The 109579-nt window shown below is 69.0% G+C and carries 104 protein-coding genes (1 of these 104 cut by a window edge); 34 read left to right on the forward strand and 70 right to left on the reverse strand.

Going from position 1 to position 109579, the window contains the following annotated elements:
* Window positions 1-346 precede the first annotated feature (346 nt).
* The 7 genes from gshB to AC1RVY_RS10435 all read right to left on the reverse strand — a co-directional run bounded on the left by gshB (window position 347) and on the right by AC1RVY_RS10435 (window position 10814).
* On the reverse strand, window positions 347-1303 hold the full coding sequence (gshB, locus tag AC1RVY_RS10405) for a glutathione synthase (protein WP_492806556.1): 957 nt from the start codon (window positions 1301-1303) through the stop codon (window positions 347-349).
* A gap of 135 nt (window positions 1304-1438) precedes the next feature.
* Window positions 1439-2626 (reverse strand): benzoate/H(+) symporter BenE family transporter, encoded by a 1188-nt coding sequence (locus AC1RVY_RS10410; RefSeq protein WP_492806558.1) that lies wholly within the window; start codon window positions 2624-2626, stop codon window positions 1439-1441.
* Between the two features lie 136 nt (window positions 2627-2762).
* Window positions 2763-4631, reverse strand: a complete 1869-nt coding sequence (locus AC1RVY_RS10415) for a potassium transporter Kup (RefSeq protein WP_218341795.1) — start codon at window positions 4629-4631, stop codon at window positions 2763-2765.
* Window positions 4632-4883: 252 nt separating this feature from the next.
* Window positions 4884-6179: a glutamate--cysteine ligase gene (gshA, locus tag AC1RVY_RS10420; RefSeq protein WP_218297846.1), complete on the reverse strand. Its 1296-nt coding sequence runs from the start codon at window positions 6177-6179 to the stop codon at window positions 4884-4886.
* A 98-nt stretch (window positions 6180-6277) separates the two neighbouring features.
* Window positions 6278-7744 carry a TrkH family potassium uptake protein gene (locus AC1RVY_RS10425; protein WP_218297847.1) on the reverse strand — a complete coding sequence of 489 codons (1467 nt, stop codon included), beginning with the start codon at window positions 7742-7744 and terminating at the stop codon, window positions 6278-6280.
* Window positions 7745-8018: 274 nt separating this feature from the next.
* A complete protein-coding gene (gene trkA / locus AC1RVY_RS10430) occupies window positions 8019-9473 on the reverse strand; it encodes a Trk system potassium transporter TrkA (protein WP_218297848.1) in 1455 nt (484 codons plus the stop codon).
* A gap of 60 nt (window positions 9474-9533) precedes the next feature.
* Window positions 9534-10814, reverse strand: a complete 1281-nt coding sequence (locus tag AC1RVY_RS10435; RefSeq protein ID WP_492806560.1) for a glutamate-5-semialdehyde dehydrogenase — start codon at window positions 10812-10814, stop codon at window positions 9534-9536.
* Between the two features lie 93 nt (window positions 10815-10907).
* Here AC1RVY_RS10435 and AC1RVY_RS10440 point away from each other — a divergent pair, with 93 nt between their 5' ends.
* Window positions 10908-11123, forward strand: a complete 216-nt coding sequence (locus tag AC1RVY_RS10440) for a hypothetical protein (RefSeq protein ID WP_492806561.1) — start codon at window positions 10908-10910, stop codon at window positions 11121-11123.
* A 35-nt stretch (window positions 11124-11158) separates the two neighbouring features.
* Here the strand turns inward: AC1RVY_RS10440 and holA are convergent, their stop codons facing one another.
* Window positions 11159-12214: a DNA polymerase III subunit delta gene (holA, locus tag AC1RVY_RS10445; protein WP_492806562.1), complete on the reverse strand. Its 1056-nt coding sequence runs from the start codon at window positions 12212-12214 to the stop codon at window positions 11159-11161.
* A 236-nt stretch (window positions 12215-12450) separates the two neighbouring features.
* On the opposite strand from holA, the gene rocF reads away from it, so the two are divergent.
* Window positions 12451-13440 carry an arginase gene (rocF, locus tag AC1RVY_RS10450; protein WP_218341791.1) on the forward strand — a complete coding sequence of 330 codons (990 nt, stop codon included), beginning with the start codon at window positions 12451-12453 and terminating at the stop codon, window positions 13438-13440.
* A 71-nt stretch (window positions 13441-13511) separates the two neighbouring features.
* Here the strand turns inward: rocF and AC1RVY_RS10455 are convergent, their stop codons facing one another.
* The 6 genes from AC1RVY_RS10455 to AC1RVY_RS10480 form a co-directional block, all read right to left on the reverse strand.
* Window positions 13512-14009, reverse strand: coding sequence for an LPS-assembly lipoprotein LptE (locus AC1RVY_RS10455; protein ID WP_218297853.1), 498 nt, complete (start codon window positions 14007-14009; stop codon window positions 13512-13514).
* A gap of 119 nt (window positions 14010-14128) precedes the next feature.
* The gene (leuS, locus tag AC1RVY_RS10460) at window positions 14129-16822 is read right to left on the reverse strand and encodes a leucine--tRNA ligase (RefSeq protein ID WP_492806565.1); all 2694 of its coding nucleotides are present in this window, start codon (window positions 16820-16822) and stop codon (window positions 14129-14131) included.
* Between the two features lie 135 nt (window positions 16823-16957).
* Window positions 16958-17407 carry an ExbD/TolR family protein gene (locus AC1RVY_RS10465; RefSeq protein WP_218341789.1) on the reverse strand — a complete coding sequence of 150 codons (450 nt, stop codon included), beginning with the start codon at window positions 17405-17407 and terminating at the stop codon, window positions 16958-16960.
* A gap of 22 nt (window positions 17408-17429) precedes the next feature.
* Entirely contained in the window at window positions 17430-18113 is a 684-nt protein-coding gene (locus AC1RVY_RS10470; protein WP_492806566.1) for a MotA/TolQ/ExbB proton channel family protein, read from the reverse strand.
* A 14-nt stretch (window positions 18114-18127) separates the two neighbouring features.
* Window positions 18128-18988, reverse strand: coding sequence for a 4-hydroxy-tetrahydrodipicolinate reductase (gene dapB, locus AC1RVY_RS10475; RefSeq protein ID WP_218341787.1), 861 nt, complete (start codon window positions 18986-18988; stop codon window positions 18128-18130).
* A 66-nt stretch (window positions 18989-19054) separates the two neighbouring features.
* Window positions 19055-19615, reverse strand: coding sequence for an outer membrane protein assembly factor BamE (locus AC1RVY_RS10480; protein ID WP_218297858.1), 561 nt, complete (start codon window positions 19613-19615; stop codon window positions 19055-19057).
* Window positions 19616-19702: 87 nt separating this feature from the next.
* On the opposite strand from AC1RVY_RS10480, the gene fur reads away from it, so the two are divergent.
* Window positions 19703-20119, forward strand: coding sequence for a ferric iron uptake transcriptional regulator (gene fur, locus AC1RVY_RS10485; RefSeq protein ID WP_218297859.1), 417 nt, complete (start codon window positions 19703-19705; stop codon window positions 20117-20119).
* 119 nt (window positions 20120-20238) lie between these two features.
* Here the strand turns inward: fur and hprK are convergent, their stop codons facing one another.
* From hprK to AC1RVY_RS10505, 4 genes are all read right to left on the reverse strand, one after another.
* On the reverse strand, window positions 20239-21195 hold the full coding sequence (gene hprK / locus AC1RVY_RS10490) for an HPr(Ser) kinase/phosphatase (RefSeq protein WP_218297860.1): 957 nt from the start codon (window positions 21193-21195) through the stop codon (window positions 20239-20241).
* A 50-nt stretch (window positions 21196-21245) separates the two neighbouring features.
* The gene (locus tag AC1RVY_RS10495; protein ID WP_218297861.1) at window positions 21246-21713 is read right to left on the reverse strand and encodes a PTS sugar transporter subunit IIA; all 468 of its coding nucleotides are present in this window, start codon (window positions 21711-21713) and stop codon (window positions 21246-21248) included.
* Between the two features lie 111 nt (window positions 21714-21824).
* Window positions 21825-22160, reverse strand: a complete 336-nt coding sequence (gene hpf, locus AC1RVY_RS10500; protein WP_218297862.1) for a ribosome hibernation-promoting factor, HPF/YfiA family — start codon at window positions 22158-22160, stop codon at window positions 21825-21827.
* A 250-nt stretch (window positions 22161-22410) separates the two neighbouring features.
* Complete coding sequence (locus AC1RVY_RS10505; protein ID WP_218297863.1) at window positions 22411-23637, reverse strand: MFS transporter; 1227 nt, start codon at window positions 23635-23637, stop codon at window positions 22411-22413.
* Between the two features lie 259 nt (window positions 23638-23896).
* On the opposite strand from AC1RVY_RS10505, the gene AC1RVY_RS10510 reads away from it, so the two are divergent.
* Window positions 23897-24817: a phosphoribosylaminoimidazolesuccinocarboxamide synthase gene (locus AC1RVY_RS10510; RefSeq protein WP_218297864.1), complete on the forward strand. Its 921-nt coding sequence runs from the start codon at window positions 23897-23899 to the stop codon at window positions 24815-24817.
* Between the two features lie 186 nt (window positions 24818-25003).
* Here the strand turns inward: AC1RVY_RS10510 and trxA are convergent, their stop codons facing one another.
* Window positions 25004-25912 carry a thioredoxin gene (gene trxA / locus AC1RVY_RS10515; RefSeq protein WP_218297865.1) on the reverse strand — a complete coding sequence of 303 codons (909 nt, stop codon included), beginning with the start codon at window positions 25910-25912 and terminating at the stop codon, window positions 25004-25006.
* 159 nt (window positions 25913-26071) lie between these two features.
* Between trxA and purE the strand changes: the two genes are divergently transcribed.
* From purE to AC1RVY_RS10535, 4 genes are all read left to right on the forward strand, one after another.
* Window positions 26072-26566 (forward strand): 5-(carboxyamino)imidazole ribonucleotide mutase, encoded by a 495-nt coding sequence (gene purE, locus AC1RVY_RS10520; protein WP_057227318.1) that lies wholly within the window; start codon window positions 26072-26074, stop codon window positions 26564-26566.
* A complete protein-coding gene (locus tag AC1RVY_RS10525; protein WP_492806569.1) occupies window positions 26563-27732 on the forward strand; it encodes a 5-(carboxyamino)imidazole ribonucleotide synthase in 1170 nt (389 codons plus the stop codon). Before purE ends, AC1RVY_RS10525 begins: the two co-directional genes overlap by 4 nt.
* A gap of 2 nt (window positions 27733-27734) precedes the next feature.
* Window positions 27735-28751: an L-threonylcarbamoyladenylate synthase gene (locus tag AC1RVY_RS10530; RefSeq protein WP_492806570.1), complete on the forward strand. Its 1017-nt coding sequence runs from the start codon at window positions 27735-27737 to the stop codon at window positions 28749-28751.
* Between the two features lie 76 nt (window positions 28752-28827).
* Window positions 28828-29781, forward strand: a complete 954-nt coding sequence (locus AC1RVY_RS10535) for an SGNH/GDSL hydrolase family protein (RefSeq protein WP_492246533.1) — start codon at window positions 28828-28830, stop codon at window positions 29779-29781.
* A 120-nt stretch (window positions 29782-29901) separates the two neighbouring features.
* Here AC1RVY_RS10535 and AC1RVY_RS10540 read toward each other — a convergent pair whose 3' ends face one another.
* From AC1RVY_RS10540 to dacB, 3 genes are all read right to left on the reverse strand, one after another.
* Window positions 29902-31200, reverse strand: a complete 1299-nt coding sequence (locus AC1RVY_RS10540; protein ID WP_492246534.1) for a lipase family protein — start codon at window positions 31198-31200, stop codon at window positions 29902-29904.
* A gap of 132 nt (window positions 31201-31332) precedes the next feature.
* A complete protein-coding gene (locus AC1RVY_RS10545; RefSeq protein WP_492806572.1) occupies window positions 31333-31602 on the reverse strand; it encodes a SemiSWEET transporter in 270 nt (89 codons plus the stop codon).
* Window positions 31603-31673: 71 nt separating this feature from the next.
* Window positions 31674-33146, reverse strand: a complete 1473-nt coding sequence (dacB, locus tag AC1RVY_RS10550; protein ID WP_492806573.1) for a D-alanyl-D-alanine carboxypeptidase/D-alanyl-D-alanine endopeptidase — start codon at window positions 33144-33146, stop codon at window positions 31674-31676.
* Between the two features lie 100 nt (window positions 33147-33246).
* Between dacB and AC1RVY_RS10555 the strand changes: the two genes are divergently transcribed.
* The 5 genes from AC1RVY_RS10555 (at window position 33247) to corA (ending at window position 37538) form a co-directional block, all read left to right on the forward strand.
* Window positions 33247-34245, forward strand: a complete 999-nt coding sequence (locus AC1RVY_RS10555; protein WP_492806575.1) for a DMT family transporter — start codon at window positions 33247-33249, stop codon at window positions 34243-34245.
* A gap of 31 nt (window positions 34246-34276) precedes the next feature.
* Entirely contained in the window at window positions 34277-35017 is a 741-nt protein-coding gene (gene tsaB, locus AC1RVY_RS10560) for a tRNA (adenosine(37)-N6)-threonylcarbamoyltransferase complex dimerization subunit type 1 TsaB (protein ID WP_218297873.1), read from the forward strand.
* 22 nt (window positions 35018-35039) lie between these two features.
* Window positions 35040-35519: a ribosomal protein S18-alanine N-acetyltransferase gene (gene rimI / locus AC1RVY_RS10565; protein ID WP_492245261.1), complete on the forward strand. Its 480-nt coding sequence runs from the start codon at window positions 35040-35042 to the stop codon at window positions 35517-35519.
* A 27-nt stretch (window positions 35520-35546) separates the two neighbouring features.
* Window positions 35547-36353, forward strand: coding sequence for a uracil-DNA glycosylase family protein (locus AC1RVY_RS10570; RefSeq protein WP_218297875.1), 807 nt, complete (start codon window positions 35547-35549; stop codon window positions 36351-36353).
* Window positions 36354-36551: 198 nt separating this feature from the next.
* Complete coding sequence (gene corA, locus AC1RVY_RS10575; protein WP_218297876.1) at window positions 36552-37538, forward strand: magnesium/cobalt transporter CorA; 987 nt, start codon at window positions 36552-36554, stop codon at window positions 37536-37538.
* 293 nt (window positions 37539-37831) lie between these two features.
* Here corA and AC1RVY_RS10580 read toward each other — a convergent pair whose 3' ends face one another.
* From AC1RVY_RS10580 to AC1RVY_RS10615, 8 genes are all read right to left on the reverse strand, one after another.
* Complete coding sequence (locus AC1RVY_RS10580) at window positions 37832-38599, reverse strand: 5'-methylthioadenosine/adenosylhomocysteine nucleosidase (RefSeq protein ID WP_492245260.1); 768 nt, start codon at window positions 38597-38599, stop codon at window positions 37832-37834.
* 130 nt (window positions 38600-38729) lie between these two features.
* Window positions 38730-40409 (reverse strand): long-chain-fatty-acid--CoA ligase, encoded by a 1680-nt coding sequence (locus AC1RVY_RS10585; RefSeq protein ID WP_218297878.1) that lies wholly within the window; start codon window positions 40407-40409, stop codon window positions 38730-38732.
* A gap of 91 nt (window positions 40410-40500) precedes the next feature.
* Entirely contained in the window at window positions 40501-41913 is a 1413-nt protein-coding gene (gene pntB, locus AC1RVY_RS10590; protein WP_492245259.1) for a Re/Si-specific NAD(P)(+) transhydrogenase subunit beta, read from the reverse strand.
* A gap of 34 nt (window positions 41914-41947) precedes the next feature.
* A complete protein-coding gene (locus tag AC1RVY_RS10595) occupies window positions 41948-43549 on the reverse strand; it encodes a Re/Si-specific NAD(P)(+) transhydrogenase subunit alpha (RefSeq protein WP_492806576.1) in 1602 nt (533 codons plus the stop codon).
* Window positions 43550-43612: 63 nt separating this feature from the next.
* Window positions 43613-44164 carry a hypothetical protein gene (locus tag AC1RVY_RS10600; protein WP_369643642.1) on the reverse strand — a complete coding sequence of 184 codons (552 nt, stop codon included), beginning with the start codon at window positions 44162-44164 and terminating at the stop codon, window positions 43613-43615.
* A gap of 491 nt (window positions 44165-44655) precedes the next feature.
* Window positions 44656-45720, reverse strand: coding sequence for a class II fructose-bisphosphate aldolase (gene fba, locus AC1RVY_RS10605; protein WP_218341778.1), 1065 nt, complete (start codon window positions 45718-45720; stop codon window positions 44656-44658).
* A gap of 80 nt (window positions 45721-45800) precedes the next feature.
* The gene (locus tag AC1RVY_RS10610; RefSeq protein ID WP_492806578.1) at window positions 45801-47192 is read right to left on the reverse strand and encodes a histidine kinase dimerization/phospho-acceptor domain-containing protein; all 1392 of its coding nucleotides are present in this window, start codon (window positions 47190-47192) and stop codon (window positions 45801-45803) included.
* Window positions 47189-47896, reverse strand: a complete 708-nt coding sequence (locus AC1RVY_RS10615; RefSeq protein WP_218297884.1) for a response regulator transcription factor — start codon at window positions 47894-47896, stop codon at window positions 47189-47191. The genes AC1RVY_RS10610 and AC1RVY_RS10615 overlap by 4 nt, the downstream gene beginning before the upstream one ends.
* An 88-nt stretch (window positions 47897-47984) precedes the next feature.
* Here AC1RVY_RS10615 and AC1RVY_RS10620 point away from each other — a divergent pair, with 88 nt between their 5' ends.
* The gene (locus tag AC1RVY_RS10620) at window positions 47985-48737 is read left to right on the forward strand and encodes a phosphatase PAP2 family protein (protein ID WP_492806581.1); all 753 of its coding nucleotides are present in this window, start codon (window positions 47985-47987) and stop codon (window positions 48735-48737) included.
* A 45-nt stretch (window positions 48738-48782) separates the two neighbouring features.
* On the opposite strand, the gene pyk is transcribed toward AC1RVY_RS10620, so the two are convergent.
* Together pyk and AC1RVY_RS10630 are read right to left on the reverse strand one after the other, a co-directional pair.
* A complete protein-coding gene (gene pyk, locus AC1RVY_RS10625) occupies window positions 48783-50219 on the reverse strand; it encodes a pyruvate kinase (RefSeq protein WP_218297886.1) in 1437 nt (478 codons plus the stop codon).
* A gap of 79 nt (window positions 50220-50298) precedes the next feature.
* Window positions 50299-51786, reverse strand: coding sequence for an MFS transporter (locus AC1RVY_RS10630; protein WP_492806583.1), 1488 nt, complete (start codon window positions 51784-51786; stop codon window positions 50299-50301).
* Window positions 51787-51954: 168 nt separating this feature from the next.
* On the opposite strand from AC1RVY_RS10630, the gene AC1RVY_RS10635 reads away from it, so the two are divergent.
* The gene (locus AC1RVY_RS10635) at window positions 51955-52851 is read left to right on the forward strand and encodes a LysR family transcriptional regulator (RefSeq protein ID WP_492806585.1); all 897 of its coding nucleotides are present in this window, start codon (window positions 51955-51957) and stop codon (window positions 52849-52851) included.
* Between the two features lie 30 nt (window positions 52852-52881).
* Here the strand turns inward: AC1RVY_RS10635 and AC1RVY_RS10640 are convergent, their stop codons facing one another.
* From AC1RVY_RS10640 to AC1RVY_RS10655, 4 genes are read right to left on the reverse strand one after another with little or no spacing between them, the layout of a single operon-like run.
* Window positions 52882-53667, reverse strand: a complete 786-nt coding sequence (locus AC1RVY_RS10640; RefSeq protein WP_218341807.1) for a CPBP family glutamic-type intramembrane protease — start codon at window positions 53665-53667, stop codon at window positions 52882-52884.
* Window positions 53668-53692: 25 nt separating this feature from the next.
* Window positions 53693-55090 carry an aminopeptidase P N-terminal domain-containing protein gene (locus AC1RVY_RS10645; protein WP_492806587.1) on the reverse strand — a complete coding sequence of 466 codons (1398 nt, stop codon included), beginning with the start codon at window positions 55088-55090 and terminating at the stop codon, window positions 53693-53695.
* Window positions 55087-55833 carry a nucleotidyltransferase family protein gene (locus tag AC1RVY_RS10650; RefSeq protein WP_492806809.1) on the reverse strand — a complete coding sequence of 249 codons (747 nt, stop codon included), beginning with the start codon at window positions 55831-55833 and terminating at the stop codon, window positions 55087-55089. Before AC1RVY_RS10650 ends, AC1RVY_RS10645 begins: the two co-directional genes overlap by 4 nt.
* 50 nt (window positions 55834-55883) lie before the next feature.
* The gene (locus AC1RVY_RS10655) at window positions 55884-56273 is read right to left on the reverse strand and encodes an S-adenosylmethionine decarboxylase family protein (protein WP_492806588.1); all 390 of its coding nucleotides are present in this window, start codon (window positions 56271-56273) and stop codon (window positions 55884-55886) included.
* Window positions 56274-56593: 320 nt separating this feature from the next.
* Here AC1RVY_RS10655 and AC1RVY_RS10660 point away from each other — a divergent pair, with 320 nt between their 5' ends.
* From AC1RVY_RS10660 to gap, 3 genes are all read left to right on the forward strand, one after another.
* Window positions 56594-57223: a response regulator transcription factor gene (locus AC1RVY_RS10660; protein ID WP_218297890.1), complete on the forward strand. Its 630-nt coding sequence runs from the start codon at window positions 56594-56596 to the stop codon at window positions 57221-57223.
* 317 nt (window positions 57224-57540) lie between these two features.
* A complete protein-coding gene (tkt, locus tag AC1RVY_RS10665) occupies window positions 57541-59628 on the forward strand; it encodes a transketolase (RefSeq protein ID WP_218297891.1) in 2088 nt (695 codons plus the stop codon).
* Between the two features lie 92 nt (window positions 59629-59720).
* Complete coding sequence (gene gap / locus AC1RVY_RS10670; RefSeq protein ID WP_218297892.1) at window positions 59721-60719, forward strand: type I glyceraldehyde-3-phosphate dehydrogenase; 999 nt, start codon at window positions 59721-59723, stop codon at window positions 60717-60719.
* Between the two features lie 122 nt (window positions 60720-60841).
* Here the strand turns inward: gap and AC1RVY_RS10675 are convergent, their stop codons facing one another.
* Window positions 60842-61987 (reverse strand): mechanosensitive ion channel family protein, encoded by a 1146-nt coding sequence (locus AC1RVY_RS10675; protein ID WP_218297893.1) that lies wholly within the window; start codon window positions 61985-61987, stop codon window positions 60842-60844.
* Between AC1RVY_RS10675 and AC1RVY_RS10680 the strand changes: the two genes are divergently transcribed.
* The 3 genes from AC1RVY_RS10680 to AC1RVY_RS10690 all read left to right on the forward strand — a co-directional run bounded on the left by AC1RVY_RS10680 (window position 61986) and on the right by AC1RVY_RS10690 (window position 63805).
* On the forward strand, window positions 61986-62117 hold the full coding sequence (locus AC1RVY_RS10680; RefSeq protein WP_369643649.1) for a hypothetical protein: 132 nt from the start codon (window positions 61986-61988) through the stop codon (window positions 62115-62117). The two genes, AC1RVY_RS10675 and AC1RVY_RS10680, sit on opposite strands and share 2 nt — an antisense overlap.
* A gap of 321 nt (window positions 62118-62438) precedes the next feature.
* Window positions 62439-62816: a DUF4398 domain-containing protein gene (locus AC1RVY_RS10685; RefSeq protein WP_218341771.1), complete on the forward strand. Its 378-nt coding sequence runs from the start codon at window positions 62439-62441 to the stop codon at window positions 62814-62816.
* A gap of 68 nt (window positions 62817-62884) precedes the next feature.
* Window positions 62885-63805: an OmpA family protein gene (locus AC1RVY_RS10690; protein ID WP_492806589.1), complete on the forward strand. Its 921-nt coding sequence runs from the start codon at window positions 62885-62887 to the stop codon at window positions 63803-63805.
* Between the two features lie 234 nt (window positions 63806-64039).
* Here the strand turns inward: AC1RVY_RS10690 and AC1RVY_RS10695 are convergent, their stop codons facing one another.
* From AC1RVY_RS10695 to AC1RVY_RS10710, 4 genes are all read right to left on the reverse strand, one after another.
* Window positions 64040-64810: an immunity protein Imm33 domain-containing protein gene (locus tag AC1RVY_RS10695; protein ID WP_492806590.1), complete on the reverse strand. Its 771-nt coding sequence runs from the start codon at window positions 64808-64810 to the stop codon at window positions 64040-64042.
* An 82-nt stretch (window positions 64811-64892) separates the two neighbouring features.
* Window positions 64893-65912 (reverse strand): aldo/keto reductase, encoded by a 1020-nt coding sequence (locus AC1RVY_RS10700; RefSeq protein ID WP_218341769.1) that lies wholly within the window; start codon window positions 65910-65912, stop codon window positions 64893-64895.
* A 56-nt stretch (window positions 65913-65968) separates the two neighbouring features.
* Entirely contained in the window at window positions 65969-66355 is a 387-nt protein-coding gene (locus AC1RVY_RS10705) for an iron chaperone (RefSeq protein ID WP_369643652.1), read from the reverse strand.
* A gap of 16 nt (window positions 66356-66371) precedes the next feature.
* Window positions 66372-66983, reverse strand: coding sequence for a YdeI/OmpD-associated family protein (locus AC1RVY_RS10710; RefSeq protein WP_218341767.1), 612 nt, complete (start codon window positions 66981-66983; stop codon window positions 66372-66374).
* Window positions 66984-67136: 153 nt separating this feature from the next.
* Here AC1RVY_RS10710 and AC1RVY_RS10715 point away from each other — a divergent pair, with 153 nt between their 5' ends.
* The gene (locus tag AC1RVY_RS10715; RefSeq protein WP_492806591.1) at window positions 67137-67565 is read left to right on the forward strand and encodes a hypothetical protein; all 429 of its coding nucleotides are present in this window, start codon (window positions 67137-67139) and stop codon (window positions 67563-67565) included.
* 36 nt (window positions 67566-67601) lie between these two features.
* Here AC1RVY_RS10715 and AC1RVY_RS10720 read toward each other — a convergent pair whose 3' ends face one another.
* Window positions 67602-68606: a GNAT family N-acetyltransferase gene (locus AC1RVY_RS10720; protein WP_255591891.1), complete on the reverse strand. Its 1005-nt coding sequence runs from the start codon at window positions 68604-68606 to the stop codon at window positions 67602-67604.
* Window positions 68607-68749: 143 nt separating this feature from the next.
* Here AC1RVY_RS10720 and AC1RVY_RS10725 point away from each other — a divergent pair, with 143 nt between their 5' ends.
* Both AC1RVY_RS10725 and map read left to right on the forward strand, forming a co-directional pair.
* Window positions 68750-69004 (forward strand): ParD-like family protein, encoded by a 255-nt coding sequence (locus AC1RVY_RS10725; RefSeq protein ID WP_218297902.1) that lies wholly within the window; start codon window positions 68750-68752, stop codon window positions 69002-69004.
* Window positions 69004-69795 (forward strand): type I methionyl aminopeptidase, encoded by a 792-nt coding sequence (map, locus tag AC1RVY_RS10730; protein WP_218341765.1) that lies wholly within the window; start codon window positions 69004-69006, stop codon window positions 69793-69795. Before AC1RVY_RS10725 ends, map begins: the two co-directional genes overlap by 1 nt.
* Window positions 69796-69925: 130 nt before the next feature.
* On the opposite strand, the gene AC1RVY_RS10735 is transcribed toward map, so the two are convergent.
* The 8 genes from AC1RVY_RS10735 to AC1RVY_RS10770 all read right to left on the reverse strand — a co-directional run bounded on the left by AC1RVY_RS10735 (window position 69926) and on the right by AC1RVY_RS10770 (window position 76713).
* Window positions 69926-70885 carry a Gfo/Idh/MocA family oxidoreductase gene (locus AC1RVY_RS10735; RefSeq protein ID WP_369643658.1) on the reverse strand — a complete coding sequence of 320 codons (960 nt, stop codon included), beginning with the start codon at window positions 70883-70885 and terminating at the stop codon, window positions 69926-69928.
* 1 nt (window position 70886) lies between these two features.
* Window positions 70887-71753 (reverse strand): class III extradiol dioxygenase subunit beta, encoded by an 867-nt coding sequence (locus tag AC1RVY_RS10740; protein ID WP_369643659.1) that lies wholly within the window; start codon window positions 71751-71753, stop codon window positions 70887-70889.
* A 2-nt stretch (window positions 71754-71755) separates the two neighbouring features.
* Window positions 71756-72196 carry a protocatechuate 4,5-dioxygenase subunit alpha gene (gene ligA, locus AC1RVY_RS10745; protein ID WP_492806592.1) on the reverse strand — a complete coding sequence of 147 codons (441 nt, stop codon included), beginning with the start codon at window positions 72194-72196 and terminating at the stop codon, window positions 71756-71758.
* A gap of 4 nt (window positions 72197-72200) precedes the next feature.
* The gene (locus AC1RVY_RS10750; protein WP_492806593.1) at window positions 72201-73124 is read right to left on the reverse strand and encodes an amidohydrolase family protein; all 924 of its coding nucleotides are present in this window, start codon (window positions 73122-73124) and stop codon (window positions 72201-72203) included.
* A gap of 27 nt (window positions 73125-73151) precedes the next feature.
* Window positions 73152-74153 (reverse strand): Bug family tripartite tricarboxylate transporter substrate binding protein, encoded by a 1002-nt coding sequence (locus AC1RVY_RS10755; protein ID WP_218297908.1) that lies wholly within the window; start codon window positions 74151-74153, stop codon window positions 73152-73154.
* 92 nt (window positions 74154-74245) lie between these two features.
* Window positions 74246-74929, reverse strand: a complete 684-nt coding sequence (gene ligK, locus AC1RVY_RS10760) for a 4-carboxy-4-hydroxy-2-oxoadipate aldolase/oxaloacetate decarboxylase (RefSeq protein ID WP_492254139.1) — start codon at window positions 74927-74929, stop codon at window positions 74246-74248.
* A 1-nt stretch (window position 74930) separates the two neighbouring features.
* On the reverse strand, window positions 74931-75965 hold the full coding sequence (locus tag AC1RVY_RS10765; RefSeq protein ID WP_492254140.1) for an amidohydrolase family protein: 1035 nt from the start codon (window positions 75963-75965) through the stop codon (window positions 74931-74933).
* A 58-nt stretch (window positions 75966-76023) separates the two neighbouring features.
* Entirely contained in the window at window positions 76024-76713 is a 690-nt protein-coding gene (locus AC1RVY_RS10770) for a substrate-binding domain-containing protein (protein WP_492806594.1), read from the reverse strand.
* Window positions 76714-76873: 160 nt separating this feature from the next.
* Between AC1RVY_RS10770 and AC1RVY_RS10775 the strand changes: the two genes are divergently transcribed.
* Window positions 76874-77794, forward strand: coding sequence for a LysR substrate-binding domain-containing protein (locus tag AC1RVY_RS10775; RefSeq protein ID WP_218297912.1), 921 nt, complete (start codon window positions 76874-76876; stop codon window positions 77792-77794).
* Here the strand turns inward: AC1RVY_RS10775 and AC1RVY_RS10780 are convergent.
* The 8 genes from AC1RVY_RS10780 to AC1RVY_RS10815 form a co-directional block, all read right to left on the reverse strand.
* The gene (locus AC1RVY_RS10780; protein ID WP_492806810.1) at window positions 77787-78704 is read right to left on the reverse strand and encodes a DUF1932 domain-containing protein; all 918 of its coding nucleotides are present in this window, start codon (window positions 78702-78704) and stop codon (window positions 77787-77789) included. The two genes, AC1RVY_RS10775 and AC1RVY_RS10780, sit on opposite strands and share 8 nt — an antisense overlap.
* A 62-nt stretch (window positions 78705-78766) precedes the next feature.
* Window positions 78767-79747, reverse strand: a complete 981-nt coding sequence (locus AC1RVY_RS10785; protein WP_492806595.1) for a Bug family tripartite tricarboxylate transporter substrate binding protein — start codon at window positions 79745-79747, stop codon at window positions 78767-78769.
* Between the two features lie 7 nt (window positions 79748-79754).
* A complete protein-coding gene (locus AC1RVY_RS10790) occupies window positions 79755-80480 on the reverse strand; it encodes an ABC transporter ATP-binding protein (protein ID WP_218297914.1) in 726 nt (241 codons plus the stop codon).
* Entirely contained in the window at window positions 80473-81246 is a 774-nt protein-coding gene (locus AC1RVY_RS10795; RefSeq protein WP_218297915.1) for an ABC transporter ATP-binding protein, read from the reverse strand. Before AC1RVY_RS10795 ends, AC1RVY_RS10790 begins: the two co-directional genes overlap by 8 nt.
* Before the next feature lies 1 nt (window position 81247).
* A complete protein-coding gene (locus AC1RVY_RS10800; RefSeq protein WP_218297916.1) occupies window positions 81248-82243 on the reverse strand; it encodes a branched-chain amino acid ABC transporter permease in 996 nt (331 codons plus the stop codon).
* Between the two features lies 1 nt (window position 82244).
* Entirely contained in the window at window positions 82245-83117 is an 873-nt protein-coding gene (locus AC1RVY_RS10805; RefSeq protein ID WP_218297917.1) for a branched-chain amino acid ABC transporter permease, read from the reverse strand.
* Between the two features lie 334 nt (window positions 83118-83451).
* The gene (locus tag AC1RVY_RS10810; RefSeq protein ID WP_218297918.1) at window positions 83452-84639 is read right to left on the reverse strand and encodes an ABC transporter substrate-binding protein; all 1188 of its coding nucleotides are present in this window, start codon (window positions 84637-84639) and stop codon (window positions 83452-83454) included.
* Between the two features lie 331 nt (window positions 84640-84970).
* On the reverse strand, window positions 84971-85750 hold the full coding sequence (locus AC1RVY_RS10815; RefSeq protein ID WP_255591887.1) for a GntR family transcriptional regulator: 780 nt from the start codon (window positions 85748-85750) through the stop codon (window positions 84971-84973).
* Between the two features lie 288 nt (window positions 85751-86038).
* Here AC1RVY_RS10815 and AC1RVY_RS10820 point away from each other — a divergent pair, with 288 nt between their 5' ends.
* Together AC1RVY_RS10820 and AC1RVY_RS10825 are read left to right on the forward strand one after the other, a co-directional pair.
* Window positions 86039-87085, forward strand: coding sequence for an aromatic ring-hydroxylating dioxygenase subunit alpha (locus AC1RVY_RS10820; RefSeq protein WP_369643666.1), 1047 nt, complete (start codon window positions 86039-86041; stop codon window positions 87083-87085).
* The gene (locus AC1RVY_RS10825) at window positions 87082-88047 is read left to right on the forward strand and encodes a PDR/VanB family oxidoreductase (protein WP_218341756.1); all 966 of its coding nucleotides are present in this window, start codon (window positions 87082-87084) and stop codon (window positions 88045-88047) included. Before AC1RVY_RS10820 ends, AC1RVY_RS10825 begins: the two co-directional genes overlap by 4 nt.
* 213 nt (window positions 88048-88260) lie before the next feature.
* Here AC1RVY_RS10825 and AC1RVY_RS10830 read toward each other — a convergent pair whose 3' ends face one another.
* The 3 genes from AC1RVY_RS10830 to AC1RVY_RS10840 form a co-directional block, all read right to left on the reverse strand.
* Window positions 88261-88611, reverse strand: a complete 351-nt coding sequence (locus AC1RVY_RS10830) for an HPF/RaiA family ribosome-associated protein (RefSeq protein ID WP_218297921.1) — start codon at window positions 88609-88611, stop codon at window positions 88261-88263.
* A 244-nt stretch (window positions 88612-88855) separates the two neighbouring features.
* Window positions 88856-90865 carry a CHASE2 domain-containing protein gene (locus AC1RVY_RS10835; RefSeq protein ID WP_492806596.1) on the reverse strand — a complete coding sequence of 670 codons (2010 nt, stop codon included), beginning with the start codon at window positions 90863-90865 and terminating at the stop codon, window positions 88856-88858.
* Window positions 90837-94409 carry a TonB-dependent receptor domain-containing protein gene (locus AC1RVY_RS10840; RefSeq protein ID WP_492806597.1) on the reverse strand — a complete coding sequence of 1191 codons (3573 nt, stop codon included), beginning with the start codon at window positions 94407-94409 and terminating at the stop codon, window positions 90837-90839. The genes AC1RVY_RS10835 and AC1RVY_RS10840 overlap by 29 nt, the downstream gene beginning before the upstream one ends.
* Window positions 94410-94706: 297 nt before the next feature.
* Here AC1RVY_RS10840 and AC1RVY_RS10845 point away from each other — a divergent pair, with 297 nt between their 5' ends.
* On the forward strand, window positions 94707-95579 hold the full coding sequence (locus AC1RVY_RS10845; protein WP_218298053.1) for a gamma-glutamyl-gamma-aminobutyrate hydrolase family protein: 873 nt from the start codon (window positions 94707-94709) through the stop codon (window positions 95577-95579).
* Between the two features lie 27 nt (window positions 95580-95606).
* Here the strand turns inward: AC1RVY_RS10845 and AC1RVY_RS10850 are convergent, their stop codons facing one another.
* A complete protein-coding gene (locus AC1RVY_RS10850) occupies window positions 95607-96575 on the reverse strand; it encodes a LysR family transcriptional regulator (protein ID WP_492806811.1) in 969 nt (322 codons plus the stop codon).
* Window positions 96576-96647: 72 nt separating this feature from the next.
* Here AC1RVY_RS10850 and AC1RVY_RS10855 point away from each other — a divergent pair, with 72 nt between their 5' ends.
* Window positions 96648-97007, forward strand: a complete 360-nt coding sequence (locus AC1RVY_RS10855; RefSeq protein ID WP_492806812.1) for a protocatechuate 4,5-dioxygenase subunit alpha — start codon at window positions 96648-96650, stop codon at window positions 97005-97007.
* A gap of 11 nt (window positions 97008-97018) precedes the next feature.
* Window positions 97019-97864, forward strand: coding sequence for a class III extradiol dioxygenase family protein (locus AC1RVY_RS10860; RefSeq protein ID WP_492254149.1), 846 nt, complete (start codon window positions 97019-97021; stop codon window positions 97862-97864).
* 137 nt (window positions 97865-98001) lie between these two features.
* Here the strand turns inward: AC1RVY_RS10860 and AC1RVY_RS10865 are convergent, their stop codons facing one another.
* Window positions 98002-98346 (reverse strand): VOC family protein, encoded by a 345-nt coding sequence (locus tag AC1RVY_RS10865; protein WP_218298057.1) that lies wholly within the window; start codon window positions 98344-98346, stop codon window positions 98002-98004.
* Between the two features lie 127 nt (window positions 98347-98473).
* On the reverse strand, window positions 98474-99331 hold the full coding sequence (locus AC1RVY_RS10870; protein ID WP_255591883.1) for a helix-turn-helix domain-containing protein: 858 nt from the start codon (window positions 99329-99331) through the stop codon (window positions 98474-98476).
* A gap of 254 nt (window positions 99332-99585) precedes the next feature.
* On the opposite strand from AC1RVY_RS10870, the gene AC1RVY_RS10875 reads away from it, so the two are divergent.
* Window positions 99586-100872 carry a putative DNA modification/repair radical SAM protein gene (locus AC1RVY_RS10875; RefSeq protein WP_492806598.1) on the forward strand — a complete coding sequence of 429 codons (1287 nt, stop codon included), beginning with the start codon at window positions 99586-99588 and terminating at the stop codon, window positions 100870-100872.
* An 11-nt stretch (window positions 100873-100883) separates the two neighbouring features.
* Entirely contained in the window at window positions 100884-101753 is an 870-nt protein-coding gene (locus tag AC1RVY_RS10880; RefSeq protein WP_492806599.1) for a TIGR03915 family putative DNA repair protein, read from the forward strand.
* Here the strand turns inward: AC1RVY_RS10880 and AC1RVY_RS10885 are convergent.
* Entirely contained in the window at window positions 101722-102693 is a 972-nt protein-coding gene (locus AC1RVY_RS10885; protein WP_218341748.1) for a pyridoxamine 5'-phosphate oxidase family protein, read from the reverse strand. The two genes, AC1RVY_RS10880 and AC1RVY_RS10885, sit on opposite strands and share 32 nt — an antisense overlap.
* Entirely contained in the window at window positions 102690-103334 is a 645-nt protein-coding gene (locus AC1RVY_RS10890) for a glutathione S-transferase family protein (protein WP_492806600.1), read from the reverse strand. The genes AC1RVY_RS10885 and AC1RVY_RS10890 overlap by 4 nt, the downstream gene beginning before the upstream one ends.
* 108 nt (window positions 103335-103442) lie before the next feature.
* On the opposite strand from AC1RVY_RS10890, the gene AC1RVY_RS10895 reads away from it, so the two are divergent.
* Window positions 103443-104372, forward strand: a complete 930-nt coding sequence (locus tag AC1RVY_RS10895) for a LysR family transcriptional regulator (RefSeq protein WP_218298062.1) — start codon at window positions 103443-103445, stop codon at window positions 104370-104372.
* An 89-nt stretch (window positions 104373-104461) separates the two neighbouring features.
* Here the strand turns inward: AC1RVY_RS10895 and AC1RVY_RS10900 are convergent, their stop codons facing one another.
* Window positions 104462-105055 carry a TetR/AcrR family transcriptional regulator gene (locus tag AC1RVY_RS10900; RefSeq protein WP_218341747.1) on the reverse strand — a complete coding sequence of 198 codons (594 nt, stop codon included), beginning with the start codon at window positions 105053-105055 and terminating at the stop codon, window positions 104462-104464.
* A 235-nt stretch (window positions 105056-105290) separates the two neighbouring features.
* Here AC1RVY_RS10900 and AC1RVY_RS10905 point away from each other — a divergent pair, with 235 nt between their 5' ends.
* On the forward strand, window positions 105291-106424 hold the full coding sequence (locus AC1RVY_RS10905; RefSeq protein ID WP_492806601.1) for a thiolase family protein: 1134 nt from the start codon (window positions 105291-105293) through the stop codon (window positions 106422-106424).
* Between the two features lie 81 nt (window positions 106425-106505).
* Here AC1RVY_RS10905 and AC1RVY_RS10910 read toward each other — a convergent pair whose 3' ends face one another.
* From AC1RVY_RS10910 to AC1RVY_RS10920, 3 genes are all read right to left on the reverse strand, one after another.
* Window positions 106506-106982, reverse strand: coding sequence for an FKBP-type peptidyl-prolyl cis-trans isomerase (locus AC1RVY_RS10910; RefSeq protein ID WP_492806602.1), 477 nt, complete (start codon window positions 106980-106982; stop codon window positions 106506-106508).
* Window positions 106983-107143: 161 nt separating this feature from the next.
* Window positions 107144-108226, reverse strand: coding sequence for a pirin family protein (locus AC1RVY_RS10915; RefSeq protein ID WP_492806603.1), 1083 nt, complete (start codon window positions 108224-108226; stop codon window positions 107144-107146).
* Between the two features lie 234 nt (window positions 108227-108460).
* Window positions 108461-109579: the 3' portion of an MFS transporter gene (locus tag AC1RVY_RS10920; protein WP_218298067.1), read on the reverse strand. 321 nt of this gene lie beyond the right edge of the window; 1119 of the gene's 1440 nt are visible here — the last part of the coding sequence; its start codon lies beyond the right edge, outside the window — the gene reads right to left on this strand; the stop codon is at window positions 108461-108463.

Here is a 109579-nt window from a genome sequence, read left to right on the forward strand (position 1 = left end):
CCGACTTAGCTGCGATCAGCTGAGCCTTGAATTCTAGCACAGTTTTTGAAGAACTGTCAAACTTTTGAAAACTTTTTGTTTTCATCACCTTTCAAACTCAGCACCTTGCGGCATCCAGTTCTACTCAGCGAAGCCTTGAATTATATACCGGTTTTTACACCACCTACAACCCAAAACCAAACTTTCTTCTTCCACCTTCTCAGCCCCGGCAACAACAAGGCCTAGACCCCATCATCACCCGAACCTCCAGCGCCCCGCATCTCTGCAGCACCGCCTCAGTAGCGAAGCCCTCGACTATAGCATGAGTTCGGAGGGCGAAAAAAGACTCCAGCCAAAAAATTGCCCTCTACCGGGGGGACGCCGCCATGGCGGCCTCAAGTGCGTCGATGAACAGGGCTGCGACATCACACCCTGTCTGATCGAAGATTTCCTGGAAGCACGTCGGGCTGGTCACATTGATTTCCGTGACGCAGTCCCCGATGACATCCACGCCCGCCAGCAACAGGCCGCGCTCTTGCAGTAGGGGCCCCAGGGTTTCGCCGATCTCCAGGTCGCGTGCCGTCAGGGGCCGTGCCACGCCCTTGCCTCCCGCCGCAAGATTGCCACGCACCTCCGTGCCTTGCGGAATGCGCGCCAGGCAATAAGGAACGGGCTTGCCGCCAATCACCAGCACGCGCTTGTCGCCGTCCACGATCTCGGGCAGAAACTTCTGCACCATCACGCTCTGCGCGCCGTCGCGATTGAGCGTTTCGGTGATGCTGCCCAGGTTCAGGCCATCCGGTCCCACGCGGAAGATACCCATGCCCCCCATGCCGTCCAGCGGCTTGAGGATGATGTCCCGGTGCTCTGCGTGAAAACGCTGGATGTCCGATGCGCTGCGCGTGACCAGGGTTGGCCCGATGAACTGGGGAAACTCCATGATCGCCAGCTTTTCCGGATGGTCGCGCAGTGCCCGGGGCTTGTTGAACACGCGGGCGCCATCTCGCTCGGCCTGCTCCAGCAGATGGGTGGCGTAGAAATACTCGCTGTCGAAGGGCGGGTCCTTGCGCATCAGCACGGCGTCGAAGTCCACCAACGCGGCGAAGCGTTCGGGCTGCGCCTCGAACCACGGGCTGGCATTCCCCGTCAGTCGGATGTCGCGCACCCGCGCATTCACCTTGCTTGCGCGCTGCCATGTGATGTGCCGTGGCTCGCACACCGCCAGCGTATGCCCGCGCCGATGGGCTTCGCGCATCATGGCGAAGGTGGTGTCCTTGTAGATCTTGAAGCTTTCCAGGGGATCGGCGATGAAGAGCAGTTTCATGGTGTCGGATCGAAAGTAGCAGGAGAGGCGCTGCCAGGCTGGCCAGCTAGCTCCTCTATATAGATATGGGCAAAGACGATGGCCGCAACGCCCGGTTGGCCCGGCCGCCGCGCCAGCGGTTCACCCGGGCTCGCCTCACGCACCCCGGGCCGGCGAACGCCTGTACTGTTGCACAAATAGCGCAAAGCTGCCGGCGACCACGCCCCAGAAGGCCGACCCCACCCCGGCAATGACCACGCCGCTCAGGGTGACGAGGAACGTGACGAGCGCCGCTTCGCGGTGCGACTCCTCGCGCAAGGCGACCGCCAGGCCGTTGCCGATGGTGCCCAGCAGGGCCAGGCCTGCGATGGCCACCACCAGTTCGGAGGGAAATGCGGTCAGCAGGCCGGTGATGACCGCACCAAAGAGACCGATCGCCACATACAGTGCGCCGCAGCACACCGCTGCCGTGTAGCGCCGATGGCGGTCCTCATGGGCCTCGGGGCCCATGCACATCGCGGCCGTGATGGCGCTGAAGTTCAGCGCGAAGGCGCCAAAGGGCGCGAGCGCGAGCGTGGCGAGCCCCGTCAGCGTGATGAGGCGGGAGATGGGCAGGTCATAGCCCGAGGCCCGGATCACCGCAACGCCGGGAAGGTTTTGCGACGCCATGGTGACGACGAACAAGGGGATCGCCAGGCTGATGGTCGCGGCAAGGCTGAACTGCGGCGCCGTGAAGACGGGCATCGCCAGTTCCAGCCGCACCCCCGACCATGCCATCTTCCCCTGCAGGGCCACGAAGACCACGGCCACCGCCAGGGTGACGACCACGGCGTACCGCGCCGCGAACTTGCGGGAAAACAGGTACACGACCAGCATGGTCAGCACCAGCGGCAGTGCCGTCTGGGCGGTGGCAAACGCCTGCAGGCCGAAACGCGCCAGCACGCCCGCCAGCAGGGCGGCGGCGATCTCCATGGGGATGCGCCCCATGGCCCGCTCGAACCAGCGCGTCACGCCGGCCAGCGTGATGAGGACGGCGCTGACCATGAAGGAGCCCACCGCCTCGCCCATGGTGAAGCCCCCGGCCAGGCCGGCCGTGGCCAGCACGGCCGCGCCAGGGGTGGACCAGGCCACCATCACGGGCTTGCGCAGGATGAGCGAGGGCACCAGGGAACACAGGCCCATGCCCAGGCCCAGCGCCCACATCCAGGACGTGACCTGGGCCGGCGTGGCACCAAACGCCTGCGCGGCCTGGAACACGATGGCCACCGAACTGGTGAAGCCCACCAGCACGGCCACGAACCCGGCAGTGAATGCCGACAGGCTCAGGTCTTTGAAAAATTGCATGGGCTGGATTCTGGCACCACGCATCCCCGCCGGCGGCCGCGCCACCACAGAAAGGCGGGGGACACGATTGCTATTATTTTTATAGCTATTGGCGCTTGATGAGCAAGCGCTTGAAGCCCAAAAGACCCCAACCCGCTCAAATCTCGATCTTGGATCCGAGTTCGACGACCGCGTTGTTGGGCAGGTGCAGGAAGTCCGCCGCACCACTGGCGTTGTGGTGCATCTGCGCGAACAGCTTCTCGCGCCAGGGCGCCATGCCGCTGCCAATGGTGGGGATGACGGTATCGCGCGAGAGGAAGTAGCTGGTGGTCATCGACTCCAGCTCGCAGCCCCGCCCGCGCAGCAGTTCCAGCGCACGCGGCACGTCCGGGTCGTTCTTGAAGCCGTAGTGGATCACCACCTGCCAGCAGTCGTGGCCCAGGGGCTCCACCTGCAGGCGCTTGTCCAGCCCGATCCAGGGCGTCTCGTGGTTGTGCACGGTCACGAACAGGTTCTGCTGGTGCAGCACCTTGTTGTGCTTGAGGTTGTGCAACAGCGCATTGGGCACCGCACCGGTCTCGGCCGTGAGGAACACGGCGGTGCCCTCGACCCGCGTGGGCGGGCTGATGAACACCGACTCCAGGAAGTCCTTGAGGTCGATGGCGTCCGCACGCAGCTTGTCGTTGAGCAGCCGCCGCCCCTCCTTCCACGTCATCATGAGGGAGAACACGATGCCGCCGATCATCAGCGGGAACCAGCCGCCCTGGAACAGCTTGAGCAGGTTGGAGGCAAAGAACGCCAGGTCCACCACGAAGAAGCAGCCCGTGGCCGCGATGCACAGCGCCAGCGGGTAGCCCCAGCCGTACCGGATCACGAAGAAGGTCAGCGTGGTGGTGATCAGCATGTCCAGCGTCACGGCGATGCCGTAGGCGGCCGCCAGGTTGCTGGAGGAGCGGAACATCACCACGGCCAGCACGATGGCGGCGAACAGCCCCCAGTTGACCAGCGGCATGTAGATCTGCCCGGTGTCCCGCACGCTGGTGTGCTGGATGTTCAGGCGCGGCAGGTACCCGAGCTGGATGACCTGCTTGGTCACGCTGAAGGCGCCGGTGATGAGCGCCTGCGATGCGATCACGGTGGCCATGGTGGCCAGTATCACCAGCGGGACCAGCGCCCAGTCGGGCGCCATCATGTAGAACGGGTTCTTCACCGCCTCGGGCTCGGCCAGCAGCAGCGCGCCCTGGCCGAAGTAGTTGAGCGTGAGCGCGGGCATGGCCACGCCGAACCAGGCCATGCGGATGGGGCGCTTGCCAAAGTGGCCCAGGTCGGCGTACAGGGCCTCGGCCCCCGTCACGCACAGCACAACGGCCCCCAGGATGATGAAGCTGGTGCCGGGATGGGCCCACATGAAGCCCAGCGCGTGGTGCGGGCTCAGCGCCCAGAGGATCTCGGGATGCCCCACGATGTGCGAGACGCCCAGCAGCGCAATGGTGATGAACCACACCAGGGTGATGGGCCCGAAAAACTTGCCGATGCCGCTGGTGCCGCGCTTTTGCACGGCAAACAGGCAAAAGAGCACGACCAGGGTGATCGGAATCACGTACTGCTTGAAATGCGGCGAGACGACTTCCAGCCCTTCGACGGCCGACAGGACCGAGATGGCGGGCGTGATGACGCCGTCGCCATAGAAGAGCGAGGTGCCGAAGATGCCCACGGCCAGCAGCACGCCACGCAGCCGGGGCTTGTCCTTGACGGCCTGGGAGGCCAGCGCCAGCATGGCGATGAGCCCGCCCTCGCCGTGGTTGTCGGCGCGCAGCACCAGCACCACGTACTTCAGCGAAACAATGACGGTGAGCGTCCAGAAGAAGATCGAGAGGATGCCGTAGATATTGGCTGGGGAGAACGGCACATGGCCGGACCCGAAGACCTCCTTGACGGCATACAGCACGCTGGTGCCGATATCGCCATACACAACACCGATGGCGCCCAGCGTAAGCGCTGCGAGCGATGATTTGGAGCTTTGCACTGACCGCACCCGGCACACAGGGGCTGCCGGGTTCCGTTACTTTTGGGAACGCTATTGTGCGCCTGAGGCAGATCAAGTGCCTGGGGGGAGCTCCCCATGTTGCGACGCAACAACTTGCCCTTGGCAGCCCGGCGCAGACATGGCAGGCCGCGCGGAATCCCCCGGCGAAACTGGCGCTGCCTGGTCGCAGGGGCGGCCCCGCCCCCTCCGGGAGAACACGGAGAAGACACGCCGCTTCCCGGAGGCGCCGTTTCAGTCGTACACCTCGGCGTCCGGGTTGGTGGCTTCCAGCTCGTAGCTGGCCGCCAGCATGGCCAGGCGCGCGACCACGCCGTACATGTAAAAGCGGTTGGGGGCGCTCACGCCAGGGCGCACGCCGGGCTGGGGCATGTGCGTGCTGTGCTCGAACGCGAGCGGCACGAAGCTCGCGCCCGGGGCGTTGAGGTTCTCGTCCACGCCGCGCTCGGCATGCATGCGGTAGAAGCCGCCCACCACGTAGCGGTCCATCATGTAGACCACCGGTTCGGCCACGGCCTCGTGCACGCGCTCCTGCGTGAGCACGCCTTCCTGGATGATGAGGTCGCTGACCGGCTGGCCGTCCTTGATGATGGCCATCTTGTTCTTGGTCTTGCGGTTGACCGCGTCCAGCTCCTTGGCGTCGCGCACGGTCATGATGCCCATGCCGTAGGTGCCGTTGTTGGCCTTGACGATGACGAACGGCTTCTCGTTGATGCCGTATTCCTTGTACTTGCGGCGCACCTTGGTCAGCAGCGCATCCACCGTGGTCTGCAGCTTGTCCATGCCTTTGTCCTCGGCAAAGTCCACGCCGTCGCACTGGCTGTACATGGGGTTGACGAGCCAGGGGTCGATGCCCAGCATCTTGCCGAAGCGCTTGGCCACCTCTTCGTAGTTCTTGAAGTGGGTGCTCTTGCGGCGCACGCTCCAGCCCGCATGCAGCGGGGGCAGCAGGTACTGCTCGTGGATGTCTTCCAGAATGCCGGGCGGCCCGGCGGAGAGATCATTGTTCAGCAGAATGGTGCAGGGGTCGAAGTCCTTGAGGCCCAGGCGGCGCTTGGTGCGCACCACGGGCTCCAGCGTCACCGTGTCGCCATTGGGCAGCTCGATGAGCGTGGGCTTCTTGATCTCGGGACTGATGGAGCCCACGCGCACGTTCAGGCCCGCCATGTTGAAGATGCGCTGCAACTGCACCACATTGGCCAGGTAGAAGGTGTTGCGCGTGTGGTTTTCCGGAATGATCAGCAGGTTGCGCGCCTCGGGGCAGATCTTCTCGATGGCGGCCATGGCGGCCTGCACGGCCAGGGGCAGCATCTCCTTGGTGAGGTTGTTCCAGCCCCCGGGAAACAGGTTGGTGTCCACGGGCGCGAGCTTGAAGCCCGCATTGCGGATGTCCACCGAGGTATAGAACGGCGGCGTGTGCTCCATCCACTCCAGCCGGAACCAGCGCTCGATGGCGGGCATCGAGTCGAGAATGCGCTGTTCGAGTTCGTTGATCGGCCCGGTGAGGGCCGTGATGAGATGCGGAACCATGGAAAGCCCTCGGGAAGCGATTGCGATGAATTGTAGGGAGTTGGGGTCGGGCCGGAAATTCGCAAGCCGCCTGCGGCACGAGCCGTGGCGGGCGCTGGCTACCGGCGCCAGAAGGCGGGGGTGAGCAAGGCCATGAAGCTCAGGATCTCCAGCCGCCCCAGCAGCATCGCCAGCGAACACACCCAGATCTGGAAATCGGTCAGCACGGCATAGGTGGACGCAGGGCCCACGCTGCCCAGCCCCGGGCCCGCGCAGTTCACGCTGGCCAGCACCACCGAGAACGCCGTGACCGGGTCCAGGTCGGTCAGCAGCATGACCATGCTGAGCCCGAAGACCGTGCCGCCATACACCAGCATGAACGCGAGCACCGAGAAGATCACGCGGTTGTCCACCACGGCCCCTCCCAGGCACACGGGCTGCACGGCGCGCGGGTGCACCAGGCGGTTCATCTCCCGGCGCGCCTGCTTGGCCAGGATAAGCATGCGCACCATCTTGATCCCCCCGCCGGTCGACCCCGCGCTGGTGGCCACGCCCGACAGCAGCAGCATGAACACGGGCGCAAACACGGGCCAGGCCAGGTAGTCCACGGTGGCATAGCCCGTGGTGGTGGCGAGCGAGATCACATTGAACATCGCGTGGCGCAGCGCATCCAGCGGGGCATAGACCCCCTTGGCCCACAGCAGCAGCGCCACCACCAGCCCCCCGCCCACCAGCGAGAAAAGCGTCGCGCGCAACTCCGGGTCGCGCCAGAAGCCACCCCAGTGGCCCTTGCGGAAGGCCACGAAGTACAGCGCGAAATTGCAGCTGGCCACCAGCATGAAGAAGACGCAGATCGCCTCCAGCAGCGGCGACTGGAAATACCCGAAGCTGGTGTCATGGGAAGACAGCCCGCCCAGGCTCACCGTGGTGAACATGTGCATCAGCGCATCCAGCGGCCCCATGCCGGCCGCCCAGTAGGCCAGGCCGCAGGTGACGGAAAACAGTGCATACACGCCCCACAGGCCCTTGGCGGTGCCCGTCATGCGCGGCGTGAGCTTGGCGTCCTTGAGCGGCCCGGCCGCTTCGGCCTTGAACAGCTGGCTGCCCCCGACCCCCAGCAGCGGCAGGACGGCCACCGCCAGGATGAGGATGCCCATCCCGCCCATCCACTGCAGAAAGGTGCGCCATACATTGACCGACACGGGCAGCGCGTCCAGGCCGCTGAGCACCGTGGAGCCGGTCGTGGTCAGGCCCGACACCGCCTCGAAGTACGCATGCGTGAAAGACATCGGCCGCCCGATGTGGTGGCCCGCCAGCATCAGGGGCACCGCGGCGGACAGCGGCAGCAGCATCCACACCAGCGACACCAGCATCACGCCGTGGCGCGGCTGCAATTCCTGGCGGAAAAGGCGCAGGCGCCACCAGAGCCACGCCCCCACCGCCATCGTGGCGCCCATGGCGATCGGGTACACGTGCCACACGCCATCGCGCGTCCACAGCGACACCACCAGCGGCAGCCCCATGGCCAGCGAAAAGATCATGACCAGAATGCCCAGCACGCGCAGGACGGGAAACATGTCTGTCATGACGGGCGTCCTTGGTCCATGGCAGCCGGCATCGCATGCAGCTGCCGATACTGGCGCAGCCCAGGCGAGGGCCGCCGCGCAAGGGCCGCCGCGCCGCAGAGGCGGCGCTTCGCTGGCGTGCGCTGGCGGCGTCCCCCTGCCCGCAGCGCGAAGCGCTGCGAGAGCGGGGGCTGGGGGCCGGGGCTCCCAGCGTGCCTGCGCAGGCTGGGACGGCCCCGAAGAGCTGGTGCCTCTGGCAACTGCACGGAGGCGCGAATCGACTCAGGGGGGGACATCAAAAAAACGTCGCGCTCACGCGGAAGAGCTTTTCCACGTCGCGCACGAGCCGCTTGTTCGGCAGGAAGAACACCACGTGGTCGTTGCCCTCGATCACCGTGGAACTGCGCGGGATGATGACCTGCGGCTCGCGCAGATCCCCGGGCGGCGCATCGGGCGAATCCGGCAGGCCGCGCACGATCAGGCCCATGTGCACATCGCGCGGCAGCGCCAGTTCGCTGACCTTGCGGCCCACCACGCGCGAGCTTTTCCGGTCGCCGCGCGCCACGATCTCCAGCGCCTCCGCCACGCCCCGGCGAAGGCTGTGCACGGCCTGCACATCCCCCTGGCGCACGTAGGCGAGCAGCTCGCCCAGCATGGCCTGCGCGGGCGACAGCGCGATGTCGATCTGCGTGCCGTGCATCAGGTCGGCGTAGCTGCGGCGGTTGATGAGGGCGAGCACCCGCCTGGCGCCCATGCGCTTGGCCAGCAGGCAGGACATGATGTTGTCCTCGTCGTCGTCGGTGAGCGCCAGGAACAGGTCCACCTCCTCGATGCCCTCGTCGCCCAGCAGGTCCTCGTCGGTGGTGTCGCCCTGCAGCACCAGCACCTCGGAAGGCAGGGCCGACGCCAGCTCGACGCAGCGGTCGGCGTGGTCCTCGATGATCTTGATGTTGAAGCGCCCTGGCGCCTGCGCCAGCTGGCGGGCCAGGCGCAGCCCCACCCGGCCGCCGCCGGCGATCATGATGCGGCGCACGGGCTGGGAAGGCTGCGACTGCGGCCGGTGCAGGGCCGCCAGCACCTTCGCGATGTGCTCCTGCGCGGCCAGCACGAAGACCTCGTCGCCCGGCTCGATGCGGGTGCGCCCGTCGCACGCGACGAAACGGTCCGGCTCGTCCGGAAACCGCCGGTAGATGGCCACCATGCGCATGGCCATCTCGGGGTCGCTCTCGCGCAGCTGGCCGATGGTGTGGCCCGCCATGGGGGCACCCGCACGCGCGCGCACCGATACCAGGCAGGCACGCCCCCCCGCGAACTCGCGCACCTGCATGGCCTCGGGGTATTCGATGAGCTTGCCGATGTAGCGCGTGAGGGATTCTTCGGGGCAGATGATGCGGTCCACCGCAAAGCCCTCGGGTCCGGTCAGCCGCGTGTCCAGGTCAAAGCCGGTGGAGCGCACCCGCGCGATGCGCTTGGGGATGTTGAACACCAGCTGCGCGATCTTGCAGCACACCAGGTTGGTCTCGTCCTGCGCGGCGCAGGCGATCAGCAGGTCGGTGTCCTGCGCGCCCGCCTCGGCCAGCACGGCGGGCTCGATGCCGTTGCCCACCACGCCGCGCAGGTCAAAGCGCGACTCCAGGTCGCGCAGGCGCGCGGCGTCCGTGTCGATCACGGTGATGTCGTTGCGCTCCGACACCAGGCTGTCGGCCACGCTCTGGCCCACGCGGCCCGCCCCGAGGATGATGATTTTCATGTGGTATGGGCCGTCAGCGCACTACTGGCAAGCGCCACCAGCTATGAAAAATGGAGCAAATCAGGTCCGCACCTCGCCCTCGCCCAGCACCACGTACTTGAGCGAGGTCAGGCCTTCGAGCCCCACGGGCCCGCGCGCATGGAATTTGTCGGTGCTGATGCCGATCTCGGCGCCCAGCCCGTACTCAAAGCCATCGGCGAACCGCGTGCTGGTGTTCACCATCACGCTGGCCGAATCCACCTCGCGCAGGAAGCGCTGGGCATGCATATGGTTGGTGGTGAGGATGGCATCCGTGTGGTGGCTCGAATACCGGTTGATGTGGGCGATGGCCTCGTCCACGCCATCCACCACCTTCACGCTGATGATCGGGGCCAGGTACTCCTCGCTCCAGTCCTGCTCGGTGGCGGGCACCAGCTGGGCGCCTTGTACCGATTGCAGGATGGCCAGCGCCTGCGGGCAGCCGCGCATCTCCACGCCCTTGGCGGCGTACACGGCGCCGATCTTCGGCAAGAAGTCGGCCGCCACGCCCCGCGCCACCAGCAGGCCTTCGCTCGCGTTGCAGGGGCTGTACTTGTTCGTCTTGGCGTTGTCGGCCACCTTCACCGCCATGGCGATGTCGCAGGGGTCGTCCACATAGGTGTGGCAGTTGCCGTCCAGGTGCTTGATGACGGGCACCTTGGCGTCGCGGCTGATGCGCTCGATCAGGCCCTTGCCGCCACGCGGAATGATCACGTCCACGAACTGCGGCATGGCGATGAGCTGGCCCACGGCCTCGCGGTCGGTGGTCTGCACCAGCTGCACCGCGTCCTGCGGCAGGCCGGACTCGGCCAGCGCCTGCTGCACCAGCTTGGCCAGCGCCTTGTTGGAATCGATGGCTTCGGAGCCGCCGCGCAGGATGCAGGCGTTGCCGCTCTTGATGGACAGCGACGCGGCCTCGATGGTCACGTTGGGCCGGCTCTCGTAGATCATGCCGAACACGCCGATCGGCACACGCATCTGGCCCACGCGGATGCCGCTCCCCTGCTGCTTCATGCCCAGGATCTCGCCGATGATGTCGGGCATGGCGGCCAGCTGCTCGCAGCCTTCGGCGCAGGTCTCCAGCACCTTGGGGCCGAGCTTCAGGCGGTCCACCATGGGCTCGGCCAGGCCGGCGGTGCGGGCGCGGTCCAGGTCGCGGGCGTTGTCGATCTGCAGCGCCTCCACGTTCTCGCGCAGCAGGCGGGCCAGGGCCTTGAGTGCTTTGTTTTTGATAGCTGCTGGCGCTTTGGCCATCAGCGCAGAGGCCGTTTTGGCCTGCTGGCCGAGGGTGTGCGTGTATTCAGCGACGTTGAGGGCGTTCATCCGGTGATTTTGCCGCAGATACCCTCTGTGCGGCCCACCGAGCGCCTGTTACCCTTGCCACCCCGCCGCCATCCCCCGCTTCCAGAGCCGCCCATGACCCGCGCCCACCTGCTCCAACCTGTCCACGACGCCCTGCAGGCCTTCAGCCAGGGCACGCTGTCGGCGTCCGCCCTGAGCACCACCGCCCGCGCCCAGACCGACCTGCTGGCCGCCCTGCCCCCGCGCTACGCCGAGGTGCTGCACGGCCTGCTGGACCGGCTCGAATCCAGCGATTTTGATAGCTTCCAGCGCTTGATGGACAAGCGGTAGCGGCTATTTTTATCTGGAACCAGGCGCAGCGCGGCTCACCGCGCCGCCTGCGTCAGCCGGCACAGCTGGAACGCCAGGCGCTGCAGCGCCTGCCAGCCGTCGGTCGGCCAGTCGGGCGCCTTCAGGCCCTTGACGATGCCGTCCACCGTGTGCGCGGACTGCAGCAGCCGCGCCAGTGCCGCGTCGCTGGCCTTGGGCAGGATGCGCTCGAACAGGCGCTCCTTGGGGCCCCAGATGCGGTTCTCGCGCAGGGCCATGGGCAGCGGGCGCCCGGCGTTCATCGCATCCTTCACGCGCTTGAGGGCGCGGATGTCCTCGGACAGCGCCCAGTGCACCAGCACCTCGGCCTCGCCCTCGGCCTGCAGGCCGTCGAGCATGCGCTGCACCCGCCCCACCTGCCCCGCCAGCACGGATTCGGACAGCTTGAACACGTCGTAGCGCGCCACGTTGAGCACGGCGGCCTCGACCTGGGCCTGCGTCAGCTCGCCCGCCGGGTGGAGCAGGGCCAGTTTCTGGATCTCCTGGTGCGCGGCCAGCAGGTTGCCTTCCACGCGGTCGGCAAAGAACTGCAGCGTGCGCTGCCCCTCCTCGCCCGCCACCACGCGCTGCCCCTGGGCGGCCAGGCGCTGTGCGATCCACTGCGGCAGCATGCCGCGCTCGATGGGGTCGATCTGGAGCGAGGTGCCGCTCGATTCGAGCGCCGCGAACCACGCGCCGGTGCGTGTGGCCTTGTCCAGGCGCGGGAGCATCACGAGCGTGAGCGTGCTGTCGTTGCCCCGGGCGGACTCGGCCACCTGCTGCAGCGCCACGCTGCCGTCCTTGCCGGGCTTGCCCGAGGGAATGCGGATCTCCACGATCTGCTTGTCGGCGAACAGGCTGAGCGAGCCGCCCGCCGCCAGCACCGCGCTCCAATCGAAGTGCGCGCCCGCCACCGTGTAGGAACTGCGCTCGGTATAGCCCTGCGCACGGGCCGTGGCGCGGATGGCGTCGGCCGCCTCCTGTTGCAGCAGGGGCTCGTCGCCATGCAGCACGTAGAGCGGCGACAGGCCCCGTTGGAGATGCGTGGAGAGTTGGGCCAGGGCGACTTGCATGCGGCAAAGTTTATCCCCTTGCCCTGGCACCCTGGCGCACCAGGAGGCCAGGGGCACAGAAAACCCCGCAGATCGCCAGCACAGGCCTGCAGATTGCACGGTACACGCACCCGATTGCGCAGCTGTCCTGCTTTTCATTGGCGCTCCCCGCCCCGACAATCACCCCGCCACCCACACGGGCACCCAGCACCCCGGGCGCGCCCGGCACCGTCCGTTCCCCACAAAGGCCTCGCACCATGACCTCCACCCCGCCCCTCCCCGCGCCATCCATCAGCCTCCTGGGCGCCCCCACCGACGTGGGAGCGGGCGCGCGCGGCGCCTCCATGGGCCCCGAGGCCCTGCGCGTGGCCGGGCTGCAGCCGGCGCTGGAAAGCCACGGCCTGCGGGTGTTCGACCGGGGCAACCTGAGCGGGCCGGCCAATCCCTGGCAGCCCCCGCAGCAAGGCTACCGCCACCTGCCCGAAGTCGTGGAGTGGAACCAGCGCGTGTTCGATGCGGTGTATGCCGAATTGCGGCGCGGCCACCTGCCCATCCTGATGGGCGGCGACCACTGCCTGGGCCTGGGCAGCATCAGCGCCGTGGCGCGGCATTGCGCGGAGACCGGCAGGAAGCTGCGCGTGCTGTGGCTTGATGCGCATGCCGACTTCAACACCAGCGCCCTCACGCCCAGCGGCAATGTGCACGGCATGCCCGTGGCCTGCCTGTGCGGCTTTGGGCCGAAGGAGCTGACAGAGCTGGCCCGGATGCCCGGCGGAGGCCCCGCGCTGCACCCCGGCCAGATCCGCCAGATCGGCATCCGCAGCGTGGACGAAGGCGAAAAACGCTTCGTGCACGAGCAGGGCCTGGAAGTCTTCGACATGCGCTACATCGACGAGGTGGGCATGCGCCAGACCATGCAGCAGGCGCTGGCCGGGCTGGATGCCGACACCCACCTGCACGTGAGCTTCGACGTGGATTTCCTGGACCCGGACATCGCGCCCGGCGTGGGCACCACGGTGCCCGGCGGCCCCACCTACCGCGAGGCCCAGCTGTGCATGGAGATGATCGCCGACAGCGGCCGCCTGGCGTCGCTGGACATCGTGGAGCTCAACCCCGCGCTGGACGTGCGCAACCGCACCGCCGTGCTGGCCGTGGACCTGGTGGAGTCGCTGTTCGGCAAGAGCACGCTGATGCGCGTGCCATCGGGCCTGCGCGCCCCGCAGGCGGCGCTCCGTAGCGCTTCCTGAAACGGGCGCGCCCCCCGCGCGGGACGCCGTGGAGCGGGCCTGGCCCGGCCGCTGGCGTCGCCGCCCCCCGGCTACCGCTTCACGGCGGCCAGCCGGCGCATCAACTGCTGCACCAGGTCGGTCCGCATGTTGCGGTACAGCAGCGCCTCTTCGGCCTCCTTGGCCAGGGCGATGGTTTCGTTGTAGCTGATGTCGCGCTGCTGCAGCAGTTCGGTGTCAGGGATCAGCTCGGTGCCCGCCGGGGTCCGGAGCCTGAAGCGGATGCGCAGCCGCAACTGCAGCTCGCGCACCTGGCCCGAGGCGTTGAGCCCCACCACCACGCGCTCCTGCTGCTCCTGCAGCAGGTCCAGGATGGCCTCGGCGGTGGGCAGGGCCGCCGGGTCGCGCAGCACCTGCAGCTTGCTGCCCGACCCGTCCAGCGTGCGCTGCAGCTCCCGCGCCAGCGGCGAGCCCGCGGGGGCCGCGATGTAGAGCGAGTCGAACCCGAACTCCGGCACGCCCCGCAAGCGAAAACCGCAGGCCGACAGCAGGGCCGCGGGCGCGATGAAGAGCAGTGTGCGTCTTTGCATTTCAGTTATCCATTGCGTTCGCGCCACCCACAACCCGTGGCACTGGCCCGGCCCAGGCCAGCAGGCGCCGCACCGGGGCCGCCCCGGCGCGCGGCGCCTCAGGGGGGTGTCGCTTCATTTCACACCACCACGTTCACGAGGCGGCCAGGCACCACGATCACCCGCTTGGGCGCCGCGCCCGCGGCATGTGCCGTGAAGGCCTCGCTGGCCAGGGCGATGCGCTCGATCGCTGCCTTGTCGGCCTGCGCCGGCACGTGGATGGAGCCGCGCAGCTTGCCATTGACCTGCAGCATGAGCTCGATCTCGTCCTGCACCAGCGCGTTCGCATCCACCTGGGGCCAGGGCGCATCCAGCAGATCGCCCAGGTGGCCCGCGTAGCCCAGGCTGCTCCACAGGCTGTGCGCGATGTGGGGCGTGGCCGGGTACAGCACGCGCAGCAGGATGCCAAAGCCTTCGATCAGCGCCACCTGGGCGCCGGCCGACTCCGTGGCCTTGAAGTCCTCGAGCGCGTTGATCATCTTCATCGCGCCCGACACCACGGTGTTGTACTGCATGCGCTGGTAGTCGTAGTCCACCTGCTTGAGCACGGTGTGGATCTCCAGCCGCAGGGCCTTGGCTTCCTTGCCGAATTCCACCTCCTTCAGGCTGCTGGCGCTTGCCACGCTGGCGCTGGCGGCTTGCATGTCCATGGCGGAGAGCTTGAAGCCGAAATTCCACACGCGACGCAGGAAACGGTAGCTGCCTTCCACGGCCGCGTCGTTCCACTCCAGCGTGGCCTCGGGCGGGGCGGTGAACATGGTGTACAGGCGCGCGGTGTCGGCGCCGTACTTCTCGATGAGGTCCTGCGGGTCCACGCCGTTGTTCTTGGACTTGGACATGGTGCCCACGCCCTCGTAGTCGATGGGCGTGCCCGCCGGCAACAGGCCGTCACCGCTGGTGGCTTCGTTCTTGAGCCTGGCGCCAACGATCTTGCCGCCTTCGTCCAGCACATGCTCCACATCGTGTGGCCAGAAGTAGTCCTTTCCGCCCTTGGCGGTGCGGCGGCTGTAGATGTGGTTGAGCACCATGCCTTGCGTGAGCAGCTTGGTGAAGGGCTCGTCCACCTTGACCAGCCCCAGGTCGCGCATGACCTTGGTCCAGAAGCGCGCGTACAAGAGGTGCAGGATGGCGTGTTCGATACCACCGATGTACTGGTCCATCGGCATCCAGTAGTCGGCGCCGCCAGCGACCATGGCGTCGGCATTCTTGGGGTCGCAATACCGCATGAAATACCAGGACGAGTCCACGAACGTGTCCATGGTGTCCGTCTCGCGCCGCGCGGCCTTGCCGCACACGGGGCAGACCACGCCAGCATGGAAACCTTCGTGCTTGTGCAGCGGGTTGCCCGAACCATCGGGCACGCAGTCGGTGGGCAGCACCACCGGCAGGTCCTTCTCGGGCACGGGCACGGCGCCGTGTTCATCGCAATGGATGATGGGAATGGGCGTGCCCCAGTAGCGCTGGCGGCTCACGCCCCAGTCGCGCAGGCGCCAGGTGGTCTTGGTCTCGCCCAGGCCCTTGGCCTGCAGCGCGTGGGCCACGGCGGTGACGGCTTCCTTGTAGCCCAGGCCGCTGAAGCTGTCGGAGTTGATGGTGACGCCGCGCTGCTTGTCGCCGTACCAGTCGTTCCACTGGTGGTAGTCGAAGTGCTCGCCATCGACCAGCACCACCTGCTTGATCTCCAGGTTGTACTTGAGGGCGAAGGCGAAATCGCGCTCGTCGTGCGCGGGCACGCCCATCACGGCGCCGTCGCCATAGCCCATGAGCACGTAGTTGCCGACCCAGACCTCGACCTTTTCCTCCGTCAGCGGGTGCGTGACGAACAGGCCCGTGGGTTGGCCCTTCTTTTCCTGCGTGGCCAGCTCGGCCTCGGTGGTGCCGCCGCTCTTGCATTCCTCGATGAAGGCGGCGAGCTCCGGGTTCGTCCTGGCGGCGTGGGCGGCCAGCGGGTGCTCGGGCGCCACGGCGCAGAAGGTCACGCCCATGATGGTGTCGGCGCGCGTGGTGAAGACGTACATGCGGCCGTCGCCGATCAGCGTGCCGTCATCGCCCCGGATATCGTGCGGGAAGGCGAAGCGCACGCCTTCGCTCTTGCCGATCCAGTTCTCCTGCATGAGCTTCACGCGTTCGGGCCAGCCGGGCAGCTTGTCGCCGGTCACGAAGTCCAGCAGCTCTTCGGCGTAGTCGGTGATCTTCAGGTAGTAGCCCGGGATCTCGCGCTTTTCCACCGTGGCGCCGGTGCGCCAGCCCTTGCCGTCGATGACCTGCTCGTTGGCCAGCACGGTCTGGTCCACCGGGTCCCAGTTCACGACCTGGGTCTTGCGGTAGGCAATGCCCTTTTCCAGCATCTTGAGGAACAGCCACTGGTTCCACTTGTAGTACGTGGGGTCGCAGGTGGCCACTTCGCGGCTCCAGTCGATGGCCAGGCCCATGGCCTGCATCTGCTTCTTCATGTACGCGATGTTCTCGTGCGTCCACTTGGCGGGGGGCACGCCGTTCTTGAGCGCGGCGTTCTCGGCCGGCAGGCCGAAGGCGTCCCAGCCCATGGGCATGAGCACGTTGTGGCCGCTCATGCGCAGCTGGCGCGTGAGCATGTCGTTGATGGTGTAGTTGCGCACATGGCCCATGTGCAGCTTGCCGCTGGGGTAGGGCAGCATCGAGCAGGCGTAGAACTTCTTCTTGCTGGTGTCCTCCGTCACGCGGTAGGCGTCGGTGGCGGTCCAGTGGTCGTGCGCGGCGCGCTCGACGTCTTGGGGAGAGTATTTGTCTTGCATGAGGGCTCGGGGATGAGAGAGGTGTGCGGCTGCGAGGCCGCGCTGCGCAGATTTTAGGCTGTCAGGCCCTGCGTTCCGCGCCCGCCGCCGCCAGCGGCCTGCGCGGCCCCCCTGGGACTCCGGCGCATGGCGGCTTCAAGGTGCCCTGGCAGGGGCCGTTGGCGCGCCAGCGGCCGGCGGCTCGGCCACGAAGCCGATGCGCTGCAGCCCGGCCAGGTGCGCCGCGCCCATGACTTCGACCACCCGCCCATAGGGCACGGCCGCATCGGCGCGCAGCTGGATTTCGGTGTCGGGCCGTTCGGCGCCGATGCGGCGCAGGCGCTCGGCCAGCGCGGGCTGCGACAGGGGCTCGTCCTGAAGAAAGGCCTGGCCCGAGGCATCGACCACCAGGGTGACGAACTGCGGCACCGTGCCGGGCGTGGCGCCTTCGGTGCGCGGCAGGTCGAGCCGGATCGCGCTGGCCATGAGCGGCGCCGTGAGGATGAAGATGACCACGAGCACCAGCATCACATCCACCAGCGGCGTCATGTTGATGTCGCTCATGGGCTGGGGCCCGGCGGTGCGTTCAAGTCGTCCGAAGGCCATGGTGAAAACGGACCTCCGGGATTCAGGACCGCGCACCGGCGGGCGGCGCCGTGTCGATCAGCAGTTCGCGCAGGTCGCGCGCGAAGCCTTCCAGGTCGGCCTCGATGCGGCCGATCAGGCGGCCGAACACGTTGTAGGCCAGCACGGCCGGGATCGCCACCGCCAGCCCGGCCGCCGTCATGACCAGCGCCTCGCCCACGGGGCCGGACACGCGGTCGACGGTGATCTGCCCCGCGCCCGCCATGGCCGTGAGCGCATGGTAGATGCCCCAGACGGTGCCCAGCAGCCCCACGAACGGTGCCGTGGAGCCCACCGTGGCCAGCAGCACCTGGCCAAACTGCAGGCGCCCGAGCACGCCGTGCAAGGCGTCGCGCAGCACGCGGGTGAGCCGCTGCGACAGGCTGCCTGCCGCGGCCAGCGTGGGCTGGCCGGTGGGACCGGCATGATTTGCTATTGAATTCGCAGCAACAACCAAAGGCAGGACAAGCGCAGCGCGGTCAAAAGATTGCAGGCGCTGCGCAGCAACGTCCATGGACGGCGCCTGCCAGAACGCCGCCGTGCAGCGGGCCACGTCGGCGCTGGCCTGGCGCATGAGCCGCAGCTTCCAGACGATGACCACCCAGCTTGCCACGGACATGGCCAGGAGCACCAGCGCGGCACCCTGCGTGACGGCGTCGCCCTGGCGCCACCAGTGGAGAGCGTCCATGGCTGGCCCGATGGCTAGTTGTTGTTAAGGCCCAGCACATCGAACATGTCGAACATGCCCGTCTTGTGCCCGGCGAGAAAGCGCACCGCGCGCAGGCTGCCCTGCGCGTAGGTGGCGCGGCTGGAGGACTTGTGCGTGATCTCGATGCGCTCGCCGATGCCCGCGAACAGCACGGTGTGGTCGCCCACGATGTCGCCGCCCCGGATGGTGGCAAAGCCGATGCTCGACGGGTCGCGCTCGCCCGTGACGCCCTCGCGCGCAAACACGCCGCACTCCTTGAGGTCGCGGCCCATGGCGCCGGCGATCACCTCGCCCATCTTGAGCGCGGTGCCCGAGGGCGCATCCACCTTGTGGCGGTGGTGGGCCTCGATGATCTCGATGTCGTAGCCGGTGGCCATGGCCTTGGCGGCCATCTCCAGCAGCTTGAGCGTGACGTTGACGCCCACGCTCATGTTGGGCGCCATGACGATGGCCGTGCGCTGGGCCAACGCCGCGATCTCGGCCTTCTGCGCATCGGTGAAGCCGGTGGTGCCGACGACGGCCTTCACCCCGAGCTGGCTGCACACGGCCAGGTGGGCCAGGGTGCCTTCGGGGCGCGTGAAATCGATCAGGACGTCGGCGTTTTTCAGGCCCGTGGCAATGTCGGCCGTGATGGCGACGCCGCTGGCATGGCCGAGGAACGCGGTGGCATCCGAGCCGATGCCCGGGCTGGACGGCACGTCCAGCGCACCGGCCAGCACGCAGTCGTCACTGGCGCGAAGGGCCTCGATGAGCATGCGGCCCATGCGGCCCGATGCGCCGGCGATGGCGACACGGCAGGGGCCGGAGCCCGTGGAAGCGGTGGAAGGGGCGGCAGGCGAAGAAGTCCCTGTCATGGGTGTCCTGTACGTTGTGGTTGAAGCACGGCGGGCCAGGCACGGCCCACCGCCAGCCCGCCGGCGTTACCGTGCGGGCGCTTCAAGCGGTGGATAGCTGATGGAAGCGGGCTCCAGCGGCGCCGCGGTGGGCGACGCGGGGGGCCGCTGGGAAGCGGGATACCGGGCCAGCTGCTCCGGCGTGGCCTCGAGCACGGGCACCTTGCCCTTGGAGCCGCGCGACCCCAGGGCCGCCACGAACTCCGTCTCGGTCGGCATCTCGTCGCCCTCGGAGCGCTCGAGCGCGTCCCCCTTGAAGTACACGGTCAGCTTGCGGGTCTGGGCATCTTCGCCGGGGCGCTTGAGCGTGAACACGTATTCCCAACGGTCGGCATGGAACAGGCTGGTGACCAGCGGGGTTCCCAGAATCTCTCGCACCTGCTGGCGGCTCATGCCAGGCTGGAGCGCCTCGACCTGCTCGCGCGAGACAAAATTGCCTTGCACCACATCTATCTTGTAGGGGGTGACAATGTTGGCAATGCGGGTACTGGCGCCATCCAGGCTGCTGCAGCCGGCCAGGGCGGCCACGCTGGCACCGATCAACAGGACCAGGCCCAGGCGGGCGCTGCAACGGGCTTTGACGGGCATGGGTAAAAGGGCTGAGGATATGATCGCCCCATTGTAGCGGCAGGCCCTCCGACCCCCAGGCGGGGCCGCATCCCGAAAGACCATGCCATGACCAACATCGACGAACTCAAAAGCACGGGACTCAAGGCCACGCTGCCCCGCCTGAAGATTCTGGAAATCTTCCAGAAGGGCGCGCAGCGCCACATGACGGCCGAGGACGTGTTTCGCGTGCTGCTGGAGGAGCGCTCGGACATCGGCCTGGCCACGGTCTACCGCGTGCTCACGCAGTTCGAGCAGGCCAGCATCCTGATCCGCAGCAATTTCGAGAGCGGCAAGGCGGTGTACGAGCTCAACGAAGGCCAGCACCACGACCACTTCGTGTGCACCTCGTGCGGCAAGGTGGAAGAGTTCTACGACCCCGAGATCGAAAAACGCCAGCAGGCCGTGGCCAAGGCCAAGGGCTGGCTGGTGCAGGACCACACCATGGCGCTGTACGGGCAGTGCGCCGACTGCGCTAAGAAATGACTCCCCCCTGAGCCACCTTCGGCGTCTTCCCCCTAAGGGGGACGCTCCCGGCGCGGCGGGGCGGCCCTTGCGCGGGAGCCCTGGTATGGGCCGCGCCAGTTTCGGTGGCCTGAGCGCCGCTAGCCGCCCGTATCGCGCTCCATGGCGCGGCGATGGCGTTCGACAAACTCTTGGTAGGTGTCGATGCCGCGCAATTGCAGGATGGTGTTGCGCACGGCGGCCTCGACCAGCACGGCGATGTTGCGGCCGGCGACCACCTGGATCACGACCTTGAGCACGGGCACGCCCAGCACGTCCTGGGTGAGAGGCTCGTAGGGAAGGCGTTCGTAGTCGCGCTCCAGGGTTTCCTTGCGCACCAGGTGCACGATGAGCTTCAGCCGCATCTTGCGGCGCACGGCGGTCTCGCCAAAGATGGCGCGGATATCGAGCAGGCCGATGCCGCGCACTTCCAGCAGGTTCTGCAGCAGTTCGGGGCACTTGCCCTCGATGGTGGTCTGGTTGATGCGGAACAGGTCCACCGCATCGTCGGCCACCAGGCCGTTGCCGCGCGAGATCAGCTCCAGGCCGAGCTCGCTCTTGCCCAGGCCCGATTCGCCGGTGATCATCACCCCCAGGCCCAGGATGTCCATGAACACGCCGTGCATGGTGGTGCGGTCGGCGAAGTGCTTGGACAGGTAGGCGCGCAGCACGTCGATGACAAACGCCGACGACTCGTGCGTGGAGAACATCGGGATCTGCGCCCGTTCGCACATCGACACCAGGGCGTCGGGGGCGGTCTGGTTGTCGGCCAGCACCAGCACGGGCGGCTCGAGAGTCACGATGCGCGCGATGCGGCGCTTGCAATCATCGGGTGAAGCGCTGCCGAGATACGCGATCTCCCGCTCGCCCAGGATCTGGACGCGGTACGGATGGATGTAGTTGAGATAGCCGACCAGATCGGCCCCGGAACGTGCCGAGCGCACCGCCACTTCGTCAAAGCGGCGTTCGGAGGCGCCCAGCCCCGCCACCCACTCCCATTTCAGGAGGCCCCGGAATTCCTCGAAAAGGACATCGGCGCTGACGACATTGGGCTTCACGGTGGATCGGCGACGGTGCGAGCGTGCGTTCGTGCGCGGCGCCAGGCGGCTCAGGCCGTCTGCGTGGACTGCCAGCCCGCGATCATGCCGTGCAGCTCGGTGGCGTCGGTGCAGCCCTTGAGCCGTTCACGCAGCGCCGAATCGCTCAGCAGCTCGGCGATCTCGGACAGGATTTCCAGGTGCTTTTGCGTGGCCGCTTCGGGCACCAGCAGGAAGATGAGCAGCCCGACGGGCAATTCGTCCGGCGCATCGAACCCGATGGGATTGAGCAGCTGGAACACGGCGGCCATGGGCGCCTTCAGGCCCTTGATGCGACCATGGGGAATGGCCACGCCATGGCCCAGGCCGGTGGAGCCCAGGCGTTCGCGCGCGAACAGGCTGTCGGTGATCAGCGCGCGCGACAGGCCGTGCTGGCTCTCGAAAAGGAGACCCGCTTCTTCAAAAGCACGCTTCTTGCTGGTGGCGTCCACGCACACGAGCACTTGAGCGGAAGGCAGGATGGAGGCGAGTCGGTTCATGGTCAAGGGTAACAATTATGCACACGTTGGCGAAAACCCTGAGCACAACGCATCGGGCAACAAAAAAACCGCCCAGTGGGCGGCTGCTGTGCCAGGCTCAGGGCTGCCGCATCAGGCGTGCAGTTCGCGCTTGGCGGCATCGTGGTGATGGTCCTGCAGGCGATCCTTGTGGCGCACGACCTGGCGGTCCATCTTGTCGACCAGTTCATCCACGGCGGCATACAGGTCGGCGTGGGAGCTTTCGGCAAACAGGTCGTTGCCCTTGACGTGGATGTTGCATTCCGCTCGCTGCCTCTTTTCCTTCTCCTTTTGCTTCTCTACCGTCAGCAGTACCTTGACATCGACAACCTGGTCAAAATGGCGGGTGATCCGGTCCAGCTTGGTGGTGACGTAGTTGCGCAAGGCTGGGGTAACTTCGAGGTGGTGACCGCTGATCGTCAAGTTCATAAATAAGTCTCCTGTAACACTCTCGGTGGAAGAACGCCGCCCTGGATCAGAGGAGCGGCTCGGCGAACCTGGATGCATCCCGTTGACGTGAAGTCACTATGCCCCCGCCCTCCCTGAAAAGCAATCCCATACCGACCCTGTCCGCTGGGTTATGCCAACCAAGGTGCCAAGCCTCCGAAAAGCGCGCACAATGGGCAGGTTGCCGGGTGGTGCGTCGTCCCGTACACCGCCGTCCCGCAGATGCGGCTCCTCACCGTGCCGCGGGCGCCGCGCCGTGCAGCGTGAGCCGCCCCACCACCACCATTGACAGCAGGCTCGCCGCAATGCCCACCACGGCGGCCATCCAGTAGTTCTGCACCAGCCCCTGCGCGTCGCGGCTGATCAGCACCCCGCCCACAAAGGACGCCACGCCCATCGCCGCGGACTGCACCGACGCATTCAGCGTCATGAAGGTGCCGCGCAAGGGCGCCCGGGCCGCCGAGGAAATGATGGCCATGCCCGGAATCATGCGGCCGCTCATCAGCGCGAACATCAGCGTCGACACCACCAGCACGGCCACCAGCGGCACCCCGCGCACCAGCGTGATGCCCAGCAGGGGCAACGCGCCGGCCAGCGCCAGGCAGCGGAACATCACCACCTTGCCCCAGCGGTCCGTGAGCACGCCGAACAGGCGCGCGGTGAACAGCGTCACCACGCCGCCGCACAGGTACACCAGGGGAATCTGGTCGGGCCGCACCCCGGCGTTGGCCTGCATGTAGATGGTGATGTAGGGAATCACCGTGAAGCCGGCGAACATGATGAGCGCCGAGAACAGGAAGGCCCAGCGGTGGTTGGCGTCGGCCAGCACCTGGGCGATGCCACCCAGCGCGGTGCGGCCATCCGCGGCCCGCAGATGCCCCGTCATCACGGGCATGGTGCGTGCCGCCAGAACGGCCAGCACGCCCACCATCAGCGCAATGGCCAGGAATGGCAGGTTCCAGCCCCCGTATTCGGCCAGGATCAGCCCCAGGGGCACACCGGCCACGGTGGACAGGGAAAACGACGTCATCACGATGCCCATCGCGCGCCCGCGCCGCTCGAAGGGGATCACGTCGGCCACGATGGTTTGCGACAGCGCCGACAGCACGCCCCCGAAGGCCCCCGCCAGGATGCGCGCGGCCATGAGCGTGCCGTAGGTGGGTGCCACGCCGCAGGCCAGCGTGGCCAGCCCGAACAAGACGTACAGCGTCAGCAGCAGCCGCTTGCGGCCGAAACGGTCGATGTAGGTCGAGGCCAGCAGCCCGGATGCGCCCGCCGAGAGCGTGTAGGCCGAGACCAGCAGGCCGAACTGCGCATCGCTGATGGCAAACAGCCGCGTGAACTGGGGCCCCAGCGGCATCATGATCATGAAGTCGAGGATGTGGGTGAACTGGATGCCGGCCAGCGTGAGCAGCAGCCACAGTTCTCGGCGGGGGGTCAGGGTGGAATGGGAGGGCACAGGAAGCGGCCAGGGCGGCCAGGTCGGACTCAGGGCCGCCAGTGTGCCGCAACGGCACGAAGCGCGCTGGCCCGTTCGCCAAAGGCGCGTTCCGGTGCGCTCCCGCGCGCCCTCGGGAACCCATGCCACGCGCACGCTTCGGGCCCCGCGCGTAAAATCCACCGGTTGCGCGCCAGCAGGCATTTCCCATGCCCCCGCGCTCCATTCCCCACGTTCTTCGGCCTGCCTGCAGCGGACATTGACCGCCCACCCCGACACCATGACCCAGCCCAGCTCCAACGCCCTGCACACTTCCGCCTTGACCTCGCTGCCCCTGCTGGCCCGTGGCAAGGTGCGCGACAACTACGCCGTGGGCGACGACCGCATCCTGATGGTGGCCAGCGACCGCCTGTCGGCCTTCGACGTGATCATGGGCGAACCCATCCCCGGCAAGGGCGAGCTGCTCACGCAGATGGCGCTGTTCTGGTTCGACAAGCTCGGATACATCTGCCCCAACCACCTGACGGGCGACGCGCCGGAAAGCGTGGTGTCCGCGCAGGAGGCCGCGCAGATCCGTGGACGGTCCATGCTCGTGCAGCGGCTGCAGCCCATCCCCGTCGAAGCCGTGGTGCGCGGCTACCTGGCCGGCAGCGGCTGGAAGGAGTACCAGGAATCGCGCTCGGTCTGCGGCGTGCCGCTGCCCGAAGGGCTGACCAATGCCGCCAAGCTGCCCGCGCCCATCTACACCCCCGCCGCCAAGGCCGCCATGGGCGAGCACGACGAGAACATCACCTTCGAGCGCACGGTGGAGATGATCGGCCTGGACCTGGCGACCCGCATCCGCGACCTCAGCATTGCGATCTACCAGGCCGCCGCCGAGATCGCGCTGACCAAAGGCATGATCATCGCCGACACCAAGTTCGAGTTTGGCCTGGCGCCCGATGGCACGCTGGTGCTGATGGACGAGGTGCTCACGCCCGACAGCTCGCGCTACTGGCCCGTGGAAGGCTACGAAGCCGCCCTGGCCGCCGGCCAGAACCCGCCAAGCTACGACAAGCAGTTCGTGCGCGACTGGCTGGAGCAGGCCCAGGTGAACGGCAAGCCCTGGGACAAGACCGCGCCCGCCCCCCGCCTGCCGCGCGAAGTGATCGAAAAAACCGCCGCCAAGTACCGCGAGGCGCTGGAGCGTTTGGTCGGTTAAACGGCGACCTGCCTAAAAAACACAAAAGGCTCCCAACCGGGAGCCTTTTCTTTTCTGCCCATCGCACGATGCCGTCGCAACGGGCACGGTACAGGCCAGCGGCCGCCGTGCAAGGGCCGCCCCGCCGCACTGGCGGCGTCCCCCTTCCAGGGGGAAGGCGCAAGGCGCCTCAGGGGGTAGCCTGTTCTAGCTCAGCACCACGCTCGACAGCCGGCGCCGGTAGGTCGCCACCACCGGGTCGTCGGGCGGGATCTGGCCGTCGGCCACTTTCGCCTTGGGGGGTTCGATGATCTCGAGGATGGCCACGTAGGTCTTGCGGGCGATCTCTTCGCCCCAGGCCTTGTCGCGCATGAGGATTTCGAGCAGTTCGTCCATCGCGTCCGTCCAGCGCTGGCCGGCCAAGAGCCAGCGGGCGCGGGCGTAGCGGGTATCGAAATCGCGCTTGTTGGCGGCAATCTTGGCATCAAAATCGGCCTCAGCGCTTTCTCCATATGCGCCAGAAGCTACGAAATCAATAGCATCCATCCAGACTTTCAGCGCGCCGAGCTTGCGCGAGCCCGCGGCCTTGGCGATCACGGGGGCGAACGCGACCTTGGCATCGTCCTCGCGGTGCAGCTGCAGCAGGAGCTTGACGTAGTCGAAGCGCGCATCGTCGTTGGAGGGATCGGTCACCACCGCATGCTGCAGCTTCTCCAGCGCGGTGCTGGTGTCGCCCTCGGCCAGGGCGTCCTGGGCTTCTTCCTCCTCCATTTCGGCCACCATTTCCTCGGCGGTGGGCACGTGCTTGTCGAGGAAGGCGCGCACCTGGCCCTCGGGCAGGGCCCCCATGAAGCCGTCCACGGGCTGGCCGTTCATGAGCAGCACACAGGTGGGGATGCTGCGGATGCCGAACATGCCCGCCAGCTGCTGCTCCTGGTCCGAGTCGATCTTGACGAGCTTGAAGCGGCCGGCGTATTCGGTCTCGAGCTTTTCCAGCACCGGCCCCAGCGACTTGCAGGGGCCGCACCAGGGCGCCCAGAAGTCCACCAGCACGGGCACGGTCATCGAGGCGGCAACGACCTCGGCTTCAAAGTTCTCTACGGTGACGTCAATCATGGTGGTGTACGGGCGGGGCCGGTCAAGCTGGTTGGTTCACGCTATTTTGGCCCATCGACATGCCCGGGTGCGGCGAAGGGAAGCGCAAAAAGTAAAATCGCGGGTTCCACCTACAGCCGTGCCGCGGGCGCAGCCCGCGGCCAAGGCACCTTCCACACCATGAAACCCATCCAGATCGGCGTGGTCATGGGTTCCAGCAGCGACTGGGACACCATGCAGCATGCAGTGCAGATTCTTGAGCAATTCGGCATCCCGCACGAGGCCCGCGTGGTTTCGGCCCACCGCATGCCCGACGACATGTTCGCCTACGCCGAGGCGGCCGCCGGCCGGGGCCTGAAGGCCATCATTGCGGGTGCCGGTGGCGCCGCCCATCTGCCCGGCATGATTGCCGCCAAGACCACCGTGCCCGTGCTGGGCGTGCCCGTGGCCAGTCGCCACCTGCAGGGTGTGGATTCGCTGCACAGCATCGTGCAGATGCCCAAGGGCATCCCCGTGGCCACGTTCGCCATCGGCACGGCGGGCGCTGCCAATGCCGCCCTGTTTGCCGTCGCCCTGCTGGCCAACGAAAGCCCCGAACTGCGCCAGCGGCTCGAAGCCTTCCGCGCCGAGCAGACCGAGGTGGCCCGCAACATGACCTTGCCGCCCGCCGCATGAGCGCCGGCAACAAACCCCTCCTGCCGGGATCGACGCTGGGCGTGCTCGGCGGCGGCCAGCTGGGCCGCATGTTTGTGCACCAGGCGCAGGCCATGGGTTACTTCACGGCCGTGCTCGACGCCGACCCCACCAGCCCCGCCGGGCTGGTGAGCCACCACCACATCCAGACGGGCTATGAAGATCCGCAGGGCCTGGCCGAACTGGCCCGCCTGGCCGATGCGGTGACCACCGAGTTCGAAAACGTGCCCTCGGCCGCGCTGGCCGCCCTGGCAGCGCAGCGCCCCGTGTCGCCCGCCGCCAGCGCCGTGTCGGTGGCGCAGGACCGTGCGCGGGAAAAAGCCCATTTCGTGGCCTGCGGCGTGCCCTGCGCGCCGTATGCGGTGATCGAAACGGCTGAGCAACTGGCTGCAGTTTCTTCTGATCTGTTGCCAGGCATCCTGAAAACGGCTCGCATGGGCTACGACGGCAAAGGCCAGGTGCGCGTGAAGACCGCTGCCGAACTCGCCGCTGCGTGGGACGCGGTCGGCAAGGTGCCCTGCGTGCTGGAGAAGATGCTGCCGCTGGCACTGGAATGCTCGGTGATCGTGGCGCGCGGCGCCGACGGGGCCACCGTGCACCTGCCCGTGCAGCGCAACCTGCACCGCGACGGCATCCTGGCCGTGACGGAGGTTTTTGAACAAAATCTGCCTCCAGCGCTTATTCAGCAAGCGGTAGCAGCTGCAATTTCGATAGCAAACGGCCTGCAGTACGTCGGCGTGCTCTGCGTGGAGTTCTTCGTGCTGCAGGACGGCAGCCTGGTGGTCAACGAGATCGCCCCGCGCCCGCACAACAGCGGCCACTACAGCCAGAACGCCTGCGACGTGTCGCAGTTCGAGCTGCAGGTGCGCACCATGGCCCGCCTGCCGCTCACGCAGCCGCGCCAGCACAGCCCCGCCGTGATGCTCAACCTGCTGGGCGATCTGTGGTTTGCGCAGGGCGGCACGGAGCAGACGCCCCCCTGGGCCGAGGTGCTGGCCCTGCCCGGCACGCACCTGCACCTGTATGGCAAGCGCGACGCCAAGCGCGGCCGCAAGATGGGCCACCTCAACATCACCGCCGCCACCCCCGACGCTGCGCGGGCCACCGCCCTGCGGGCTGCGGCCCTCCTGGGCATCGCGCCGTTCTGACCATGATTCTTGACGGCACCCAGCCCGCATCCATCGCCGCCGCAGCGCGGGCCGTGCGCAGCGGCGCGCTGCTGGGCCTGCCCACCGAAACCGTGTATGGCCTGGCCGCCGACGCCAGCAGCGATACCGCCGTGGCGCAGATCTTCGCCGCCAAGGGGCGCCCCAGCGATCACCCGCTGATCGTGCACGTGGCCAATGCCGAAGGCATTCGCCACTTCGCCAGCGCGGTGCCGGGCTTCGCGCAGAAGCTCGTCGATGCCTTCTGGCCCGGACCGCTCACGCTCATCCTGCCGCGCCTGCCCGGCGTGGCCACGGCCGCCACTGGCGGCCAGGACAGCGTGGGGCTGCGCTGCCCCGCCCACCCCGTGGCGCACGCGCTGCTGCTGGCCTGCGCCGCGCCCGGCGATGGCGATGCCCTGGGCGGCCCGCCCGTGTGGGGCGTGGCGGCCCCCAGCGCCAACCGCTTTGGCCGCGTGAGCCCCACCACCGCCCAGCATGTGCAGGACGAGCTGGGCGCCGGGCTGCTGGTGCTTGACGGCGGGCCCTGCGCCGTAGGCATCGAATCGACGATCGTGGACTGCACGCGCGGCGTGCCGGTGCTGCTGCGCCCGGGCGCCGTCACGCGCGAGCAGATTGAGGCCGCCTGCGGCACCGCGCCGCTGTCCAGGGACGACCTGCCCGCGCTCACGCCGCGCGCCTCCGGCACGCTCGAAGCGCACTACGCGCCCGCCGCCAAGGTGCGCCTGATGGACGCCAAGGCCCTGCAGACCGGCCTGGACCTGCTGGGCGCCGACGCCGCCCACATCGCGGTCTATGCCCGTGCCGCGCTGCGCACCCAGTCCTCCAGGCTCGTCATGCGCCGCATGCCCGACGACGCGGCCGCCACGGCCCAGCAGCTGTTCGCCGTGCTGCGCGGCTTCGACGACGACGGCGTGAAACTGATCTGGATCGAGACCCCGCCCGCCGAGCCCGAGTGGGAAGGCGTTCGTGACCGCCTGCAACGGGCATCTGCCGCATGATTCCAGCCGCACAAGGCGGCTTTACATGGGTTGACGTTGCACCGCTAAACTACCCCCCACTTTTCTGGAGAAATACATGGCAGCAAATTGGATGCGCCGCACCGTTCTGGTCGCCGCATGTGCGTCGGCCGCGTTGCTTGCGGCCTGCGGTTCAAGCACCACCGAATCGGCCATCACGCCCGAGCGCTTCATCGCGTTCGGCGATGCCAACAGCGACGTGGGGCAAAAGGGAACGCGCTACACCGTCAATGACGGCAGCGTGAACAACTGGACCCTGCAGGTGGCCGCCAACTACGGCAAGCCCCTCACGGCCGCCTCGGCGGGCGGCAAGAGCTACGCGGTGGGCAACGCCCGCGTCAAGGCCAAGCCCGACGCCGCGGGCAACGCCAGCACCCCCACCATCACCGAGCAGATCGATACTTTCCTGGCCAGCGGCAGCTTCGCGGCCAACGACGTGGTGATCCTGAGCGGCGGCATCAGCGACGTGATCGCCGGCATGGCCGCCGTGCAGGCAGGCACCCAGACGGAAGCCGCCATGGTGGCCGCAGCCCGCCAGGCCGGTGAGGACATGGCCGCGCAGGTGCGCCGCCTCGTCGCCGCGGGCGCCAAGTACGTGGTGGTGACCGGCACCTATGACCTGAGCAAGACCCCCTGGGCCAAGGCCATCCGCCGCGAGGCGCTGCTGACCGACGCCAGCAGCCGCTTCAACGACGGCCTGCTCGTGGGCATCGTGGACCTCGGCGCCAACGTGCTGTACGTCGATTCCGCCTACTACGTGAACCTGTACACGAGCGTGCCCGCCAACTACGGTTTCAACAACGCCACGACGCCCGTGTGCACCTCCGTGGACGCCGCCAACGGCATCGGCATCGGCGCGGGCCAGGTCAACTCGGCCCTGTGCACCCCCTCGACGCTGCTGGCGGGCGCCAACCAGGCCTCCTACGTGTTCGCCGACCCGGTGTACCTCACCCCTTCGGCACAACGCCAGTTCGGCACCTACGCCCATGACCGGCTGAAGGCGCGCTGGTAACCCCCCTGCGGGGTGGCGGCGCTCGTGGAGCGCGCCACCGGGAGGCACAAAAAAAGCCGACCCCAGGGTCGGCTTTTTGCTGTGCGCCCTGCCCTGGGCGGGCAGGGCGGATGCTTTTGCCTACTTGACGGTGTCAAACACTGCACGGGCCTGTGCATGGCAGAAGGGTGGCTCATACGTGCCGTGGTAGGCGGCGTAGTAGGTCGCGAATGCGGCCGATGCCGGATCGGTGGGGGCCTGGCCGCCCGGGCCGAAGGTGGCCTGGATCGCGGCATCGACGTCCACCGACGCCACGTTGGTCAGGCCCCGGCTGTCGAAGTCGGCCTTCATCACACGTTGGTGGATCGCAGGCGGCACCGTGGGGTCGCCCGCCCCTCCGCACAGCAGCACGCGGGCCTTGGGGTTCCAGCCCAGCAGGTCGTTCTTCTTGGCCGCCAGGTACAGGGGGTGGGTGGTGCTGGTCTGCGAGCCCGTGATGAAGGCGGGCTGGAACAGCGCATCACGCGCCTGGTTGGGCGTGCCCGCAGGCAGGGTGCCCGAGGTGACCAGCGTGGTGTAGGTCAGCGTGGGGTGGGGCAGCAGGGTCTCGATGTAGCCCGAGTACGGCGCCTTGAAGACCTGCTTGACGTCCGTGTAGACATCGCCATAGACCTTCTGCCAGGCCGTCACCAGGTACGGAACGAAGAACTGCACGCCCGCGATGGCGTCCGGGATGCGCAGCGAACCCGACAGGTTGTAGGGGCCCGCCAGGTGGGCGCCGGCCACCACGTTGAATTCATTGCCGTAGTCGCGCTCCGCGGAGCGGTGCGCCGCCATCGACGAGTGCCCGCCCTGCGAGTAGCCCGTGAACATGACCTTGCCCGACAGATTGGCGCCCACGCTGCCCGCCGCGTTGCGGGCGGCGCGCACCGAGTCGATGACCGAGGTGGCTTCCGAGTCGGCGTGCAGGTAGGGGTGGTAGCTGTAGCCCGACTTGGCAAACCCCAGGTAGTCGGTGGCCACCACGGCATAGCCCTGGGCGGCGTACATGGCAGCGAGCAGGAAGGTTTCGCTGTCCTGCGGATTGGCCAGGGTGCGGGGCTTTTGCACGTCGGTGCCCTTGGCATAGGCGACCAGCGGCGCGGCGGTGCTGCAGCTGCCCGCGGGCACGAGCATCACGCCGGAGGCGTTGGTGCTCTCGCCCCCCTTGGCGCCCGCGGTGGCGTAATTGAGCGCAACCACCTTCACGTCGCATTTCGCCTTGCCGGTGATGGCCTGCAGGCCGCTGCTGGAAGTGCCTGCGTCGATCTGCGCGGCCGTCAGCGTGGTGAGCACCGCCGGGGGATCGATCAGCGCGCCGCGGGCGGGATCGTCGGAGCCACCGCAGGCAACAAGCAGGACCGCGGCGGCGGCGACACAGGTAAGGCGGAAATACGTCATGAATGGATACCTCAGGTCTGGAAGGAACGACGCATCGTGCGCGCACCTGCACTGCACCATCCATAGGGGATAACGCGGACCGCACCGGGCGCGCAGACGCCTAGGCGACAGCGTGCTGCCACGGGCCGGCGGTCAGTGCCCGCCGCCTGCCCCGTAGGCCACCTTCATTCCCAGGATCGTCCCCGCCAGCGCGAGCGTGATGGCATTGGCCGCCACGATGGGCCAGGCCGCCAGGGTCAGCCCATAGACCAGCCACAGCGCCACGCCCGCCGTGAACACGCTGTACATGCCCAGCGAAATGCCGCGGACATCCCGCGTGCGGAAGGTGTGCAGCGCCTGCGGCACGAAGCTGCAGGTGGTCATGGCGGCGGCAAGGTAGCCGATGAGCTCGGTCGTGGGCATGGGGCGGTGGTTCCGGAAACCTGTTCGAAGCGAAGGCCCGGGCGCGCGGGGCCGGGGCAACGCCGGATTATTCACTGGTCACGCGCCGCCCAGTCGACCAGGCTGTCCAGCACGGGCCGCGCTGCGCCGGCATTGGCATGGTTGACGACCGCCACCAGCACATAGCGCCGGCCGCTGGCCGCGTGCACGTAGCCCGCCACGGCCATCACGTCGCGCAGGCTGCCCGTCTTGAGGTGGGCCACGCCCGCGCGGCTCTGGCTGCGGCGCAGCGTGCCGTCCACGCCGGAGATGGGCAGCGAGGCCACGAGCTCCGGCATCACGGGCGAGGCCCAGGCCACCTGCAGCATGCGCGCCAGCGCCTGCGCGGTCAGGCGGGCGTCCCGGCTCAGGCCCGCGCCGTTGTCGGCCAGGGGCAGTTCCGCATCGCCCATGCGCGCGAGCCACCACTGGCGCAGGGCCTCGCGGGCACCGTCGAAGGTGGCCACATCGTTCCTTTGCAATGCCAGCGTGAGGAAGACATGCTGCGCCATCACGTTGTTGCTGTATTTGTTCACATCGCGCACCACCTCGGCCAGGGGGGGCGAGGTGGCCACGAAGGCGGGCTTCAGGCCGGCCGGCACCTTGCCCTCGCGCACGCTGCCCGTGAGCTTGCCGCCCAGTTCGCGCCACATGCCTTCCACCGCGCGCGCCGCAAAGCCGCGCGGGTCGGCCGCCGCCACGGGCCACACGCGTTCGCCGCAGGCGGCCGGGTACACCCCCTGGAAGGCCACCTTGGCGGGGTCGGCCAGCTCCGCGCGCAGGGCGCCACGCCAGTCTCCGCACTCGGTGCCCGGCGCCGCCAGCGCCACGGTGGGCTGGCGCGACACGCCCGCCAGGGGCGGGTCGTACTGGATGCGGGCCAGCCCGCCGGCGGCGTCGGGCACGAAGGTCATCACCGAGGACTTGTAGTTGAGCAGCAGCGCGTCGGGCGCGGCGTTGTACGGGCGCAGGGGCTCGCCGTCAAAGCGCGCCGGGTCGTGGTCGGGCACATCGAAGGCGGTGCGGTCGAGCACGATGTCGCCCACGATGACCTGGATGCCCTGGCCCTGCAGGCGCCGCATCAGCAACCACAGGCGCTCCATGACGAGCTTGGGGTCGCCCTGGCCCTGGATGTAGACATTGCCGCGCAGGCTGCCCTCCTGCACCGTGCCCTGCACGTAGACCGGGGTGTTCCACACATAGGCGGGGCCCAGCTGCTCCAGCGCCGCGTAAGTGGTCACCAGCTTCATCACCGACGCCGGGTTGACCTGGGCCTGCGCGCGGTGCGAAAGGCGCGCCGCAGCGCGGCCGCCCTGGGCATCCACGACCACCACCGACAGCGCCTCGCGCGGCAGCCTGGCGCGCTGCAGGGCCGCCTCGACTTCCGGGGGCAACGAAACGGGTGCGGGGGTGGCGGACTGCGCCCCGGCGGCGCCGGCGGCCCCCGCCAGGACAAGCGATGCCGCGCAGCAGCGCACGGCATCCCGCAGCGCATTCCAGCGCCAGGCAACAGGAAGAGAAAACATGGCGGAAGTCTATCGCCCGGCGCCAGGGGCGGCCTCTGCCCCGGCCCTGCCGGCAAGCCGCGCGCCAGCGCTGGCGGCGGCAGGCACCGATAATCCCCCGATGCGCTTTTCTCCTCGTGCCATGGGCCTGCTGGCGGCGGTCGTGACCGTCACCATCTGGACAGGCTTCATCGTCATTGCCCGCGCCTCGGCCCAGCGCACGCTCACCCCGTTCGACATCGCGCTGCTGCGCATCACCGGCGCCAGCCTGGTGCTGCTGCCCTGGGGCTGGTGGATGGTGCGGCGGCGCACGGCGGCGCAGGGCGCGTCCGCCCCGCCCTCCAGCCTGGGGGGCATCTCGCCCCTGCCGCTGCGCACCACGGCCCTGCTGGGCATCTTCGGCGGGCTGCTGTACGCCATGCTGGCCTACGCGGGGTTCTTCCATGCGCCCGCCACCCACGCGGCCGTGCTGATGCCGGGCAGCCTGCCGCTGTGGACGGCGCTGCTGGCCGCCGCGCTGCTGCGCGACCACATCACCCCGCTGCGTGCCGCGGGCCTGGCCTTCATCGTGGCGGGCGACCTGCTGGTGGGCGGCCGCAGCCTGCTGGCGGCCTTCTCGGGGGGCGACGTGTGGAAGGGCGACCTGCTCTTCATGATGGCGGCCGCGAGCTGGGCCACCTACAGCGTGCTGGCCCGGCGCCACGCGGTGGACGCCGTGCAGGCCACCATCGCGATCACGGCGTTTGCCTGCCTGGTCTATGTGCCCGGCTATGCCCTGCTGACCACGCTGGGCGCCGTCACCAGCCACCTGGCGCTGGCGCCCTGGAGCGAGATCGTCTTTCACATGGTGTTCCAGGGCGGCGGCTCGGTGGTGATCTCGGGCATCGGCTTCACGCGCATGATCCAGCACTATGGGCCCGTGCGCTCCACCATGATCACGGCGCTGGTGCCTGGCCTCTCGGCCATCGGTGCCGTGGTGTTCCTGGACGAGCCGATGTACTGGAACCTCGTCGCCGGCCTGCTGCTGGTGACTGCCGGTATCCTGCTGGGCGTGCTGCACAGGAGCCCGGCGGGCCCGGCCGCCACCGCCACGCCCGCCCCTGGCCACACCGCCTCCTGACCTCCTTTTGCCGCGCAAACCCCCAGGCCCCATGAATCTGCTTGCCTTCGACACCAGCACCGACACCCTCTCCATCGCGGTACAGCAGGGCGATGCCGTGTGGCATCACACGGGCCCCGGGGGCGCGCAGGCATCGGCCACCCTGATCCCGGCGGTGCGCAGCCTGATGGCGCAGGCCGGCGTGTCGTTCGACACGCTCGAGGCCATCGTGTTTGGCCGGGGGCCGGGGTCCTTCACCGGCCTGCGCACCGCCTGCGCCGTGGCCCAGGGGCTGGCGTTTGGCGCGCGCGGGGGCCACGGCGTGCCGGTGCTGCCCGTGGACACCCTGCTCGCGGTGGCCGAGGAGGCGCGCCACGCGCAGGGCTGCACGCGCGTGGTGGCGGTGCTGGACGCGCGCATGGACGAGGTCTACCACGCGCGCTGCGAATGGCGGGCCCCCGAGGCACGCTGGCAGGCCGACGCCGACTTTGGACTGGGCGCGCCGGAATCCGTGCTGCCGCCCCCGGGCTGGACGGTGGCGGGCAATGCGCAGGCCCCCTACGGCGACCGGCTCGCGCCCGATGCCCCCCATGTGGCCGCGCTGCCCACGGCCGGTGCGCTGCTGCGCCTGGCCCCTGCGCTGCTGGCCGCCGGCCACGGCGTGCCAGCCCGCGATGCGCTGCCGCGCTATATCCGCGATAAAGTGGCGCAAACCACCGCCGAACGTGCCGCCCTGCGCGCCGCCCAGGCGGCAGCCAACCCGCAGGAACCCGGGGTTGGCGCGTCCCAGTGAACCTTGTCCTGGCCACCACCGCATGAGCGCCCTGCCCACCCCGCCCGCCCGCGCCCTGGAAGCGCGCTTTGAAACCCTCACGCTCGCGCGGCTCGACGCCGTGCTGGCGGTGGAGCAACGCGCCTATTCGCACCCCTGGACGCGCGGCAACTTCACCGATGCGCTGGCCTCGGGCTACCAGGCCCAGCTGCTCATGGCCGGCGACCATCTGCTGGGCTACTTCGTGGCGATGCTGGGCGTGGACGAAGTGCACCTGCTCAACATCACCGTCACGCCCGAATTCCAGCGCCAGGGCTGGGCGCGGGTGCTGCTTGATGCGCTGGCCCTGTGGGCACGCGGACGGGGTGCGCAGTGGCTGTGGCTGGAGGTGCGCGTGAGCAACGTGCGCGCTCAGCACATCTACCAGGCGCACGGATTTCGCCGCGTGGGCGAACGCAAGCGCTACTACCCCGCGGCCGAGGGCCAGCGCGAAGACGCCGTGGTCATGAGCCTGCCCCTGTAACCCGCAAGAACCACCCACCCCGCCCGTATGAGCCTCCACCTCGATGCGCGACAGCGCGCCATGCTGCAAGAAATGGGCGTCACCGTGTGGGGCCCGCCACAGGCCGTGGCGGTGGCGGCGCCAGCCGCGCAAGCAGCGGGCGCCACAGCAGCCCCCGGCACCGATCGCCCACCGGCGCGGCCCGCCCTGGTGGCCGCCACGACAGCCCTGGCCGCCGCCCCCGACCGCGCGGCGCCCCCCACCCCGCCCCGGGTGCCCGCGCGCGCTGCACCGGCGCCAGCGCAGGACACGCCGCCCTCCACCCTCTCCACCGCGACGGCCCCCGTCGCCCCGGCCCTGAGGCTGCACGCGCCCCAGCCGCTGTACCCCCTGGCCGATCCGGCGCAGGCGCCCGCCGGGCTGGGCCCGGGCTGGCTGATCGTGGCCGAATGCCTCACCCCCGACGACCCGCTGGGCGGCGACGCAGGCCGCCTGCTCGACAACATGCTGCGCGCCATGCAACTGCACCGGCATCCCCGCGTGTTCCTGGCCGCGCTGGAGCGCCCCGCCCCCGGCACGCAGGCGAGCGCGGACATCCAGGCCACGCTGGCCGAGACCGTGGCATCGCTGCAGCCCGCCCTGGTGCTGGTGCTGGGCCATGTCGCGGCGCGCGTGGCGCTGGGCCGCACCGAACCGCTGGGCCGCCTGCGCGCGGGGCCACACGCGCTGGGCGGGTGCCCCGCCGTGGTGACCTACGACCCCGCCTTCCTGCTGCGCTCGCAGGAGACCAAGGCCGCCGCCTGGGCCGACCTGTGCCGGGCACTGGCCATCGTGCGCCAGGCTTCATCCACCTGACCACGGCGGGCGCGGGCTTTTGCCACGGGCCCGCCGCGGCGGCAGTGCCATAATCCGCCGCCTGTCCATTTTTTACGGAGAAAGCTCCTTGGAAACCTACCCGAGTTGGTAGCTTTCAGCTCCCCGGCCTGCCTGCTGTGGGGTTGAAAGCACCCGATCCCCCACACCGCAGATGCCACACAACAAGGGAGTGAGCCCATGCTCAACATCTTCACGCTCGCCAATGGCCGGCTGTTCCAGGAAGAAATCGAGTCCCTGGAAGAGCTGACCCGCTTCCAGCCGATCTGGGTGGACCTGGAAGCCCCCACCCTCGAAGAAAAGCGCTGGATCAAGCAGCATTACGGCCTGTCCATCCCCGAGGATGCGATGGACGAGGACATCGAGGAATCCGCCCGCTTCTACGAAGAAGACAACGGCGAGCTGCACATCCGCAGCGACTTTCTGATCGACGACGACGAAGACCCGCGCTCGGTGCGGGTGGCCTTCATCCTGAACCAGCACAACGCCAACCTCAAGAGCCGGGGCGTGCTGTTCTCCATCCACGACGAGGACGTGCCGGTGTTCCGCCTGCTGCGCATGCGCGCGCGCCGGGCCCCTGGCCTCATCGAGGACGCCAAGGAAGTGCTGCTCAAGCTGTTCGACGCCGACGCCGAATACTCGGCCGACACGCTCGAAGGCATCTACGACGAGCTGGAAAAGGTGAGCACCCAGGTGCTGGCCGGCGACGTGACCGACGCCCGCGCGGGCGAGGTGCTGGCCGCCATCGCCCGCCAGGAAGACTTGAACGGCCGCATCCGCCGCAACGTGATGGACACCCGCCGCGCCGTGAGCTTCATGATGCGCAGCAAGATGCTCAACTCCGAGCAGTTCGAGGAAGCCCGCCAGATCCTGCGCGACATCGAATCGCTGGACAACCACACGGCGTTTTTGTTCGACAAGATCAACTTCCTGATGGACGCCACGGTCGGTTTCATCAACATCAACCAGAACAAGATCATCAAGATCTTCTCGGTGGCCAGCGTGGCGCTGCTGCCCCCCACGCTGATCGCCAGCGTGTACGGCATGAACTTCAAGTTCATGCCCGAGCTGGAGTGGAGCTACGGGTATGCCTACGGCATCCTGCTGATGATCGCCAGCGCGGTGGGGCCGATGTGGTACTTCCGCAAGCGGGGCTGGTTGAAGTAGCCCCCCTGTGGCGCTGCGCGCCTTCCCCCCCGAGGGGGACGCCTCCGGTGGACCGGCGAAGCCGGATCCACGGTGGCGCTGGTATTTGGGGCGCGCCGGTTTCACGGCGCAGCTGTCGAACTTGTAGCTGCGGGCGCTGCAGCAGATCCCATGAATCCGAGCCCCTGCCCATTCGGGCTGAGCTTGTCGACACCTGGGCCAGGCAGATGACGGGACTGGCGGTCACTTCAGCGCAGAATATGATTCAAATTGGCCTCTAACGCTTATTCATCAAGCGCTAGCAGCTATCAATTTCATAGTTTTTGCAAAAACGCCAGCACCATGTGTTCGGCGTAGCGGCTGGCCACGGTCGTGACGAAGAGGGGGAAGTCCGCGTGGGCGGTGTCGTCGGCACGGTCGGAGATGGTGCGCACGGCGGCGAAGGGGATGCCGTAGTCGTGGCACACCTGGGCGACGGCGGCGCCTTCCATTTCCACGGCCAGCACGTCGTGGCCGGCGTCGCGCAACGTGGTGCGCAGGCGGTGGGCTTCATCGGCTGCGGAAACAAAGCGGTCCCCGCTGGCCACCAGGCCGTGGTGTGCGCGGTGCAAGACACCCTCCAACGCATCTGTTGCGTCAGTTTTCAAGCCAAATTGGCCGCTGGTGCTTGATACACAAGCGCTGGCCGCTTCCAGAAGCAGAGCAGACAATACGGTGTCGCATGCCAGGCGGCTGCGCGTGTAACCCGGGATCTCCCAGCGGGGGAACAGGGGCGAGGCGTCCATGTCGTGCTGGAGGTAGTCCTGCGCCACCACCACGTCGCCCACGTTCACGCCATCGCCCACACCGCCCGCCACGCCGGTGAAGACGATGCGCGCCACGCCGAAGCGCTCGATGAGCGCCGTGGCCGTGGTGGCCGCCGCCACCTTGCCGATGCCCGAGAGCGCCAGCACCACTGGCCGGCCGCACAGGTCGCCGCGCCAGAAGAAACGGCCGGCATGCACCAGGCGCTGGGGGTGCGACAGGTGCTGGACCAGCGAGCTTTGCTCTTCGGGCAAGGCGCTGAGGATGGCGGTGGTCATGGCCTACGAAACCGACACGTCCCATACCAGCGGACGCCGTGGAACTGGCTTCGCCAGGCCGCTGGCGTCGTCCCCCTTCCCGGCGCGAGCCGAGAGAAGGGGGAAGCCGCGAAGCGGCTCAGGGGGATGGTCATTTCTTGTCGCGCAGCTCGCGGCGCAGGATCTTGCCCACGGGCGTCTTGGGCAGCTCGGTGCGGAACTCGATGACCTTGGGCTGCTTGTAGCCGGTGAGTTCGGCGCGGCAGAACTCCTTGACCTGCGCTTCGGTGAGCGCGGGGTCCTTCTTGACGATCACGAGCTTGACGGCCTCGCCGGTCTTCTCGTCGGGCACGCCCACCACGGCGCATTCGAGCACGCCGGGGCAGTTGGCCACGACTTCTTCGACCTCGTTGGGGTAGACGTTGAAGCCGCTGACCAGCACCATGTCCTTCTTGCGGTCCACGATCTTGAAGAAGCCGCGCTCGTCCATGACGCCGATGTCGCCGGACTTGAAGAAGCCGTCGTCGGTCATGACCTTGGCGGTTTCATCGGGGCGCTGCCAGTAGCCGGCCATCACCTGCGGGCCCTTGATCGCGATTTCGCCGGGCTGGCCGAGGGTGGTCACCTCGCGGCCGTCGTCGTCGAGCAGCTTCATCAGGGTGCCGGGGAGCGGCACGCCAATGGTGCCGGTGAACTCCTTGGCGGTCACGGGGTTGCAGCTGACCGAGGGGCTGGTCTCCGACAGGCCGTAGCCCTCGCAGATGGGGCAGCCGGTCTTCTCCAGCCACAGCTTGGCCACGGCGCCCTGCACGGCCATGCCGCCGCCCACCGAGACCTTGAGGTTCTTCCAGTTGACGGTGTTGAAGTCGGGATGGTTGGCCAGGCCGTTGAACAGCGTGTTCACGGCCGGGAAGCTGTGGAAGGTGTGCTTGGACAGCTCCTTGAGCACGGCAGGCAGGTCGCGCGGATTGGGGATCAGGATGGTCTTGCCGCCCGTGCGCATGCTCAGCATCATGTTCACGGTGAACGCGAAGATGTGGTACAGCGGCAGCGCGCAGATGCTGGTCTGCTGCTCGCCCGCGGGCACCTTCTTCATCACCGGGTCGTTCCATGCCTCGGACTGCAGCACGTTGGCGATCACATTGCGGTGCAGCAGCACCGCGCCCTTGCTCACGCCGGTGGTGCCGCCGGTGTATTGCAGCAGCGCGATATCGTCGGGCCGGATGTCGGGCTTCTTGAGGGTGCCGCGCGTGCCCTGGGCCACGGCGTCATTGAAGCGCACGGCGCCCGGCAGGTTGTAGGCGGGCACCATCTTCTTGACGTTGCGCACCACGTAGTTGACGAGCGCGCCCTTGAGCAGGCCCAGCTGGTCGCCCATGGCGCACAGCACCACATGCTTGACGGGCGTGTTGGCAATGCAGCTTTGCAGCGTGGTGGCGAAGTTCTCGATGATGACGATGGCCTTGGCGCCCGAATCCTTGAGCTGGTGCTCCAGCTCGCGCGGGGTGTACAGCGGGTTCACGTTGACCACCACGAAGCCCGCGCGCAGGATGGCCGCGACCGTGACGGGGTACTGCGGCACGTTGGGCATCATGATGGCCACGCGGTCGCCCTTGACCAGGCCCAGGCCCTGCAGGTAGGCCGCGAACGCACTGCTCAGGGAGTCGGTCTGGGCATAGGTCACTTCCTTGCCCATGAAGCTGTAGGCCACGCGGCCCGCGTACTTGGTGAACGCCTCGTCCATGAGGGCCACCAGCGACGGGTATTGCGCGGTGTCGATGTCTGCGGGGACGCCTTGCGGATAGGCAGCCAGCCAGGGGCGATTCGTCATTTTTTGTCTCCTGATAAGTTTTATTGAGGCCGTGAGACCGTGCTGATTTTTTCAGCACGGTCGTGCTTTTTTCGCGGTGGAATTATGCCCGTCACCCCTTGAGCGCGGAAAGAACTTCGTCGAGCATTTTCTTGGCGTCGCCAAACAGCATGCGGTTGTTGTCCTTGTAGAACAGGGGGTTGTCCACGCCCGCATAGCCCGAGGCCATGGAGCGTTTCATCACGATCGAGGTCTTGGCCTTCCACACTTCCAGCACCGGCATGCCGGCGATGGGGCTGGACGGGTCGTCCAGCGCGCTCGGGTTCACGATGTCGTTGGCGCCGATGACCATGGCCACGTCGGCATTGGGAAAGTCCTCGTTGATCTCGTCCATCTCCATCACGATGTCGTAGGGCACCTTGGCCTCGGCCAGCAGCACGTTCATGTGGCCGGGCATGCGGCCCGCCACCGGGTGGATGGCAAAGCGCACATCCACGCCTTTTTCGCGCAGGGTCTTGGTGATCTCGTACACGGTGTGCTGGGCCTGGGCCACGGCCATGCCGTAGCCGGGCACGATGATGACGCTCTTGGCATCGCGCAGCAGCTCGGCCGTCTCGGCGGAGCTGACGGGCACGGCCTCGCCTTGCGGCTCGGCTGCTTCGCCCTTCTTGGCGGGCGTGCCAGCGCCCGAGCCAAAGCCGCCCGCAATCACGCTGATGAAGTTGCGGTTCATCGCGTTGCACATGATGTAGGACAGGATGGCGCCCGAGGAGCCCACGAGCGCGCCCGTGACGATAAGCAGGTCGTTCGACAGCATGAAGCCCGTGGCCGCCGCTGCCCAGCCCGAGTAGCTGTTGAGCATGGACACCACCACCGGCATGTCCGCGCCACCGATGGCCATCACCATGTGAATGCCGAACAGCAGCGCGATCGCCGTCATCACCATCAGCGGCACCATGCCCTGTTCGATGGTCTCGGCGCGCAGGAACTCACGGCCAAACCAGATCACGACCAGCAGCGCGGCCAGGTTCATCCAGTGGCGGCCGGGCAGCAGCAGCGGCTTGCCACCGATCTTGCCGTTGAGCTTGCCAAAGGCGATCAGCGATCCGCTGAACGTGACCGCGCCGATCAGGATGCCGACATAGATCTCCACCTCATGAATGATCTTCTCCGCGCCCTGCAGCTGGATCGAGGTATCGACGTAACTCGCAAACCCCACCAGGCAGGCCGCCAGGCCCACCAGGCTGTGCATGAGCGCGACCAACTCGGGCATCTGGGTCATCTTGACGACCTTGGCGGCATACAGGCCGATGCCGCCGCCAACGACCAGCGCGCCGACGATCCAGGCCACCCCTGCGGGGCTGACGCGCGGGCCGAACACCGTGGCCAGCACGGCCAGCGCCATGCCGACCATGCCGAACAGGTTGCCCCGGCGCGAGGTTTCGGGGTTGGAGAGCCCGCCCAGGCTCAGGATGAACAAAATGGCCGCGCCCAGGTAGGCGACGGTGGCGAGACTTGGGGACATGTTCTGTGCTCCTCGTGTTCTTGTTGTGATGGAGTTACTTGCGGAACATGGCCAGCATGCGGCGCGTCACCGCAAAGCCGCCGAACATGTTGACGGCCGTGAGCACCAGCGCGGCAAACGCCAGCCACAGGATGAGCCCATCCGGGCGCCCGTTGACACCCGCATCGGGCGGCGCGATCTGCACCAGCGCGCCGATGGCGATGATGCTGGAGATGGCGTTGGTCACGCTCATCAGTGGCGTGTGCAGCGCGGGCGTGACATTCCACACCACCATGTAGCCGATGAAGCAGGCCAGCACGAACACCGTGAAGTGCCCCAGGAAGGCCACGGGCGCATAGGCGCCGATGGCCCAGAACAGCACGGCCATCACGGCAAAAACGATGGTCAGCGTCTTGGCGGACATCGGTGCGCCCGGGCCATGGCTGGATTTCTTGGCGGCCACAGGAGCCGCTGCGGCCTTGGGTGCCGGCACAGGGGCCTGTTTGAGCGGTGGCGCAGGCCAGGTGATCGCCCCATCCTTGACCACGGTGAGGCCGCGGATCGCGTCGTCCTCCATGTTGACCACGGCCACGCCGTCCTTGGCCTTGCACAGCTCTTCCGTCAGGCGCAGCAGGTTGGTGGCGTACAGCGTGGACGACTGCTTGGCCAGGCGCGAGGCCAGGTCGGTGTAGCCGACGATGGTCACGCCATGGCGCACCACTGCCTGGCCGGGCACGGTCAGTTCGCAGTTGCCGCCCTGCTCGGCGGCCATGTCCACGATCACGCTGCCGGGCTTCATGCTCTGCACCATCTCGGCCGTGATGAGCTTGGGCGCGGGCTTGCCGGGGATCAGCGCGGTGGTGATGATGATGTCCGCATCCTTGGCCTGCTCGGCGTACATCTTGCGCTGTGCGGCCTGGAAGCCCTCGCTCATGACCTTGGCATAGCCGCCGCCGCCCGAGCCTTCTTCCTCGTAGTCCACCTTGACGAACTCGCCGCCCAGCGACTTGACCTGGTCGGCCACCTCGGCGCGCGTGTCGTTGGCGCGCACGATGGCGCCCAGGTTGGCCGCCGTGCCGATGGCGGCAAGCCCCGCCACGCCCGCGCCCGCGATGAACACCTTGGCCGGCGGCACCTTGCCCGCGGCCGTGATCTGGCCGTTGAAAAAGCGGCCGAAGGCATTGGCCGCCTCGATGACGGCGCGGTAGCCACTGACGCCTGCGGTGGACGTGAGCGCATCCATCTTCTGGGCGCGCGACAGCGTGCGCGGCAGGCAGTCGATGGCCAGCACCGTGGCCTTGCGGGCCGCCAGCTGCTGCATGAGCTCGGGGTGCTGGGCGGGCCAGATGAAATCAATGAGCGTCGTGCCCTCGCGCATCAGCGCCACTTCCTCGCTGCTGGGCGGGCGCACCTTGAAGACGATGTCCGATGCAGCCCACAGCGCGGCAGCGTCGCCAACGACCTGGGCCCCGGCGGCACGGTAGGCGTCGTCGCTGAAGTTGGCGGCCTCCCCTGCCCCCGACTCCACGGCAACCGCGAAGCCCAGCTTGACCAGCTTCTCCACCACATCGGGCACGGTGGCCACGCGCTTTTCGCCAGGGAAAGTTTCCCTTGGCACGCCAATGCGCTGCGGCTGCGGGACTGGGCTTGTCTGCATCAGAGGTCTCCTCGAGTTTCGTAATCGTTATGCAAGGCCGCCAGGCAGGGGAGGGCCGGCGCGCTAGCGTCTGGAAGGGGGCGCGGGAAACGGGAACGGCGGAATGGCCAGGTGGCCATCCATCATGCCGGCGCTCAGGCGCACGGCCTGGGCCAGGTCATGGGCCCACTGCTGGAGGGGCAGGCCCGCGGTCAGGAATTCTTCGTTGCTGCGCGGCCGGACGCTGAGCAGCCGCTGGTCCACCAGGGCATCCACCGCCACCCAGACACCCGCTTCGGTGACGTAGCGGTAGCCCACATGCGCGTAGGGAGTGCTCAGCGCGATCTGGCGGCTGGCCATCCACTGGACCAGATCGGGCCGGTTCTTTTCGAGCCACCTGGGACTGCTGGCCCAAAGCTTGAAGCGCAGGCAATCGGCGCGCACGGGGCTGCCGTCCGCGGGATCCTTGACCACGACGTCCTGTTGCGGCGGGCAGTACCCCACCCCTTGCGGAGACCCACGCAGGTCGCCCGTGCGGTTGGTCTGCACCCGCAGCGCGGCCAGCCATTCACCTTGCGCACCCCGCAGCCCCACCGCACGGGTCTGGAGCTGGGTACGGCCTGCGGGACCGGACATGGCTTCTTCGGAAGTGCCCAGGTCTTGCCACGCCCCCGGCGGCAACACCAGACGGGCCCGGCCGACGGGATATTCGGACTTGGGGGGAACGGTCAGGGGCGCGCACGCCACCGTGAACACCGTCACAGCCAACACAGGCAACAGCCGCCGGAACTTTGAAATTGTCAGAGTCATAGAGAAAGGTTCATACGAATTCGCCTTCAATCATCCCACGGCACCCGAGTCCGTCCATCGACGGCTTCTGCCATGCAACAACCAGCTCGGTGTAGCTGGTGAGAAATGTGTTGAACGCGCCCTGGTATCGGACACTTCTTGCGGCGCTGCCGGTGGGCAAGCTGACCGCGAGCTTACATGAAGAAGATCTTGTCGCTGTCACCTTTGTCTGCTGTAGAGGGAACTCCCCAGTCTCTGCATGCAGACAGGCAAAAAAAAGCCTGGCAGCACAACGCAACCAGGCTGGGCAGCGGCCCCGCAGGGCCTCGTGCCAACGATCAGTTCACCACTTGCGCCAGAGTACCCGCGGCGTACTGGGCCGCCACGGCCTGCAGGCTCAGGCCCTTGATCTTGCTGCCCTGGCCTTCGCAGCCGAACTCCAGGTAACGCTGCTTGCACACCTGCTTGGCGGCCTCGCGGGCGGGCTTGAGCCATTCGCGGGCATCGAACTTGTCGGGGTTCTCGGCCAGGAACTTGCGCACCGCGCCGGTCATGGCCAGGCGGATGTCGGTGTCGATGTTGATCTTGCGCACGCCGAACTTGATGGCTTCCTGGATCTCCTCGACCGGCACGCCGTAGGTTTCCTTCATCTTGCCGCCGTACTGGTTGATGATGGCCAGCAGTTCGGCGGGCACCGACGAGGAGCCATGCATCACCAGGTGGGTATTGGGAATGCGCTTGTGGATTTCCTTGACCCGGCTGATGGCCAGGATGTCGCCGGTGGGCTTGCGGCTGAACTTGTACGCGCCATGGCTGGTGCCGATGGCGATGGCCAGCGCGTCGAGCTGGGTGGCCTTGACGAACACGGCGGCTTCCTCGGGGTCGGTCAGCATCTGGCTGTGGTCCAGCTTGCCTTCGGCGCCGATGCCGTCTTCCTCGCCAGCCTCGCCGGTTTCCAGGTTGCCCAGGCAGCCCAGCTCGCCTTCGACCGTGACACCCACCTTGTGGGCCATCTCCACGACCTTGCGCGTCACGTCGACGTTGTACTCGAACGATGCCGGCGTCTTGCCGTCTTCCATCAGGGAGCCGTCCATCATGACCGAGCCGAAGCCCAGGTCGATGGCGCCGGCGCACACCTTGGGCGAGGTTCCGTGGTCCTGGTGCATCACCAGGGGGATGTGCGGGAAGGCCTCGACGGCGGCCTGGATCAGGTGCTTGATGAAAGGCTCGCCCGCGTACTTGCGCGCGCCAGCGCTGGCCTGCAGGATGACCGGCGCGCCCACTTCGTCGGCGGCTGCCATCACGGCCTGGACCTGTTCCAGGTTGTTGACGTTGAAGGCAGGGATGCCGTAGCTGTGGGCGGCGGCATGGTCGAGCAGTTCGCGCATCGAAACGAGGGGCATGGTCGTAGGGTCCGTTGAAGGTTGGAGGAAGGCGCTGTCAGCCTGGCAGTGCGGTGGTAACCGCTTGGTAACCCGTGATTTTAACCGGGGGGCGCGGACGGCGGCAGGGGCAAATCCAACCGGAAACAGGTGGTAAAGGGCGCGGGGGCCGGTGCCGCGCCGAACTGGCCGCCGTGGATGTCCGCCACCCGCCGCAGGATCTCGTGGCCCAGGTGCAGGCTGTCGGAGGTGCCCCTCGCTCCCCCGGAGGCGGGAGCATCGCCAGGGCGCCGGGCGCCGTCGTCGCACACCTGCAGCCATGCACCCGCCCCGTCAGACGCCCCCACCTGCACCGCGATGTGCGTGCCTTGCGGCGTGTGCTTGAGCGCGTTTTCCACCAGATTGCGCGCGGCGATGTCCAGCAGCAGCACATGCCCGGACACCCAGAGCTCCGGCGGGGCCGACAGCGCCATGTCGTCGCCCCGCTGCCACGCCGCCTGCGCGTAGTCGGCGCAGACCTGGCGGGCCACGGCGCACAGGTCCACCGGCGCCTTGGCCTCGTGCAGCTCAGCCCGGCTCGCGCGGGCCAGGGCCAGCAGCTGGTTGAGCACATGGCCGGCCCGCAGGGCATCCTGGCCGATGCGCGCGATGGCCTGCGCCCTGGCGGCGGCCTCCAGGTCTCCGGCCAGGGCGCTGGCCTGCAGCGCGATGGAGGACAGCGGCGTGCGCAGCTCGTGGGCGACTTCGTTGGCCAGCCGCCGCTCGCGCACCAGCGCCGCCTGCTGGCGGTCCAGCAAGGTGTTGATGGAGGCGACCACCGACTCGAATTCGCTCCACGCATGGCGCGAGGCCAGGCGCGGCGCGCTGGCGGGGTCGAGGGCGGCCACGTCGGCCGACAAGGCATACAGCGGCCGCAAACCCCGCCACAGGGCCAGGCCCAGCGCGAGCGACACCACGGGAAGCAGCCAGAGGCCGGGCTCGATCATCTGCTCGGCGATGTCCTGCGCGAGTTCATCGCGCTCGCGCAGCTCCAGCAGCACCATGATCTTGCGCATCCGCGCGGCGTCCCATTGCGAGAAGCTGCGCCACACCGTCCCGTCCGGCCCGAGCGCCATGTTGGCGAATCCCTCGACCTCGCCAAAGGCCGGCGCCGGCGCGGTGCCGCTGTGATGGAGCATGCGGCCCTGCGCGTCCCACTGCACGACGCTGAGGGACTGCTGGTAGTCGTGCGACTTGAGCCAGGGCGTGGGGGCGCGCTGAGTGACCTGCGGCCCCTCGGCGGCCTCGGTCGCACGCAGGTTCAGCAGCAGGGCGGCCACGCTGGCCAGGTGCCCGTCGGTCAGTTCGTCCGCCTCGTGCACCCCCGTCTGGTAGCCGATGAACACGAAGCTGCCCCACACCAGCGCCAGCGCTCCAAGGCACCACAGCAGCAGCTGGCGCGTCAGGGACGGCCGGCGAACACGGGCCGCAGAGGCCGCAGGAGAATCACTCATTCCGCGGGCTCCTGGGGCATGAAATAGCCCACGCCGCGCATGGTCTGGATGCACGCGCTGCCCAGCTTGCGGCGCAGGTGGTGGATGTGGACCTCCACCGCGTTGCTCTCGATGGCCGCGTCCCAGCTGTACAGGCGCTCCTCGATCTGCTGGCGCGAGAGCACGCGCCCCCGCGCTTCCAGCAGCACCAGCAGCACCGAAAACTCCCGCGGCGACATCTCCACTGCCTTGCCGCCCTGGTGGACGGTCCGCGCAGCGGGGTCCATTTCGATGTCTGCGTAGCGGATGGTGGGGGACGCCCGGCCGGCGGCCCGGCGCAGCAGGGCCCGCAGGCGCGCGTCCAGCTCATCGATATCGAAGGGCTTGGCCAGGTAGTCGTCGGCGCCCTGGTCCAGCCCCGCGATGCGCTGGTGCACCTGGTCACGGGCGGTGACGATGAGCACGGGGGTGGACGGATCGGGCAGCCCCGGAGCAGCGGCGGCAGCGCCCGGGGCCGGGCTCAGCCGCAGCCGCCGGAGCAATTCGCCGCCGTCTCCGTCGGCCAGCCCCAGGTCCAGCAGCACGGCATCAAAGCGCTCGGCGCGCAGCGCGCTCCACGCACTGGCCACGCCATCGCACACGTCCACCGCGTAGCCGCGCTGGTGCAGGTTGGCACGCAGCCCGCTGGCGATGCCGGCATCGTCTTCGACAACGAGTATTCGCATGCGGCGATTGTCGCCGGGCCCGGCGCCCCCGGACCAGCCGCGGCCCGCCATTAAGGCGGTGTTAAGTGCGGCCTTCTATGGTCCGGGCATGCCATCTTCGCCTTCCCATCCCCATTCCTTCCCGGCCCGCCATCGATTCCTGCTCCTGTGGACACTCGGCCTGCTGGCCGCCGTGGTGGCCTGGGACGCGGGGGGGCAAGACATTCCGCTGGCCCGCGCATTTGGCTCGGCCACGGGATTCCCCCTGCGGGAGCAGTGGTTCTTCGTGCACGTGCTCCATGAAGGCGCACGCCGCCTGGCGTGGCTGCTGGTGCTGCTGCTCGTGGTGGGCGTGTGGTGGCCGCCGCGCGGGGTGCTGCGGCGCATCGATACCGGCGAGCGCCTGCAGATGGCCCTGAGCGCGCTGCTGGCGCTCGCGGTGGTGAGCATCGCCAAGAACCTGAGCGACACGAGCTGCCCCTGGGACCTCGCGGAGTTCGGCGGCGTGGCGCGCTATGCGTCCCACTGGGCGCTGGGCGTGGCCGACGGCGGCGGCGGGCGCTGCTTTCCGGCGGGCCATGCCTCGGCCGGGTTCGCCTTCATCGGCGGCTACTTTGCGCTGCGCCGCAAGGAACCCGCGGCGGCGCGCTGGTGGCTGGCCGCGGCCGTGGCGGCGGGCCTGGTCCTGGGCGGCGCCCAGCAGGTGCGCGGCGCGCACTTCATGAGCCACACGCTCTGGACGGGCTGGCTGTGCTGGGTGTCGGGCTGGCTGTGCGACCTGGGGTTTCAGAAACTGGCGCGGCCCCGCCCGGCCGATGCCGGGGAGCAGGGCCTGCCAGGGCACGGCGCCCCGTCCCAGTGAAGCCGGGTGCGGGGTGAGGCGGCGTCGCCGCTCCGGCGGCCGCGCTCAACTCGCCACGCAGATCTTCAGCATGTTGGTGCCGCCGGGGGCGCCCATGGGCTCGCCGCAGGTGATGGCGTAGACATCGCCCTTTTGCACGATGTTGCGGCTCTTGAGGTGGCGCTCGGCCTGCTCCAGCGCCGTGTCGCGGTCTGCGCTGGTGTCCATGAGCAAGGGGCGCACGTTGCGGTACATGGCCATCTTGCGCTGCGTGGCGACCTTGGGCGTGAGCGCATAGATCGGAATGTCGATGCTGTGCCGGCTCATCCACAGTGCCGTAGCGCCGCTGTCGGTCATGGCCACGATGGCCTTGGCGCCCAGGTGGTGGGCCGTGAACAGCGCGCCCATGGCGATGGACTGGTCGATCCGGCCGAAGGTCTGGCCGGTGAAGTCGGCGTCGAGCTGGTGGTCTTCGGCCGCCTCGGCCGCCGCGCAGATGGTGGCCATTTCTTCCACCGTCTCGAGCGGGTAGCGGCCGGCGGCTGTCTCGGCGCTCAGCATCACGGCGTCGGTGCCGTCCAGCACGGCGTTGGCCACGTCGCTCACCTCGGCGCGCGTGGGCACGGGGTTGGTGATCATGCTTTCCATCATCTGCGTGGCGGTGATCACGACCTTGTCCTGTTCTCGCGCCATGCGGATCATCTTCTTTTGCAAGGCGGGCACGGCCGCGTTGCCCACTTCCACGGCCAGGTCGCCGCGCGCCACCATGATGCCGTCGCTCACGCGCAGGATGGCTTCCAGGTGCGGGATGGCCTCGGCGCGTTCGATCTTGGCGATCAGGCCCGGCTTGTGGCGGTACTCGGACGCGGCCACGTTGCACAACTGGCGCGCCATTTCCATGTCGGTCGCGTTCTTCGGAAAGCTCACCGCCACATAGTCGGCCTGGAAGCTCATGGCCGTGCGGATGTCTTCCATGTCCTTGGCGGTGAGGGCCGGTGCCGTGAGGCCCCCGCCCTTCTTGTTGATGCCCTTGTTGTTGGACAGCTCGCCGCCCACCTTGACGGTGGTGTGCACCTCTTCGCCGCGCACCGCATCCACGGTGAGCACGATCAGCCCGTCGTTGAGCAGCAGCAGGTCGCCCGCCTTCACGTCGCGCGGCAGCTCCTTGTAGTCCAGCCCCACGCCGTCGATGTCGCCCAGCTCCGTGCGCGAGGCGTCGAGCACGAACTTGGCGCCCGATTCCAGTTGCACCTTGCCCTCGGCGAACTTGCCCACGCGGATCTTGGGGCCCTGCAGGTCGGCCATGATGGCCACTTCGCGGCCCGCGCGCTGGGCCGCGGCGCGCACCGTGGCGGCGCGGTCGATGTGGTCCTGCGCCTTGCCGTGGCTGAAGTTCAGCCGCACCACGTTCACCCCCGCGCGGATCATGGCCTCCAGCAGTGCCGGGTCGCTCGATGCGGGGCCCAGGGTGGCAACAATCTTGGTGGCGCGGCGGGTAGGCATGGGCTTGTCTCTTTCTGTGGGTATGTAATCGAATTTCAATTCTCACACGAAGCGGTTACATGCCGATTACCAGGCGCCCTCAGCCGATGCCCGGAGGGCATCCTTGGCGCCTGCGCGCACGGCTGCCCAGCATGAGGGCCATGGCCCCCACCATCAGCAGCGCGGCGGCCGTGAGCGTGGCCCGCATGCCCGCCACCATGGGCATCCCTGAAGCCCCCATGGCATGCGCCAGCGCCGCGCCCATCGCGAACACGGCCCCCATGGCGGAAGCTCCCGTGATGAGCCCCAGGTTGCGCGACAGGTTGAGCAACCCCGCCACGACACCCCGCGCGCCCGGTTCTGCGTGGGCCATGACCGCGGTGTTGTTGGCCGCCTGGAACAGGGCATAGCCCGCCGTCAAGACCGCCAGCGGGACGACATAGCCCGGCACGCCCCATGCGAGCGGCGCCAGCGCCAGGCCGGCGCACCCGGCCAGCATGGCGGCGAGCCCGGCCAGCCCCATGGAATGCGCGCCCAGCCTGTCCACGGCCCTGCCCGCGGGAAGGCCCACCAGCGCGGACACCAGCGGGCCACACGACATGGCGAGCCCGACCTGCGCGGCACCGAGCCCCAGCGCCCCCGACAGATAGAACGGCCCCACCACCAGCGTCGCCATCACCACCGTGGCCACGAGGGTGGTGGTGGCCAGGCCCGCGCCCAAGCCGGGGAGGCGCAACACCGACAACCGGACCAGGGGCGCGGCCACGCGCGCCTGGGCCCACACGAACAGGCATGCCCCCAGCGCCGCAAGGCACAGCAGCGCCCCGTTCAGCAGGCCCCAGCCGCCCCGCCCCATCGTCATGGCCAGCGCGTAGGCCGCCAGCGCGAGGGCCAGCAGCACCGTGCCCAGGGGGTCGAACCCGGGCCTCTCCCCTGCGGCCTGGCGGTCCGCCGGCAGGTGGCGGCGCACCAGCAGCAGGCCCAGGGCGCCCAGCGGCAGGTTGATGAGAAAGATCATCGGCCAGCCGGCCTGGGCGATCAGCACACCGCCCAGCGTCGGCCCCAGGGCCGTGCCCACGGCGGACATGGTGCCCAGCAGGCCCATGGCGCTGCCCGCCCGGTCCTTGGAGACGGTCTCGCCCACGAAGGCCATCGTGAGCGCCATCATCGCGGCCGCGCCCAGCCCCTGCAGCGCCCGGGCGGCGACCAGGAGCCCCAGCGTGGGGGCCGCGGCGCACAGGGCCGAGGCCCCCGTGAACAGGGCCAGCCCCGCCAGCAGCAACCGCCGGCGGCCCACCACGTCGCCTAGCCGGCCCACGCCGACCACGGCCGTGGTGATGGCCAGCAGGTAGGCCAGCACCACCCATTGCACTTCCTGAAAGGGCACGCCCAGCGCCTGCGCCAGCGTGGGCAAGCCGACGTTGACGATGCTGGTGCCCAGCGAGGACAGCAGCATAGACAGCGCAAGGCTCGCCAGCGCCCACCGGCTGTCCGAGAGGCCGGTGGCCCGCGGCCCGCCCGCGGCAGGCTGGGGCGGCAGGGAAAAAGTCGCTTGCGGGGGAATGGCGGTGCGGGTGGGGGGTGTCATGGCGGAGGGTCTCCTCGGGAGGCGATGGTTCGCGGGTGCCCGGTCGGCGCCCCTGGAAAACCAGCCGCTCCAGCGTAGCCAGGCACGTGGCCCGGCGGAAGACGCAGTATTTGCATTCCATACATGCACCAGACGCCATGCCACGGACCGGCGTGCTATGGTCCCGCCATGCCGCGGCCTGATCTCAACCTGCTGGTCACCCTGGATGTGCTGCTTGCGGAAGGCAACGTGGCGCGGGCCGCCGAGCGCCTGCACCTGAGTCCTTCCGCGATGAGCCGGGCGCTCGCCCGGCTGCGCGACACCACCGGCGACCCGCTGCTCGTCAGGGCCGGGCGCGGACTGGTGCCGACGCCACGCGCACTGGAGCTGCGCGACAAGGTCAGCCAGCTCGTGCAGGACACCGAGGCCGTCCTGCGCCCCGCATCGGCGTCCGACCCCGCCCAATGGGCCCGGTCTTTCACGCTGCGCTGCAGCGACGGCTTTGCGGAGAACTTTGGCCCCGGCCTCCTCGCCCGCGTGGGCGAGGCCGCCCCCGGGGTGCGACTGCGCTTCGTGCAGAAGACCGACAGGCACAGCGCCCCGCTGCGCGATGGAACCGTCGACCTGGAGACCGGCGTGGTGGGCGACGCCATGGGCCCCGAGGTGCGGGCGCAGGCCCTGTTCCGCGACCGCTTCGTGGGGGTCGTGCGCGCGGGGCACCCGCTGTGCGCGGGCGAGATCACGCCGGCCCGCTATGCGGCCGGCAGGCATGTGCTCGTGTCGCGGAAGGGGCGGGACCGGGGGCACGTGGACGATGCCCTCGCGCCCCTGGGCCTGGCGCGGCAGATCGCCACCGTGGTGGGCGGCTTTTCCACCGCGCTGGCGCTGGCGCGCGGCTCCGACCTGGTTGCCACGGTTCCCGAACACCACACCGGCAACCTGCGCGCCGGCATGTCCAGCTTTGCACTGCCCGTCCCGGTGCCGCAGATCACGGTGTCGCTGCTGTGGCACCCCCGGCTGCAAGCCGATCCCGCGCACCAGTGGCTGCGCGGGCTGGTCCGGGAGGTGTGCGCCGAGCTTCGCTGACGCGCGCCCCCGCACGGCCGCACGCAGCGGTCAGACGAAGGGATGCGACAGGGCGTGCGCCAGCACATGGGCCAGGATGGCGGCCTCCAGCCCATGCCGGGCATAGAGCCATCCCGCCACCAGCCCGAAGGCGGTGTTGCCCACCAGCACGAACGCCACCACGGAGGGGGTGAGCACCCCGGCCATGGCCTGCGCGGCCGGCAGATGCCCCAGCGCAAACAGCAGGGCGCTGGCCACCACGGCGGCCGCCACGATGCCACGGCCCGGAGTGCCCTGGCCGCGCTGCACGAAGCGCCAGCCCAGCCACAGCAGCAGGCTCATCACGCCCCAGCGCACCAGCAGTTCCTCGGAAATCCCGCCATAGAGCAGCTTGACCCCCAGGGATGCGGCACCGGCCGGGTCGGAGGGCCTGAGCGCCTGCGGCGCCACCAGCGAGAGGCCCCACAGCCACAGTGCGCCCGCGAGCCCGCCCACAAGCCCCGGCGCCCACTGGCGCCCGAAGGGCCCGGCCACCGGCTCGCCCTGCAGCCAGGCCGACACGGCAGGCGCCGCCAGCCCCACGCGGGGCGCCAGCGCCACACCCAGTGCCACGCACAGGGCCAGCAGGACCGCGGTCTGCAGGCCGCTGAGCAGCACCATGGCCCACAGCGGCAGCGGCAGCAAGGCCTGGTGGGCGGCCAGGGGCGGGACCAGCGCCCACACCACGGCCACGACGCCCGGCAGGCCCAGCAGCCACAGCGCAGCACCCAGGCGCCACTTCTGCGCGCGGGGGGAGCGCGTGGCAAGGTGCGCGGGCACGGCGGTATCAGAAGCCATCGTGGACCCTGGCCATCCCTCGGCCTCAGCCGCGCATCAGCGCTTCGATCTCGTCGGCCTTCACCGGCACGCCGCGCGTGATCAGCTCGCAGCCCGTCTCGGTGACGATGGCGTCGTCCTCGATGCGGATGCCGATGTGGTGGAACTGCTCGGGCACCCCGTCGGCCGGCCGCACGTAGATGCCGGGCTCGATGGTGAGCACCATGCCCGGGCGCAGCACGCGGCTGGGGCGGTTGGTGATGGTCTCGCCCGACAGCGGGTCCTTGCGCTCGCTCACCGCCCCGACCTCATCGGGTTCCACGTAGCTGCCGCAGTCATGCACGTCCATGCCCAGCCAGTGGCCCGTGCGGTGCATGTAGAACTGGAAGTAGGCGCGCGTGTCGATCACGTCCTGCGCGGTGCCCACCTTGTTCCTGTCGAGCAGGCCCAGGTCCAGCATGCCCTGCGCCAGCACGGCCACGGTGGCGTCGTGCGGGTCGTTGAAGCGCGCGCCGGCCTTGGTGGCCGCCACCGCCGCGTCCTGGCTGGCCAGCACCAGGTCGTACAGCGCGCGCTGCGGCCCGGTGAAGCGGCCGTTGGCCGGAAAGGTGCGGGTGATGTCGCTGGCGTAGCCGTCAAGCTCGCAGCCCGCGTCGATGAGCACCAGCTCGCCGTCGCGCACCGGGGCGGCGTCCGCGCGGTAGTGCAGCACGCAGGCGTTGGCCCCGGCCGCCACGATGGAGCTGTAGGCCGGGTACTGCGAGCCCTCGTCGCGAAACGCGTGCAGCAGCTCGGCATCCAGGTGGTACTCGCGCACGTCCTGGCCGGCGCGCAGCATGCGGGCCGAGCGCTGCATGGCGCGGATGTGCGCCCTGGCGCTGATGTCGCTGGCGCGGCGCATGATGTCCTGCTCGTGCGCGTCCTTGATGAGCCGCATCTCGTCGAGCAGCGTGCACACATCGTTCTGCTCCGCCGGGCACAGCGCGCCGTAGCGCACGCGCGCGCGCACCGCGTTCAGCCACCCTTCCACCCGCGCCGCCAGGCCGCTGTGGATGGCAAACGGGTACCACACGCGGTGGCGGTTCTCCAGCAGGCGGGGCAGCTTGGCGTCCAGCTCCGCGATGGAATGGGCGGCTTGCACGCCCAGCGCCACGGGCGCCGCAGCGGGGCCCAGCCGGTAGCCGTCCCAGATCTCGCGCTCCAGGTCCTTGGGCTGGCAGAACAGGGTGCTGCACCCGTCCTGCGCGACCACAAGGCATGCCCCCGGCTCGATGAAGCCGGTCAGGTAGTAGAAGTAGCTGTCGTGGCGGAACAGGAAGTCGGTGTCCCGGTTGCGCGGGCGCTCCGGCGCCGTGGGAATGATGGCGATGCCCCCCGCGCCCAGCTGGGCAGCAAGCCGCGCGCGGCGTTGGGCGTAGATGGAGGCAGGCACGGTGGTGTTCATGGACGGGCAGCAGAGAGAGAATTGAGTTCAGCCAGGCGCTCGGGGGTCCCCACATCGGTCCAGCGTCCGGTGTAGAGCTGTGCGCTGACCCGGCCATTGTCCATCGCGCGGCGAAGCAGCGGCGCCAGCGGGGCTTTGATGCCGTCCGGGTTGCTGGCAGGAATGTCGCACCAGGGCGCCGCGAACAGCCCGGCGCGCAGCAGGGCGATGGTGCTGTAGGTGTAGCGCGGCGCGGGGTCGGCGGCGGGCAGGTTCAGTGCCAACCCGTCCGCCGACAGCCCGAAGTCGCCGCGCAGGTTGTGCGCCGGATTGGGCACCAGCCACAGGTGGGCCAGGTGGCCGCTGGCCTCGAAAGCCGACACGGCGGCGCTGCCGAACACGAAGTCGGGCGCAAACACATCGCCCGCCGCCAGCCAGAACACGGGGCCCAACCGGGGCAGGGCGCGGGCGATGCCGCCGGCGGTTTCCAGTGCGCCGCCAAAGTCCACGCCTTCGTGCGAGTATGAAATGGATAGCTGCTTGCGCTTGTCCACCCGGCGCTGGAGGCCAAAAACATCGGAAAAGTGGTGGCTGATCTGTCCACCCAGCCATGCGGTGTTGATCACCACCTGCTTCACACCCGCTTCCTGCAGCGCCGCCAGGTGCCACTGCAGCAGCGGCTGGCCCTGCACCTGCAGCAGGGGTTTGGGGATGGTGTCGGTCAGCGGACGCATGCGCTCGCCACGGCCTGCGGCCAGCAGCATGGCGGGGACCTGCCCCCCGGTGGCGGCGGCCGGCGCAGCGGCCCCCGCGCTCACGCCACGGCCTCCTGCAGGGCGCCCCGCTGCAGCGCGTGGCGCTGCACGGCCGTGGGTGCGAACAGGGCCACGAGCGCCTCCAGGAGCGCGCGTGCCTTGCCCGAATGGTCCGCACCGAAGTTGCACACATAGACGTCGAGCGTGACGGCCTGCTGTTCGGGCCAGGTGTGCACGCACAGGTGCGACTCGGCCAGCAGCACGGTGGCGGTCACCCCGCCAGGTCCGTGGGCGGTGGCGGGAAATCCGTGGAACAGCTGGCCCACGGGCTGCAGCCCGGCGGCGCGCACGGCGTCGCCGCAGGCCCGGCCCAGGGCGGCGGCATCGAGCAGCCACACGGGGGCGCAGCGGCAGCCATGGAGATCGGCGGTGAGGTGCAGTCCTTGCATGGCCCGCACTGTAGTGCATCACGGGGGCGGGCGGCGCCGGGCTTTCGGGCCCGCATCGCGGCCGGGCTGGCGCCACCCCGGCCGGTCCCGGCGGTCCAGCGCCCAGGCGGTGGTCGCGCGCGCGGCGCCACGGACTATCCCGCCGGGGTAGGGCGATGCGCCGGGCGCTCGGGTAGCCTGCGCGGCCCATGACAGCCCCTGCCCCGCAACCCCGGCCCGGCCACCCGAAGCCGCTTGTGCCAACTATTACCGGATCACGCCTGCGCGCGATCGTGGGCCGCCGTTTCGCAGGCACCGACACCCCCCATAGTGTCGCCACCATGAAGATCATCCTTGCCGACGACCACACGCTGTTCCGCGAAGGACTGCAGCACCTGCTGTCGGCACTGGACCCTCAGGCCCAGGTGCTGGAGGCGAACGACTACGCCAGCGCGGCGTCGCTGGTGGTGGAGCATCCCGATGCCGCCCTCGCCCTGGTGGACCTGGACATGCCGGGCCGCGACGCCAGCGCGCCGGGTGGCGGCGGCCTGGAACGCCTGCTGGCGCTGGCGCCCGGCGTGCCGGTGGTGGTGCTCTCCGCCCGCGAAGACCCCGCCGTGGTCCGCGACGTGCTGGACGCGGGCGCCATGGGGTTCATCTCCAAGCGCGAACGCGCCGCCGTGATGCTCAACGCCCTGCATCTGGTGCTGGCCGGCGGCATCTACCTGCCGCCCATGCTCCTGGGCACGGCGGCCCGGGCGTCCGCCTGCGCCGCCCTGACCCCCCGGCAGGTCGAGGTGTTGCACGGCCTGGCGAACGGGCATGCCAACAAGGTGATCGCGCGCCAGCTCGGCATGAGCGAGGCGACCGTGAAGGCGCACACGGGTGCCATCTTCCGCAGCCTGGAGGTCAGCAACCGCGTGCAGGCCGTGCGCATGGCCCGGCGGCTGGGCCTGCTGGCGCCCGACTGAGCCTAAAGAAGCTCCTGATTTGATAGCTGCCAGCGCTTTATAGACAATCGCTGGTGACCTGTTTGATTCAAAATTGAAGGTCCGGCAGGCCGCGGTGCGACGGCCGCGCAATGCGCCCGCCTCCGAGACTCGGAACGGCCGATCACTGAGCGCAGATGTGCCGCGGGCTGCGCGCGGGCCGTGCGGCATCCGCCGGGGCAAAAGCCGCCAGCGCGGGGGACCGCGCTCCGGGCTCCAGGCCGCCGGTGGAGGGGCGGGGGCGCCGCCCCGGTAAAATGCCGGGTTTCCCCTGAACCTCCCACCCTGAACCCTCCCCCATGGCCAACACCCAGCAATCCCAACAGATGGCAAATGCGATCCGCGCATTGGCCATGGACGCCGTTCAACAAGCCAACTCCGGCCACCCCGGCGCCCCGATGGGCATGGCCGACATGGCCGTGGCGCTGTGGAGCCGCCACCTCAAGCACAACCCCACGAATCCCCAGTGGTTCGACCGCGACCGCTTCGTGCTCTCCAACGGCCACGGCTCGATGCTGCTGTACGCGCTGCTGCACCTCACCGGCTACGACCTGCCCATTGGCGAACTCAAGAACTTCCGCCAGCTGCACAGCAAGACGCCAGGACACCCCGAAGTGGGCTACACCGCTGGCGTGGAAACCACCACCGGCCCGCTGGGCCAGGGCATCACCAATGCCGTGGGCTTCGCGCTGGCCGAAAAGCTGCTGGCCTCCGAGTTCAACCGCGAAGGCCACGCGGTGGTGGACCACAACACCTACGTGTTCCTGGGCGACGGCTGCCTGATGGAAGGCATCAGCCACGAGGCCGTGTCGCTGGCTGGCGCCTGGAAGCTCAACAAGCTGATCGCGCTGTATGACGACAACGGCATCAGCATCGACGGCCAGGTCGCCCCCTGGTTCGCCGACAACACCCCCCTGCGCTTCGTGGCCAGCGGCTGGAACGTGATCGGCCCCATCGACGGCCACGACGCCGACAAGGTGGCCGCCGCCATCGTGGAAGCCAAGAAGCAGACCGAGCGCCCCACCCTCATCGTGTGCAAGACGCACATCGGCAAGGGCAGCCCGAACCGCGCCAACACCGCCAAGGCCCACGGCGAGCCGCTGGGCGCGGAAGAAATCAAGCTCACGCGCGAAGCCCTGGGCTGGACCAGCGAGCCCTTCGTGGTCCCGGACGACGTGTACGCCGGCTGGGATGCCAAGGCCAACGGCCAGGCTGCAGAGGCCGCGTGGAACGAGCGCTTTGCCGCCTACAGCGCCGCCTTCCCCGAGCTGGCCGCCGAACTCACGCGCCGCATGGAGGGCAACCTGCCCGCCAACTTCGCGCAAGTGGCCGTGGACGCCGTGGTGGCGGCCCACACCAAGGGCGAGACCGTGGCCAGCCGCAAGGCCAGCCAGCTGGCGCTGGAAGCCTTCACCGCCGCGCTGCCCGAACTGCTGGGTGGCAGCGCCGACCTGACGGGCTCCAACCTCACCAACACCAAGAGCACCCCCAACCTGCGTTTTGACATGCAGGGCCACGTGGTACAGACCACGCTGGAAAACGGCCAGAAGATCGGCGGGCGCCACATCAACTACGGCGTGCGCGAGTTCGGCATGGCCGCGATCATGAACGGCATCGCGCTGCACGGCGGCTTCATCCCGTACGGCGGCACCTTCCTCACGTTCAGCGACTACAGCCGCAACGCCATCCGCATGGCCGCGCTGATGAAGCAGCGCGTGATCCACGTGTTCACGCACGACTCCATCGGCCTGGGCGAAGACGGCCCCACCCACCAGTCCATCGAGCACGCCGCCAGCCTGCGTTTGATCCCCAACCTGGATGTGTGGCGCCCCGGTGACACGGCCGAAACCGCCGTGGCCTGGAGCGTGGCCCTGTCCAACCGCAACAAGCCCACCGCCCTGCTGCTGTCGCGCCAGAACCTGCCCTACGCGCCCAAGCGCGACCTGGGCGACATCTCGCGCGGCGCCTACGTGCTCTCCGAACCCGCGGATGTCGGCATCAAGAAGAAGGCAGTGGCCGTGATCATCGCCACCGGCTCCGAAGTGCAGCTGGCGCTCAAGGCCCAGCGCCTGCTGGCCGACAAGAAGATCGCCGTGCGCGTGGTCTCCATGCCCAGCACGACCACGTTCGACCGCGAAGACGCCAAGTACAAGGGCAGCGTGCTGCCCGCCGGCGTGCCCCGCGTGGCCGTGGAAATGGGCGTGACCGACGGCTGGTGGAAGTACGGCTGCGCCGCCGTGGTGGGCATCGACACCTACGGCGAATCGGCCCCGGCGCCCGTGCTGTTCAAGCACTTCGGCTTCACCGAAGAGAACGTGGCCGACGCGGTGCTGGTCGCCATCGGCGCCGCACGGCTCAAGCCCGCCAAGAAGGTCAAGGCCCGCTGAGACGCCTCCCCGCCCGCTGCGTGCCCACTGCTGCAGCGGGCGCGCCCCGGCAGATTCCTGATTTCGACTTTGCAACCTTGGAGAGACACCCTATGACGATCAAGATTGGTATCAACGGCTTTGGCCGCATCGGCCGCAACGTGCTGCGCTCGGCCATCCAGAACTTCAGCGACATCGAAGTCGTGGGCATCAACGACCTGCTGGAGCCGGAGTACCTCGCGTACATGCTGCAGTACGACTCGGTGCACGGTCGCTTCAAGGGCGAAGTCTCGGTGGACGGCAACACCCTGGTCGTCAATGGCAAGAAGATCCGCCTGACGCAAGAGCGCGACCCCGCCAACCTCAAGTGGAACGAAGTCGGCGCCGACGTGGTGATCGAATCCACCGGCCTGTTCCTGGACAAGGTCACCGCGCAAAAGCACATCGATGCGGGCGCCAGGAAGGTCATCCTGTCGGCCCCCTCCAAGGACGACACGCCCATGTTCGTGTTCGGCGTGAACCACGACACCTACGCCGGCCAGGCCATCGTGTCCAACGCCTCGTGCACCACCAACTGCCTGGCCCCCGTGGCCAAGGTGCTCAACGACAAGTGGGGCATCAAGCGAGGCCTGATGACCACGGTGCACGCCGCCACCGCCACGCAAAAGACCGTGGACGGCCCGTCCAACAAGGACTGGCGCGGCGGCCGCGGCATCCTGGAAAACATCATCCCCTCGAGCACCGGCGCCGCCAAGGCCGTGGGCGTGGTGATCCCGGCGCTGAACAAGAAGCTGACCGGCATGTCCTTCCGCGTGCCCACCAGCGACGTGTCGGTGGTCGACCTGACGGTGGAGCTGGACAAGGCTGCCACCTATGAGGAAATCAAGGCCGAGATGAAGGCCCAGTCCGAAGGCGCGCTCAAGGGCGTGCTGGGCTACACCGAGGACAAGGTGGTGGCCACCGACTTCCGTGGCGACACCCGCACGTCCATCTTCGACGCCGACGCCGGCATCGCGCTGGACGGCACCTTCGTGAAGGTCGTGAGCTGGTACGACAACGAATGGGGCTACTCGAACAAGTGCCTGGAAATGGTGCGCGTTGTTTCCAAGTAAGCGTTACCCTTGAGAATGAAGAAGCATTAGAAGCAACTACCCTGTTCAAGCCGGCCGCCTGCAAAGGCTGCCGGCTTTTTTTTGCCCCCCGCCCGCCCCGCGGTGCGCGGCAGGCCGCCGCCTCAACGCGCGGCCACGGACGCGGCGGCGGCCGCCGCAGCACCAGCCAGCGGCGCCGGGCCCTGGGACTGCGCAGGCGCGCTGGCGATGTGCACCGTGCTGGTGGGAAAGGCAAACTCCACCCCCATGGCCTTGAACTCGCGCATGAGGCCCAGATTGATGGACTGCTGCAGGTCCATGTAGAGGTTGAACGCCGGGTCCTGGACGATGTAGACCACCTCGTAGTCCAGCGAACTCGCGCCAAACGCCTTGAAGTGCGCGCGGTCGAAGCGCAGCTCCGGATGGGCGTCGATGAGCTTGCGCACCACGCCCGGGATCGCCTCGGCCTGCTCGGGCGTGGTGTTGTACGACACACCGAAGCCGAACACGATGCGCCGCTTCTCCAGCATGCGGTAGTTGCTGATGGTCTGCTTGAGCAGGTCGGTGTTGGACATCACGATCTGCTCGCCCTGCAGGCTGCGGATGCGCGTGGTCTTCAGCCCGATCACCTGCACCGTGCCCGAGACGCTGCCGACCACGATGAAATCGCCCACCTCGAAGGGCTTGTCCACCGCGATCGCGAGCGAGGCGAACAGGTCGCCCAGGATGTTCTGCACCGCCAGCGCCACGGCGATGCCCCCCACCCCCAGGCTGGCGATGAAGGCCGTGATGTTCACGCCCACGTTGGACAGGATGGCCAGCAGCACCACGCTCCACAGCAGCGTGCGCAGCCCCCAGGACAACAGCGTGGCGGAGGCGCTGACCTGGGTCATGCCCGTGGACGAATGGCGTTCCACATACCGCCGCACGCCCATGCCGATGGCCCGCATGCCCCACAGGCCCATCTGCAGCGCAAGGGCGACAAACCACAGCTGGCTGAGCCGGCTTTCCCAGCGGCCCGGCAGCTCCAGCAGGCTCGCGCCCACCAGCAGGGCCACGACCACCATGAGCAGGCGGCTCGTGCCCTCCAGCACCTCCACCACGGTGTGCGCCGCCGCGCTGCCGGACTGCGTGGCCCACACCCTGGCACGGCCCGTGAGCAGATGCAGCACCAGCAGGATGCCCACATAGGTCGTGGCGGCGGCGGCCAGCGCCACCATCAGGCTCCACAGCGGAACGCCCACGAAGGTCGTCTCGCGGATCCAGGTTGAGAAGGTCGATGGCGGCATGGTTGTTTCTCCTTGGTGGGGCGGCGGGCGCGGCACGCGCGCCGGGCTGCGGCGCGTGGCCCGCTTGCAGGCCTGCGTGGGCGCGGGTGCGGCCGCCGATGGCCGATGGCAGTGGCGCGCGGTGGACTGATTGATCGACAGCCAGCGCCGCGCAGAGTTCCCGCACCCTTGCACGGCACGGCCGCCAGCACCTGAGTGAGGGACGGGTGAAGCGGTGGACGACGCCCGGCACAGGCCCGGCCACGCCCCACGCAAATTGCAAGCGTTCGTAAGACATGGCCCACAGGAATACAGAGGCAGTGCCTACGCGGGCGGCGGGCCGCGCGGCGAACAATGCATTCATCAAAAAGCTGGCATGCATTGCCTGGCGCCGCGCCCCCTGCCCAGTGAGGCGCGCAACGCGCCGGGGCATGCCCACCAACAATCCACCCGCTCAGGAGGTCTCCACACCATGCACCCATCCACCCCCCTCCGTCTCACGGCCGCAGCCCTCGCGCTGGGCGCCCTGGCAGCCTGCTCGTCCACGCCCCCGCCCACCGAACAGATGGCCGTCACCCGCACCACGGTGAACCGCGTGGCGGCGGCGCCGGCGACGGCCACCAGCGCCCCCGTGGACCTGCAGCGTGCGCAGGAAAAACTCATCCTCGCCGAGAAGGCCATGGCCCAGCAGGACTACAAGAACGCCCGGCGCCTGGCGGCCGAGGCCGAGGTCGACGCCCGCGTGGCCGAGACCCGTGCCGACGCGGCACGCAATGCGACCAACCTTGCCCAGGTCCAGGACAGCATCCGCGCGCTGCAGGAAGAAATCAACCGCCGGTCCCCCCGCTGAGGGCCGAGCGCTCCTGACCACGCCGCCCGCACCGCGGGCCGCTCTTGACCTTTGAAGGACACCACACCATGCACCGATTGATCCAACGTACCACTGCCCTGTGCACCAGCCTCATCGCCGTGGGGCTGCTCGCGGCCTGTGCCAGCACCGCGCCGTTCCCGGCGCTGGAGCAGGCCCGCTCCGCCGTGAGCGCCGTCGCCGGCGACCCCATCGTGAACCAGTACGCCCCCGTGGAACTGAAGGAAGCGACCGACGCTCTGGCCCGCGCCGACCGCGAATGGGCCGACGACCACGACGAATCGGAAACCAACCACCTGGCCTACATCGCACGCCAGCGCGCCGAGATCGCCACGAACGCGGCACGCTCGCGCCAGCTGGACGCCAGCATCCAGCAAGCCAGCGGCGATGCCGACCGCATCCGCCTGCAGGCCCGCACCCAGGAGGCCGACCAGGCCCGCCTGCGCGCCCAGCAGGCCCAGGCCCAGGCCATGAGCGCCGAGCAACGCGCCGCCCAGCAGCAGGCCAACGCCACCGCTGCCATGGCCCAGGCCAGCGCCGCACAGGACCGCGTGCGCGCACTGGAAGCCCAGCTGCGCGACATGGAAGCCCAGCAGACCGAGCGCGGGCTGCTCGTGACGCTGGGCGACGTGCTGTTTGCCTTCAACAAGGCGGAGCTGTCGGCCCAGGCCGGTCCCCGCCTGGACAAGCTGGCCAGCTTCCTCAAGCAGTTCCCGGACCGCAAGCTGCTCATCGAGGGCTACACCGACAGCGTGGGCTCCGACGGCTACAACCAGGACCTGTCGGACCGCCGCGCCCAGTCCGTGCGCGACGCACTGGTGCAGCGCGGCGTGGACAGCAGCCGCATCACCGCGCGCGGCTACGGCAAGGCCCACCCCGTGGCCGACAACGCATCGCCGGAAGGCCGCGCCATGAACCGCCGCGTGGAGATCGTGATCGCCGACGACAAGGGCACCCTGCGCGGCCGTTGAGCCCCTGGGGCGCCCGATCCCTCGGCGGACAGGCCGGGGGACGGCAAGGTCACCAGATCCCGCCAGCGTGCCGAACGAACAAGCCCTGGAGCAGTGATGCTCCAGGGCTTTTTCCTTTCAGAAAGCGCAGCCTTTGAACGTGGGCGCGAGCGGAGGTCTGCGAGGTGTTTGTGACCGCGGAATGCCGCAGCCCGCCTGGTGAGATGGGCGAGAGCCCTCGTGCCTGTGCCTGGCTTAGCCTGCCGAGGACCGACCGGCCGAGACGGCGCTCTGCCGCGCCTTGTTCAATTCGCTCAGGTACGAGCCCGGAATCTGCTGCACCTCCTGCACGGGTCCGAGCACGCTGATGCGCGCGCCGTCCACGGCCACCTGCAATCCCGCCGGCACCGCAAGGAACTGGATCAGGTCCGGGCGGTGCACGCCCAGCTGGTACAGGGAGGTCTTCATGAAGCGTGCCGGATCCTCAAGGCGTGCCTCGTCGTCCAGGTCCGAGAGCCACCAGCCGGAATCCGCCGCGTTGACGGGGTCGTTTCGGGTCAGCAGGATTCGACGGGCTTCCTGGTAGTTCACGTGCACGACGGCGCTTTGGCGAAGCGACGGAAAGTCCGGCGCGATGGACGGGGAGAGGCTCTCCACAACGTCTTTCTGGTTGCGCAGCTGCATGAGCGTGTTGTCGACCGAATCGACGAACCTCACGGGCACCACCTGCATGTCGGGCTCCAGCACCCGCAGGAATCCTGCGGGCCCCTCTTCCAGCATCGTGAACATCCAGCCGACCTGCAGGCTCTCGCCACCGCGGAACTTCTCGCCCCGGGCGACCCGTTGCTCGAAGAACTGCAGCAGGAAGGAGATGTCCTCCACCGGCACCGCGCTGTTCGACACCCGGATCTGGAACTCGGGATGGCCGTACAGCTTGCACCGGGAAGTGGCGTGCGCGGATGGCGTGTCCGGCCGCGCCGGTGCAGGCTTGCGGCCGAATGTCGAGAGGATGGAGCGCAGAGACATTTTTTCAGGTGCGGCTGGGCGGCCCAGGGCGGCCGGGCGTCGTCCGTGGCGCCCGCCAGGCAGTCCGGGGCCGCAGGACGACTTACACCGCGTGGCTTTCGAACGTCTCGGTGTCCACCTCGCTCGCGCTCTGCGCGCTGTAGCGCGGGCCCACCACGGTGCGCTCGTTGATCAGTGCATCCAGCCGCGCGAGCACCGTGGCATCGAGCCGCACACCGGCCGCGCCCACATCGTCCCGCAGGTGCTCCACGCTGGTCGTCCCGGGGATGGGAATGATGTGCCCGCCCTGGTGCAGCAGCCAGGCCAGCGCCAGCTGCGCCGGCGTGCAGCCCACTTCGCGCGCGATGGCCTGGTAGCCGTCCAGCAGCTGCAGGTTGGCGGCGTAGGCATCGGGGGCGAAGCGGGGCATGGCGCGGCGGATGTCCTTGGGGTCGAGGGCGGAGACGTCCCTGAGTTCGCCGCACAGAAAGCCCCGCGCCACGGGGCTGAAGGCCACGAAGGCCGCGCCCAGGTCGCGGCAGGCGTCGAGCACGGCGATCTCGGGGTTGCGTGTCCACAGCGAATACTCGGTCTGCACCGCCGCGACGGGGTGCACCGCGTGCGCGCGGCGCAGGGTGGCGGCCGACACTTCGGACAGGCCGATGCTGCGGATCTTGCCCGCGCGCACCAGGTCGGCCAATGCGCCCACGCTGTCCTCGATGGGCACCTTCTTGTCCCAGCGGTGCAGGTAGTACAGGTCGATCACGTCGGTCTGCAGGCGGCGCAGGCTGTCCTCGCAGGTCTGGCGCAGCGTGGCGGGGCGGCCGTCGATCACGCGCACCAGCTTGCCGTCGCCGTTCACGTCCACGCCCTGCATGCCGCATTTGCTGGCCAGGGTGAAGCGGCTGCGTTGGCTTTTCATCACGCGGCCCACCAGCGTTTCGTTGGCGCCGAAGCCGTACAGCGTGGCGGTGTCGAACAGCGTCACGCCCGCATCGAGCGCGGCCAGCAGCACGCGCTCGCCCTGCTCGGCCGACACGGGCGCGCCGTAGGCGTGCGAAAGGTTCATGCAGCCCAGGCCGATGGCCGAGACGGAGAAAGGTCCAAGGTTTCTTTGTTGCATGGCGCAAGCTTACGGCATGCATGCACCCCGCGCCGCACGGCCGCTACGCGGCGTGCTCACTCCCAGAAGCTGCCCGTGGTGCGCGCGCGCACGCGCTGCACGCTGTACCGCGCGATCTGTTCGATCAGCTCTGCCGGCAGCGGCTGGTCGTAGGGCAGCACGATGGTGCCCTTGGTCGTCCTGACGGCCTGCAGCGCCTGCCCGAAATGCGCGAGCGCCGCAGCGGGCGGCGCAAAGCTCGCATGCGCCTTGTGCGCCGAAAAGGCGTACACGAAGCGCGGCTCGATGAAGAACGGTGTGTTCCACTTGATGGCTTCCTCGGCCTGCGGCGCGGCGCGCTTCAGGATGGCGTACAGCGCATGCAGCAGCGGCTGGCCCGCCTTGGGGGCGGCCGCGATGTAGTCCGCGATGGTGGTGGGTTGGGAGGGCGCGGGCGGGGCCATGGTGGGCGAGGTCCTTTCAGGCCGAAGGTGCAGCAGCATCGCCCGCGCGGGGGCGCCGGGTCCACAGGTCGATCCGCTCGCCGGCCACCGAGGCCGCCAGCAGCTGCGCAAACCGCGCCGCGCGGGTTTCAGGCCGCTTGGCCGACGTCACCCAGTGCAGCATGGACTTGCGGTAGCCCGCGGGGGCGGCCTCGAAGAACTGCCATGCCTTCTTGTGGCGTTTGAACTCGCGCAACTGCGCGGCGGGCAGCTCGGCCACTGCGGCCTGTTCGTGCGAGTAGATCGCGGACTTGTCGGCCTTGCGGTGGCTGAAGGCCGCCAGGCCCGCGGGCGTCATGCGGCCGGCGGCCTGCAGGTGCTCCATCTTGGCGATGTTCACCGCGCTCCAGACGGACGATGGCTTGCGCGGCGTGAAGCGGATGGAATAGGTGTGCTCGTCGATGCGCCGGCGCACGCCGTCGATCCAGCCAAAACACAGCGCCTCGTCCACCGACTCGGACCAGGTCATGCACGGGCGGCCCGAGCCGACCTTGTGGAAGCCCACGAGCAGTTCGGGCGCGTGTGCCGCATGGGCTTGCAGCCACTGGCGGAAGGCAGCGGAGGTGGCAAAGAAGGCAGGCGTGGTCATGGGGTGCCATTGTTGCCAACATCCGCGCGCACGGATAGCCGGCCATGGCGCGCCGGCCACGGGGGCCGCGGTGGTTAGCTGCGCCGGGTCGGCGCGATACATTACGCGAAGCCGCGCGCACCGCAGCGGCCCATCCCGCCCAGGAGAAGCGCCATGCCTTCCGCCATCTACGCAGCCTTCTTCTTCACTGTCGCCATGCTCGTCACCACCGCCTACTTCCTGCTGGGCGGCCTGCCGCTGCTGATCCTCCAGCACGACGAGCCGCTCGACGCCCGGTTCGTGCGCGGTTTCTTCAATGTCTACTACAAGGCTGCATTTTGGGTGGCCCTGTGCGCGTCGGCCAGCTACGCGCTGTGGGGACAGTGGGCCTATGCCGCTGGCGCGGCGGCCATGGCAGCGGTTTCCACGGCCTTGCGCAAGCGCCTGGTGCCCGCCATGCAGCAACTGGGCAGCCAGATAGAAGCCAGGAACGGCGGGGCGGTGCAGCGGTTCCGCCGGGTACATGCCATCGCGCTGCTCGTCAATTTTGCCCAGCTGGTGGTGCTTGTCTGGGGGCTCATCGCGCTGTCCCGGTCCCTGTGACCGCCCGCGCCTGCCGGCCGCGTGGTGCCGGTGGCGTCAGGCCCCGCGGCCGGGGGTGCCCAGCATCAGCGGCTTACGGAACACGCAGTTGCGCTGTTCCACAACGAAGCCGCAGTCCGTATAGACGCGCAGCGCGCCGCTCGCATTCTCACTGTCCACCCCCAGCCCGGACTCCTGCATGCCTGCATCGGCCTGGGCGCGCAGGCTGCGCGCAATCAGGGCCCGCGCCAGGCCGCGGCGCCGCCAGCGCTCGCCCACGCTGATGAATTCCGTCCATCCGCGCTGGCGGCCATTGCCCGCGTTCCATGTGGTGTCGATGTAGGTGCGCACCTGGCCCGCCACCTCGTTCATCCGCACGTCCCAGGCCACCTGCCACAGGTGCGGCTGGAAGACCGGGCTGGCCAGCCAGCGCTGGTAGTCCGCCTCGTCGGGCGGTGCATAGCCCCAGTGCGCATGGAAAGCGCGGGCATGCGCATCCCAGATGGCGCGGTAGTGGCCGGGCTGCACCGCACGCACTTCCAGGCCGGCAGGCAGCGCAAAGTCGGCAATGGCCTGCAGCGTGGGGCGGCCCATGGTGAAGAAATAGCGCTCGGGCCGGTAGCCTGCTTTTTCCAGCAGCGCCGCACGTGCGGTTTCGCCCTCTGTGACGAAGGCGTGGTGCGCATGCGGGCCGGCTTGGCCCAGGGCCGCTGCCATCTCGCGCTGGCGCGCCTCCAGCCACGCGTGCAGCCGTGCGCCGATGCCCTGCCGGCGCCACCGCGGCGCAACGACCGCAAACTGCCCGTGGAGCTGCAGCCCATCGGCCTGTGCCCAATGCCAGGCACGCACATAGCCAGCGATCTCATCGCCCGCCTGCGCGATCCACACGTCCTGCTGCGGCACGCACTGGGTGAACGCGGCGTAGTCCCGCGCCACGTCCTCCACGGTGCGAAAGAACCGGGTCTGGTCGGCGGCAAAGCTGGCGTTCGCACAGGCGACCATGGCCGGAAAATCCGAGGCCCCGGCAAAAGCGCGGAATGTCACGTGCTGCGGTGGTTGCATCGGGATGGGCTCCTGGGGCGGTGTGTCCGGGGTGTGAGGGCATGGCAAGCCTGGCATTGTGGCCAGCGCACCCTGTGCGCCACCTTAAGACGCCACCACACGTTTTATATATAATTCATATACATTTTGTATAGAGATCATCCATGGGTATCGTCAAGATTTCAGACCAGATGCACGAAAACCTGCGTGTCGCAGGCACCGCGCTGAGCCGCTCCATCAACGCGCAGGCCGAGCACTGGATGCGGGTGGGCATGCTGACCGAGATGCACCCGGAGCTCGACCACCGCGAGATCTGCCAGTTGCTGGTGCGGGCCGAACTGGCGGGCGGCTTCGATATCGGCATGGCGGTGAACGGCCTGCCGGCCAAGCCCCGCGCCGTGGCCAGCGGCAAGCACTGATGGCGCGCGGCGTTCCCATCCGGTCTGCGGACGAGCTGGCACAGTCCCGGCGCGCCGCGCAACTGGCCGCCGAGGTGCTGCACATGATCGAGCCCCACGTGGTGCCCGGCGTGAGCACCGAAGAACTGGACCGCATCTGCCACGACCACATCGTGAACGTGCAGGGCGCGGTGCCGGCCAACGTGGGCTACCTGGGTTATCCCAAGACCATCCTCACCTCCGTCAACCAGGTGGTCTGCCACGGCATTCCGTCGCACGACAAGATCCTGAAGAAGGGCGATATCGTGAACATCGACGTGGCGGTGATCAAGGACGGCTGGTATGGCGACACCAGCCGCATGTACTTCGTCGGGCCGCCCAGCCTGCTCGCCCGGCGCCTGGTGGAGACGACGTACGAAGCCCTGTGCGCGGGCATCCGGCAGGTGCGTCCCGGCGCCACGCTGGGCGACGTCGGCCACGCGATCCAGACGGTGGCACAGCGCGAGCGCTTCAGCGTGGTGCGCGAGTACTGCGGGCACGGCATCGGGCAGGCCTACCACGACGTGCCCAACGTGCTGCACTACGGCCAGCGCGGCACCGGGCTCACGCTGGAGGCCGGCATGGTCTTCACCATCGAGCCCATGCTCAACGCGGGCGGCCGCGAGACCAGGGAGCTGGCGGACGGATGGACCGTGGTGACCAAGGACCGCTCGCTGTCCGCGCAGTGGGAGCACATGGTGGCGGTGACGCCCGACGGGTACGAGGTGCTCACGGCCTGGCCGGGCGGCACGGGCAGCTACGCGCCGATCTGACCGCCGGCTTCAGCCAGGGGCACTGCGTGTGCAGGACGCCCCGGCCGGAAAAAAATCAGCTATCGATTCGATAGCTGCCCGCGCGCTCCTGATGAGCGCAGGGGGCCTATCCAGCCCCACAAACCCAACTTCAGCCCGCGTTGAGCTGCTGCTCCAGGTCGTGCAGCACCTCGTAGCAGGCGAGCACGCGGCCCACGCTGGAGTTGGGTTCGCGGCCTTCGCGGATGGCGGCGAAGAACTCGCGGTCCTGCAGCTCGATGCCGTTCATCGACACGTCGACATGGCTCACGTCGATCTTCTCGTCCTTGCCGTTGTACAGGTCGTCGTAGCGCGCCAGGTAGGTGGCGGTGTCGCCGATGTAGCGGAAGTACGTGCCCAGCGGGCCGTCGTTGTTGAAGCTCAAGCTCAGCGTGCAGATGGCGCCATTGGCGGCCTTGAGCTGGATGCTCATGTCCATTGCGATGCCCAGCACCGGGTGGATCGGGCCCTGGATGGCGTTGGCCTTCACGATGGGGCTGCCCGCCTGGTACGCGAACAGGTCCACGGTGTGGGCGGCGTGGTGCCACAGCAGGTGGTCCGTCCAGCTGCGCGCCTGGCCCAGCGCGTTGGTGTTGGTGCGGCGAAAGAAGTAGGTCTGCACATCCATCTGCTGGATGTTGAACTCGCCGGCCTGGATCTTCCGGTGCACGTACTGGTGGCTGGGGTTGAAGCGGCGCGTGTGGCCGCACATGGCCACCAGGCCCTTTTCCTTTTGCGCGGCGACGACCTGCTGCGCGCCCTTCAGGCTGTCGGCCAGCGGGATCTCCACCTGCACGTGCTTGCCGGCCTTCAGGCATGCGATGCTCTGCTCGGCGTGCATCTGCGTGGGCGTGCACAGGATCACCGCGTCCACCTCGGGCAGGGCCAGGCTATCGGCCAGGTCGGTGGTGACATGGCCGATGCCGTACTTGGCGGCGACTTCCTTCGTCTTGTCGAGGTCGCGGCTGATCAGCGAAACGACTTCCACGCCGTCGATGTTCTGAATGCCGTCCAGGTGCTTGATGCCGAAGGCACCCGCGCCCGCAAGCGCTACTTTGATGGTCTTGGTCATGTCAGGTGTTCTCCAGGATCAGGTGGCCCACGGCCGTGTTGGATGCGGGCACATGGTAGAAGCGGTGCACCAGCTTCGGGGGCTTGCCGCCGGCCACGTCGGCCATGGCGCCGCGCGCGATGAGCCACATCACGAGTTCGATGCCCTCGCTGCCCGCCTCGCGCACGTAGTCGATGTGCGGGATGCTGGCGGCGGCCTCGGGGTCGCTGATGAGCTTGTCGAGGAAGGCGTTGTCGAAGTCCTTGTTGATCAGGCCCGCGCGCGGACCCTGCAGCTGGTGGCTCATGCCGCCCGTGCCCCAGATGTGCACGTTGAGGTCTTCGTCGTAGCTCTCCACGGCCTTGCGGATCGCCTGGCCCAGGTTGTAGCAGCGCCGCCCGCTGGGCACGGGGTACTGCACCACGTTGACCGCGAACGGGATCACCGGGCAGGGCCAGGCTCCTTCCACCGGATCCTGCGGGCCGCACATGAGCGACAGCGGCACCGTGAGGCCGTGGTCCACGTCCATGCGGTTGACGATGGTGAGGTCGAAATCCTGCTGGATGACCGACTGCGCGATGTGCGAGGCCAGGTCCGGGTGGCCGATGACCTTGGGCACGGGGCGCGGGCCCCAGCCCTCGTCGGCGGGCTGGTACTCGGCGGCGGTGCCGATGGCGAAGGTGGGGATCATCTCCAGGCTGAAGGCCGTGGCATGGTCGTTGTAGACGAGGAAGATGACGTCGGGCTTGTTGTCCTTCATCCACTGCTTGGAGAAGTCATAGCCCGCGAACAGCGGCTTCCAGTAGTCCTCTTGCGTCTTGCCCAGATCGAGCGCGGCGCCGATGGCGGGCACGTGCGAGGTGAAGACGGAGGCGGTGATACGCGCCATGTTCAGTTTCCTTTCTTTCCCGCAGCACCCTGCGGCTGGCGGTGCGCCTGGGCATCGCCGTCTTCGCCGATGACGCGGTTGCCCTGCGCCGACCGGCCGCCGCTGACCATCATGGCGCGGTACTCGTCCTCGGTCATTCCGGTCATGGAGCCGGCCATCTGCTGGAAGCTCTTGCCATCGGTGGCACCGATCTTGGCCAGGAAGTAGATGTTGCCGCCCAGGCGGATGCACCAGTTGAGGTCGCGCGCGAGCACGGCCTGCTTCTGTTCCTCGGTCATCGCCCACTCGTCGAGGTAGGCGCGCTCGTCGGCCTTGAAGCGGGCGCGGTTGTCGGCCTTCATGAGGCTCATGCAGAACTGGTTGAGCCAGTAGCCCTTGCGGCTTTGCTCTGCATCGAAGATGGTCGTGCCGGGCACGTCCAGGTAGGGTTTGTCGAGGGACATGGCGTCAGCCCTTTTCTTCTTCCGGCCAGTACAGCCGCATGGGATTGTCCACCAGCAGTTTTTGCTGCAGCCCGGCCGTGGTGGCGATGTGCGGGATGAAGTCCACCAGCAGGCCGTCGTCGGGCATGTGGTCCTTGAGGTTGGGGTGCGGCCAGTCGGTCCCCCAGAGCACGCGGTCCGGGAACTCCTCGACCACGCGGCGCGCGAATGGCACCACGTCGCGGTAGGCGGCCTGCTCGCCATCGAGCGCCTTGGGCCCGGCCACGCTCAGGCGCTCGGGGCAACTGACCTTGCTCCACACATTGGGGTGCTGGCGCATGAATTTCAGGAACAGTTCGAACTCGGGGCCATCGATGGGCTTGGTCACATCGGGCCGGCCCATGTGGTCCACCACGATGGTCGTGGGCAGTGCGGTGAAGAAGTCCCACAGCTCGGGCAGGTCCACGGCCTCGAAGTAGATCACCACATGCCAGCCGAGCTTGGCGATGCGCGCCGCGATCTCCATGAGCTCGTCCTTGGGCGTGAAGTCCACCAGGCGCTTGACGAAATTGAAGCGCACGCCGCGCACGCCGGCGTCGTGCATGGCCTGCAGCTCCTCGTCGCTCACCGAGCGGCGCACCGTGGCCACGCCACGCGCCTTGCCGCCCGAGTGCACGAGCGCATCGACCATGGCGCGGTTGTCCGCGCCATGGCAGGTGGCCTGCACCACCACGTTGCGCGCGAAGCCCAGGTGGTCGCGCAGCGCATAGAGCTGCTGCTTGCTGGCGTCGCAGGGCGTGTACTTGCGCTCGGGCGCGTAGGGAAATTCGGCGCCGGGGCCGAACACGTGGCAGTGCGCGTCCACGGCGCCCGCGGGCACCTGAAAACGCGGCTTGCTCGGGCCGGCGTACCAGTCGAGCCAGCCAGGGGTCTTGGTGAATTCACTCATGTGCGTGCTCCTTGCGTTTCGCTCCGATCAATCCAGCGACACATTGGCCTTCCTGATCACGTCGCCAAAGCGCTGGCTCTCGTCCTTCACGAACTGGGCGAACTGCGCACGCGTGGTGGGGAACTGCTCGTAGCCGAAGGTCTTGAACTTCTCGGCCACGTCGGCCCCCGTCAGGGCCTGCTCGATGTCGCGCTTGATCTTGTCGGTGACGGCCGCGGGCAGGCCGGGCGGCACGGCGATGGCGTTCCAGCCGGTGACGGCGAAGTCCTTGGGGCCACCGGCTTCGGCCACGGTGGGCACGTCGGGGAACTCGGCCGACCGCTGGGGGCCGGCGAACGCCAGCAGGCGCAGCTTGCCCGCGCGGTACAGCGGCCCGGCGGTGGCGGCGCTGCCCAAGGCGAAGTCGATGTCGCCGGTGGCGACCGAGGTGTACAGCTGCGTGGTCTCCTTGAAGATCACGTGCTCCATCTGCGTGCCGGTGGCGCTCTCGAACAGCTCGGAGCCCAGGTGCACGGGGTTGCCCACCGACCAGGAGCCGTAGTTGAGCTTGCCCGGGCGGGCCTTGGCGTCGGCCACGATGTCGCCCACGGTCTTGTACTTGCTGCCCGTGCCCACGGTGAAGAAGAAGTGGGTCTTGAACAGCGGCAGCAGCGTGTCGAAGTCCTTGGCCACGTCGTAGGGCAGCTTCTTGAACAGGCTGGGGTAGGCGGCCAGGTGCACGTTGTCCAGCACGATCAGGTCGTGGCCGTCCTTGGCACCGCGCTTGAAGGCATCGATGGCGATGAAGCCATTGCCGCCGGGGCGGTTCTCGACCACCACGGGCTGGTTCCAGATGCGGCCCAGCTTCTCGGCCACGATGCGCGCCACGCCGTCGGGACCACCGCCCACGGGGAAGGGCGTGATGATGCGCACGGGCTTGGTGGGGAAGGCCTGGGCGTGTGCGCCGTGGGATGCGAGGCCCAGGGTGGCGGCCAGGCCCAGGGCCAAGGCAAGACTGCGACGCAGGGGGGACAAGGTGCGAAAGGTCATGGGATGCAGGAAAAATAGAATGCTACAAATTCAATAGCTTCCAGCGCTTGCCAGTAAAGCGCTAGAGGCCTGAAAGATTCAAAACTGGCGTGTCAGTCGATGTACCTGAGGCCCGCCTTCTCCAGGCCGGGGCGCATGTTGTACATATCCAGGCCCAGCACGCCCGAAGCGAGCTTGGCGCGCTTTTCGCCTTCGAAGCTCTCGCGCTTTTGCGCGGCTTCCAGCGTGGCGGCGGCGCGTGCGGCGGGCACGCAGACCACGCCGTCGTCATCGGCCACGATCACGTCGCCCGGCGTGACGAGCGCACCGGCGCACACCACGGGGATGTTCACCGAGCCCAGCGTGGCCTTGATCGTGCCCTTGCTGCTGATGGCGCGGCTCCACACGGGGAAGCTCATCTCCTGCAGCGTCTTCACGTCGCGCACGCCGGCGTCGATGATGAGCGCGCGGGCGCCACGGGCCTGGAAGGACGTGGCCAGCAGGTCGCCGAAGTAGCCGTCGGTGCATTCGGAGGTGACGGCCGCCACCACGATGTCGCCGGGCTGGATCTGCTCGGCCGCCACATGCATCATCCAGTTGTCGCCGGGCTGCAGCAGCACGGTCACGGCCGTGCCGCTGACCTGCTGGCCGCCGTAGATGGGCCGCATGTACGGCTTGAGCAGGCCCACGCGGCCCATGGCCTCGTGCACGGTGGCCGAGCCCAAAGCGGCCAGGCCGTCGGCGGCCGCGCGGTCGGCGCGGGTGATGTTGCGGTAGACAACGCCTAGTTCGTACATGTCAGAGCCCCTTTGCCTTCAGGCGTGCATCGAGTCGGGAGAACACGCGGCGCGTGTTGGCTTCGTAGATCTGGTGCTTGTCTTCGGCACTGAGGATCGTGGACGCCTCGATGTAGCGCTTGGTGTCGTCGTAGTAGTTGCCGGTGGTCGGGTCGATGCCGCGCACCGCGCCGATCATTTCGCTGGCGAACAGCACGTTCTTCACCGGGATCACCGTGTTCAGCAGGTCGATGCCGGGCTGGTGGTACACGCAGGTGTCGAAGAACACGTTGTTCATCAGGTGCTCGTCGAGCAGCGGCTTCTTCATCTCCTGCGCCAGCCCCCGGAAACGGCCCCAGTGGTAGGGCACCGCGCCGCCGCCGTGCGGGATCAGGAACTTGAGCGTGGGGAAGTCCTTGAACAAATCGCCCTGGATCAGCTGCATGAAGGCCGTGGTGTCGGCGTTCAGGTAGTGCGCGCCCGTGGTGTGGAAGCACGCGTTGCAGCTGGTGCTCACGTGGATCATGGCGGGCAGGTCGTACTCCACCATCTTTTCGTAGATGGGGTACCAGTGCTTGTCGGTCAGCGGCGGGCTGGTCCAGTGGCCGCCCGAGGGGTCGGGGTTCAGGTTGATGCCGACGGCGCCGTATTCCTTGACGCACTTTTCCAGCTCGGGGATGCAGGTGGCGGGATCGACACCGGGGCTTTGCGGCAGCATGGCCACGGGCACGAAGTGGTCGGGGAACAGCGTGGAGACGCGGTAGCACAGCTCGTTGCAGATGGCGGCCCAGGTGCTGGACACATTGAAGTCGCCAATGTGGTGAGCCATGAAGCTGGCGCGCGGGCTGAACAGCGTGATGTCGCTGCCGCGCTCCTTCATCAGCTTGAGCTGGTTGGTCTCGATGGACTCGCGCAGCTCGTCGTCGCTGATCTTCAGGTCCGCCACCTTGGGCATCTGGGCGGGGTCCTTGATGCCGGCGATCTGCGCATTGCGCCAGTTCTCCAGCGCCTTGGGGGCCGTGGTGTAGTGGCCGTGGCAGTCGATGATGATGCTCATGGGTTTGTGCTCCTGAAAGATGTTCTTGTCGAAGTGCTTGTGCTGTGGCGCAGGCCGGTCACGCGGGGCTCATGCCCTGCCTATGCTTGGCGTCCGCTGCTTGCGGCGACGCCATGTAGGTCAGCAGTTCGCGCGCGGCATCGGCCTGCTGCGACAACGCGCCGATCCCGGCGGAAAACGTGGTCGTGACCTGGATGGCGGGCGGCAGCGGCCCGACGATGGTGATGCCCTGCACGTGCAGCAGCTCGCTCAATTGCTGAAAACCGAGTTCCACCTCGCCCTTGGCCACCAGCGAGCCCACGGGCACGCCGGGCGGTGCCTGCACCATGCGGCCGGCGATCTCATCAGCGATGCCCCAGCGCTCGAACAGTTTTGCCAGCGCCACGCCGCTCGGGCCGGTGGAATAGCTGATGCTGCGCGCCGCCAGCACGGCCTGGCGCACGGCGTCTTCGGAGCCGATGTCCGGCAGCGGCGCGCCTGCGGGCACGGCCACCGCCACGCCCGAATGCACCAGGTCCACCACGCTGCCGGGCACGATGCAGCCGGCCGCCAGCAGCCTGGCGATGGCGTCGGAGGCGAGCACCACCACATCGAAGGCCTCGCCGGCCAGCACGCGCTGGGCGGCGTCCACGCCGCCCACGGCCTCGATGCTGGCGCGGTGACCGGTCGCCTGCTCATAGCCGGAGGTCAGCTCGGCCAGCACCTGGCGGGTGGCCATGGACGAGATTCCGCGAAGGTGTTGGGGCATGGCGGGCGTCGATTGGAAAGGGGACAACAAGGCTGCGGCACAGGCGGCGGTGGCGCTGTGTAGGCCGATTCTGGGTGAAGGCAAGCTATACAAAAAGTAGGCACACCATCTATCAGGTATATCATTTACCGATAGGAAACACTCCCCTCTGTCGACCCCCATGGACCTCAAGCAGCTGGAATACTTTGTGCGCGTGGCCGAGCTGGGCAGCTTCACCCGCGCGGCCGCCGCGCTGGACGTGGCGCAGTCGGCGCTGAGCCGCCAGATCCGCCTGCTGGAGGTGGAGCTGCGCCAGAACCTGCTGGTGCGCAACGGCCGGGGCGCCACGCCCACCGAGGCGGGCAAGCTGCTGGTGGAGCACGGGCGCGGCATCCTGCACCAGATGGCACGGGCGCGCGAAGACATGGACCGCATGCGCGGCGGGCTGTCGGGCCGCGTGGCCATCGGTCTGCCCAACAGCGTGGCGCGGGTGATGACGGTGCCGCTGACCCGCGCCTTCCGCCAGGAGCTGCCCGAGGCGCGCCTGTCCATCAGCGAGGGGCTCTCGGGCGCCATCCTAGAGGGGCTGGTCAGCGGGCGCCTGGACATCGTGGTGCTCTACAACGCCCAGCCCTCGCGCGACATCGATGTGTCGCACCTCATCGACGAAGACCTGGTGCTGGTGCGCGTGCGCCCGCCCGGCCTGGCCGAAGACCCGCCGCCCGGCCCCATCCCGCTGGCCGAGGTGGCGCGGCTGCCGCTGATCATCCCGTCGCGCCCGAACGCCATCCGCATGCATGTGGAATCGGAAATGGCCAGCATCGGCTGCCGCCCCGAGGTGGCGCTGGAGATCGACGGCGTCTCCGCCATCCTGGACCTGGTGGCCGACGGCGCGGGCTGCGCGGTGCTGTCGCGCAATGCGCTGCTCAACTCGCCCCGGCCTTCGGCCTACACCGCCCAGGTCATCGGCACGCCTGGCAAGCCACCGCTGCGCATCGCGCTGTCGCTGGCCACCAGCCTGCAGCGGCCGGCCACGCAGGTGCAAAAGGCGGCGCTGGACCTGATCCAGCGCACCGTGCCGCTGGTTTTCGAGCCTACCTAGAACGATCCCCCGAGGGAGTGCGGGCCGCAAGCAAGGCATCCGCGTAGTCCTGCCAGCGCGCGCCTTGGGCCACGTCCGCAAACGCGCCCGTGGCGGCCAGGTCGGCCACCCACTGCTGCTTGGCGGCAATGGCCGATGCCATCACGGGCTCCATGCCCGCTTCGCGCACGGTGTGGGCGGACTCGCGCATTTCCTCCGCGCGGCGCTGGCCGTGCTGCACCACGCGGCTCAGGAAGTACGCGCCCTGCGCGCTCCAGTCGATGCCGGGAAAGGTCTCCTGCAGCGTGGGCAGCACCTGGTCTTCCACACCGTAGTGGCGGGCCGTGGCGTAGCTCTCGGCCACCAGCGCCTCCAGGCCCTTGATCATGATGCTGCGGCACATCTTGATGGCGCTGGCGATGCCCAGTTGCGCGCTCACCGGCTTGGCATCCATGCCCCAGCGGCCCAGCACCTCCGCCAGCGCGGCGGCCTGTGCGCCGCCCAGCAGCATGGGAACGCGGATGCCATGGGGCGGCACCGAGGTCATCACGCCCGCCTCCACGTAGTGCGCGCCGCGCGCATCCACCAGCGCGGCCGCCTGCTGCTTGGTGCCGGGCGATGCGGAATTCAGGTCGAGGAACACCGTGCCCGCGCGCAGGTGCGGTGCGGCCGCTGCGGCCACTGCCAGCGTGCTGGAGGCAGTGACGGCCGAGATGACAAGGTCCGAGCGCCCGCACAGCTCGCGCACCGAGGCCGTGGCCACGACGCCCGCCCGGTCTGCGTGCGCGCGCTCTGCGGACGCTGTGCGATCGTCCCCGAACTTCAGGTCCCAGGCAGCGATGCTCGCCACGCCCGGCTGGCCCTTGAGGCCCGTGCCGAAAATCTTGCCCACCTCGCCGTAGCCAATGAGGCCGATGTGTTCAATCTGCAGGTTCATCTTTTGCCTCCGTGTCGACGCAGCCCCCGGGCGCACCATGCGCCTTGCGGAGCGCCCTACTGCCGCGCGATCTTGGCCCGGGCGATCACACCGGCCCAGCGCCGCGCGTCGGCCGCCAGATGTTCGCTGGCCTGCGCGGGCGTGCTGCCCTGGGCCTGCAGGTTCAGCTCCAGCAGGCGTTTTTTCACGTCGGGCTGGGCCAGGGCCGCCTGCACTTCGCGCGAGAGCCGCTCCACCACGGCGGGCGGTGTGCGCGCGGGCACGGCCAGGCCGTTCCAGGACGTGACGTTGAAGCCCTCCAACGGGCCGCCGCTTTCGCGCACCGTGGGCACACCGGGCAGCTGCGGCGCGCGCCGGGCGCCCAGCACGGCCAGCGGGCGCAGGGCCTTGGCGGCGACCTGCGGCATCAGAGCGCCGAGGATGTCCACCATGGCGTCCACCTCGCCGCCGCGCACGGCCGTGATGACCGGCGGCGTGCCGTTGAAGGGCACCACCTGGGCGTCGATGCCGGCGGTCACCTTGAAGAGTTCGGCCGCCAGGTTCTGCGTGGTGCCGATCTGCGGCGTGCCGATGTTGAGCTTGCCCGGGTGGGCGCGGCCGTAGGCCAGCAGGTCCGCCAGGGTGGAAAAGCGCCCGCCTTCGCGCACGACGATCGCGAGGTCGAAGGTGGCCAGCAGGGACACCGGCGCGAAGTCCTTGAGGGTGTCGAAAGGCAGCGAATGGAACAGCGCGGCGCTCACCGCCGTGCCGCTGCTGATGAGCAGCAGCGTGTGGCCGTCGGGCTCGGCACGCGCCACCAGTTCGCCCGCCACCACGCCGCCGGCGCTGGGCTTGTTCTCGATCACCACGCTCTGCCCCAGGGGGCCCGCGATTTTCTGGCCCACCGTGCGCGCCGTGATGTCGGCCGCGCCGCCCGCGGCGTTGGGCACCACGATGCGGAGGGGGCGCGAGGGGAACGCCGGCTGCTGCGCCTGGCTCCCGGCCGCGAAAGGCACGGCGCACAACGCCAGCAGGGTTCTGCGGTGCAGGAAGGCCATGGCGGATCTACCGCGCCACGCCCAGCAGGCGGCCGAGCAGCTCGGGCTGCGCCTGCAGCTCGGCGGCCGTGCCGGTGTGCACCACGGTCCCGCGGTCCAGCACGGCGGCCTGGTCGGAGATCGCCAGGATGGCCTGCGGGTGCTGCTCCACGATGATGGCCGACAGGCCTTCTTCGCGCGTGATGCGGCGGATGGCGCGCAACAGCTCTTCCACGATGATGGGCGCCAGGCCTTCGAGCGGCTCGTCGAGCAGCAGCAGGCGCGGGTTGAGCACCAGCGCGCGGCCCACGGCCAGCATCTGCTGCTCGCCGCCCGACAGTTGCGTGCCCAGGTTGGTCTTGCGTTCGGCCAGGCGCGGAAACATTTCGTACACGCGCTCTGGGGTCCAGGGCCGGGCACTGGAACCCTTGCGGCCGGGGCGCGCCACGGCCGTGAGGTTCTCGTGCACCGTGAGCGACTTGAAGATGTTGCGCTCTTGCGGCACCCAGCCGATGCCCGCCGCCGCGCGCTCGTGCGAGGGCAGCCTGTGCAGCACGGCACCGCCCAGCGACACGCTGCCGCCATGCTGGCGCGTGGCCCCCGCCAGGGTGTTGATGAGCGTGGTCTTGCCGGTGCCGTTGCGGCCCAGCAGCGCCAGGGTGTCGCCCTCGGCCAGCGAGAGGGAGATGCCTTGCAGCACCACGGCCTCGCCGTAGCCCGCGCTGAGGCCTTCGATCTTCAACAGCTCAGGCATGCGCATCCTCCCCATGCCCCAGGTACACGGCCTTCACCTGCGGGTCGTTGGCAATCGTGTCCGGGTCACCCTCGGTGAGCACCGTGCCGTTGACCAGCACCGTCATGCGGTTGGCAAAGCTGAAAACCAGGTCCATATCGTGTTCGATCAACAGTACCGAGACATCGGCGGGCAGTGCCGCCACGGTCTGCAGCAGTTCTTCGCGTTCGCCCGCAGGCACGCCGGCCACGGGTTCATCCAGCAGCAGCACGCGCGGTTCGCAGGCCAGGGCGATCGCGATCTCCAGCAGGCGGCGCTTGCCGTAGGCCAGCACGCGCGTTTCCTCGGCCATCACGGAGGTCAGGTGGAACTGCTCGAGCAGTTGCTCGCAGCGCTCGGTGACCGCACGGCGCGCGCCCAGCGGCTGCCACCATTTGCCGCCCAGGCCCTGGTGCTGCGACACGGTGAGCGCCAGGGTTTCCAGCGGCGTGAGGCTGTCGAACAGCTGGTTGATCTGGAAGGTGCGCACCATGCCGCGCGCCACGCGCTGGTGCGGCGCCAGGCGCGTGATGTCCTGCCCTTCGAGCACGATGGAGCCTTCGGTGGGCTCCAGCACGCCGGTCAGCAGGTTGATCAGCGTGGTCTTGCCCGCGCCGTTGGGGCCGATGAGCGCATGGCGTGCACCCTTTTTCAGATCGAGCGTGACGTTGTTCGTGGCCGTGATGCCGCCGAAGCGCTTGACCAGTCCCTGCGCCGACAGCACGGTGGTGGAGGTTGTCGTGTTCATATCAATGGCCTCCCGCGCTGGAGCTGGCGCCGGGCTTGCGCCCGGCGCGGAACCATGTCCAGGGGCGGAACAGGCGGTCGCGCCCGACCAGCACCAGCACCACGAGGAACAGGCCGATCCAGAACGTCCAGTACTGCGGCGTGACGGAGGAGATCACGTCCTGCAGCAGCTTGAAGCCCACGGCGCCCAGGATGCCGCCGTAGAGCCAGCCCACGCCGCCGATCACGAGGATCAGCATCACGTCTGCCGAGCGGTGGAACTCGAACAGGTCCAGCGACGCAAAGCCCGTGGTCTGCGTGAGCAGCGCGCCCGCGGCGCCCGCCAGCGCGGCGGCCAGCGTGTACACCTGCGCCAGCTTGGCCGTGACGGGGATGCCGATGGCCATGGCGCGCAGCCGGTTGTCGCGGATGGCCTTGAGCGTGGCGCCGAACGGCGACTGCACGATGCGCCGCGCGATGAGGAAGAACACCAGCAGCACGGTGAGCGAATACCACGCCGCCGTGCGCCCGTACAGGTCGAACTCGAACTGGCCGAGCACCGGGCCCATCACCACGCCCTGCAGGCCGTCGGCGCCGCCGGTCAGCCAGTCGAGCTTGTTGGCCAGCTCCAGCATGATGAGGCCCACGCCCAGCGTGACCATGAGCCGCGTGAGGTCGGTGCCGCGCATGATGGTGAGCGAGGCCACCGCCCCCAGCACCGTGGCCGCCGCGATGCCCACCGCTAGGCCCACCAGCGGGTCGGGCATCACGTGCTTGGCGAACAGCGCCGCCGCATAGCCGCCCAGGCCGAAGAAGGCCGCATGGCCCAACGACACGATGCCGGTGTAGCCCAGGATCAGGTCCAGCGACAGGGCGAACAGCGCCACGATGGCGATCTCGTTGATGATGAGCGCATGGCTGGGCAGCGCCAGCGGCGCGACGAAGGCCAGGATCCAGAAGATGGGTTCCCACCAGCGAAAGCGCCGGGCCTTCAAGAGGATGGAGGTCTGAGCGTTCATCTCATTTCCCTCCCTTGCGGACAAACAGGCCCTGGGGCCGCCAGATCAAAATCACGATCATGAGGCTGTACACGATGAAGGCACCCAGCTTGGGGATGTAGTACTTGCCCGCCACGTCGGCGATGCCCAGCAGCAGCGCGGCCAGCAGCGGGCCGGTGATGGACGAGGTGCCGCCCACCGCCACCACGATCAAAAAGTAGATCATGAACTTGAGCGGAAAGCTCGGGTCCAGGCCCAGCACCTCGGCGCCCAGCGCTCCGCCCAGCCCCGCCAGGCCCGAGCCAAACGCGAAGGTGGACAAAAACACGATGTTCACGTTGATGCCCATGCCGGCGGCCACGCGCTGGTCGTCCACGCTGGCGCGCAGGCGGCTGCCGAAGCGGGTCCTGGCCAACACGTACTGCAGCCCTACCGTGAGCGCCGCGCACACCGCGATGATGAACAGCCGGTAGTGCCCCATGCCCAGCATGAAGGCGCCGCTGCCGATCTCGGTGCGGCCCTTGAGCCATTCGGGCAGCTGCATGATCTGCTGGGTGGAGCCCACGAAGTAGTCCACGCTGGCCACGGCCATGAAGACCAGCCCGATGGAGAACAGCACCTGGTCCAGATGCGCCTTGTTGTAGAGCGGCCGGTACAGCGTGCGCTCCAGCACCGCCCCCAGCAACGCCGTGCCGACAAAGGCCAGAGGCAGGCACACCAGAAACGGCACGCCCAGCCGCTGCATCAGCAGCACCGTGATGTACCCGCCCGCCATGGCAAAGGCACCGTGCGCCAGGTTGATGAAGTTCATCAACCCCATGGTCACGGCCAGGCCCACCGCCAGGATGAACAGCAGCATGCCGTAGGCAACGCCGTCGAAAAGAATGGTCAGCATGAAATCACTTCAATGAAGACGAACAAGAGTCATGGGCTCGTGCACGGCGCCCTGGCTTCGGCAGGCTCAGCCTGAACGGGTGGTGCCTCTCCACAAGCTCAGCCTGAACGGTGACGCCCTGGCTTCGACATGCTCAGCCCGAACGGGTGGAGGAAAGAGGGCCACCGACCCCAAAAACTGGCACGCCCCACACCGGATGGAAAACCGCCCCCGCCCGCAACAACCGGCGCGCCCCAGGCCAGTGCCACCGTGGAACTGGCTTCGCCAGGCCACGGGTGGCATCCCCCTCCGGGGGAAGGCGCGAAGCGACTCAGGGGAGCTTCCTATCCCGGGGTTACTTGGTTTTTCCGGGGTCCTTCACATCCTTGATCACATCGAACTCCACGTTGTAGAGCTGGCCATTGACCCGCTCCACCTTGCGCAGGTACACGTTCTGCACGATGTCGCGGGTCTGCGCGTCGATGAACACCGGGCCGCGCGGGCTTTCAAAAACCTGGCCCTTCATGGCGGCCAGCAGCGCGTCGCCACCACCCGCGCCCTTGGTGGTGCGCAGCGCTTCGTAGATCACGCGCATGCCGTCGTAGCCGCCCACGGCCATGAAGTTGGGGCGCAGGCCCTTGTTGGCCTTCTCGAAGGCATCCACGAACTTCTTGTTCAGCGGCGAGGGGTGCGCGGCCGAGTAGTGGTGCGAGGTGACCACGCCCAGGGCGCCGTCGCCCATGTCGTTGAGCTGGTCGTCATCGGTCACGTCGCCAGTGGCGATGAGCTTGATGCCGGCCTTGTCCATGCCGCGTTCCAGGAACTGCTTCATCACCGCGGCGCCCGCGCCCGAGGGCACGAACACGAACAGCGCGTCGGGCTTGGCGTCGCGCACCTTCTGCAGGAAGGGCGCGAAGTCGGGGTTGCGCAGCGGCACGCGCAGGGCCTCGGTCACCTGGCCGCCGTTGAACGTGAGGCGCTGGTTGAAGTACTTCTCGGCGTCGATGCCGGGACCGTAGTCGCTCACCAGCGTCACCACCTTCTTGATGCCGTTCTTGGGCGCCCAGTCGGCCAGGGCCACCGACACCTGGGGCAGCGTGAAGCTGCTGCGCACCACGTAGGGCGATGCCTCGGTGATGCTCGACGTGGCGGCCGCCATCACCACCAGCGGGGTCTTGGACTGCGTGGCCAGCGGCGCCGTGGCCATGGCCGACGGCGTGATGCCCATGCCGGCGAGCACGTTCACCTTCTCGTTCACCACCAGTTCCTGGGCCAGGCGGCGCGTCACGTCGGGCAGGCTGGTGTCGTCCTTGATGATGAGCTGCACCTTCTTGCCGGCCACGGTGTCGCCGTTCTGCGCCATGTAGAGCTTGGCGGCGGCCTCGATCTGGCGCCCCGTGGTGGCCTGCTGGCCTGTCATGGGCAGGATGAGGCCGATCTTGAAGACGTTGTCCTGCGCCGACGCGGGCACGGCGGCAAGGAGGCCTGCGGACAAAGCCAGGGCGGCAGCGGCCGAGGCGCGAAGAAGGTGGCGTTTTTGCATCGTTGTCTCCTGTGGAATGTCGTTGTATACAGCAACTGCTGGCCGGAGTTTGGAGCGTGGGGCGTCATTTCACAAGTGGGATTTCCGACTTTTAGATATCGCCAAATGGGATAACTAAGCCTTCCGCCGGGTGCCCTGGGGCGGCACCCTGTCCTTCGGGCGCAGAGGGCAGCCACGGGCTGGGGCCAACCCGGACTCGCCGGGGCCGCGCCCGCCTGCTTCATGCGCGGCCCCCTGGAGGGCCGGCAAAAGTCCACATCGCCGCAGTATCAAAAAGATAGCTGCTGGCGCTTTCCACATGTGCCCCGAACCCCATTTTCCCGTCCAAGAATCACCCGCGCTCGCGGATGAGCCCCACCCCCGGCAGCCCCTGCACCTGCGCCGCCTGCACGGCCGCCAGCAGGTTGCGCCGGGTGATGCGCGAGTGTTCGCGCATGATGGCCTCCGCCCGCGCGCCCTCGCGGCGTTCGATGGCATCCAGGGCCTGGCGGTGCTGGTCCTGCGCCACCACCAGCATGTCGCGCGCCGCGTGCGAATGCGTCTGGACCACCACGAAGGCCGAGGGCGACGCGAAGGGCAGGCCCTTGACGCGGTCCAGCTCGCGCGCAATGACATCGCTGCCCACCATGCGGCTGAGCAGCAGGTGAAACCGCGCGTTGAGCTCCACGTAGCGCGCGAAGCCCTCGTCGTCCAGCGTGCGCGGAACCAGGGCGGCATCGATGTCGTCCAGGCAGGCGTGGGCCTGGGCCAGCACGGCGGCCTCCACGCCGCGCTCGGCGGCCAGGCGCGCGGCCAGCCCTTCCATGGTGCCGCGCAATTCGATGGCATCGGCGACATCCGTCTCGGAGAAGGTGCGCACCGCATACCCGCCCCCGGGCAGCCGGTGCAAAAGCCCTTCCTGCTCCAGCCGCATCAGCGCCGCGCGGATGGGCGTGCGCGACACCCCCAGTTTTTCCACGAGCGTCAGTTCGGCGATGCGCGCACCGCCCGGCAGCTCGCCCGCCAGGATCATCTCGCGAAGCCGCAACTGCGCCTTCACGGCCTGGGAGGCGCCCGCGTCAGCCACGGGGGAAGGACCGGAAGCGGTTAAGGGGTCGTCGTTCAGATTCATGGGGGGAGCTCCACGCCCGGCCTTGCGCAGGCCGGCGAAGAAATACACAGACAGAGGCGCCATATTGCGCCCCTCAATGTATACAGAAATTTCCCCCTGGATTCACAACACGCCCAGCAAAATCAATCAAAACAACAACTTATAGGCCATGCCAATGTGCGATAGCTGATTTCGCTGATTTTTATGTATACAGCGCCGCCGGCATTTCGCACAATTCGGACCAGCGCCCAGGCTTTGCGACCGTGCCGCCCCGGGCCCCACGACCCCCACAGAAAGAGACAAACCGCCATGTATCCCAAGAACGCCTGGTACGTCGCCTGCACACCCGACGAAATCGCGGACAAGCCCCTGGGCCGCACCATCTGCGGCGAGAAGATCGTGTTCTACCGCCCCGCGCCCGACCAGGTCGCCGCGCTCGACGACTTCTGCCCCCACCGGGGCGCACCGCTGTCGCTGGGCACCGTGTGCGACGGCCACCTGCAATGCGGCTACCACGGCCTGCGGGTGGAATGCACGGGCAAGTCGGTGTCCATGCCCGGCCAGCGCGTGCAGGGGTTTCCCAAGGCGCGCAGCTTTCCGGTGGTGGAGCGCTACGGCTTCATCTGGGTGTGGCCCGGCGACGCGGCCCAGGCGGACCCGGCCACCATCCACCACCTGCCCTGGGCCGACAACCCCGAATGGGCCTATGGCGGCGGGCTGTACCACATCGCCTGCGACTACCGCCTGATGATCGACAACCTGATGGACCTCACGCACGAGACCTACGTGCATGCCACCAGCATCGGGCAAAAGGAAATCGACGAGGTGCCCTGCAAGACCCGCGTGGAGGGCGACGAGGTCATCACCAGCCGCTTCATGGAAGGCATCGAAGCCCCGCCGTTCTGGAAGATGGCGCTGCGCATGAACGGCCTGCCCGACGACCAACCCGTGGACCGCTGGCAGATCTGCCACTTCACGCCACCGAGCCACGTGCTGATCGAGGTGGGCGTGGCGCTGGCAGGCCACGGTGGCTACGACGCGCCGGCCGACAAGAAGGCGTCGAGCATCGTGGTGGACTTCATCACGCCCGAGACCGAGACCTCCATCCACTACTTCTGGGGCATGGCGCGCAACTTCAAGCCGCAGGACCCGTCGCTCACCACGCAGATCCGCGAGGGCCAGGGCAAGATCTTTGCCGAAGACCAGCAAATGCTGGAGCTGCAGCAGCAGAACCTGCTGCGCTACCCCGAGCGCAAGCTGCTCATGCTCAACATCGACGCGGGCGGCGTGCAATCGCGCAAGGTGCTGGACCGCGCCCTGGCGGCCGAACGCGCGCCCGCGGAGCAGCCGGCATGACCGCGCAGGAGACCCTGCAGGTCCGCGTGGCCAGCAAGCGGGCCGAGGCCGAAGGCATCGCCAGCTTCGAGCTGGCGCGCGTGGACGGCGCGGCGCTGCCCCCTTTCAGCGCGGGCTCGCACATCGACGTGCACCTGCCCGGGGGGCTGACCCGGCAGTACTCGCTGTGCAACGCCTCGCACGAATCGCACCGCTACCGCATCGCGGTGCTGCGCGACCCCGCTTCGCGCGGCGGCTCGGTTGCCATGCACGACAGCGTGCACGAGGGCGACGTGATCACCATCAGCACGCCGCGCAACCACTTCGCGCTGCATCCGGCGCAGCGCACGCTGCTCCTGGCGGGCGGCATCGGCGTGACGCCGCTGCTGTGCATGGCCGACCGGCTGGCGCACACGGGCGCCGACTTCACGCTGCACTACTGCACCCGCTCGGCCGAACGCACGGCGTTCGCCGGCGAGATCGCCGCCTCGGCCATGGCGCCGCACACGCAGTTCCACTTCGATGCGGGCGCTCCCGGCCAGAAGCTCGACCTGCCCGCGGCGCTGGCCGGACCCGGGCCCGACAAGCGCCTGTATGTGTGCGGCCCCCCGGGCTTCATCGACCACGTGGTGAGCACCGCCAAGGCCCTGGGCTGGCCGCAGGACCATATCCACCTCGAATACTTTGGCGCCCCCGCGCAGGACACCTCGGGCGATCAGGACTTCGACGTGCGCATTGCCAGCACCGGCAAGGTCTACCGCATTGCCTGCGATGTGTCGGTGGTGGAGGCCCTGCGCAGCGAAGGCATCGACATCCTGACCTCGTGCGAGCAGGGCGTGTGCGGCACCTGCCTCACGCGCGTGCTGGAGGGCGAGGTGGACCACCGGGACATGTACCTCACCGACGAAGAAAAAGCGGGCAACGAGCAGTTCATGCCCTGTTGCTCGCGCGCGCGCAGCAAGCTGCTGGTGCTGGATCTGTGAAATTGACCTCCCCCTGAGTCGCCCGTGGCTCCGTCCTCCTGAAGGGGGACGGAGCCCGCGAAGCGGGGCGGTTGTTGCTTGGGCGGGCCTCGCGGGGGGCAGGCCCAGCTCATGCACCCGCTCCAGGACAAACACCAGGCTCCTGGAAAAGCTCCTGAATTTATAGCTGCCAGCGCTTATCCATCAAGCGCTGGCGGCCAATTTCATTCAAAACTACTCTTCCACCGCCGTCCGGATGGTGTCGCGGCCGTGGCGGTCCTTGGCCCGGCCCAGGTCGGTATCGAGGGCGCGGCCCAGCTTGTCGGCGGCACCGATGAAGGCGTTGGCCATCTTGTCGGCTTCGTCGGTCACGGTGATGGGCTGGCGACCCGTCACGCGCGCTTCGATGCGGCAGCGCTTGTCGTTGGCGCCGGACTTGCCCGCATCCAGGTCCGACAGAAACACCTCCAGCCGCGTGACGTGATCCTGAAAGCGCGACAGGCGGCTTCGGGATTCATCCGTGATCCACTGCGCGAGCGACTCGCCGCCGTGGATGTGGTCGTCTGTGTTGACGTGTACTTGCATCGGGGTTCCTTTCAGATGACGTTGCTTGAGAAACCTGTCTGACTGGGAATCGTCGGCTGCAGATTGGCCACAGCGGTCCATTTTTTTACCGTCTTTGGCCCCATGGCTCGGCCATGGGGCTGCAAATCCAGCAAAACCATCCTCGCTGGGCCAATCTTCGCTTCGACGCTCCAGGTCAGACAGGCTCCTGACCCCATGATGGCACCGCGGGCCATGTCCCCGGTGAATACATGTCAAAACATCCTCACAACTTGTCCAGCGCCACGGCGGGCGACCAGGCGCCGCCAGCGGGCAAGGCGCGCGCCAGGGCCACACGCTCCTGCAGGCGCAGCGCCGCCGCATCACCGGGCACGCGCGCCAGCACCTGCGCCAGATGGCCATTGGCGCGCTCCCAGTCGCGCGCATGGAAGGCGTCCAGCGCCGCCAGGCTGGCATCGCGCACCACGGCATCGTCGCAGGGCGTGAACACGCGCACCGGCTCGGTCTTGCCCTTGACGATCACATCGTCCAGCGCGCGCAGCGCCACCGAGGCGGGCAACTGCGCGGCCGTGGCGGCCGACAGCAGGATGCCCGTGCCAAACGCCTTGTTGGCCCCCTCCAGCCGGGCCGCGAGGTTCACCGCGTCGCCGATCGCGGTGTACGAAAAGCGCTGTTCCGACCCGACGTTGCCCACCACCACCCGCCCCGTGTGCAGGCCGATGCGCATGTGGATGGGCGGCAGCCCCCGCGCCACGAGGTCGGCCACCAGCGCCTGCATCGCCTGCTGCATGGCGATGGCCGCCTGCACCGCATGCGCGGCATGCTGCGGATCGTCCAGCGGCGCGCCCCAGAACGCCATCACGGCATCGCCGATGAACTTGTCCACCGTGCCGCCGCTGGCATGCACGATGGGCGTCATCGCGTTGAAATAGCCGGTGAGGACCTCCACGGTCTGCTCCGCGCTCAGCTGCTCGGACAAGGTGGTGAAGTTGGCCAGGTCGGTGAACATCAGCGTCACCTCGCGCGCCTCGCCGCCCAGGCGCATCAGCCCGGGCTGCGCGATGAGGCGCGAGACCACGGCGGGGGGCACGTACTGCGCGAACATCGCCCGCGTCTGGCGGGCCCGCTGGCGCACGATGGCAAAGCCCACGAGCGCGGCCGCGCCATAGACGGCCACCGCGGCCGCGGCGGGCAGCAGCGGCGGCCACCAGAGGCGCAAACCGGCGAACAGCCACCACGACACGGCCCCCATCGCCACCACCAGCGCCCCCGTGAGCGCCGCCGCGCCCGCAGGGTGCAGGCGGCGGCTGCCCCACAGCAGCACGGGCACCAGCAAGGCGGTGAGCGCGAGCGTCCAGCCCTCCGAAACGCTGCGCAGCCCGCCGCCGGACAGGAAGTTGTCCACCAGCGTGGCCTGCAGCTCCACCCCCGGGAACAGCCGCTCGCCCCCCGCCGTGCCAAACGGCGAATTGAAGAGATCGGCCTGCGAGCGCGTGAGCTCGGTGGCCGTGCGCGCCGAGCGCCCCACCAGCACGATCTTGCCTTTGAAGAAGCCCGCGGGCAGCAGGCCCGGCTCCAGCGCCTGGTAGTACGAGCGCGTGTCAAAGGTGCCACGCGGGCCCCGGTAGCCAATCCAGTCGAAGTGGCGCAGCACCGGCATCTGGCCGCGCGCCTCGGCCGCGCGCTGCGCCAGGCGCAACGCAAAACTCTCGCGCGCCACCGGGGCGCGGCGCACCACGAAGTCGTCGTCCGGCTCCACGCCGACATCGCCCGCATCGGCACCGGCGTCCAGAAAACGCTGCAGCGGCAGAACGTCCATCCACAGCGCGGCGTTGGCGCTGTCGATCTTCTCGCGGGTGGCGGCCAGGACCACGGGGCCGGTCTCGGCGATGCTGCGCGCCAGGGCGGCGTCTTGCGCCTCGGTGGACGGGTCGGCGAACACGATGTCCAGGCCCACGGCGGCGGCGCCCTCCGCGTGCAGGCGCCGCAGCAGGGCCGCATGCATGCCGCGCGGGAACGGCCAGGTCTGCTGCAGTTCCTGGAAGGTGGGTTCGTCGATCGCCAGGATCACCACGGGCAGGCCCGGACGCTGCGGCGCGGCCAGGGCCGTGAGCACGTCGAAGGTCTTGAACTCCAGCGCGTGCCACGGGCGGCTGAGCGTGGCGGCGCCCACCAGCAGCAGCGCCAGCGCGCAGGCCCCCAGCGACAGCAGCCGCTGCCGGCGCCGCGCGGTGGGCGCGGCAGGCTCAGAAGCGGTAGCGCGCGTCCAGGACATAGCGGGTCTTCCTGCGGTCCGACTTCGGCGCCCACAGGTTCATGGCGGCCACACCCACGACCCAGTGCTTGTCCTGCGATTCCCAGAATCCCATGAGGTCCACGCCCCAGCCCGGCGCGATGCGCGTGAGGTTCTCCTTGTCCTCGAAGCGCTCCGACCGGTACACCGCGCGGCCGCTCAGGTACAGCCGCTGCGGGCTGGCCCAGGTGGCGCCCACCGCCAGCGTGTGGCGCGGGATGTAGGGGATGCGGCCCAAGGGCACGTCCGCGTCGTGGCTGCGGCTTTCGCTGCCCTGGTAGAGATACTTGGCATAGCCCGACCAGCGCCGGCTGAACATGTGGTTGAGGCCCGCGCCCAGGGTCTTGAGCGTGCCGGAGTCGAAGCTGGGCGTGTCTTCCAGCAGGTCGGTGGTCGAGAGGTTGACGAGCTGCGCGTTGCGCATTTCTTCGAGGAACGGCAGGCTGGGCGTGCGCAGGTCCACGCCCACGGTGCCGGGGTTGCGCACGCGCAGGTGGTCCGCGCGCAGGTTCAGGAAGGTGCTCGCACCCAGCTCCAGGCCCACCTGCGCCACGGTGCGCTTGTGGCGGCCGCCGGCCTCGACCAGACGGTCCTCGACGGGAATTCCCGCCGTTTCCACGCTGGTGAGCGTCGATACGCTGAGCGGGCGCAGCCAATCCTGATAAGCCATGCGCACCGTGGTGCCCTGCGCTGGCTGCCAGACGAGGCCGACGCGCGGCGTGACCACGCGTTCCATCTCGGCGCGGCGCGCCTCCTCCTCGCTGAAGTGGTCCAGATTCACCAGGTAGCTCTGCGTCAGGCCATCGACGCGGTGGCGTATCTGCTGCAGGCCCAGCGCCGCATCCAGGTTCAGCGCGGGGTCCAGGCGCTGGGTCGTGGCCAGGGTCAGGGCGGTGTAGCGCCGGTCCACGCGGTTGTACCCGTCCACCAGCAGGTAGTCGCGGTACTCGCCCACGCCCGGGATGTTGGCGCCCACGGCCGCCTCGCCCGCGATCAGGTTGTTCTGGCGTTCGCGCACATGCTCCAGCGCCACGCTCCAGCGGCTGCCGGGCGCGGTGTCCACCGTATGGCGCAGTTGCAGGTCGGTGAACTGTTTCTTGGGTTCGCTGCTCACGCCCATCAGGCTCACGAAGGGCGGCTGCAGATACAGCGTGGGGTAACGCAGCAGCAGGATGTCCTCCACGCTGCGCCCCAGCTTGATCCAGGTCTGCTCGGTCGGCCCCCAGCGGTAGGACATGCCCAGGGCGCCCTGGGTGCTCTTGTTGTCCATGGAGGTCTCGAACAGGTTCTGGCTGCGCAGGCGCATGTCGAACTGGTTCACATAGGCAAACAGGTTGATGCGCTCGGTGGGCTGCATGCCTGCGCCCACCGTGACCGCGCGTGCGCGCACGTCGCCATAGCCGCCCCGCACGGCCGGGGCATCGTTGACCTGCAGATCGAACGGAAACTCGCTGGCATTGGCCGACTGCGCCTTGAAGAACCACGACACGGGCACGTGGGTGTTGTCCATGCCGTTGAGGGTGACCGCGGGCGCCCGCATGCGGTACAGGTCCTTGTCCAGCGTCACCCCCACGGCCCCGTGCGCGCCCGGCTGCTGCAGCAGCGACGAATACCGCTGGCTCGCGCCAAACGCCATCGGGTCCGTGAGGAAGCCCTGGAACAGCGCCGAGTTCTTGTTGAACTCGCCCGGGTAGCGGTCCGCCAGGAACAGGTGGCTGCCGCCCCAGTACGGGTAGAAGCTCTGCTGCGCCAGCTCCAGCGCCCAGTCCTCCATGCCGAAGAACGCGAGCGAGGCGCCCAGGTTGGCGCTGCCCTTCTGGTCATTGGCCACCTGGTTGAGGGACTTGAGATAGGGCATGCGTTCGACGGCGGCGCGGGCCGCCTCCACGGCCTCGCCAGGCTGGAACAGGTCGGTGTGGATCTGCGCGAGCAGCATGTACGGGACGGGGTCCTTGTCGTCCAGGGCGCTGGCCTGGTGCAGCGTGGCCAGGGCATCCTGGTGGCGGCCGAGCTGGTAGTACGCCACGGCCGTCCAGGTCTTGGCGCGCGCGTAGCGGGGCTCCATCACCCCGGCGCGCAGGAACACGTCGAGCGCGGCCTGCGGCTGGCCCTGCTTGAGGTGCAGCAGCCCCTGCCCCGTGAGCGCCACATAGTCCGCCGGGTTCTCGCCGAGCGCCGTGTTGAATGCCTGGCCCGCCTCCGTGAACTGGTTGGCGAAGGTCTCCAGCGTGCCCAGTTCGCCCCAGGCGCCCGGGCTCTGCGGCGCGAGCGCCAGGGCCTGCTTCAGGCTGGCGCGGGCCGGGCCGGAGTCCTCGCGCTCCGTGTGCGCGCTGCCCAGGCCCTGCCAGCCGCGCGCGTCGCCCCCGGCCAGCCGCGTGGCCTCGGTGTAGGCCGCCAGCGTGGCGGGCGCATCGCCCCGGCGGCGGGCCAGCTCGGCGCGCACCAGGGCGATCTCCGCGTGCGCGGTGCCCGGCGCCGGGGCCAGCGTGGCCGCGGCGTCCTCCACGCGGTCGCTCAGCATCTGCACCCGGGCCAGCTGGGCCACCAGCACGGGGTGCGCGGGCCAGTGCTGCAACGCCGTGCGCAGGGTCTGCGCGGCGGCGGCACCATCGCCGTCCATGAGCTGCAGGTCCGACTGCATCAGCCACGCGGGCAGCGGGGCGGCGGCCGGCGCGGCGGCGGCGAGCTGGCGCGCCAGCAGTTCGCGGGCGGCCAGCACCTCGCCAGACTGCAGCGCGATGGCGGCGTCCATCACCGCCGCCCACGGTGCGGGCGCCTGGCCCCGCGCCTGCGCCAGCGCGGCGCGGGCGGTGGCCAGATCGCGGGCGGCCAGCGCGGCGCGCACCGGCGCGAGCGGCGGCGGCACGGGCTCGGCGGCGAGGTGCGGCACGGGGTCGGCGCGCAGGGCGTTCACCCACTGGATGCGGTCGCGCGGCTGGCTCAGCACGAGCTTGACCGGGGCCTTGCCCACCTCGGCGATGGCGGCCTCGTTGGCGCCCACCGAGACCTGGCCCTGCGCATTGGAGAACTCCACCGTGCCCGACAGCACGGTGAGCAGCGTGCGGCCATCGTCCTCCACGGCGAGGTCCCAGTCCGTGCCGCGGATCGCGGCGGTGGCGGCCGGCGTCTCCAGGTTCAGCCGGCTGCCATCGGCCCGGCGCGTCTGCGTCCACGCGCGCCCGGCGTTGAGCAGCAGGGTGGTCACGGGCTGGGCCGGCGTGGCCACGCCCTTGACCTGCAGCACGGTGTTCTGGTGCAGGCGCAGCTGCGTGTCGTCGGCGAACAGCAGGGCCATCTTGGCGGCCTGGCGCGTACGCACGAAGTCGCCCGTGGCCAGGGCCTGGGCGGGGCGGGCGGGCTGCCAGTCGGCGGCGGCCGCGGCGCGCTGGTCGCCCGTACCCTGCAGGCTGACGATCTCCGCGGCCGCGCCCGCGGGCACGACCGCGTGGCCGGAGAGCGGCCAGGCCAGGGCGGTCAACGCGGCCAGCGCCGTGAGGGCGGGCAGGCAATTCTTCTTGTGGGGCATGTCGTGGACTTTCGGGGAAGGCTGGAATGGCACCCGCCGGGCGCAACCTCCCTGGCGCCCGGCGTGCAGAAATTATCACGAGCCCCGGCCCCGCAGCCCCCCGCCTTCACGCTGCATGCGCTTGCATTTTCATGAAGAAAGCCACATTTCGCAGCATCAAGTCAGGGCCCGGGGATCGCGCACCACCCCGCACGGCCCCTTCCTACAGACGCCGTGCGGGGTCGGTGCTACAAATTGGCATACCCCTTGCATCGCACCGGGTGCACACCATTTGCGTACCGCCCGGAGCCTTCCACCATGCCCGCTTCCCGCCGCCTCAAGATTGGTCTGTCCGCCTGTTTCCAGCATGCCGACCCCACCCGTCCGCTTTTCACCGGCAAGACGCTGCAGTATGTCGAGCAGTCCATCGCGCACTGGCTCATGTCCGCCGGCGCGATGGTCGTGATGGTGCCCTGTCCCACGGGCGAGACGGCGCGCGGCGACGTGACGCTCGCGCACTACGCCGACTGGCTCGACGGCGTGGTCATGCACGGCGGCGCCGACGTCTGGCCGGGCAACTACGGCGAGGAACCGCTGCGCGAGGAGTGGCTGGGCGACCGGGTGCGCGACCTGTACGACCTGGCCGTGGTGAAAGCGTTCGCCGAGGTGCGCAAGCCCATCTTCGGCGTCTGCCGGGGCCTGCAGCTGATCAACGTGGCGTTTGGCGGTGCGCTCTACCAGGACCTGCAGACCCAGCACCCCGGGGCGCTGGAGCACCGCAACGCGACCACGTACGACCAGCATTTCCACGACATCCATATCGTGCCGGACTCGCACCTGGCCAAGCTGTATCCCGACACGCCCCGCGCCCGCGTCAACAGCATCCACCACCAGGGCATCAAGCGGGTGGCGCCGGATTTTGTCGTCGAGGCCCTGAGCGAACCCGACGGCGTGCCCGAAGCGATCCGCCTGAAGCCCGCGCCAGGGCGCGGCTACATCGCCGCCACGCAGTGGCATCCGGAATTTCACAAGGTGGGCGCGGACACCTTGGACGACACCGCCATCCTCGACGACTTCCTGTCCGCCTGTGCGCTGGCCAAGGCCAACCCCCCGCCGCACCGCGGCCCCCTGCGCATCCGCGACCGGGCGACACGGATGCTGCGGCAGGCCCTGCACAGGACCCGGGAGTGAGCGCACGCCGCGCCCAGGCGCGGCGCCTCAGGCGGGCTGCGCCCGCACGGCTTGCCCGGCCTTGACCTCGGCGCCCAGGCCGCCGGCCAGGGCCGTCCCCACCACATCCTCCATCTGCGCCCGCAGCCAGCGGTGCGCCGCATCCTGCTGGTAGCGCGCGTGCCAGACCAGGTACATCGGCAGGCGCGGGCAAGGCACCGGCACGGGCGCGCTGGCCAGCGCCGAGAGCGCCGTGCGGCCCAGCAGCGAGGGGGCGGTGGTGAGCAGCGGCGTGCCGCGCACGAAGGCGGGCAGCGCCCCGAAGCCCGGCACGCGCACCGCGAAGCGGCGGTGCAGGCCGCGGGCCGCCAGCTGGCGGTCCAGCGCCAGGCCGCGGCGCGCCTCATAGGCCACCGTCACATGCGCCGCCGCGAGATAGTCCTGCGCGTCGCGCGGCGCCTCGCGCACGGCAGGGTCGTAAAACACCCGGTACTGGTCCTCGAACAGGCGCTTTTGCAGGATGTCGGTGCCGTCCGGCGGGCGCGGGGTGATGGCCAGCTGGCATGCATCCGAGCGCAGCAGGTCCGCGCCGGGCGCGCCGCTGGGCACGATGCGCAGCGTGACATCGGGCGCGGCCTCGCGCAGGCGGGCGGCCAGGGGCGGCAGCAGCAGGTCGCGCTGGAAATCGTTGGCGGCCAGGGTCAGGTCGGCCCGCCAGCGGGCGGGTTCGAACGCGCAGCCCTGCGCGAACTGCTGCATCTGGCGCAGCAGCTCGCGCGCCGGCGCCGCCAGGCTTTCGGCCCGCGCGGTGGGCACGATGCCCCGCCCCCGCTTGACGAACAGCGGGTCGCCCGTGATGGCGCGCAGCTTGCCCAGCAGGTGGCTCACCGCCGACTGCGTGACGCCCAGACGGGCGGCGGCGGCGGTGATGCTGCCGGTTTCCAGCACCGCCACCAGCAGTTGCAGCAGGTGGGCGTCCAGGCCCGACCAATCATCGATTCTGCTCATGCGTTCGATGATCTTTGCCCCCTTCATCTTTGGCAATGCACGCCCGACACTGCGGCCTGACTTACATCAAGCCACGGAGACATCGTGACCACGAAACCCACCCCGCCGCGCCCCATCCCGGGCACCACGCCGTTCGATGGCGCCCAGGCCCGCAAGGGCTATGCGCTCAACAAGATGTGCTTCTCGTTCAACGACGAGGCCAACCGCAAGGCCTTCGCCGAGGACGAGGAGGCCTACATGAAGCAGTACGGCCTGAACGCGCAGCAGGCCGCCGCCATCCGCGCCAGGAACGTGCTGCAGCTCATCGCGGCGGGCGGCAACGCCTACTACCTGGCCAAGTTCGCGGGCATCTTCAAGCTCGACATGCAGGACATCGGCGCGCAGCAGACGGGCATGACCAAGGACGAATTCAAGGCCATGCTGGTGGCCGCAGGCCAATAAGGAGACATCACATGGCACAACTCATCGGTGGCCTCGGCACCTCGCACATCCCCGCCATTGGCGGCGCCATCCACAAGGGCCTGCAGAATGAGCCCTACTGGAAACCCTTCTTCGACGGCTTTCCGCCCATCCGCCAGTGGCTGCAGGCCCGCAAGCCCGATGTGGTCGTGATGTTCTACAACGACCACGGCCTGAACTTCTTCCTGGACAAGATGCCCACCTTCGCCGTGGGCGCCGCCGCCGAATACCACAACGCCGACGAGGGCTGGGGCATTCCCACGCTGCCGCCGTTCGCGGGCGAGGTGGACCTGTCGTGGCATCTCATCAACACGCTGATCGACCAGGAGTTCGACGTGACCACCTGCCAGGAGATGCTGGTGGACCACGCCTGCACGCTGCCGCTCAAGCTCTTCTGGCCCGAGGGCGACTGCCCCGTGACGGTGGTGCCGGTGTGCATCAACACCGTGCAGTTCCCGCTGCCGTCGGCCAAGCGCTGCTATGCGCTGGGCAAGGCCGTGGGCCAGGCCATCCAGAGCTGGGACAGCGACAAGAAGGTGGCGGTGATGGCCTCCGGCGGCCTGAGCCACCAGCTCGACGGCGAGCGCGCGGGCTTCATCAACAAGGCGTTCGACCTGCAGTTCATCGAGAGCCTGACCACCAACCCTGAATGGGCCACGCAGTTCAGCGTGCACGAGCTGGTGGAGAAGACGGGCACCCAGGGCGTGGAGCTGCTCATGTGGCTGGCGATGCGCGGCGCGCTCAGCGCCGCCGCGCCGGGCGTGCGCCGCGTGCACAGCAACTACCACATCCCGATCTCGAACACCGCCACCGCTGTCATGGCGCTGGAGGCGGTGTAGCACGGTGGACGGCAGCCCAGGCGCCCAGAACCTGCCCAGGGGTTCTGGATGCGCGGGCTAGCGGCCGGCCACTGCAAGGAAGGCGCGCGGCGCCACCAAGGCCTCGAACGGGTTCCAAGGAACGCCGGCCGCCGCCTTCAACGCCCTGCCGGCTGGTGCAGGCCAAAGCGGACCCCGCCGGGGTCCGTGCACATGAGAAACACGCCAAAGCCGGGCTCCTGCGGCCCCGGAGGCTGCACGGTCCCTCCCAGCGCCAGCACACGCTGGGCCGCCTGCGTCGCATCGGCCACTTCAAAGAAGGGGGTGATGGCCCGCGCAGGGTCTGCGCCATGCAGGCCGACGTTCATGTTCCCATTGCGAAACCAGCCCTCGCCCTCCTTCTCCGTGGGCTCGAAGGCCCATTGAAAGAGGTGGCTGAAAAACTGCTGCGAAACCAGGGCGTTTTCGGCTCCAATTTCAAGGAATGAGACGTTGGCGTGCATCGGAAGCTCCATCTGAAAAAAACAAGTCAGGTTCGCCAGTCTGGGCTGCTTGCGCCTGTCCGTCTTGAAGAAAAATGACCTGGGGGGTTCCGGTGCCTCGGACCGCGGCCCCGTCCTCTCCCCCCGGCTACGCCGTCTCCACCAGGCTGGCAGGCTTGCCCGGGACATCGGCCCAGCCTGCGCGCTGATAGGCCGCTGGCGAGCAACCGGCAAAGTGCCGGAACTCCCGGCTCAGGTGGCTCTGGTCGGCATATCCGCAGCGGGCGGCCAGATCCGCCAGGTCCGCCATCCCCGCGGGCCCGGTGACCTCTCCCAGGGCCTGCTGGGCCGCGCCAAAGCGCAGCCGCCGCGCCAGGCGCTTGGGTGTATCCCCCAGCTGGTTGCGGGACTGCAGCGCCAGATGCCGCTCGCTCCAGCCCACGGCGCGGCACAGGGCAGACATGGACAGGTTGCCGCGCTGCGCGCTGAGCAATGCCCAGGCCTGCCGCACCGGGGCCTGCGCCGTGTGGCGCGACCGGCCCAGCACCCCCTGCAGACACCGCTGCACCAGGGCAAACCGCGCGGGCCAATCCGGCGCGTGGTGCAACTGCTCGGACAGCCGCGTGGCCGTGCCGCCCCACACATCGGCCAGCGCGGCCACCGGGCACGAGAGCACATCCGGACTGCCATGGAACAGCTGAAAGCCCAGCCAGGGTGCCAGCGTCACTTCCACGCAGGACTGCGCTCCCAGGTGCTCGGTCACCATCGGCCCGCCACCGAGCCCCGCCACCAGGGATTGGTACCGCTGCATGGCGCCGCCGGGCTGCCCGACGCCGTAAGCCGCGTGCCAGCCGATGATCAGCTTGATGCCCGCGTGCGCGACCTCCAGGCGGCGCACCGTGTGCGGCAGGTATTCCTCGAACCCCCACATCGCACAGGCGGCGGCGGGCAGCCCCGGCAAGCCGGGGCCGGGGATGGCCCGGCTTGAGGCGATGAGCGATGGCATGGGTTCCTCCTGCCGGGCCGAAGTGCGCCGGTGGGCCACCTTACACCGCCCAGCGGCTCCCCAGGTCGCCGGGGTTCACGGACCCCGCGCGGCCCGCGAACCCCGGCAGTGCTGGCACGGGAGGCCGCGCAGCCACAGGCTTCAAGCCTTTTTGGCGCCCAGCGCTTGATCCATCTGCGCGAACAGCTACTTTTTTAATAGCAAAGACACCCTGCAGGCTGGTCGGTCATCGGAAAATACTGTAAATTCATACAGTGAATTTACAGTCCAAACTCGCCATCCTGGCCGACGCCGCCAAGTACGACGCCTCGTGTGCATCCAGCGGCGCGGCGCCGCGCGATTCGGTGGGCGGGCGCGGCATGGGCTCCACCGAGGGCATGGGCATCTGCCACAGCTACGCGCCGGACGGCCGCTGCATCTCGCTGCTCAAGATCCTGCTCACCAACTTCTGCCAGTACGACTGCCTGTACTGCGTGAACCGGGTCAGCAGCAACGTGCCGCGCGCCCGTTTCACGGTGCAGGAGGTGGTGGACCTCACGCTGGACTTCTACCGGCGCAACTGCATCGAGGGGCTGTTCCTCTCCAGCGGCATCATCCAGAGCCCCGACTACACCATGGAGCAGGTGGTGGAGGTGGCGCGCGTGCTGCGCGAGGAGCACGACTTTCGCGGCTACATCCACCTCAAGACCATCCCCGATGCCTCGCCCGAGCTGATGGAGCGCGCGGGCCGCCATGCCGACCGGCTGAGCATCAACGTGGAGCTGCCCACGCCCGAAGGGCTCACGGCCCTGGCGCCGCAGAAGGACGGCGCGGCCATCGCGCGCTCCATGGCGCGCATGGCGGTGCACATCGAGGACGCGCGGCAGGCGCGCAAGGAACAGCAGGCCGCCGCCCAGGTGGTGTCGATGCCCGCCACCCGGCGCACGCTCACGCGGCGCGCGGCGGCACCACACTTCGCGCCCGGCGGCCAGAGCACGCAGATGATCGTCGGCGCCGACGCCACCGACGACCGCACCATCCTGGCCACCAGCGCCGGGCTGTACGGCGTGCACCGGCTGCGGCGCGTGTACTACTCGGCCTTCAGCCCCATCCCCGACGCGGCGCGCGCGCTGCCGCTCGTCGCGCCACCCACCGTGCGCGAGCACCGCCTGTACCAGGCCGACTGGCTGATGCGCTTTTATGGCTTCGCGCACGGCGAGATCGTGCCCGCCGGCCAGGGCGGCATGCTGGCGCTGGACATGGACCCCAAGCTCGCCTGGGCCATCGCGCACCGCGAGCGTTTTCCCGTGAACCTGAACACCGCCCCGCGCGAGCTGCTGCTGCGCGTGCCCGGCTTCGGCGTGTTGACGGTGGACCGCCTGCTGGCCGCGCGCCGCGTGCGCCGCCTGCGCCACGCCGACCTGGCGCGGCTGCGCGTGCCGCTCCAGAAGGTGCTGCCCTTCGTGGAAGCCGCCGACTACCGGCCGGGCCGCGCGCTCGACGCCGCCGACCTGGCCGCCCACATGGCCCCGCCGCCAGCGCAGCGCAAGCTTTTCGATTGAGGCAAGCCACCATGGCCCTGCACACCATCACCCTCGCACATGCCACAGACTGGCCGGGCTTTCGCCGGGCCGCGCGCGCGCTGGTGCAGGCCGGCGTGCCGCCGCAGGAGGTGCAGTGGTTCACAGCGCAAGGGGCCGCGCAGGACCTGTTCGCCAGCCCCGCGCCACCAGGCTCCTCCGTGGATCCGCTGCCGTCCCCGGCGGGCGGCGCAGCGCCCCGGGTGCCCGAGGATTTCCTGCGCCTGTGCGAGCGCCTGGTGCTGCACCGCAACCCGGTGCGCTTCGCGCTCATGTACCGCCTGCTGTGGCGCCTGGTGCGCGAGCGCGGGCTGCGCCACGACCCCTTGGATGCCGACCGCCTGCAGGCCCACCACATGGTGCGTGCCGTGGCGCGCGACATGCACAAGATGCACGCCTTCGTGCGCTTTCGCCCCATGACCGACACCGAGGGCCATACCGTGCAGGTGGCCTGGTTCGAGCCCGACCACTTCATCACCGAGGCCAATGCAGGCTTCTTCGTGCGGCGCTTCACGCAGATGCGCTGGGCCATCCTCACGCCCGATGCCAGCGTGCGCTGGGACGGCACGGCGCTGCACACCGGCCCGGGCGGCCAGCGCAGCGATGCGCCGCCGCCCGACGCCGGCGAGGCGCTGTGGCTCACCTACTACCGCCACATCTTCAACCCCGCGCGCCTGAAGACCGACATGATGCGCAAGGAGATGCCGCAGCGCTACTGGCACAACCTGCCCGAGGCCTCCCTGATCACCGAGCTGGCGCGCGGCGCCCACGAGCGCAGCGCGCGCATGGTGCAGGCCGAGGCCACCACGCCGCGCAAGGCCATCGCGCCGCTCATTCCGTCGCACGCGCACGCATCGCGCTGAACTGCGGCGCGGGCTCGGCGGCCGTCCAGCGCCAGGGCAGCGCATGTGCGCGCCACACGCCGCCCAGCACCTGCAGCCGCAGCACACGCTGCGCGCCGGGCCAGCGCGCACGCGGGGCCTCGTCCCAGAGCAGCTCGGCGCGGGCGGCCACGTGCAGCAGGCCGCCACCGTCATAGTCCACCCACAGCAGCCCGGCCTGCGGGTGCAGCGCGAGATTGCCCAGGGTGTTGAAGAACAGGTTGCCAGGGTAGTCGGGAAGGCTGAGCACCAGGCCCTCGGCCGTTTGCTCGGCATGCACGAAGCCCGGCTCGCCGCCACGGTGCGACACGTCCACGCCTTCATCGCGCCCTGCGCCCGGGTGCGCCGCCGAGGCACTCGCGATGAACATCGTGTCGCTGCGCGCGATCAGGCCCCGCGCGGCGGCGTCGAGCCCCGCACCCAGCACCTGGGCCGGTGCCGGCGGCGTCACCTCCGCGCGCAGGCCGGGCGCACGCGCCTGGATGTACTTGGGGCAGTTGCCGAAGCTCTGCACCACGTCCACCTCCAGCCCGCGGGCGCCGAACGACGCCACCCGCCCGTTCATGCGGTTGCGCCGGCGCGTGTGCGGCTCCAGGCCCAGCACGCCCACCGGCGCACCGGGCACCAACTGGGCCAGCACCGGGTCGGCCGCATCGGGCACCACCGCCATGTGCATGGCACGGGCATCGGGCGTGTGCACGAAGCCCGGCGGTCCGGCCACCATGGTGGCCCAGGGCTGGCCCTGGTCGTCGAGCGCACCCAGCAGCAAGGTGGGCAGCTTCTCGAACAGCTCGCGGTGCTGGTCGGGCATGTGGTCGCGCAGCACCAGGGGCCCCACGGCGGCCATGCGCTCGCGCACGCCCACGCGCTCCTGCAGGGCCTGCTCGCCCGCGTGGAAGGCGGCGGCGGGCGTGGCGTTCATGCCGGCACCATGGCGCCAGGGGCGGGCAGGCGGTCCGCCAGCGGCACATAGCCCGGCAGGGCTTCCATGCGCGCCACCCAGGCCGCGATGCGCGGATAGGTGGCGAGCGACAAACCGCCGATCGGCGCCTGCGAGGTGTAGCTCACCATGGCGATGTCGGCCAGCGTGGGGGTGGCACCGCCCAGCAGCCAGTCGCGGCCGTCAAGCGCGGGCTCCATGAAGTCGAAGAGCCTGCGGCCGATGGCGAGCGCCGCCTCGCTGGGCTCGCGGCCCGTGAGGGCGGCAAAACGCGCGCTCGATGCCCCGGGGGCTAGCATGCCGGCCGCCAGGCTGAACCAGCGCTGCAGGCCGGCCTGGCCCACCGGGTCCTGCGGCAGCCAGTGGCTGCCGGGCGCATAACGCTGCACCAGGTACACGAGGATGGCGTTGCTGTCGGACAGCACCACGTCGCCATCCACCAGCACGGGCACCTGGCCCAGCGGGTTGCGCGCCAGGTGGGCGGCCTGCCGGTGTTCGCCGGCGAGCAGGTTCACGTCGATCAGCGCATGGGGCAGGCCCAGCATCGAGAGCATCAGCTCGGCACGGTGGCAGTGGCCCGAGATGGACATGCGGTACAGCGTCAAAGGGGAGGTGGGTGCCATGGCGGTGGGTCCTGAACAGGGGTCAACAAAGAAGCCTCCACGTTAGCTATTGCGTATCCCGCCGTGAATAGCCATAGTTCGTCTTTCAAAATTGCATTTTCCGCAACAATGGACCATCTCGACACCCTGCGCTGCTTCGTGGCCGTGGCCGATGCGGGCGGCTTCGCCGTGGCGGCGCGGCGCCTGGGCTGCTCGGCCACGGCCGTGACCCGCGCCATCGCGGCGCTGGAGGCCCGCCTGTCGGTGCTGCTGTTCCAGCGCAGCACGCGCATGGTGCGGCTGACCGAGGCGGGCGAACGCTTCCTGGCCGACTGCCGCCCGATCCTGAACGACCTGCAGGAGGCCGAGCAGGCCGCCAGCGGCGCGCAGGCCGAGGCGCAGGGCCTGCTGTCCATCACCGCGCCGCAGATGTTCGGCATCCAGCACGTGGCGCCCATCGTGCTGGACTTCCTGCAGGCCCAGCCCCGCGTGCAGGCGCGCACGCTGTTCGTGAACCGGCTGGTGCACCTGCTGGAGGAGGACATGGACGTGGCCGTGCGCATCGCCCACCTGCCGGACTCGGGCCTGACCGCGCTGCGGGTGGGCGCGCTGCGGCGCATGGTGGTGGCGTCGCCCGGCTACCTCGCGCGGCATGGGGAGCCGCGCCACCCGCAGGAACTGGGGCAGCACCGGGCGATCGCCTTTTCGTTCGATGCGCGCGCACCCGCGCCCTGGAAGTTCCGGGGCGGCGCCACGGGCATGCCGCAGCAGGCCTGGATCAGCAACAGCAACGAGGTGGACATCGCCGCCGCCGAGGCAGGCCTCGGGCTCACCCGGTGCCTGGCCTACCAGGCCGCCGCCAGCCTGCGCGCCGGGCGCCTGCGCGTGGTGCTGGCCGAGCACGAGCCCGACCCGGTGCCCGTGCACATCGTCTACCCCGCGGGACGGCGCGCGCCCGCCAAGGTGCGGGCCTTCGTCGAATTCGCGCGCGGGCGGCTCGCGGCCGAGCCGGTGCTGCAGGGGCGGGGCCTGGCGCGGCGCAGCGGCGGGCGGGGGTGACGGGCCGCCATGGCGACCTCGATGATTTTGGCCGCCAACGCCCGTCCATCCGGCGCAAATAGCTATTAAATAAATAGCAATCCGCCCCCTCAGTCCGCAGCATGCCCCGGCAGCCGCAGCGCCGCCGCCGTGGCCTGCAGGATCTCGTCGGAGAACTGCGGGTCGTCCGCAGCCCGCGCCAGCACCAGGGCGCCCACGAGGCTGGCGTAGTCGGCCAGCGCGCGCTGGCGCCTGGCGGCCTTGCTGCGCCCGGGCACCAGCGTGGCCAGGCCCGCCACCTGGGCCTGCATGCCTTCGGTCACGGCCCGGCGCACGGCCGGCCCCTGGCGCGACGCATCGCCGCCCAGCGCGGCGAGCAGGCAGCCCTGGCCCGGCGCATCGCGGTGGCCCGGCGACAGGTAGGCCGACTCGATCGCGGCGAGCGGATCCCGCCCCTGCGCCGCGGCGCCGCGCGCGAGCGCGGCCCATGCCGACTGCAGCCCGTCCAGCGCGCGTGCCGTGGCCTGCGCCATCAACTCGTCCTTGGACGCGAAGTGCCCGTAGAAGCCGCCGTGCGTGAGCCCCGCGCTCTTCATGAGGTCCGCCACGCCGATGCCGTCAAACCCGCGTTCGCGGAACAACCGCGCCGCCGCATCGAGGATGCGCTCGCGGTTTTCCGCCATTTGTTCCTTGCTCACCTTCATCGCCGATCCCCTTTGTGCCGGATGCCCCGAAAACGCCAGCTTGACATTTTAAATGATGGTCGTCATATAATTTAAACGTGATGACCGTCATCTAAAACACGCTTCCAGGAGCCCCCATGACCACCCCCACGTCCCCTTCCCCGCGCCCCTGGCCGGGCACGGCGCCACGCCGCCGCCGCCACGGCCTGATTCCGCCCACGGCCACGCCATCCGCAGGAATAGGGAAGGCACCGCCATGCAAGCACTGATTTCCGCCTATGCCCGCTCCCCCTTTCACTTCGCGCGCAAGGGCGCGCTGGCGGGGGTGCGGCCCGACACCCTGGCCGCGCAGGTCGTCACGGGCCTGCTGCAGCGCACCGGCATCGACCCGGCCACGCTCGAGGACGTGATCGCCGGCTGCGCCTACCCCGAGGCCGCGCAGGGCAACAACATCGCGCGCATCGTGTCGCTGCTGGCGGGGCTGCCGCACGCGCTGGGCGGCATGACGGTGAACCGTTTCTGCGGCTCGTCCATGTCGGCCATCCACATCGCCGCCGCGCAGATCGAGGCGGGCCTGGGCGAGGCGTACCTGTGCATCGGCGTGGAGTCGATGAGCATGGTGCCGCAGGGTGGCTTCAACTTCTCGGCCCACCCCACGCTGTATGAGCACAGCGACGCCTACATCAGCATGGGCGAGACGGCCGAGAACGTGGCGCGCCGGTACGCGGTGTCCCGCGCCGCCCAGGAGGCGATGGCCGTGTCATCGCACCACAAGGCCGCCGCCGCGCGCGAGGCCGGCCGGCTGCAGGCGGAGATCGTGCCCATCGCGCTGGACGCGGGCGAGGTGGTGGCGCAGGACGGCTGCATCCGCCCCGGCACCACGCCCGGGGCGCTGGCCGCGCTGCGCCCCGCGTTCCGCGAGGACGGCGTGGTGACGGCGGGCACCTCGTCGCCGCTGACCGACGGCGCCGTGGCCGTGCTCGTGGCCACCGAGGCCTACGCCGCCCGGCACGGACTGTCACCCCTGGCGCGCATCCGCGCCCTGGCCACGGCGGGCGTGGACCCGGCCTACATGGGCATGGGCCCCGTGCCCGCCACGCGCAAGGCGCTGGCGCGCGCGGGGCTCTCGGCCAGCGACATGGATGTGGTGGAGATCAACGAAGCCTTCGGCTCGCAGGCGCTGGCCTGCATCCGCGAACTCGGGCTGCGCGAGGACACGATCAACCTCGACGGCGGCGGCCTGGCCATCGGCCACCCGCTGGGCGCCACGGGCGCGCGCATCACCGGCAAGGCGGCCGCGCTGCTGCAGCGCGAGAAGGGCCGCTACGCACTGGCCACGCAGTGCATTGGCGGCGGACAGGGGATTGCGACGGTGCTGGAGGCGCTGTAGCCCTCTCCACGCCGGGCCTCGGCCTGCCCGGGGGCCGGCCCACGAGGCCGCAGCCAGCGTGGGCGGCCGCCACCCTCCATGTCAGTGCTGGTGCCCGTGCGCGCCATGCACATGGCGGTGCGCAATTTCTTCGGCGCTGGCGGCGCGCACATCGGTCACCTTGCAGCTGAACTTCAGGGCCTGGCCCGCCAGCGGGTGGTTGCCGTCCAGGTGCACTTCGGGGCCCTTGATCTTGACCACGTTGAACACGGCGGGCTGGCCGTCGCTGCCCACGCACTGCAGCTGGCCGCCGACCTTCACGCCGGGCGGAAACTCGGTCTTGGGGATGGTGCGCACCAGGCTTTCGTCGCGCGCGCCGAAGGCGTCTTCCACGGCGAGGTCCAGCGTGGTGGCAAAGCCCACGGACTGGCCCTCGAGGGCGGACTCGACCTTGGGGAAGATGTTTTCGTAGCCGCCGTGCAGGTACGACAGGTTGCCGGCATCCAGCGGCTTGCCCTGGGGCGTGGTGACCTTGTAGGTGAGGGTGACGGCGGAGTCTTTGGTGATGGGGGTGCTCATGGCTGGGCTTGCGCTTTCATCTTTGGGTCAGGGGGTGCGGCGCGGCGCCTTGCCCACCGGCTGGCGCCCGGGCCGCGCTGCGCGCATCGAAAACCTGGATTGTCCACGAGCGGCCCGGCACCCCGCCCGGCCGCGCCCGCGACCCCACCGGGCGAAGGTGTTCAGGCCTGCGCCGCCGCCGCGTCCTCGCCGGGGCGCTCTTCCTCGGCCTGGCCGGGGTAGCGCGCAAACCGCCGCGCCTCGGTGCCGTGCACCGGGTCCTGCTCGGCCCAGGGCCAGCCGCCGAACTGGGTGCGGCGGTAGTCGTTCATGGCCTGCATGATCTCGGCCTGCGTGTTCATCACGAAGGGGCCGTACTGCGCCACGGGTTCGCCAATCGGCCGGCCCTGCAGCACCAGGCATTCCACGGTGGTGGCGCCGGTGTTGGCCAGCAGCCAGTCCTCTTGCGGGCGCACCTGCAGCGCGGCGTGGCGGTCCACGTCCTGCGGGCCCACGCGCAGGCTGTCGCCCACGAAGAAGTACAGCATGCGCTGCGTGCCTTCGCCCTGGGCGGCAGGCAGGGTCCACTCGGCCCCCGGCTCCAGGCGCAGCGTCCAGATGGCCACGTCGCCCTCGTGCTGCGAGGCCCAGGATTCCGGGGGTGGCGGCAGGGGCGCGGGCGCGCCGGGCAGGGCACCCGCCACCACCGTCACCGTGGTGGCGCGGCCGGCGGCGTCGTGGTGCACCAGGCGCGGGATGCCCTCGTTCCACAGCATGGTGAAGTGCGGCTCCACCATCTTGTTGCGCGCCGGCAGGTTCAGCCAGATCTGGAACAGCTCCAGCGGGTTGGGCTCGGTGGCGTTGAGCAGCGGGAACATCTCGGAATGCACGATGCCCTTGCCAGCCGTGACCCACTGCACGTCGCCGCCGCCAAACCGCGCGGCCGCGCCCAGCGAGTCGGAATGGTCGATCAGGCCCTTGCGCACCAGCGTCACGGTCTCGAAGCCCCGGTGCGGGTGGCCCGGAAAGCCGGGCACGGTGTCGCCGTGGTACATGCTCCAGCCGTCCTTGCGGCTGAAGTCGCTGCCGATCTGGCGGTCTTCGATGGGCACGGCCGGGCCAAACGCGGCGTTGCCCGCGGGATAGGCATCGTCGTGGTGGGCGCAGAAAAGAAACGGGTCGAGCGTGGGCCACTGCGGTCCCAGCAACTGGGCGCGCACGATGGGCACCAGGGCGGTGGTTGCAGCAGGTGTGGACGACGACATACGAAGGCTCCTCGTGTTGTGCACCACCACGATCGGGCGGTATGCCAGTGGAATATGGCGCCAATGGTGCCTGAGCAGAAGTGCGCCCGGTGGAACAGTGCGGTGCGCCAGGCAGGACAGTGGGGGCGATCCCGGCGGGCCCACCTTGCTCCCAATTTGAATGAAATGGGGCGCCAGCGCCTATGGATATTGCGCCAAAAGCTATTTATTCAATAGCATTTCGTTTTTTGTCCCCTAGTGAGCCGCCACCTGCGCGCCCACGGCCGGGGGCCGCGCGGGCCGCAGCACCAGGCCACCCAGCAGCGCCGCCGCCAGCGAGCCCGCGGCCGCCACCCAGAACGCCAGCTGGTAGCCGCCGTTCAGGGCCATCGGGGCCGATGCCCCCGCTTCGCGCAGCGCGCCGGTGCGCGCATCGGCCAGGCTGGCCAGCACCGCCAGGCCCAGCGCGCCGCCCATCATGAACGCGGTGTTGACCACACCCGAGGCCAGGCCCGAATCCTCGGGCTTCACGTCGCCCATGGCGGCCAGCAGCAGCGGATTGAGCGCGATGCCCGCCCCCACGCCCAGCAGCAGCATGCCGGGCAGCACATGCGGCACGAAGCGGCCGTCCACGGGTGCCAGCGCGAACAGCACCAGGCCCACGGCGGCCAGCAGCAGGCCCCAGCCCAGCGTGCCGCGGATGCCGTAGCGCATCACCACCCAGGCCGACAGCCCCAGCGAACAGCCCGCCATGATGAGATTGGACGGCAGGAAGGCCAGGCCCACCTGCATGGCGTCGTAGCCCAGCACCAGCTGCATGTACAGCGCCGACAAGAAGAACCACGCGAACATCCCGGCGGCCCACAGCACGCCCACCACGTTGGAGATGGCCAGGTTGCGCTGGCGCAGCAAGGGCAGCGGCACCAGGGGCGCGGCCACGTGCGATTCGATGTACAGGAACAACGCCAGCAGCGCGGCCGAGGCGCCCAGCAGCCCCACCGACTGCAGCGAGGCCCAGCCCGCCTCGTTGCCGTTGACGATGGCGTACACCGCCAGCATCAGCGACGCGGTGATGGTGACGGCGCCCGCCACGTCCAGCCGCTGGCCGTGGGCATGCCCCTTGCCGCCCGGCAGCAGCACCAGGCAGGCCGCGTAGATGGCCGCGCCCACGGGGATGTTGACCAGAAAGATCCAGTGCCAGCTCAACGCACTGGTGAGCACGCCGCCCAGCAGCACGCCAATGCTGCCGCCTCCGGCGCAGACAAAACCATAGACCCCCATGGCCCGCGCGCGCTCGCCGGGCTCGGTGAACAGGTTCATGATGAGCGACAGCGCCACGGCCGACACCACGGCCCCGCCCACGCCCTGCACCGC

This window comes from Acidovorax sp. GW821-FHT11A03, from assembly GCF_058809075.1.

Excerpts from the sequence above, each read along its gene's own strand:
- AC1RVY_RS10600 (WP_369643642.1), bottom strand. The coding sequence starts at position 44,164 with ATGTCCGGTCCCGCAGGCCGTACCCAGCTCCAGACCCGTGCGGTGGGG.
- AC1RVY_RS10685 (WP_218341771.1), top strand. The coding sequence starts at position 62,439 with ATGCACCCATCCACCCCCCTCCGTCTCACGGCCGCAGCCCTCGCGCTG.
- AC1RVY_RS10810 (WP_218297918.1), bottom strand. The coding sequence starts at position 84,639 with ATGCAAAAACGCCACCTTCTTCGCGCCTCGGCCGCTGCCGCCCTGGCT.
- AC1RVY_RS10480 (WP_218297858.1), bottom strand. The coding sequence starts at position 19,615 with ATGCCCGTCAAAGCCCGTTGCAGCGCCCGCCTGGGCCTGGTCCTGTTG.
- AC1RVY_RS10820 (WP_369643666.1), top strand. The coding sequence starts at position 86,039 with ATGTATCCCAAGAACGCCTGGTACGTCGCCTGCACACCCGACGAAATC.
- AC1RVY_RS10435 (WP_492806560.1), bottom strand. The coding sequence starts at position 10,814 with ATGAACGCCCTCAACGTCGCTGAATACACGCACACCCTCGGCCAGCAG.
- AC1RVY_RS10795 (WP_218297915.1), bottom strand. The coding sequence starts at position 81,246 with ATGAACACGACAACCTCCACCACCGTGCTGTCGGCGCAGGGACTGGTC.
- AC1RVY_RS10525 (WP_492806569.1), top strand. The coding sequence starts at position 26,563 with ATGAGCGCCGGCAACAAACCCCTCCTGCCGGGATCGACGCTGGGCGTG.
- AC1RVY_RS10840 (WP_492806597.1), bottom strand. The coding sequence starts at position 94,409 with ATGCCCCACAAGAAGAATTGCCTGCCCGCCCTCACGGCGCTGGCCGCG.
- corA (WP_218297876.1), top strand. The coding sequence starts at position 36,552 with ATGCTCAACATCTTCACGCTCGCCAATGGCCGGCTGTTCCAGGAAGAA.
- rimI (WP_492245261.1), top strand. The coding sequence starts at position 35,040 with ATGAGCGCCCTGCCCACCCCGCCCGCCCGCGCCCTGGAAGCGCGCTTT.
- AC1RVY_RS10615 (WP_218297884.1), bottom strand. The coding sequence starts at position 47,896 with ATGCGAATACTCGTTGTCGAAGACGATGCCGGCATCGCCAGCGGGCTG.
- AC1RVY_RS10785 (WP_492806595.1), bottom strand. The coding sequence starts at position 79,747 with ATGGCCTTCCTGCACCGCAGAACCCTGCTGGCGTTGTGCGCCGTGCCT.
- AC1RVY_RS10530 (WP_492806570.1), top strand. The coding sequence starts at position 27,735 with ATGATTCTTGACGGCACCCAGCCCGCATCCATCGCCGCCGCAGCGCGG.
- tkt (WP_218297891.1), top strand. The coding sequence starts at position 57,541 with ATGGCCAACACCCAGCAATCCCAACAGATGGCAAATGCGATCCGCGCA.
- tsaB (WP_218297873.1), top strand. The coding sequence starts at position 34,277 with ATGAATCTGCTTGCCTTCGACACCAGCACCGACACCCTCTCCATCGCG.
- ligK (WP_492254139.1), bottom strand. The coding sequence starts at position 74,929 with ATGTACGAACTAGGCGTTGTCTACCGCAACATCACCCGCGCCGACCGC.
- AC1RVY_RS10535 (WP_492246533.1), top strand. The coding sequence starts at position 28,828 with ATGGCAGCAAATTGGATGCGCCGCACCGTTCTGGTCGCCGCATGTGCG.
- AC1RVY_RS10860 (WP_492254149.1), top strand. The coding sequence starts at position 97,019 with ATGGCACAACTCATCGGTGGCCTCGGCACCTCGCACATCCCCGCCATT.
- AC1RVY_RS10790 (WP_218297914.1), bottom strand. The coding sequence starts at position 80,480 with ATGCCTGAGCTGTTGAAGATCGAAGGCCTCAGCGCGGGCTACGGCGAG.
- gshA (WP_218297846.1), bottom strand. The coding sequence starts at position 6,179 with ATGGTTCCGCATCTCATCACGGCCCTCACCGGGCCGATCAACGAACTC.
- pyk (WP_218297886.1), bottom strand. The coding sequence starts at position 50,219 with ATGCCTACCCGCCGCGCCACCAAGATTGTTGCCACCCTGGGCCCCGCA.
- ligA (WP_492806592.1), bottom strand. The coding sequence starts at position 72,196 with ATGTCCCTCGACAAACCCTACCTGGACGTGCCCGGCACGACCATCTTC.
- AC1RVY_RS10705 (WP_369643652.1), bottom strand. The coding sequence starts at position 66,355 with ATGGCCCCGCCCGCGCCCTCCCAACCCACCACCATCGCGGACTACATC.
- AC1RVY_RS10425 (WP_218297847.1), bottom strand. The coding sequence starts at position 7,744 with ATGACAGACATGTTTCCCGTCCTGCGCGTGCTGGGCATTCTGGTCATG.
- pntB (WP_492245259.1), bottom strand. The coding sequence starts at position 41,913 with ATGTCCCCAAGTCTCGCCACCGTCGCCTACCTGGGCGCGGCCATTTTG.
- AC1RVY_RS10900 (WP_218341747.1), bottom strand. The coding sequence starts at position 105,055 with ATGAAGGTGAGCAAGGAACAAATGGCGGAAAACCGCGAGCGCATCCTC.
- AC1RVY_RS10695 (WP_492806590.1), bottom strand. The coding sequence starts at position 64,810 with ATGTCTCTGCGCTCCATCCTCTCGACATTCGGCCGCAAGCCTGCACCG.
- AC1RVY_RS10800 (WP_218297916.1), bottom strand. The coding sequence starts at position 82,243 with ATGAACGCTCAGACCTCCATCCTCTTGAAGGCCCGGCGCTTTCGCTGG.
- AC1RVY_RS10690 (WP_492806589.1), top strand. The coding sequence starts at position 62,885 with ATGCACCGATTGATCCAACGTACCACTGCCCTGTGCACCAGCCTCATC.
- AC1RVY_RS10710 (WP_218341767.1), bottom strand. The coding sequence starts at position 66,983 with ATGACCACGCCTGCCTTCTTTGCCACCTCCGCTGCCTTCCGCCAGTGG.
- AC1RVY_RS10640 (WP_218341807.1), bottom strand. The coding sequence starts at position 53,667 with ATGGCTTCTGATACCGCCGTGCCCGCGCACCTTGCCACGCGCTCCCCC.
- AC1RVY_RS10655 (WP_492806588.1), bottom strand. The coding sequence starts at position 56,273 with ATGCAAGGACTGCACCTCACCGCCGATCTCCATGGCTGCCGCTGCGCC.
- AC1RVY_RS10630 (WP_492806583.1), bottom strand. The coding sequence starts at position 51,786 with ATGACACCCCCCACCCGCACCGCCATTCCCCCGCAAGCGACTTTTTCC.
- AC1RVY_RS10680 (WP_369643649.1), top strand. The coding sequence starts at position 61,986 with ATGGTTGTTTCTCCTTGGTGGGGCGGCGGGCGCGGCACGCGCGCCGGG.
- AC1RVY_RS10660 (WP_218297890.1), top strand. The coding sequence starts at position 56,594 with ATGAAGATCATCCTTGCCGACGACCACACGCTGTTCCGCGAAGGACTG.
- AC1RVY_RS10495 (WP_218297861.1), bottom strand. The coding sequence starts at position 21,713 with ATGAACCGACTCGCCTCCATCCTGCCTTCCGCTCAAGTGCTCGTGTGC.
- AC1RVY_RS10865 (WP_218298057.1), bottom strand. The coding sequence starts at position 98,346 with ATGCACGCCAACGTCTCATTCCTTGAAATTGGAGCCGAAAACGCCCTG.
- AC1RVY_RS10440 (WP_492806561.1), top strand. The coding sequence starts at position 10,908 with ATGACCCGCGCCCACCTGCTCCAACCTGTCCACGACGCCCTGCAGGCC.
- AC1RVY_RS10835 (WP_492806596.1), bottom strand. The coding sequence starts at position 90,865 with ATGTCCTGGACGCGCGCTACCGCTTCTGAGCCTGCCGCGCCCACCGCG.
- AC1RVY_RS10885 (WP_218341748.1), bottom strand. The coding sequence starts at position 102,693 with ATGAACGCCACGCCCGCCGCCGCCTTCCACGCGGGCGAGCAGGCCCTG.
- AC1RVY_RS10455 (WP_218297853.1), bottom strand. The coding sequence starts at position 14,009 with ATGCAAAGACGCACACTGCTCTTCATCGCGCCCGCGGCCCTGCTGTCG.
- AC1RVY_RS10650 (WP_492806809.1), bottom strand. The coding sequence starts at position 55,833 with ATGCTGCTGGCCGCAGGCCGTGGCGAGCGCATGCGTCCGCTGACCGAC.
- AC1RVY_RS10465 (WP_218341789.1), bottom strand. The coding sequence starts at position 17,407 with ATGGCCTTCGGACGACTTGAACGCACCGCCGGGCCCCAGCCCATGAGC.
- gshB (WP_492806556.1), bottom strand. The coding sequence starts at position 1,303 with ATGAAACTGCTCTTCATCGCCGATCCCCTGGAAAGCTTCAAGATCTAC.
- AC1RVY_RS10740 (WP_369643659.1), bottom strand. The coding sequence starts at position 71,753 with ATGGCGCGTATCACCGCCTCCGTCTTCACCTCGCACGTGCCCGCCATC.
- AC1RVY_RS10805 (WP_218297917.1), bottom strand. The coding sequence starts at position 83,117 with ATGCTGACCATTCTTTTCGACGGCGTTGCCTACGGCATGCTGCTGTTC.
- AC1RVY_RS10570 (WP_218297875.1), top strand. The coding sequence starts at position 35,547 with ATGAGCCTCCACCTCGATGCGCGACAGCGCGCCATGCTGCAAGAAATG.
- AC1RVY_RS10595 (WP_492806576.1), bottom strand. The coding sequence starts at position 43,549 with ATGCAGACAAGCCCAGTCCCGCAGCCGCAGCGCATTGGCGTGCCAAGG.
- AC1RVY_RS10845 (WP_218298053.1), top strand. The coding sequence starts at position 94,707 with ATGCCCGCTTCCCGCCGCCTCAAGATTGGTCTGTCCGCCTGTTTCCAG.
- dacB (WP_492806573.1), bottom strand. The coding sequence starts at position 33,146 with ATGTTTTCTCTTCCTGTTGCCTGGCGCTGGAATGCGCTGCGGGATGCC.
- AC1RVY_RS10470 (WP_492806566.1), bottom strand. The coding sequence starts at position 18,113 with ATGGACGCTCTCCACTGGTGGCGCCAGGGCGACGCCGTCACGCAGGGT.
- AC1RVY_RS10585 (WP_218297878.1), bottom strand. The coding sequence starts at position 40,409 with ATGACGAATCGCCCCTGGCTGGCTGCCTATCCGCAAGGCGTCCCCGCA.
- trkA (WP_218297848.1), bottom strand. The coding sequence starts at position 9,473 with ATGAAAATCATCATCCTCGGGGCGGGCCGCGTGGGCCAGAGCGTGGCC.
- AC1RVY_RS10890 (WP_492806600.1), bottom strand. The coding sequence starts at position 103,334 with ATGGCACCCACCTCCCCTTTGACGCTGTACCGCATGTCCATCTCGGGC.
- AC1RVY_RS10715 (WP_492806591.1), top strand. The coding sequence starts at position 67,137 with ATGCCTTCCGCCATCTACGCAGCCTTCTTCTTCACTGTCGCCATGCTC.
- leuS (WP_492806565.1), bottom strand. The coding sequence starts at position 16,822 with ATGCAAGACAAATACTCTCCCCAAGACGTCGAGCGCGCCGCGCACGAC.
- rocF (WP_218341791.1), top strand. The coding sequence starts at position 12,451 with ATGACCTCCACCCCGCCCCTCCCCGCGCCATCCATCAGCCTCCTGGGC.
- AC1RVY_RS10700 (WP_218341769.1), bottom strand. The coding sequence starts at position 65,912 with ATGCAACAAAGAAACCTTGGACCTTTCTCCGTCTCGGCCATCGGCCTG.
- AC1RVY_RS10870 (WP_255591883.1), bottom strand. The coding sequence starts at position 99,331 with ATGCCATCGCTCATCGCCTCAAGCCGGGCCATCCCCGGCCCCGGCTTG.
- holA (WP_492806562.1), bottom strand. The coding sequence starts at position 12,214 with ATGCAAGTCGCCCTGGCCCAACTCTCCACGCATCTCCAACGGGGCCTG.
- AC1RVY_RS10545 (WP_492806572.1), bottom strand. The coding sequence starts at position 31,602 with ATGCCCACGACCGAGCTCATCGGCTACCTTGCCGCCGCCATGACCACC.
- fur (WP_218297859.1), top strand. The coding sequence starts at position 19,703 with ATGACCAACATCGACGAACTCAAAAGCACGGGACTCAAGGCCACGCTG.
- purE (WP_057227318.1), top strand. The coding sequence starts at position 26,072 with ATGAAACCCATCCAGATCGGCGTGGTCATGGGTTCCAGCAGCGACTGG.
- dapB (WP_218341787.1), bottom strand. The coding sequence starts at position 18,988 with ATGACAGGGACTTCTTCGCCTGCCGCCCCTTCCACCGCTTCCACGGGC.
- AC1RVY_RS10580 (WP_492245260.1), bottom strand. The coding sequence starts at position 38,599 with ATGACCACCGCCATCCTCAGCGCCTTGCCCGAAGAGCAAAGCTCGCTG.
- AC1RVY_RS10635 (WP_492806585.1), top strand. The coding sequence starts at position 51,955 with ATGCCGCGGCCTGATCTCAACCTGCTGGTCACCCTGGATGTGCTGCTT.
- trxA (WP_218297865.1), bottom strand. The coding sequence starts at position 25,912 with ATGATTGACGTCACCGTAGAGAACTTTGAAGCCGAGGTCGTTGCCGCC.
- AC1RVY_RS10910 (WP_492806602.1), bottom strand. The coding sequence starts at position 106,982 with ATGAGCACCCCCATCACCAAAGACTCCGCCGTCACCCTCACCTACAAG.
- AC1RVY_RS10880 (WP_492806599.1), top strand. The coding sequence starts at position 100,884 with ATGGCCCTGCACACCATCACCCTCGCACATGCCACAGACTGGCCGGGC.
- AC1RVY_RS10825 (WP_218341756.1), top strand. The coding sequence starts at position 87,082 with ATGACCGCGCAGGAGACCCTGCAGGTCCGCGTGGCCAGCAAGCGGGCC.
- hpf (WP_218297862.1), bottom strand. The coding sequence starts at position 22,160 with ATGAACTTGACGATCAGCGGTCACCACCTCGAAGTTACCCCAGCCTTG.
- AC1RVY_RS10410 (WP_492806558.1), bottom strand. The coding sequence starts at position 2,626 with ATGCAATTTTTCAAAGACCTGAGCCTGTCGGCATTCACTGCCGGGTTC.
- gap (WP_218297892.1), top strand. The coding sequence starts at position 59,721 with ATGACGATCAAGATTGGTATCAACGGCTTTGGCCGCATCGGCCGCAAC.
- AC1RVY_RS10610 (WP_492806578.1), bottom strand. The coding sequence starts at position 47,192 with ATGAGTGATTCTCCTGCGGCCTCTGCGGCCCGTGTTCGCCGGCCGTCC.
- AC1RVY_RS10765 (WP_492254140.1), bottom strand. The coding sequence starts at position 75,965 with ATGAGCATCATCATCGACTGCCACGGCCACTACACCACGGCCCCCAAG.
- AC1RVY_RS10915 (WP_492806603.1), bottom strand. The coding sequence starts at position 108,226 with ATGTCGTCGTCCACACCTGCTGCAACCACCGCCCTGGTGCCCATCGTG.
- fba (WP_218341778.1), bottom strand. The coding sequence starts at position 45,720 with ATGCCCCTCGTTTCGATGCGCGAACTGCTCGACCATGCCGCCGCCCAC.
- AC1RVY_RS10720 (WP_255591891.1), bottom strand. The coding sequence starts at position 68,606 with ATGCAACCACCGCAGCACGTGACATTCCGCGCTTTTGCCGGGGCCTCG.
- AC1RVY_RS10775 (WP_218297912.1), top strand. The coding sequence starts at position 76,874 with ATGGACCTCAAGCAGCTGGAATACTTTGTGCGCGTGGCCGAGCTGGGC.
- AC1RVY_RS10620 (WP_492806581.1), top strand. The coding sequence starts at position 47,985 with ATGCCATCTTCGCCTTCCCATCCCCATTCCTTCCCGGCCCGCCATCGA.
- AC1RVY_RS10675 (WP_218297893.1), bottom strand. The coding sequence starts at position 61,987 with ATGCCGCCATCGACCTTCTCAACCTGGATCCGCGAGACGACCTTCGTG.
- AC1RVY_RS10555 (WP_492806575.1), top strand. The coding sequence starts at position 33,247 with ATGCGCTTTTCTCCTCGTGCCATGGGCCTGCTGGCGGCGGTCGTGACC.
- AC1RVY_RS10540 (WP_492246534.1), bottom strand. The coding sequence starts at position 31,200 with ATGACGTATTTCCGCCTTACCTGTGTCGCCGCCGCCGCGGTCCTGCTT.
- AC1RVY_RS10815 (WP_255591887.1), bottom strand. The coding sequence starts at position 85,750 with ATGAATCTGAACGACGACCCCTTAACCGCTTCCGGTCCTTCCCCCGTG.
- AC1RVY_RS10725 (WP_218297902.1), top strand. The coding sequence starts at position 68,750 with ATGGGTATCGTCAAGATTTCAGACCAGATGCACGAAAACCTGCGTGTC.
- AC1RVY_RS10735 (WP_369643658.1), bottom strand. The coding sequence starts at position 70,885 with ATGACCAAGACCATCAAAGTAGCGCTTGCGGGCGCGGGTGCCTTCGGC.
- AC1RVY_RS10895 (WP_218298062.1), top strand. The coding sequence starts at position 103,443 with ATGGACCATCTCGACACCCTGCGCTGCTTCGTGGCCGTGGCCGATGCG.
- map (WP_218341765.1), top strand. The coding sequence starts at position 69,004 with ATGGCGCGCGGCGTTCCCATCCGGTCTGCGGACGAGCTGGCACAGTCC.
- AC1RVY_RS10770 (WP_492806594.1), bottom strand. The coding sequence starts at position 76,713 with ATGCCCCAACACCTTCGCGGAATCTCGTCCATGGCCACCCGCCAGGTG.
- AC1RVY_RS10830 (WP_218297921.1), bottom strand. The coding sequence starts at position 88,611 with ATGCAAGTACACGTCAACACAGACGACCACATCCACGGCGGCGAGTCG.
- AC1RVY_RS10750 (WP_492806593.1), bottom strand. The coding sequence starts at position 73,124 with ATGAGTGAATTCACCAAGACCCCTGGCTGGCTCGACTGGTACGCCGGC.
- AC1RVY_RS10510 (WP_218297864.1), top strand. The coding sequence starts at position 23,897 with ATGACCCAGCCCAGCTCCAACGCCCTGCACACTTCCGCCTTGACCTCG.
- AC1RVY_RS10645 (WP_492806587.1), bottom strand. The coding sequence starts at position 55,090 with ATGAACACCACCGTGCCTGCCTCCATCTACGCCCAACGCCGCGCGCGG.
- AC1RVY_RS10755 (WP_218297908.1), bottom strand. The coding sequence starts at position 74,153 with ATGACCTTTCGCACCTTGTCCCCCCTGCGTCGCAGTCTTGCCTTGGCC.
- AC1RVY_RS10905 (WP_492806601.1), top strand. The coding sequence starts at position 105,291 with ATGCAAGCACTGATTTCCGCCTATGCCCGCTCCCCCTTTCACTTCGCG.